The sequence below is a fragment of the Roseicyclus marinus genome, from assembly GCF_030163795.1.
Taxonomy (GTDB): Bacteria; Pseudomonadota; Alphaproteobacteria; order Rhodobacterales; family Rhodobacteraceae; genus Roseicyclus; species Roseicyclus marinus.
In genome coordinates this window covers 1-110,288 of sequence record NZ_JASJOF010000001.1, presented here as the reverse complement: position 1 = coordinate 110,288, position 110,288 = coordinate 1, and the positions used below count along the sequence as shown (strand labels likewise).

The following is a 110,288-nucleotide window of genomic DNA, read 5'->3' as shown; positions in this document are numbered from 1 at the left end:
AGTCCCACCTATGCCGATTACGCCGATTACATCACCAACCATCAACGCCGCCCCGGCATCGGCCCGCTGATGGGCTTTCGCGGCGACGGCACCCAGACGGGGCGCGGCGCACCCAACCCCGACCAACTCGCACGCTATATCGAAACCGGCAGCAACCACGTTCACCACATCCCGCCCGAGGCGCAATTCTTCAAACCCTGGAACAGCGCCTATCAGGATTGGGCGGTGACCCTCGGTCTCTATGACAGCCCGCAGCCCTATCTCTTCAACCTCTGGCTCGAGCCGCTCCGCCGCTTCCAGCTTGCCGCCGAAGGGCATGGGCCGCACCAACCGCCCGACCACCTGCGCGCGCGCATCAAGGCCACGATGGACCCCCTGCCCATCTGGTACGAACCCTTCGAGCAATCGGCAATCGGCCAAGATGCCTATCCCCTTCACGCGCTCACCCAACGCCCGATGGCGATGTATCATTCCTGGGGCAGCCAGAACGCTTGGCTGCGGCAGATCCACGGTGAAAACCCGCTCTATATTCCGACCAACCTCTGGGAAAAGCACGGATTTGCTGCAGGCGACTGGGCCCGTGTCACCTCTCCCCACGGCGCCATCACCGTGCCCGTGGCCCATATGGCGGCGCTGAACCCGAACACGATCTGGACCTGGAACGCCATCGGCAAGCGCGCGGGCGCCTGGGCGCTCGACCCCAAGGCCCCCGAGGCGACGCGCGGCTTCTTGCTCAACCACCTGATCCACGAGCTTCTGCCGCCAAAGGGCGATGGCCACCGCTGGGCCAATTCCGATCCGATCACCGGACAGGCCGCCTGGTTCGACCTGCGCGTCCGCATCGAAAAGGTGCCCGCCCCGAAACAGGCGCAACCCGCCTTCCCGCCGCTCATCTCGCCCGTGGGCCTTGGCCCCGCCACGCTGGCATGGAAGATCGGAAAATGACCCGCGCCGCCTTCATCTTGGCCCGAATACTCTCGGGGGGAGCGCGAGGGGGGCAGACAGCCCCCCTCGCTCCGGTCGACGCCAAAGGCGGCGAAACCTGCCACATGCCCGGGCGATCCACATGACCACCCACTTCGCCCCCTCCACCGACGGCACGGCCATCGCCTTTCGCACCGCGGGCGATCCAAAGGCTCCCGCCATCCTCCTCGTCCACGGCTGGGCGCAGGCGGGCCCCTGCTGGCAGGCCACGACCAACCGCCTGTCCGACCGGTTCCACATCGTCACGATCGACCTGCGCGGCCATGGCGCCTCGGACAAACCGGATGACACGGCGGCCTATACCGATACCGCGCTCTGGGGCGACGACATCGCCGCCGTGATCGCCGCAGCAGGCCTCACCCGCCCCGTCCTTGTCGGGTGGTCCTACGGCTCCCGCGTCATCGCGGCCCATCTGGCCACCCATGGCGATGCACATCTGGCCGGGGTCGTTCTGGCGGGCGGTATCCTCGCCATCGGCAAGGCCCGCGAGGATTGGATGGTCGGCCCCGCCTCTCCCGGCCTTGACCGCGATCTTTACACCGACGACCTGCCGCGCAGGCTCGCCGCCACATCCCGCTTCGTCGCGGCCTGCACCACCGAACCCCTCGACCGCACCACCTATGCCGAGCTTGTGGGCCTCAACATGCTCTGCCCCGCGCTCGCCCGCCGCGGGCTGTTCGCAGCCGACCTCGACCTGCGCCCGACCTATGCGGCGATGACCTGTCCGGGTCTCGTGATCCACGGGCTGTCCGATCAGGTCGTCGCGCCCCAGACAGGCCGCGCCGCCGCCTCGCTCATGCCCAAGGGCCGTTTCATCGGATACGAAGGGATCGGCCACGCCCCTTTCCTCGAATCCCCCGACCGTTTCGCCACCGATCTCGCGGAGTTCGCCACAGCCTGCCAGGCCCCGACATGACCAGCCTGCCCAAGGATACCCCCCGCAAGCTCGGCCTTGTCATCGACCTCGACACCTGTGTCGGCTGCCAGGCCTGCGTCATCGCCTGCAAGGGCTGGAACACCGAGAATTACGGCGCGCCGCTCTCCGATCAGGACCCCTACGGGGCCGATCCCTCCGGCACCTTCCTCAACCGTGTCCACGGCTACGAAATCACCCCCGACCAAGGCGCTGCGCAGCTCGTCCATTTCCCCAAATCCTGCCTGCATTGCGAGGATGCCCCCTGCGTCACCGTCTGCCCCACCGGGGCCAGCTACAAGCGTGCCGAGGATGGGATCGTGCTGGTGAACGAGACCGATTGCATCGGCTGCGGCCTATGCGCTTGGGCTTGTCCCTATGGCGCGCGGGAAATGGACCAGACGGCGGGCGTGATGAAGAAATGCACGCTCTGCATCGACCGCATCTACAACGAAAACCTTCCCGAACAGGATCGGGAGCCGGCCTGCGTACGCACCTGCCCGGCGGGCGCGCGCCATTTCGGTGACCTCGCCGACCCGGACAGCGCGGTCAGCCAGCTTGTCGCGGAGCGCGGCGGCTTCGACCTCATGCCCGAGATGGGCACGAAGCCCGTGAACAAATACCTGCCCCCCCGGCCCAAGGACCGGCTTGAGGAAACCGATATTCTCGCCCCCTTCCTCGATCCGGTCGCCGACAGCCCGCAAGGCTTCCTCGGCTGGCTCGACCGCGCGCTGGATCGGCTCTGACATGCATCCGGCACCCTCCGTCATCCTCTTCACCACGCTGTCGGGTCTGGGCTTCGGCCTCCTGATCTTTCTGGGCTTGGGCTTTCCGCCCGTGACCGGTTGGGTGGCCTTTGTCTTCTTCCTCATCGCCTATGCGCTGTCGGTCGGCGGGCTTCTGGCCTCCACCTTCCACCTCGGCCATCCCGAACGCGCGCTCAAGGCGTTCAGCCAATGGCGCACAAGCTGGCTCAGCCGGGAGGCATGGGCCGCCGTCGCGGCGCTGGTCACCATGGGGCTTTATGCCTTGGGTGCGGTGTTTTTCGGCACGCACCTTGTGCCGCTCGGCTGGATCGGCGCGGCCTTGTCGTTGGCGACCATCTTCACCACCTCGATGATCTATACCCAGCTTGGATCCGTGCCGCGTTGGAACCAGCTTCTGACACCGCTGCATTTCCTGTCGGCTGCGCTGGCGGGCGGCGCGCTTCTGGCGGGGCAACTGCTTGTCGCCGCGATCTTGCTTCTCGTCGCGCTGATGATCCAGCTTGGCCATTGGTCGGTCGGCGACAAACGCTTTGCAGAAGCGGGCCACACCATCGCCACCGCCACGGGCCTTTCAGGCGGACAGGTGCGGGCCTTTTCCCCGCCCCATACCGGCTCGAACTACCTGCTCAGGGAAATGGTGCATGTGGTGGGGCGCAAGCATGCGCGCAAACTGCGCATCCTCGCCGCCCTTCTGGGCTATGGCCTGCCGCTCGTCCTGGTGCTTGTCCCCGGCGCGGGCCACCTGCTCGGCGGTCTCGCGATCCTTGCCCATGTGGTGGGGATGGCCGCCTCGCGCTGGCTCTTCTTTGCCGAAGCCGAACATGTCGTCGGCCTCTATTACGGCAAGCGCGGCTGAGTACGCGGGCAATGCCGCCCCCGGTCGAATGCCGGAGGCGGCAAAGCGATTATTGCGCGTCTTTCCACGCCTGGTAACGCGCCTTGGTCTCTTCGTTCATCGGGTAAAGTCCCGGCAGCGGCACGCCGCGATCCACCTCGGTCATGATCCAGCCTTCCATCCGCTCCTGTTCGGGGGCCTCGGCCACCACCTCGTCCAGCAGGGCCGCAGGGATCAACACCGCGCCATCATCATCGACCACGATCACGTCATCGGGGTAGACCGCGACACCGCCGCAGGCGATGGGCTCCTGCCAACCGACAAAGGTCAGCCCCGCGACCGAGGGCGGCGCGGCCACGCCCCGGCACCAGACCGGCAGGCCCGTCGACAAAACCCCCGCCGCATCGCGCACCACGCCATCGGTGATCAGCGCGGTGACGCCCTTCTGCATCATGCGGTTACACAAGATGTCACCGAAAATGCCCGCATCCGTCACGCCCATCGCATCGGCCACCGCGATGCAGCCCTCGGGCATCGCCTCGATCGCGGCGCGGGTGGAAATCGGCGCGCCCCAGCTTGCGGGCGTCGCCAGATCCTCGCGCGCGGGCACGAAACGCAGGGTAAAGGCACGCCCCACCAGCCGCGGCTGACCGGACCGGATCGGTTGCGACCCGCGCAGCCAGACATTGCGCAACCCTTTCTTGAGCAGGATCGTGGTCAGCGTTGCGGTCGATACGCCCTTGAGCGTCTCGATGATCTTGGGGTCAAGCGTCATGTCGCCTCCTCTGCGATGACAGGCGCGCGCATCCCGTCCGGACCCTGCCATGCAGGGGCCGCATCCCGCCCTAAGGCGCTGCGCGCATGTGGGTGATCTGGTCGGAGTGAGAGGATTCGAACCTCCGACCCCCTGCTCCCGAAGCAGGTGCGCTACCAGGCTGCGCTACACTCCGACCGTGCCGCGCGGGATAGCGCCGCCGCCTCCCCAATGCAAGAGGCATAAGGCGCAGCGCGCCGGGCCCTATTCCGCCGGATCGGGCGCGTCGCGCATCATGGTGGACACGCGCGGTGCCACCGGCGTTCCCAACCGCGACCGGGTGCGCAACACGGGCGTCGTCAGCGACACGCCCAGTCGTGCCTCGCGCAGCACGATGTAGACGCCCGAGGCGATGATGATGCCCGCCCCGATGGCGGTGTTCAGGTCGACGTTCTCGTCGAACAGGATCACGCCATAGGCCGTGGCCCAGAGGATCTGGGAATATTGCATCGGCGCGACGATCACGGCGGGGGCCGCGCGATAGGCGAGGATCAGGAAGTGCATCCCGATCAGCGACAGCACCGCGATCACGGCCAGCCCCACCATGTCGATAAGCGGCATGGGTTCGTAGACGAAGGGTAAGGCCGCGCCCATGATCGCGAAATTCCCCAGCATCGGATACAGGATCAGGACCACGGTCCGCTCCTCCCGCCCGACCTTGCGCATCACCACGGCGGCAAAGGCACCGGTGAAGGCCGACAAGAGCGCCGCCGCATGGCCCAGCGTCAGCGGTTCCGACCCCGGACGCAGCACCACCATCACCCCGACCAGCCCGACCAGCACGGCAAGGCCCCGTCGGATGCCCACCTTTTCGCCCAGCATCGGGATGGCGAAGATCGTGATCAGAAGCGGTGCGGCGAACAAGATCGCATAGGTCTGCGCCAGAGGCAGCACCGTGAAGGCGTAAAAGGCCGTCAGCCCGGTCACCACCACGGCCAGCGTCCGCAACAGCGCCCAGACCGGGTATTTCGGCACCAGATTCGCCTCGGACGTGTCGCGGGCAAGGATGATCGTGACCAGCGGAAAGCCGAACAGCACGCTGAAAAACACGATCTGCACCGGCGAATAGCTGCCCCCCAACGCCTTGATGATCACGTCATGCGTCGCGTAGACGCCGAACGCCAAAAGCGCGAGAAGCGCGCCGCGGAGAATGGAACTGCCTTCGGTCATGTCGCGACCTTGCCTCGCACGCGCCGGAAGGTCAAACGGGGCAAAAGGCGATCAGCGGCGCAGCGCCGGAAGACCCACGCCCGCAGCCTCGAACCCGCCATCCACCGCAAGGCTTTGCCCGGTGATGTAGCTGGCGCGATCCGAACACAGGAACACGATCGCCTCGGCGATCTCGCGCTCCGACCCGTAGCGGTTCAGCGGGATCGCATCGTGATAGGCGTCGATGATGTCTTGCGTATGTACCGCCATCGCCAGCTTGGTCCGCACCGGCCCGGGGCAGACGCAATTGGCCCGGATGCCGTATTCGCCCAGTTCGACGGCCTGCTGCTTGGTCAGGTGGATCACGGCGGCCTTGGACGTGCCATAGGCCACCCGAAGCGTCGAGGCCCGGAGCCCCGAGATGGAGGCGATGTTGACCACCGCCCCCCGTGCCGTCTTGAGCGCGGGCGTCAAGGCCTGCGTCATGCGGAACACGCCATCGAGGTTCACGTCCATCACCGCGCGCCAGCGGTCGAATCCGGTGTCCTCGATCGGTCCGAAGTCGGCGATGCCCGCGTTGTTCACCAGCGCGGCCAGCCCCTCGGGCCCCGCCACCTCCTGCACCAGCCGGGCCACGTCCTGCCCGACGGATACATCGGCGACCACGGCGACCGCGTTGTCCAGACCTTCCGCGGCCTCGCCCAGCGCCTCCGCGTCGCGGTCCACCATGACCACGCGCCAACCTTCTTCAAGGAACAGGCGCGCGGTCGCCAGTCCGATGCCCCGCGCCGCCCCGGTGACCAGCGCGGTCCGCATCTCAGACACTCGCGGCGAGCTTGGCCACGATGGCATCGCCCATCGCGGCGGTCGACACCGGCGTGCCGCCCTCGGGGCCCATCAGGTCGGCAGTGCGCACGCCATCGGCCAGAACGGCGTTCACGGCATGCTCCAGCCGCTCGGCCTCCGCGCCCAGATCGAAGGAATAGCGCAGCGCCATCGCGAAACTCAGGATGCAGGCGATGGGGTTGGCCTTGCCCTGTCCCGCGATATCAGGGGCAGAGCCATGCACCGGCTCATACAGCGCCTTGGGCCGGCCATTGGCCATCGGCGCGCCAAGGCTGGCCGAGGGCAACATGCCCAGCGATCCGGTCAGCATCGCGGCCAGATCGGACAGCAGGTCACCGAACAGGTTGTCGGTCACGATCACGTCGAACTGCTTGGGCCAGCGGGTCAGCTGCATCGCGCCTGCATCTGCATACATGTGCGACAGCTCGACATCGGGGTATTCGGCATCGTGGATTTCCTGCACCACGTCGCGCCACAGCACGCCCGATTCCATCACATTGGCCTTTTCCATGGAACAGACCTTGTTGTTCCGCCGCCGCGCCATTTCGAACGCCGACCGCGCCACGCGGGCGATCTCGCTTTCGGTGTAGCGCTGGGTGTTGATGCCGACCCGCTCGTTGCCTTCGCGGATGATCCCGCGCGGTTCCCCGAAATAGACGCCGCTCGTCAATTCGCGGATGATCATGATGTCGAGGCCCGCCACCACGTCCTTTTTGAGCGACGAGAAATCGGCCAGCGCGTCGAAACACTGTGCCGGGCGCAGGTTGGCGTAAAGGTCCATCTCCTTGCGCAAACGCAGCAGGCCGCGCTCGGGCTTCACGCTGAAATCGAGCTTGTCGTATTTCGGCCCGCCCACGGCGCCCAGCAGAACGGCGTCCACCTCCTGCGCCTTTGCCATGGTGGCATCGGTCAGGGGCGTGCCATGCGCGTCATAGGCGCAGCCGCCCACCAGGTCTTCGGACACGTCGAAGGAAATGCCCCGCGTTCCGAACCAGTCGATGACCTTCCGCACCTCGGCCATCACTTCGGGGCCGATCCCGTCGCCGGGAAGGATCAGGAGAGAGCGGTCGGTCATGGTCATTGGTCCCTTGGCTGGATTGGTCAGCCTCGCCTAGCCAAGCCGTGACGGGGCGTCAAGCAAGCCCGCTCAATCGCGGGGCCAGTCAACATCGATCCAGACCAGCCGGTGATCCGACGCCAGCGCCGCGACCGAGGCGGACAGCGCCCCCTCCTCTCCCTCGGGCCACAGGACGCCTGCCCCCGTCACCGCCAACCCGGTGGCCGGCAGGATGTAATCGACCCGCAGATCTCCCGGCACGGGCTCGGGCCAATCGGCGGTCTCGGTCCCGCCACCGGGGCGGCGCGGTACCACGTCCTGCAGGCGCGGATGATCGAGCAGGGCGCGCAATCCCTCGGGCCGCCCTTCGCCCCGCTCGGGATCGACGTTGAGCGTGCCGATCACCGCGAAATCGCGGGCGGCAAAGGGCAGACCGGCGGGCGACCAGCCATCCAGATACATGGCCCAAAACCGCAATTCATCGGCGTTGCGCCAGCCGTTGCGATCCTCCGGCCCGTCAAACACCGGCGGCGTGGCATGAAGCGCCAACAGGTGTAGCGGCCCGCCCGGCACCTCCACCGCCACATCCCATGCGGCAACGCTGGCCAGCCGCAGAACCGGCAGCGCCGCCTCGGGCAGGACAGCGGGCGCGGCGCTGCCGGGTAGGTCGGCCCACACCATTCCCGAGAAATCCCGCACCGCGCCGATCGGATAGCGCGACAGCACCGCCATCCCGCCTTGGCCGTTGAAATGGCCATAGCCATGCCCATCCCGCGCCCGCCAACTGCGCCCGTCCCCATCGATATCGACACCCGTGGGCCACCCGGTGTTGGGCCGCAGCGCCAGACGATGCGGATAGGACAGGCCCGCCGCTTCCAGATCGCGGCTCAACGCCGCCAGCGCCGCACCCTCCGCGTCGAAATCCACCTCCTGCAAGACGATGACATCGGCCCCGGCCGCGACGATCACCGCGACGCTTGCGGCGATCTGCGCATCGCCGCCGCGCGTGATGTCGCGCAGCAACAGGCCCGGACCATCCCGCGTCAATTGCGTGTGAAAACTGGCGATCCGCAAGGTGTCGGCCCCGGCAGGCAGGGCCAGCAGACCCAGAGCGGCGGCGAGGATCAGGCCGGTTGCGGCGCGTCCGACAAGACGCCGGCCACCAACCGCGCCCGCCTTTCGCGGATCATCTCCGCGACGCGCAACATGGCAAGGCCGCGCATCACCATGCTCAGCGGCAGGAACATCCACAGGGCAATCCCCCAGACCATCACCTGCGGCGAGGTCAGGATCAGCAGGTCGAAATGCCCCGCAACCTTCAGACCCGCCACCGGCAGAATGAATGTCGCCGCAAGCCCTAACAAAATATTAACGCGCGCATCCCGGTTGAGCCGCGCCACCACGTCGCCGCCCATCGTGGGATCGAAGGTCGGCAGGTTGACCCAGACGTTGAACGGCTGGCCCCGGTTCGGCCAGTGCCGCAGCCGCAAAAGCCCCCAAAAGACCGCCAGCCCGCCCAACATCACCAGAAAGGCCAGACCGGCCATCGCGGTGATCTGTCCCCCGGACAGGGCCGCGCCCTCTTGCGGCACCTGTGCAAGCACCACCGCCAGCGGGCTCCATGCGAAATCCATCAGCTGTCCCGGCACCATGCCCAGCGCGGTCAGAACCAGAACGAGGCTTGTGTCCCCGACGCCTTGCGCGCCCCGCGCCACAAGGCTCAGGACGATCAGCATGACGAAAAGGGACAGCACCCGCACCCGGTTGAACGGCGGCGCGTCGCGAAATTCCACAAGGGCGGGAAAGGTCGAGCCGTATTCCAGCGCGGTGAAGGCGCCAAAGGCCAGCGCGATCAGCATCACGACTTGCGCGGCTTCCTCGGTCGTGCCGGGTACAAGCAGTGATGGGGTCGACACGACCACCACCACGAGCAACGCCCGGAGCAAAGCACCCAAGACCCTCGTCAGCACGAACACTACCTCAACAGCGGCAGGGCTTTTCCCCGCCATTTTCGCCCCATCCGCGGTAAAGCCTCGCAGACAAAGCATTCTTGTGAGGGGGAAGGTGCCCAAACCCGGCTGAAGTCGCAAGATTTTGAACGTGATTAAGACACATTTCCGCCCCATTCGCGGGGCGGGTGTGTGCGCTTTGCATCACCGAGGCAGACCGGCGGCATCGCCGCAGCCGGTCTCCGGCGGTCGGATCAGACCCAGGGACGGCTTTGTGCGGCCTGCGTTTCGAAGGTGTCGATCGCTGCCGCCTTCTCCAGCGTCAGGCCGATATCGTCCAGACCGTTGAGCAGGCAATGCTTGCGGAACGGATCCACCTCGAAGGAAATCGAGCCGCCATCGGGCCCGGTGATCGTCTGGTTTTCCAGATCGACGGTGATGACCGCATTTGCGCCACGCTGCGCGTCATCCATCAGCTTGTCCACGTCCTCTTGCGGCAAGACGATGGGCAGAATGCCGTTCTTGAAGCAATTGTTGAAGAAGATGTCGGCGAAACTGGTCGAGATCACGCAGCGGATGCCGAAATCGAGGAGCGCCCAAGGGGCATGCTCGCGGCTCGACCCGCAGCCGAAATTGTCACCCGCGACGATGATCTGCGCATTGCGGTATTGCGGCTTGTTCAGCACGAAATCGGGGATTTCCTGACCGTCTTGGGTATAGCGCATCTCGTCGAACAGGTTCTTGCCCAGACCAGACCGCTGAATCGTCTTCAGGAACTGCTTGGGGATGATCATGTCCGTGTCGATATTGACCAGCGGCATGGGCGCGGCGATGCCGCTCAGCTTGGTGAATTTTTCCATTTCGCCTCTCCTCGGTCGGGCCGTTGCCGCTTTAGCCGCTCGGGGGGCGGGCGGCAAGGTGCCCGAGGGTCTTACGCGCACTCTGGTCAAGCGCCGGGGGCAGGCCTACGACTTGCGCGAACACCCCTCGATCCCGGAGCCCGCAGCCATGGTCCGCTTCCTCGCCGAGAACAGGCGCTGGCTGTCCACCGGTGTGCTGCTCGCACTTGGGGCCTGCCTTGGACACACATGGTTCATCGCGCTCTTCGCGGGCGAGATCCGGGCGGAATACGGGTTGTCCGACGGGCAATGGGGCCTGCTCTACACCGCCGCGACGCTGGCCTCGGCGGCGCTCCTTTTCGGGCGCGGCGGATGGGCCGACACCGTGCCGCTCTCGCGCCTCGCCCCCATCCTTGCCATGGTCTTTGCCGGGGCGGCGCTCCTGATGGCTTTTGGACAAACGATCTGGCTGCTCGGGGTCGCGGTGTTCCTCTTGCGCTTTTGCGGTCAGGGCATGTTCAGCCACATGCAACAGACCGCGATGGCGCGCTGGTTCGTCGCCACGCGGGGCCGCGCCATGGCCATCGCCAATCTGGGCTATACCACGGGCCAGATCCTGTTGCCCCTGCCCGCCGTGCTGGTGATGGGCTGGATCGGCTGGCGCGGCGGATGGATCGTGGTGGCGGCGATCCTTCTTGTGGTGATCTTGCCGCTGCTCGTCTGGCTCTTGCGGCAAGACCGCACGCCGCAGGGCGCGACCGGCGGCATTCCCGGCGCACCCGGCCTTGGCGGGCGGCATTGGCAAAGACGCGACGCACTGCGCCACTGGCTGTTTTGGGCGCTCGTGCCGCTGATGCTGACGCCCGGCTATATCGGGACGGTCGTCTTTTTCCATCAGGTCCATGTCGCCGAGGTCAAGGGATGGTCGCTGGTCGCCATGGCTCCCGCCTATCCGGCATGGGCATTGTCCGAGGTCGCCGCCGCCTTTGCCGCCGGTTGGGTCGCCGACCGCTTCGGCCCGGCGCGGCTCCTGCCCCTTGCGGCCCTGCCCATGGGGCTCGGCATCGCGATGATCGGCATGGGCGACAGCCCGCTCGCATGGATCGTGGCCATCGGCCTGATCGGCGTGACACAGGGCATCGCCAACACGATCTGGGGCACGCTTCTGCCCGCGACCTATGGCACGGATCACATCGGTTCGGTCCGTGCCGTGGCAAGCGCCGTTCTGGTGGTCTCGACGGCGCTCGGGCCGGGCATGGGCGGGGTGATCATCGACGCAGGCATCCCGGTGCCGGACCAGGCGGGCGTCATGGCGATCTGGTGCCTTGGCCTGTCGCTGGCCATGCTCGCGGTGATGCGCCGCATCCTGCGCGCGCCCTGAAAGACTGCGGGCGCCCCTTGGGACGCCCGGCTGGTCTCACATCAAGTCGCGCACATCCGTCAGCCGCCCGGTGACGGCCGCCGCCGCCGCCATGGCAGGGCTCATCAGATGGGTGCGCCCGCCGCGACCCTGCCGCCCTTCGAAATTGCGGTTCGACGTGGCGGCGCACCGCTCGCCCGGCTGCAACTGGTCGGGGTTCATGGCAAGGCACATGGAACAGCCCGCAAGCCGCCATTCGAACCCCGCCTCGCGGAAGATGTCGGCCAAACCCTCTTCTTCGGCCTGCGCCCGCACAAGACCCGAACCGGGCACGACCATCGCGCGTTTCACCGCGATCTTCTTGCCCTTCAGGATCTCGGCCGCGGCGCGCAGATCCTCGATCCGCCCGTTGGTGCAAGAGCCGATGAACACCGTGTCGATCTCGATATCCTTCAGCGCCATGCCGGGCGTCAGCCCCATGTAATCGAGGCTGCGTTTCGCCGCATCGACCTTGCCGCCCTTGAAATCCTCGGGCGCGGGAACGGCGGCCGTGATCGGCAGCACATCCTCGGGCGAGGTGCCCCAGGTCACGACCGGCGCGATATCCTCGCCCCGGATCGTCACGACCTTGTCCCAATGGGCGTCATCGTCGGAATAAAGCGTCTTCCACCACGCGAGCGCCGCCTCCCACTGCGCGCCCTTCGGCGCATGGGGGCGACCCTGTACATAGGCAAAGGTTTTTTCATCGGGCGCGATCAGGCCCGCGCGCGCGCCGCCCTCGATCGCCATGTTGCAGACGGTCATCCGGCCTTCCATCGACAGATCGCGGATCGCCTCGCCGCAATATTCGATGACATAACCCGTGCCGCCCGCCGTGCCGGTATGGCCGATGACGGACAGCGTGATGTCCTTGGCGGTCACGCCCGGCGCAAGCTTGCCGGTGATCTCGACCTTCATATTCTTCGATTTCTTCTGGATCAGCGTCTGGGTCGCCAGAACATGCTCGACCTCGGAGGTGCCGATCCCATGCGCCAGCGCGCCAAAGGCGCCGTGCGTCGCCGTGTGGCTATCGCCGCAGACCACCGTCATGCCCGGCAACGTCCAGCCCTGTTCGGGGCCGACGATATGCACGATGCCCTGACGGATATCGGTAACGGGATAGTAATGAATGCCGAAATCGAGCGCGTTCTTGTCGAGGGCCGCCACCTGGATGCGGCTTTCCTCGGGCATCTGGTCGGGGTTTTCGCGACCTTGGGTCGTCGGCACGTTATGGTCGGGCACGGCGATGGTCTTTTCGGGCGCGCGCACCTTGCGGCCGGTCATGCGCAGCCCTTCGAAGGCCTGCGGGCTGGTGACTTCGTGGACAAGGTGGCGGTCGATATACAAAAGCGAGGTGCCATCCTCGGCTTCGTGGACGAGATGGGCGTCCCAGATCTTGTCGTAGAGCGTCTTGCCGGTCATGGTTTCGGGTCCTTGGTCGCGGGAATGTCAGAGGGTCAGGCAGGGCGGCAGGGCATCATAGCCCGCCCAGCCGCGACCGGCGCGCGCCGAAAAAGCGCCAGGGCAGACGCGCCCGATCCGCAATGTCGAAAAGCCCGCTCTTCATGACGTGGCAGATACATCGGCAATTCCGGGAATCCAAGGGTTCGGGTTGCAGGCCGGGCAGGAACCGATAGGCTTTCGGTCACGATTGGTGAAAGGACGACGATGGAGCCCGATCCGACACCCGGCGCCCCGCCGACGGAGGCCTTCGCGCCCCCCGGCGAAATCCTCGCCGACATAGCCGGCAATCTGTACCTGCGGGGCGAGACCTTCCTCGCCACGTTGCTCAGGCCATGGAACGCCTACCAGGTCGCGATCATCCTCGCGCTGCTTTTGGCTGCATGGCTTTTGCGGGCCACCTTCGGCAATCGCATCCGCAGATGGATGGCATCGCGCGACGGCTGGCCGACCTGGCGGATGCGGCTGCTGGTGGTCATCCACAAACGACTGATGGGCATCTTCTTCGTCGCGCTGGCATGGCTGACGTTTCTCATCATGCGCGAGGTGACGTGGCCCAGCCGATCCTACCTGATCGGGATCGTCACCGAACTGGCCAGCGCCTGGCTGTTCGTGGTCTTCGCAACGCGGCTGATCTCGTCACCTCTGATCCGCACCTTCGCGCGCTATGGCGCCTGGGCCTATGTGACGGTCACGATCCTGAACCTGCGCGAGGACGCGACCGACCTTCTGGCCTCCATCGGCTTCACGCTGGGCGGCACGCGTCTGTCGCTGCTTTTGCTGGTGCAGGCGGCGGTGCTGCTGACCGTTCTCGTGATACTGGCCCGTTTCCTGTCACGCACGACCGCCACGCGGATCCAGCGCAACGAGGATATCTCGCCCTCGATGCAGGTGCTCGTGGTCAAGCTCTCGCAGGTGCTGCTGTATGGTGCGGCCGTCATCATCGGGCTGCGCGCGGTCGGCGTGGACCTCACCGGGCTGGCCGTCCTGTCGGGGGCGATCGGCGTGGGCTTGGGCTTTGGTCTGCAGAAGGTGGTGTCGAACCTCGTGTCCGGTGTCATCATCCTGCTCGACAAGTCGATCAAGCCCGGCGACGTGATCAGCCTGGGCGATACCTTCGGCTGGATCAACACGCTGGGCGCGCGCTACGCCAGCGTGGTCACGCGCGACGGCAAGGAATACCTGATCCCGAACGAGGACCTGATCACCGGGCAGGTGGTGAACTGGTCGCACTCGGACCAGTTCGTGCGGCTCGACATCTATTTCGGCACCGCCTATTCCGACGACCCCCATCTCGTGCGCCGCGTCGCGATCGACGCGGCGGCGGGCGTGCCCCGCGTGCTCAAGGATCGCCCCCCGGTCTGCCACATCGTCGGCTTCGGGGATTCGAGCGTGGATTACATCCTGCGGTTCTGGATCACCGATCCGACCGGCGGGCTGACGAACATCCGGGGCAATGTCTATCTGGCGCTTTGGGATGCGTTCAAGGAACACGGCATTTCGATCCCCTTCCCGCAACGCGAGGTGAAGATCCTGGAGGGATCGACCGTCAAGGCCACCGCCCCGGATTGAGCGCGGGGGGCTCTGCCCCCGTCCCGTTCCGGGCCTCCCCCGGACTTTTTGGGCCAAGATGAAGGCAGGCTCAGAGCGACCTTGTGGTCGAGAGCATCGTGGGGTCGAGGCGCAGCTCGATCAGGTGCAGACCGCCCCGGTCGGCGGCATCGAGCGCGGGGGCGAGTTGGTCCATCTCGGTCACCAGATGGCCGGTTCCGCCATAGGATTGCGCCAGTTGGACATAATCCGGGTTGAACAATTCCGTCCCCGACACCCGACCCGGATAGTGGTTTTCCTGGTGCATCCGGATCGTGCCGTAGCGCCCGTTGTTGGCGATGATGACGGTGATATCCGCGCCGAACTGGCGCGCGGTGGACAGTTCCTGCAAAGTCATCTGCAAGCAGCCGTCGCCCGCGAAGCAGATCACGGGGCGGTCGGGATGTTGGAGCTTGGCGGCGATGGCTGCGGGCAATCCATAGCCCATGGAGCCGGAGGTGGGCGCCACTTGCGTCTTGTAGCCGCGATAGCGGGCGTAGCGGTGGACGAAGGCCGCGTAATTCCCCGCGCCATTGGTATAAAGCGCGCGCCCCTCGTAACGGTCCGAGATCAGGCGCACGACCTGTTCCATCTTGACCGCGCCGGGCGTGTCCTGCGGCACCTGCCAAGCCTCGTAATCGGCGCGGGCCTGCGCGGTCCAAGCCGCATCCTTGACCCGGCCGTTCGTGCCGCGAAGGGCTGCCAGAACGGCGGGCGCGGGCCCGGCAAGGCTGGCGGTCGGCTGATAGACCGTGCCGATTTCATCGGGGTCGGGATGGACATGCAAGATCGTCTTGCCCGGTTGCGCCGGGTCGATCAGCGTGTAGCCATTCGTGGCCGTCTCGCCCATCCGCGCGCCGAGGATCAGGAGCGCATCGGCGTCGCGCAGCCTCTGGCCGAGCCGTGGGTTCATCCCCACGCCCAGATCGCCGATGTAATTCGGATGCCCGTTATCCATGTAATCCTGCCGCCGGAAGGTGACGGCGACAGGCAGGCCGGTGGCCTCGGCCAACGCCTCCAGATCGGCCTGCGCCTCTGCGCTCCAGCCCGGCCCACCTGCGACCACCATGGGCCGCTCATGCGCCAAAAGCCGGTCGAGAAACCCGCGCGCCGTCGCCGGATCGACCGGCTGCTCTGGCCGCTGCGCAGGCCCGAGGTCTGGCACATCCGCCTCTGCGGACAGCACATCTTCGGGCAGGGCCAGCACCACCGGTCCGGGCCGGCCAGAGCGGGCCACATGGAAAGCGCGGGCGATGTATTCCGGCAGGCGCGCGGTGGTTTCCACCTCGGCCGCCCATTTCACCAGCGGGCTGAAGAAACGGCGGTAATCCACCTCCTGAAAAGCACCCCGGTCGCGGTCGGTCAGCGCGATCTGGCCCACGAACACCACCATCGGCGTTTGGTCCTGCATCGCCACATGCAGCCCCGAGGAGGCATTCGTCGCCCCCGGCCCGCGCGTGACGAACAAAACACCGGGCTCGCCGGTCAGCTTGCCATGCGCCTCGGCCATCATCGCCGCGCCACCTTCCTGACGGCAGACGATGTTCTGGATGTCATGGTCGTAAAGCCCGTCGAGCGCCGCGAGAAAGCTTTCCCCCGGCACCGAGAAAACACGCCGCACGCCGTTGATCGCCAGTTGATCGGCCAGGATTTTTCCCCCGTGGCGCTTGGACATGTCGCTCTCCCGCTTTAAGTGCCTCGGGGTTCGTTTTGATCGGAGGGTGTGGGAAATGTCCAGCTTGAGGCTACTTGGGATCTGCGGATCGCTGCGCGCGGCGTCATGGAACCGCAAACTGATGCTCGAGGCTGCGCGGATCTTCGACCCCGCCGAATTCCTCGACGGCAACCTGCGCCTGCCGCTTTACGATGGCGATCTCGAGGCGCAGGGGATCCCGCTCGAGGTGCAGGCCTTGGCCGATCAGATCAAATCGGCCGATGCCGTGGTGATCGTCGGCCCCGAATACAACAAGGCGCTGTCGGGTGTGCTCAAGAACGCGCTCGATTGGGTCAGCCGCGTGCCGGGCGGCGTCTGGCGCGACAAGCCCGTGGCGATCGTCTCGGCGGCTGCGGGACGCGCGGGCGGTGAACGCAGCCAGATGACGATGCGGCACGCAATGCTGCCCTTCCGCGCCCATGTCCTGCCGGGGCCCGAGGTGTTCATCGCCGCCCCGGACAAGGAATTCGACGATACAGGGCGGCTCAAGAACGAAATGCCGGTCAAGCTCCTGACCGAGTTGATGGGCGATCTGCGCAAGGCGGCAAGCCGCTAGCGCATGTTGCGCAAAAGTGGGGGCCGGTTTTGCGCGTCTCGAACATGCCAAATCAAAAGGTTAGAGAATGGCGCGTGAATGCGCCTGAACGCGACAGGGTCTAAAGGCTGGCCTCGGGGCGGAACTCCGCCGGGATCGTGTCGCGCCCCTCGAGGATCAGGTCGGCCATCATCCGCGCCACCATGGGCGCCATGCCGAACCCGATCTTGAACCCGCCATTGGCGATATAGGCCCCGGGTTGCAACGGATCCTCCCCCAGCATCGGCGCGCGCGACCGGGCGCGGGGGCGAAGGCCCGCCCAGCGTTCGATCACAGGCGCCTCGCGCAGCGCGGGGCCGACCCGGCGCGCCGTCTCGATCAGCGCGTCAAGCTGCCCGTCCGTGGCGGCCGGATCGTCGTAATCGCGTTCCGAGGTGGAGCCGATGGCCACCGTCCCGTCGGAATGGGGCACGATATGCAACGCCTCGGCAAACAGCTGCGGCGCCTCGCCCAGATCGGCACGAAACACCGCCGCCTGACCCTTGACGCCCGTCCCCACATTCCGGCCCAAGGCCTGCGACAGCGCAACCAGACCCGCCGCCCCGGTGGCCCGCACCTCGATCATCGGGCGGTCTGTCGCCGCGCCCCCGATCCGGCCGCCGCGCGCAAGGATCGCATCTGCCAGCGCCGCGCAGGCCCGTCGCGGATGCATTCGGGCGCTGAGGGTGTCATGGATCAGCCAGCCCGTGGGGCTGTCGAGCAGCCCCGGAAACTCCGCCGCCGCGACCACATCCCAACGATATCGCCCTTGCCATAACCTCCGCGCCGTCTCGGCCCGCGACCGGGCCAGCGCCAGCGCCGCCTCATCCGCGATGGGCTGAAGCCGGCCCGTCCGCCCATAGCCCGGATCGCCGCCGCCGACCGTCGCAACCTCGGCCCAGAACTCCGCCGCCGTGTCGAGCGCGTCGAACTGCACCTGCTTCTTGGAATTCCAGTTTTCCGGCACATGCGGGGCCAGTGCTCCCACCACCCCGCCCGAGGATCCGGCCCCGATCCCGAACGGGTCCACGACCTCGACAATGGCACCGCGCCGCACGGCCTCCCATGCGATGGACAGGCCGAAAATGCCCGCGCCAAAGACCCTGATGTCGGCCATTGCCATTCCCCCTGCCTTGCCCCAGTGTCCCCGCGTTCCGGGCAGGATTTAGACGAGCCGCAGGGCATGGACCAGCCACAGCACGATATCGATTGGCGCGACACCGGCGCGGGGCTGCGCGTGCCGGTGTCGCGCGCTTTTGACGATCCGTTCTATTCGCTGGAAAACGGGCTGGAAGAAACGCGGCACGTGTTCCTTGCGGGCAATGATCTTCCCGCGCGCTTCCGCCCCGGTTTCCATATCGCGGAACTTGGCTTCGGCACCGGGCTCAACCTTGTCGCAGCGGCCCTGGCCTGGGATGAGGCGGGTATCGACGGCCCCCTGACCTTCACCAGTTTCGAGGCCTTTCCCCTGTCGGGCGCGGATGCGCGCGCAGCCCTTGCCGCTTTCCCCGAGGCCGTCCCCCTGTCGGATGCCATCGCACACGCGCTCGATACCGACGGGCGGATCGACACGCCGCGCCTGTCCTTGCGGATCATTCCGGGCGATGCGCGCCAGACCGTCCCGGCGTGGGACGGCCGTGCCGACGCGTGGTTCCTCGACGGCTTCGCCCCCGCCCGCAACCCCGAGCTTTGGGAACCCCCGCTCCTTCGCGCGGTTGCCGATCATACCTTGCCGGGCGGCACGGCTGCGACGTATTCGGCGGCGGGCCATGTGCGCGCCGCACTGACCGAGGCGGGCTTTGCTGTCACCCGCGTCCCGGGCTTCGGGCGCAAACGGCACATGACGAAAGGGCAGCTTGCGTGAGCGCGCAGAACACGAAACTCGGCATCTGGCTGATGGTGGCCACCACCTTCGTCTTCGCCATGCAAGACGGCATCAGCCGGCATCTGGCGGGCGAATACAACGTGCTGATGGTGGTGATGATCCGCTACTGGTTCTTCGCCGCCTTCGTCATGGCCATCGCCGCGCGCAAGGCGGGCGGCTTGCGCGCCGCCGCCGCGACCAGCCAGCCGGGCGTGCAGATCTTTCGCGGCGTGCTTCTCGCGGTCGAGGTCTGCGTGATGGTGCTGGGCTTCGTGCTTTTGGGGCTGGTGGAAAGCCATGCGGTCTTCACCTCCTACCCGCTTCTGATCGCGGCGCTGTCCGGCCCGATCCTGGGCGAACAGGTCGGCTGGCGGCGCTGGACGGCCATCGGGGTCGGGTTCGTCGGCGTGCTCATCATCTTGCAACCCGGTTTCCGGGTCTTTCAGGTCGAGGCGTTGGTGCCCTTGGCCGCCGCCCTCATGTTCGCGCTCTACGGGCTGATGACGCGCTATGCCGCGCGCAAGGATTCAGCGGCGACAAGCTTTTTCTATACCGGCACGGTGGGTTGCGTGGTGATGACGGCGGTGGGCATCTGGTTCTGGGAACCGATGACCGCGCCCGATTGGGCGTGGATGGCGCTGTTGTGCGTCACCGGCGCGCTCGGGCATTGGCTTTTGATCAAGACCTATGACGTGGCCGAGGCCAGCGCGGTGCAGCCCTTCGCCTACCTGCAACTGGTCTTTGCCGCGACGCTCGGGATCACGGCCTTTGGCGAAACGCTGGAATGGAACGTGGCCATCGGGGCCGCTCTGGTCGTGTCAGCAGGGATCTTCACCCTCCTGCGCACCCGCGCCAAAGAGAAAACGTAGGGTGGGCAATCTGCCCACCACGGCCCGCCGCTACCCATCCCTCACGACTTCGGCTTGTCGTCGTAATCATCGCGCAAGATGCGATGCGCGTCGCCATCGGGGTCCTCGAACTGCCCTTTGCGCAGCATCCACCAAAAGGCGGCAAGCCCCACCGCGCCCAGAAACAGGCTGACCGGGATCAGAAGTCCGAGGATATCCATCGCGGCCTCACTTCAGCCTGAGCGCGTTGAGCGAAACCGTAATCGACGACAGCGACATCGCCAAGGCCGCGATCAGCGGCGAACACAGGCCCGCAACCGCCAAAGGCACGGCCAGCACGTTGTAGACCGTGGCGATGGTGAAATTCTCCCGGATCCGCGCCCGCGCCGATACCGAGGTGCGCACCGCATCCGCGATCGGCGCAAGGCTGCGGCCCATCAACACCATGTCCGACGCACTGCGCGCCGCATCGAGCGCAGAGGCAGGCGAGATCGACACATGCGCCGCCGCAAGCGCCGCCGTGTCGTTCAAACCGTCCCCCACCATCAAGACCTTGGCCCCCTGCCCCGACAGTTCCGCGACCAGCGCCACCTTTTCTTGCGGCAGCGCCTCGGCGATGACCTCCTCGATACCGATGGCCTGGGCAAAGCGCGCGACCGCGCCCCGCGTGTCGCCCGAGATCAGGATCACCCGCTTGCCCTGCCGCTGCAACGCCTCGACGACTTCGGCCGCGCCCTCGCGCAGCGTGTCGGCGAACCGCAGGGTCAGCGCCGCAGTCTCCCCGATCTTGAGGAAGGTCGCGGTCTCCTCGGGCGCCTCGGCGCCCAGCCATGTCGCGCGACCCAGCCGCACCACCTGACCGCGCCACAGACCCTCGACCCCATGACCCGGAACCTCGCGCAGCCCGTTAACCTCTGCACAAGAAATGCCCGCGGATCTTAAGGCTTTGGCAAGACTTGTGGCCAAGGGATGCGCCGATCCCTCTGCCAGCGCCAGCGCCACCTGCGCGGCCTCCGGCGGCAGGGCGTCGGCATCGAGCGGCGTGGGCAGACCATGGGTCAGCGTCCCGGTCTTGTCGAACACGACCGTATCCGCCTCGGCCAGACGCTCCAGCGCGGTACCGTCCTTGATCAGCAATCCCTTGCGGAACAACCGCCCCGACGCGGCGGTGGTCACGGCCGGCACGGCCAGACCCAAAGCGCAGGGGCAGGTGATGATCAAAACGGCGGCCGCGATATTCAGCGCGATCCGCACATCCTGCGTGTAAAGCCACCAACCCACGGCCGCAGCCACCGACAGGATATGCACGAAAGGCGCATAAAGCTTGGCCGCTTGATCGGCGAGCGAATGGTAATTCGCGCGCCCCGATTCCGCGACCGCGACCAGATCGGCGATCCGGTGCAGCGCCGTATCGCGGCCCGCGGCCCGCACCTCGACCGTCAGGGGGCCGGTCAAATTGACCTCACCGGCGCTGACCAAACTCCCCTCGCCGGCAAAGACCGGCAGGCTTTCCCCCGTCATCAGGCTACGGTCGAGCTCTGATTGTCCCGACAAAACAAGGCCATCCACCGGCACACGGCCACCCGGCCTTACCCGCACCACATCGCCAACGGCCAGTTCTGCAACCGATACCGTTTCCTCGCCTGCATCCGTTACACGAACCGCGCGCGGCACCTCCAGCGCGGCCAACTCCTGCGCCGCCGACCGGGCCGAGGCGCGCGTGCGATGGTCGAGATATCGACCGCCCAAAAGGAAGAAACACAGCATGACTGCCGCGTCGAAATAGGCGTGTTCGCCGGAATGGATCGTCTCGTAGGACGAGGTGACAAGCGCCAGCGCGATGGCCAGCGTGATCGGCACATCCATGTTCAGCCGCCGCGCCCTCAGCGCGCCCCAAGCCGACACGTAGAATGGCCGCCCGGAAAAGATCACGGCGGGAATGGCGATGGCCGCACTGATCCAATGCATCATGTCGCGCGTCACGCCCTCGGCCCCCGACCAGACGGCGACCGACAAAAGCATCACGTTCATCATGGCGAAAAACGCCACCGCCAGCCGCATCAGCAGATCGCGGCCCGCGCGGTCGGCGGCGGTGGTGGCCAGCACGCCGGGGTCCAGTTCATGCGCCTCATAACCCGCGCGTTCCAGAACGGCGGTCAGCGTCTCGGCCTCCACCTCGGGCCCGGCCGTCACCGCGGCCCGCCGCAGCGTCAGGTTCACCCGCGCGTCGCGCACGCCCGGAACCGCCAAAAGCGCGCGCTCCACCCCCGAAATGCAGCCCGCGCAATGGATGCCGGGCAAGGACAGCATCAGCGTCGCCTCTTTCGGCAATTCGGCCAGATGCTCGGCCGCGGGGGCGACGGCGCAGGCCGGACAGGCCGAGGGGCGGACATGTTCGAAGGTGGCGGTCACGGCTGCCCCTCAGTCGAAGTGGCGGAAGGTGATATTGTGGCGATAGTCCGTGCCGTCCCGCGCCATACCGGTCAGACGCAGCCGCCATTGGCCGTCGCCAAGAACCACAGGCGCGACAAAGGCACCGTTGATGCGGGTCAGCTCCAGCAACTGGTCTTCCTCGCGATTGGTCGGCCGCGTCAAAAGCGCGGTCAGCTCGGCCGGGGCGACCGGCGCACCGGCATCATCCACAAGGTGCAGCACCAGCGTGCCATCGCCGGGAAGGTCAACGCTGGCATTCCAGCCCAGCGCCTCTTGGGCAAGGCGGCGGTCGTCGAAGGTCTGGCTGTCGGCGTAGCTGCTGTCCACCTCCATTCCCGGAAAGGTCGACACGGCACTATAGGCCATGAACAGGTTGACCCCGATGATGAGGCCGAAGCCCCCCACGAACATGGCCAGAACATGCCAGCCTGTCAGCTTGCGGCCCGTATCCTGCCCGGCGGTTTCCAGTGTCATCGCTCTTCCCTCCCGAAGAATGTCGTGTCGCGATAGGCGCGGGTCTGAGTGCTTAGGTCTTCGACCCAGAGCCTCAGGTCGGTCCTTTCGCTTTGGGCGGCTTCGCTGCTCGCAGGTGCGATGATGTAGACCCGTTGCAGATGCGTGCTGTTCAGGGGCACGTCGACCGTGTTGCCCGTCTGCCCCTCAAGCTCCACCTGCAAAGGCTGGTCCGACACCAGCGTGATCGCAAAGGCGCTTTCGTCATGGGTCATGTTGCGGATGCGCACGTCATAGGTGTTGCGGATCGACCCGTCCGACAACACGACGAATTGCGGGTTGCGCACGGGCGCGACGGTCACGTCGATATCCGAGCGCACGAACAACAGGACTGTCAGGCCGATGCCGATGGCCGACCACAGAACCGTGTAAATGATCGTCCGCAGGCGGAAGATATGCTTCCAAACGGATTTCTTGGGATTGCCGGCGCGCTCGTTCGCCTCGTCGGTCAGGGCCATGTAATCGATCAACCCACGCGGCTTGCCGACCTTGGCCATGATGTCGTCGCAGGCGTCGATGCAGAGCGCGCAGGTGATGCATTCCAGTTGCTGGCCATCGCGGATGTCGATGCCCACCGGACAGACATTCACGCAAGCATAGCAATCGATGCAATCGCCCAGGTTCTCGCGGTCCTTGCCCTTGCCGCGCGGCTCGCCCCGCCAGTCGCGATAGGCGACCGTGATCGTATCCTCATCCATCATCGCGGCCTGAATGCGGGGCCAAGGGCACATGTAGATGCAGACCTGCTCACGCATGAACCCGCCAAAGACGAAGGTCGTGGCGGTCAGGATGGCGATGGTGATGTAGGCGACAGAGGCCGCCTGCCCGGTGACAAGCTGGCCCATCAGCGTCGGCGCATCGGCGAAATAGAACACCCAAGCCCCACCCGTCGCCACCGCGATCACCAGCCAGACCACCCATTTGGTCAGACGCAGCCGCCATTTGTGGAAATCCCACTTGGCGTTCCACAGCCTCAGCCGCGCGTTGCGGTCCCCCTCGATCCAGCGTTCGACGGTGAAGAACAGATCGGTCCACACGGTCTGCGGGCAGGAATAGCCGCACCACACGCGCCCCAGCGCCGAGGTGAACAGGAACAGGCCCAGACCAGCCATGATCAAAAGACCGGCCACGAAATAGAATTCATGCGGCCAGATCTCGATCCAGAAGAAAAAGAATCGCCGGTTCGCAAGGTCTAGCAGTACAGCCTGATCAGGCAGTTCCGACCCGCGGTCCCAGCGAATCCAGGGCGTGATGTAATAGATGCCCAGCGTCACCAGCATGATCAGCCACTTCAGGTTGCGAAACCGGCCGTAGACGCGCTTGGGAAAGACGGGCTCACGCGCAGCATAGAGCTTTTGCGGCTCTTCAGTGGCACTCATAAGACTATGGCTCCCGAATTCGTGGTGGTCCTGCGCAAGCTCAGGCTTAGGGCAGGCGCGGCGCGCGAACCTTGACGTGGATCAAACCGTCACGCGTCAGGGCATTTTGCAACGTCAACCAACTGCGCCACGCCAGACTGGCGCCCTTCCGGAACAGGTCCGCCCCGCGCGCCCTTTCTAGGGCGGCGGGGCGGTCTGATTTTGTGGCACCGGTCCCGTAGGAAACGCGCGAACAGGACCGGGACCGGTGCCGTTCCGCCGACCGGGAGGGGTCGACGGAATTCTTGTGCCCCGGCGGCTTATTCGCCGCCGCCGAGGGAGTGGACGTAAACCGCGACGGCGCGCACCTCGGCCTCCGACAGGCGCCCGGCGTTCGAGGCATCGGCAGACCATGGCGGCATCACGCCGAAACGGGCGTAGCGGACCGTATGCTCGATCGCGTCTTCGGACCCGCCGTAAAGCCAGATCGCATCGGTCAGGTTGGGCGCACCGAGATACCGGTCGCCTGTGCCGTCATCCATGTGGCAGGCCGCGCAATTGTCAAGATAGACACTCTCGCCTGCGGCGGCCAGCGTGGCGTCGGCATCCTGACCAGACAGGTTGCGGACGTATTGTACAACCGAGGCGACTTCCTCGTCCGAGAGGATCTCGTCGAAGGCGGTCATCTCGGAATACCGCGCCATCGGATCATCCGTGTTGCGGATGCCATGCGTGATCGTCAGGTGGATGTCGTCAATGGTGCCGCCCCAAAGCCAGTCGTCATCGAGCAGGTTGGGATAGCCCGCAGCCATCACGCCCGCCGCGCCCGATCCATGGCACTGCGAACAGAAGGTGGCGAATGTCGCCGCCCCGCCCTGGATCGCGTAATTGTAGAGGTCGGGATTGTCGTCCGGAGTGATCGCGGCCAGTTCCACTTCGGTCAGGCGGGTGCGGATGTCGGCGTTCATGTCCTCGAACCGCTGGATATCCTCGGCCACGTTTGCACGGGTCGAAAAGCCCAAGATGCCGGGGGTCGCGCCATTCACCAGCGGCCAGGCCGGGTACATGACGGTATAGGCGATGCCCCAGACGATGGTGGCGTAGAAAGTCCAGAGCCACCAGCGCGGCAGGGGATTGTTGAACTCCTTGATCCCGTCCCAGACATGTCCGGTGGTGTCGGGATCACCCGCCAAAAGCTTCTGCTCCTCGGGGTGCTGGGTCTTGTGGTCGCTCATTGCCGCGCCTCCTTGAAGGGCTGGGGCCGGGCCTGCGTGTCCGTGTCGCGGGCCGGTCGATCGTCATGACGGAACGGGATGTCGGCGATATCGCGATGCACCGCCCGGCTGCCGGGCCGCAGGGTGAAAAGGATCACGCCGAGGAACGCGAGGAGCATGAACATCGCCCCCCAACTCCGGGCGATGACCTGCAGGATGGTATAGGTGTCTTCCATCTGTCCGCCCCCCTTACCGGCTTGCCAGCGCTTCGTCGGGCGCGAAGGTCGAGAAATCGACCAGCGTGCCCAGCATCTGCATGTAGGCGATCAACGCATCCATCTCGGTCACTTCGGGCTGGCCGTCGAAATCGCGCTGCTGCGCGCCGGGGTAGCGTTCCACCACGCCGCCATCGCCGAAATCGGTGGCCTGCTGGATGAAATCGACCCGTGCGTTTTCGATCATCTCGTCGGTGTAGGGCACACCCACCATCCGGTGGGTCTCCATCAAATCGACGATATAGGTCGGTTGCAGCACGTTATCGGCCAGGTAGGCATAGGCCGGCATCACCGATTCCGGCACGACCGATTGCGGCAAGGTAAAGTGGTCGACATGCCATTCGTCCGAATAGCGACCGCCCACCCGGGCCAGGTCCGGCCCGGTGCGCTTGGACCCCCATTGGAACGGGTGGTCATACTGGCTTTCGGCCGCAAGACTGTAATGGCCATAGCGTTCGACCTCGTCCCGCATGGGGCGGATCATCTGGCTGTGGCAGACATAGCAGCCTTCGCGGATGTAGATTTCGCGGCCCGCCAGTTCCAGCGGCGAATAGGGCCGCATGCCATCGACATCCTCGATCGTGTTCTCGAGGTAGAAAAGCGGCGCGATCTCCACGATGCCCCCGATGGTGACGACCAGGAAACTGAGCGTCAAAAGCAGGGTGGCGTTGGTTTCGATCTTTGCGTGACCTTCAAGTGCCATCTCTCGGGCCCTCCTTATTCCGCAGGGGCCGCAGCGGCGACGTCACGGCGGACGGCGCTCTTGCGGACGGTCATGTAGAGGTTCCACGCCATGATCAGCGCACCGGTGAGGTACAGAACCCCGCCCAGACCACGGACCACATACATCGGGAACTTGGCGGCGACGGTGTCGGCGAAGGAGTTCACGAGGAACCCTTGCGCATCCACTTCACGCCACATCAGGCCTTCCATGATGCCGGTCACCCACATCGACGCCGCGTAGAGAACGATACCGATCGTGGCGAGCCAGTAGTGCCAGGACACGGCGCGGAGCGAATAGAGCCGCTGCTTGTTCCAGAGCTTGGGGAACAGGTAGTAAAGCATCCCGAAGGTGATCATGCCGTTCCAGCCCAGCGCGCCGGAATGGACGTGGCCGATGGTCCAGTCGGTGTAATGCGACAGCGAGTTCACCGCACGGATCGACATCATCGGCCCTTCGAAGGTCGACATGCCGTAGAAGGCGACCGAAGTGACCATCATCCGCAGCACCGGGTCGGTGCGCAGCTTGTCCCATGCGCCCGAGAGCGTCATCAGACCGTTGATCATGCCGCCCCAGCTGGGCATCCACAGCACGATCGAGAACACCATACCCAGCGTCGAGGCCCAGTCAGGCAGCGCCGTGTAATGCAGGTGGTGCGGACCGGCCCAGATATAGAGAAAGATCAGCGCCCAGAAGTGGATGATCGACAGCTTGTAGCTATAGACCGGGCGTTCGGCCTGCTTCGGGATGAAGTAATACATCATGCCCAAGAAGCCCGCGGTCAGGAAGAAACCCACCGCGTTATGGCCGTACCACCATTGCGTCATCGCATTCTGCACGCCCGACATCACCGTGACCGAGCGCGAGCCGAAGAAGGACACCGGGATCTGCAGGTTGTTGACCACATGCAGCATCGCCACGGTGACGATGAAGGACAGAAGGAACCAGTTGGCGACGTAGATATGCGGCTCTTTCCGCTTCATCAGCGTGCCCATGTAAAGCGCAAGGAACGCGACCCAGACGATCGTCAGCCACAGGTCGGTCAGCCATTCGGGTTCGGCGTATTCCTGACCTTGGGTCGACCCCAGAAGGTATCCGGTCGCCGCCATCAGGATGAAAAGCTGGTAGCCCCAGAACACGAACCACGCGAGGCCACCGCCCCACATCCGCGCGGCACTCGTCCGCTGCACGATGTAGAAACTGGCTGCCAGAAGCGCGTTGCCGCCGAAGGCGAAGATCACCGCCGAAGTATGGAGCGGACGCAGCCTGCCAAAGTTCAGGTAGCCGTCGGCCCAATGGAAATTGAGCACCGGGTAGGCCAGCTGAAAGGCGATGAACGTGCCCGCCAGGAAACCTACCACACCCCAAAAGACCGTGGCGATGGCGGCCGCGCGAACCGGGCCGTCCATATATTCGTCGACCGGAACGGGGCGCTTGGCCTCACCGGTATTGCGCAGCACGTAAATGAACGTGATGGCGGCAGCGCTCATGATCAGCAGCGCATGGACCAGATAGGCCACGTCGCGTGCGTAATTGGCCGCGATCGCGGCACAGACCGCGACAAGGCCAAGGATCAGCAGCTTTACGTAATCAAGCATTGATCGTCCCTTCGTCCTGCCCCGGTTCCGACTCGAAAGCCGTCCGGAGCTGTTCCATCTGTCCCCACATCGCGGAAGGGACGCGACGGGGCCTTGATCCATGTCAAATGCAACTCTTGGGTCGGTTGATGCAGGTCAAGGTGCGGCACCCTGTCCCGGTCTAGGTCTTGGATGGGCCAATCGAGGGAGGCTTCCATGTCCTACAAAACCATGCTGACGATCCTGACCGACCCGACCGAGGTGGATGCGGTTCTGGGTGCCGCGATCCCTTTCGCGACCGAGGCGGGGGCGCATCTGGATGTGCTGTGTCTCGGGATCGACCGCACCCAGACCGGGTATTATTTCGCCGGCGCGACCGCGCTGATGCATGACGAAACGATCGCGCAGGCACAGGCCGATGCCGCCCGGATCGAGGCCGCCGCCCGCGACGCGCTGGGGCGGAGCGACCTGTCTTGGGGTGTCGACGCGATGGTCGCGCAATCGGCCTCGGTCACGGGCCTTGTGGCGCGGCGGTCGCGTTACGCGGATCTGGTCATCCTGCCAAAACCCTATGGCGATGGAAAATATGCCGATGCGCCGGTGGTCGTGGAATCCGCCATGTTCCAAGGCCAAGCCCCCGTGATCGTCTTGGCCGAAGGGGCTGCGCCGGTCGCGGCGCCGCAACGCGTCGTGATCGCGTGGAACGAATCCGCCGAAGCCATGACAGCCGTCCGGCGCGCCTTGCCGATCCTCAAGACGGCGGCGCTGGTCGATATCTGCATCGTGGCACCTGAACGCCATGCCTCCGACACGGCGGATCCGGGTGCGGAACTGTCACGGATGCTGAGCCGTCATGGCGTGAAGGTCGAGGTGACGATCCTGGCCCAAACGCTCCCCCGCGTCTCTGAGGTGATCGCGCGCCACGTCGCCGACATCGACGCGCACATGCTGGTGATGGGGGCTTATGGCCATTCCCGGTTCCGCGAGGCGATCTTGGGTGGGGCTACACGCAACATGCTGGAACACGCCAAGGTGCCGGTGCTTATGGCGCATTGAGCGTCATCTTCGGACGTGGGTAGGGTGCGCCTTCAGGCGCACCTCTGCTGCCTTGCGGTGCGCCTGAAGGCGCACTCTACCGCCGCCTCAGAACACCCCGCCATCCGCGTCGTCGCCGGTTTCGTTCATCAGGGTTTCGAAATCGGGAATGACGATGTGGCGTTTACCCTCGAGCCGGATCACGCCGTCGCGCTTCAGCCCGGACATCTGGCGGCTGACTGTTTCCAGCGTCAGGCCAAGATAATCGGCCATCGCCTCTCGCGTCAGCGGCAAGTCGAAGACCAGCTCACCCTTGTGGCCATGCTGGTTGATGGTCGCGTCACGCCGCGCAATGATGGACAGGAAACTGGCGATCTTTTCGCGCGCGGTTTTGCGCCCCAAAAGCAGCATCCATTCCCGCGCCGCGTCGAGTTCATCGAGCGTCATTTCCAGCAAGCGCTGGCTGACATGCGGCGTGTTGGCCAGCAGATCCTGAAACGGCGCGCGGCGGAAACAGCACAATTGCAGGTCCGTGGTTGCGGTCACGTCATAGGAGGCGCGGTCGCGGTTCGGGCGTCCAAGGAAATCCGACGGCAAGAGGAGGCCCACCATCTGCCGCCGCCCGTCCTCCATCGTCTGCGTCAGCGCGGCCACGCCATGCACGACCGACGCGACGAAATCCATCTTGTCGCCCGCCCAGACGATCGTCTGTCCGGCCTCGTAGTTCCGATAGTACTTGATGGCCTCGAGATGGTCGAGCTCGTCGCTTTCGCAACGGGCGCAGACGGCGCGATGCCTGATAGGGCAGTCGGCGCAGTCGAGCTGCGGGAATGCAACCTGACGCTGTGCCATGGGTGGGCTCCCTTCTGCCTTTCGGCTGGCGGGGCTCGCTTGATCCAGATCAAGGACAAACGGCGCGTTTCCTATGCAACGCTACAACAATGGAACAGGTCAATCAACTTCGTCGCCTTGGGCTTTTCGACGCCAAGGTGCCCCGCTACACCAGCTACCCGCCGGCCACGAAGTTCTTGAACGACGTGAATGGCCCGGTGCTTCTGGACTGGCTGAGCGCGATCCCGTCGGGGGCGCGGATCTCGCTTTACCTGCATGTGCCATTCTGCCGCAGGTTGTGCTGGTTCTGCGCCTGTCGCACGCAAGGTGTGCAGTCTGATGCGCCTGTGCAGGCCTATGTCGATACGCTGAAACAAGAGATTGCGACGCTGGGCCGGCTTCTGCCCGAAGGGGTGGAGGTGGCGCGGCTGCATTGGGGCGGCGGCACGCCGACGCTGTTGTCGGCGGAGATGATGACGGGACTGTCGCGGGCGTTGCGCGATGCCTTTGCCTTCAGCGCCGATGGCGAATTCTCGGTCGAGATCGACCCCAACGAGATCGACGCGGCGCGTATCGACGCGCTGGCTGCGGCGGGCATGAACCGGGCGTCCATCGGGGTGCAGGATTTCGATCCCGACATCCAGCAGATCATCGGGCGGCTGCAAAGCTACGACGTGACACGCGACGCGGTGGAGACCTTGCGGGCGGCAGGCATCCGGTCGCTGAACGCCGACATCCTGTTCGGGCTGCCGAACCAAAACCCTGAAAAGATTGCGGATTCCGTGCAGATGCTGCTGTCGCTCGTGCCGGATCGCGTGGCGCTTTATGGCTATGCGCATGTGCCGTGGATGGCCAAGCGACAGGCGATGATCCCGACCGAGGCGCTGCCGTCACCCGAGCAACGCCTGCATCTGTTCGAGACCGCGCGCCGGCTGTTCCTGTGGGATCAGTACCAGGAAATCGGCATCGATCATTTCGCAAAACCCGAGGACAGCATGGCGATTGCCGCGCGGACGGGGCACTTGCGGCGCAATTTCCAAGGCTACACGGATGACACCTGCGATGTGCTGATCGGGCTGGGCGCATCGGCGATTTCGCGGTTTCCGCAAGGCTTCGCGCAGAACGCAAGTTCAACGGCTGCCTACCAAAAATCGGTTCGGGCGGGCGAATTGGCGACCGGACGGGGCCACAGGTTCCGGGGTCAGGACCGGATGCGGTCGCGGCTGATCGAGATGCTGATGTGCGAATTCCGGATCGAAAATGCCGAGATTCTAAGGGATTACGACATCTCGGAGATCGAGCTTGCCGGGCTGGAGCGCAGCGTGGCCGAGCAGTTTCCGGGCGTGACGCGCGTGACGGCGGATCGCTTCGAGATCTTGCCCGAGGGACGGCCCTTGGCGCGGATGATCGCGCGAGGGTTCGACGAATACGAAATGCGGGCCGAGGGGCATTCCTCGGCGATCTGAGGTTTGCGCGACGCGAAATGCGTGAAGGCCGGGTAAAGATTTGGTCCGAAACCTTAACGCCCCGTGAATGTTTCCACGCGAATCCGAAGATTCCGTTAACGGCGCGGGCCGTGCGGTCGGTTTTCTTGCGCCATGGTTAGCGAAACCTGAAGAGGTCGGGCCCCCGGAGTAGCACCCGCGTAGCAAACGCCGGACCCTCTTACCGAAACCTTGAGCGATCCCGGCCATGGCAAGGATCGGTTCACCGGCGGGAGAGGATCGGACGACGGCGGCGGCGCGCGTCAGGCCGCCCCGACCTCTCCGAAGGCGGCGGTCAGAAGATCGCGGGTGTAGCGCGTCCGCGGATTTGCAAAAATCGCCTCGGCCTCGCCCTGTTCGACCACATCGCCGTTCTTCATCACGATGATCTTGTGGCTGAGGGCGCGCACGACCTTGAGGTCGTGGCTGATGAAGAGATAGGCGATGCCGTTCTTGCGCTGGAGGCTGCGGAGCAGTTCCACGATCTGGACCTGCACCGTCATGTCGAGCGCGCTGGTCGGTTCGTCCAGCACCACGAGTTTGGGGCGCAGGATCATGGCGCGGGCGATGGCGATGCGCTGACGCTGGCCGCCAGAAAATTCGTGGGGGTAGCGGTCCATCATCGCGGGGTCGAGACCGACCTCGGACAAGATCGCGGCGACCTGCGCGCGCCGGTCTTCGCGGCCAACGCCATGCACTTCGAGCCCTTCGCCGATGATCTGTTCGACGGTCATTCGGGGGCTGAGGCTGCCGTAGGGATCTTGAAAGACGATCTGCATGTCGCGCCGGAGCGGGCGCAATTCGCGCGAGTGGAGACCCTGCACGTCGCGGCCCATGAAGACGACCGGCCCCTGCGAGGAAATCAGCCGCATGATGGCGAGCGCCAGCGTCGTCTTGCCCGAGCCGCTTTCGCCCACCACGCCCAGCGTTTCGCCTGCGCGCACACTGAGGGTTGCGGCGTTCACGGCTTTCACATGGCCCACGGTGCGGCGCATCAACCCGCGCTGGATTGGGAACCAGACGCGCAGGTCATCGGTGGCCACGATCTCGGGCGCGCCCTGCGGCACCGGATCGGGGCGGCCGCGCGCCTCGGCGGCCAGAAGCTTGCGGGTGTAGGGATGGCGGGGATTGGCGAAGATGTCTTCGGTCGGGCCCTGTTCCACGATCTCGCCGCCCTGCATGACGCAGACGCGATCGGCGATGCGGCGCACGATGGTCAGGTCATGGGTGATGAACAAAAGGCTCATCCCCATGTCGCGCTTGAGATCGGCCAGAAGGTCGAGGATCTGCGCCTGAATGGTGACATCAAGCGCGGTGGTCGGTTCATCGGCCACCAGAAGATCGGGGCCATTGGCCAGCGCCATGGCGATCATCACGCGCTGACGCTGCCCGCCCGAAAGCTGGTGGGGATAGGCGCCCAGACGGCTTTCTGGATCGCGGATGCCCACCTTGGTCAGAAGATCGATCACGCGGGCCCGCGCCGCCTCGCCGCGCAGACCCTGATGAAGAGACAGGCTTTCGGTGATCTGCTTTTCCAGCGTGTGGAGCGGGTTGAGCGAGGTCATCGGCTCCTGAAAGATGAAGCTGATGTCATTGCCCCGGATGCGGCGCAGCGTGGCGGTGTCGGCCCCGACCATCTCCTGCCCGGCATAGCGGACTGATCCGGTGATCTCGGTCGCGCCGGGAACAAGCGACACGGTGGAGAGCGCGGTGACGGATTTGCCCGAACCGCTTTCGCCCACGAGCGCGACGGTTTCGCCCTTGTCGACGTGGAAGGACACGCCCCGCACCGCATGGGTGGGGCCGAAATGGACCGAGAGAGTGTCGACCTCGAGAACCTTCATCGTGTCATGCCGGGGTCATGGATCATCGGAACGTCTTTCGCGGGTCGAAGGCGTCGCGCACCCCTTCGAAGATGAACACCAAGAGCGAGAGCATGATCGCGAAGGCGAAAAAGGCGGTGAAGCCGAGCCACGGCGCCTGAAGGTTGTTTTTCGCCTGAAGGGTCATTTCGCCAAGGCTGGGGGCCGAGGAGGGCAGGCCGAAGCCGAGGAAATCGAGCGAGGCCAGCCCCCCGATCGTACCCGTCACGACGAAGGGCAGGAAGGTGAGGGTTGCGACCATGGCATTGGGCAGGACATGGCGGAACATGATCTTGCCGTTCGAGACGCCGAGCGCGCGGGCGGCGCGGACGTATTCGAAGTTGCGGGCGCGCAGGAATTCGGCGCGCACCACGCCCACGAGGCCCGTCCAGCCAAACAGCACCATGAGGAAGACCAGAAGCCAGAAATCCATCACGAAAATCGCGGAGATGATGATGATGATGTAAAGGCTGGGGGTGGAATTCCAGATCTCGATCACGCGCTGGAAGATCAGGTCGAGCCAGCCGCCGTAATAGCCCTGCGCCGCGCCCGCCGCGATGCCGATGACCGAGGTGAGGAAGGTCACGACAAGGGCGAAGCTGACCGAGAGGCGGAAGCCGTAGATCACGCGGGCCAGCACGTCGCGGGCTGTGTCGTCGGTGCCGAGCCAATGGTTGGCATCGGGCGGCGAGGGGGCGGCGCGGCCCAGATCGTTGACCGTGTTGTAGCTGTAGGGAATGAGCGGCCAGAGAAGCCAGCCCTGTTCGACGGTTTGCCCGTTGAAGGTGCCGGTTTCTTGCACGATGTCGATCACGCCTAGGGCGTCGTCCCAGCAATCCTCCAGCCCGCCCGAGACGATGAGGCATTGCACCTCGATATCGCGGTAGACGGCCTCGGTCCGGAAATCGCCGCCGAATTCGGTCTCGGGGTAGAAGGTGAAGATCGGGGTGTAATAGGCACCGCGATATTGCACGAGGATCGGGCGGTCATTGGCGATGAATTCGGCAAAAATGCTGAGGCCGTAGAGCACGGCGAAGATCCAGAGCGACCAGTAGGCGCGGCGGTTGGCCTTGAAATTCTCCCAGCGGCGGCGGTTGAGCGGCGAGAGCCAGCCGCGCCGAACGGGGGGGGCGGCGGGGGGCGGAACCGGATCGGGTGTGCGCGGGGTTTCGACGGGCATGGCCATGTCAGGTTTCCCGCGTTTCGAAATCGATGCGGGGGTCGATCCAGACATACATCAGGTCCGACAGGATGTTCACCACCAGCCCGATCAGGCCGAAGACGAAGAGCGTGCCGAAGATCACCGGGTAATCGCGGCTCACCGCCGCCTCGAAGGCGAGCCGCCCCAGACCGTCGAGCGAGAAGATCGTTTCGATGATGAGCGAGCCGCCGAAGAAAACGCCGACGAAAACGGCCGGGAAACCCGCGATCACGATCAGCATCGCGTTGCGGAAGACATGGCCGTAGAGCACGCGGGATTCGGCCAGACCCTTGGCGCGGGCGGTCATCACGTATTGCTTCTTGATCTCGTCAAGGAAGGAATTCTTGGTCAGGAGCGTGAGCGTGGCGAAGGCCGAGATGGTGGAGGCCAGGACCGGCAGGGTGATGTGCCAGAAATAATCGCCGATCTGCTGGATCAGGGTCATGTCGTCGAACCCGTCGGAGGTCAGGCCGCGCAGCGGGAAGATCTGGAAATAGCGCCCGCCCGCGAAGACCACCAAAAGCAGGATGGCGAAGAGGAAGCCGGGGATGGCATAGGCGACGATGATGACGCCCGAGGTCCAGGTGTCGAATTTCGTGCCGTCGCGCGTGGCCTTGGCGATGCCCAAGGGGATCGAGACGATATAGGCGATGAGCGTCGACCACAGGCCGAGCGAGATGGAGACCGGCAGTTTCTCGATCACGAGGTCGATGACCGAGATGGAGCGGAAGTAGCTTTCGCCGAAATCGAAGCGGGCGTAATCCCACATCATCAGGAAGAAGCGTTCGAGGCCGGGAATATCCTCGGCGCGGCATTCCTCGGCCCGCAGGCTGGGGGTGCCGGTGAAGCCCTCGTCGCAGACGATGCGGGCGAAGTTGAACTGGATGCGCAATTCGTCGAGGAATTGCGGCGGCAGGCCCCGCGCGCCTTGGTAATCGGCGGATTCAAGCTGCGCGCCGCCCCCGCCACCATCGCCGCCACCGCCCGAGATGCCGGCGAAGACATCGCCCTCGCCCTCGAGCTGGGCGATGACCTGTTCCACGGGGCCACCCGGCACGAATTGGGTGAGGGCGAAGTTGATCACCATGATCCCCAGCAATGTGGGGATCATGAGGAGCACGCGTCTGAGGATATAGGCGCCCATATCCGGTTACAGCACACCCTGATCGCGCAAAGCCTGTTCGGCCGCGGGGTCCACCCACCAGAAATCGAGGAAGCCGATGCCATAGGGCGGCAGCGTCTCGGGGTAGCGGTAGTGGTTGTAATAGGCGACCCAATCGCTGTCGTTGAACCATTGCGGGACACGGATGCGATGGGCGCGCAGCACGCGGTCGAGCGCGCGGACGGCAACCTCCATCTCTTCGCGGGTTTCTGCGCGGACCACGACCTCGACCAGCCGGTCGACGCCTTCGTCGGCGAGGCCCGCGACGTTGAACAGGCTTTCATCGGCACCGATGGAGCCGAAGAGCTGGCGCAGCGAGGTGCCGGGTTCGTAGCCGGTCTGGAAAAACTCGGTCACGATGTCGAAATCGGCGTCGCGCTGGCGCTGGCTGGCCTGTGCGCCGTCGACGCGGTTCAGGCGCGCGTCGATGCCGATGGCGCGCAGGTTTTCGACATAGGGATTGATGATCCGGTCAAAGAGCGGACCCGCGTTGAGGAATTCCACCTCGAGCGTTTCACCCGCCGCGTTGCGCAACATGCCGTCGGAACCGGGGGTCCAGCCCGCTTCCTCCAGGAGGGCGGTGGCGCGGCGCGCCTGCCGCCGGTCGAAGGTGCGGTCGGGATCGGAGGCCGGCGTGGCGAAGGCGGGTTCGGTGAACACCTCGTCGGGGATCAGACCGCGCAGGGGCTCCAAGATCGCCAGTTCCTCGGGACTGGGCAGGCCCGTTGCCTCGAGCTCGGTGTTTTCCCAGAAACTGTCGACCGGCGAATAGAGGCCGAAGAAGAGCGTCTGGTTCGTCCATTCGAAGTTGAACATCAGCGCGATCGCCTCGCGGACGCGGGGATCTTGAAATTTCTCGCGGCGCAGGTTGAAGACGAAGCTTTGGCCGGGCGCGATCAGCCCTTGGGGGATTTCCTCGCGGATGATGATCCCGTCGCGCAGGCGGGGGAAATCATAGCTGTTGGCCCAATTCTGGGAGGAGTTTTCCTGCCGGAAGAGGTAATTGCCGGCGGTGAAACCTTCGAAGGCGGCGATGCTGTCGGCATAGTATTCGACGCGGATGCTGTCGAAATTGTGCCGCCCGCGATTTATGGGCAGGTCATTGCCCCAATAGTCACGGTTGCGCGTGAAGACGGTCGCCCGGCCCGGATCGACCCGGCCCACGACGTAAGGCCCCGACCCGACGAGCGGGGTCAGGCGGCTTTCGTTGAAGGCGAGGCCGCTGGCGATGTGGCTGGCCTGACTGAACACGGGCAGGCTGCCCGCCGCCTCGACCCGGCCGCGCAGCTGGCTGTCGGGGTTGAAATCGAAGCGGATGCGCCGGTCGTCCAGCACCTCGGCCCCGGCGATGGTGAGCGGGATATTGGCGCGGAAGCTGGGCAGACCCTCGTCGCGGAGGATTTCGTAGGAGAAAAGCACGTCCTGCGCGGTCACCGGCGTGCCATCGGAAAACCGCGCCTCGGGGCGCAGCGTGAAGATGACGTAGGACCGATCCTCGGGATAGGCGATGGATTCGCAAAGCAGGCAATAGCTTTGGCCGATGGTGTCGAGCGTGCCTTCGAGCATGGATTCGAAGAAGATCGAGGCCAGAACCGCCGGATTGCCCTGGTTGGTGTAGGGATGCAGCGAATCGAACGAGCCGCCCGCGCTGGACCAGCTGAGCGACATCTCGCCCCCCTGCGGGGCGTCGGGGTTCACATAGGCGAGATGGGTGAAATCGGGAGCATAGCTCAGATCCTCGATCCCGAAGGTGGCGACGCCATGGGTGACGATCAGGTCGTCCTGTGCGGGGGCCGCGCCCGCGACGAGCGATAGGAACAGGGCGGCGGCGAGGGATTTCGAGTGCCGTGCGAGCGGCGTTTTGGACTGCTCTTGGGGCTGGACACGGGGCTGACCCGCGCGGGCAAGGGCGTAGCGGTGAAACATGCAGATCTCCGAACTCGTCCTGTGAGGGGCCTTTGCCCCATTATCTGGTTCGGCACAGGTTAGAGACCAGCCCCGCCCGGGGGCAAGTTGAGATTGCGTGATCGGGGCGCGATGCGGAGACCGGACATGCGAAGGGCCGCCCCGGCGGGACGGCCCCTGCAAAATCGGCTGTGCCGCGGCTCAGTTGAACGTGGCGAGATAGGCGATCAGGTTCGCCCGATCCTCGACATCGCTCATGCCGTTATAGGCCATGGCGGTGCCCGGCGCGTAGGCGCGGGGGTTTTCGAGGAAGGCGGAGAGGTTTTCCGGCGTCCATGCCCCATCTTGCGACATGAGCGCGTCGGAATAGTTGAAGCCTTCGGCGGCATGCTTGGGGCGATCGACGACGCCGTGCAGGTAGGGACCGACGCGGTTCACGCCCGGTTCCAGCGCGTGGCAGGCCGAGCACTGGCGCCACAGGCGTTCGCCCGCGCCGGCATCGGCGGTGGCATAGACATCGGCAAAGGCGACCTCGACCACCTCTTCGGCGGGGGCGTCTTCGTCACCGGCCTCTTCGGCCAAGATGACATAGCCACGCGTGGCGTGGTCGCCATGGCTTTCGATTTCGATGTTGTAGAGGCTGTCGGCGGCCCAGCCGCCCAACAAAAGCACCAGCATCGCGCCACAGACGGATGCGAACGCCTTGGTAATGGTCATCGTGTCGAACATGATCTTCCCATTCGGTGTCGCGATTTCGGGGGTATGTATGGGGTTTCACCCCATGATGGCAAGGTGTAGGGAGCGCGACGAAACGCCCACATCCATCGGTGGAACAATGACTGGACGCATCGCCTTTCAGGGGGAACCCGGCGCCTATTCCCATCAGGCGATCCACGACGCAAGACCGGGATTCGAAGCGGTGCCCTGCGCCACCTTCGAAGAAGCGATCGAGGCGGTGCAATCGGGCGCGGCGGATCAGGCCATGCTGCCGGTGGAAAACACCACTTATGGACGGGTGGCCGACATTCACCGGCTCTTGCCGCAATCGGGGCTGCATATCGTCGACGAGGTGTTCGTCCGCGTCCATATCAACCTGATGGCCGTGCCGGGCGCGCAGTTGAGCGACATCCGCGAGGCGCACAGCCATCTGGTGCTGTTGCCGCAATGCGCGGGGTTCTTGCGCAAGCACAAGATCAAGGGCTGCGTCAGCCCCGACAATGCGCGCGCGGCGCGCGACGTGGCGACATGGGGCGACCGGACCAAGGCGGCGCTGGCCTCGGAACTGGCGGCCGAAATCTACGGGCTGGATATCTTGGCGCGCCATATCGAGGATCAGGACACCAACACCACGCGGTTCCTGATCATGGCGCGCGAGCCCGAGATGGCACGGCGGGGCGATCACATGATGACCACCTTCGTGTTCCGGGTGCGCAACATTCCGGCCGCGCTTTACAAGGCGATGGGCGGGTTCGCGACCAATGGCGTGAACATGACCAAGCTGGAAAGCTACATGGTCGACGGGTCGTTCACCGCCACGCAATTCTACGCCGATATCGAAGGCCATCCCGAGGATGCCAACGTGAAACTGGCGTTGGAAGAGCTGGCCTATTTCACGAGCTTCCTGAAGGTCCTTGGCACTTATCCGGCGGCATCCGTCCGGGATTGAGGGCGTCACGACAGGCGAAACCCCGGAGCCCATGGGACACCGGGGTTTCGGATGGAAGCCGGTTGGACCGGCGGGGACCCGTGACCGGGCCGCCCGCGCGGGATGGCCGGATCAGTTGGTGACGCTGCTGATGAGGCCGCGAACGGCGGCGCTGTCACCTTCTTCCTGGTGACGGGCCAGCGCGATCAGCTCACCGCGGGAGAAGTCGGCGGCATTCACGCCCAGTTCATCGGCGGTGTTCTGCAGCCAATTCGGCAGATCGGCAGCGCCACGCGAGGACGCGGTCGAGCCGGTGACCACATCGCCACGTGCGGCGGCGAGGTTGCGGGCCTGTGCGACGTCACCCTGCTCGACGGAGAGGTTGATCGCTTCGGCGATGCCGCGGCGTTCGATTTCCGCCGGGGTCAGGTTGGAGCCGCCCGAGAGGATGAAGTTGATCGTGTTGACGTCGTTTTCCTCGTAGGCGCGGTCGAGCTGGATCAGTTCGGCCGTGGTGTAGGCCCCGGGGGTCACGCCGAGCGCGGCTTCGAACTGGTTCTGGGCTGCGGCCGGTGCGGCGAGGGCGAGGACGGCGGCGGTTGCGAAAAATGCGGTTTTCATAATGTGGTCCTTTTCGTTTCGGTTTGCCCGGCAGGAGCGCCGGGGCTTGGTGTGTCACGGCGTCGTGCCGTCGATGGAAGAGAGATCGGGCGGATCGCGCTGTTATTCAACTCACATACCCGGGACATTCCCGTGAGGTCGGTGCGTTTTTGCACAGATCTGTTTTCTGGCGCACCAGCAGCGCACGAACCGCCGATTTTTTGCGAAAAACTCACGAATTCATGGGGTTATGTCACGCCCCCTCACAAGGATGAGAGCGTGCGAAACAAATCCGGAAGGGGGTTTTGACGCAAATCGGGTCGCGCACGGCCGGAACGGCGGCGCGGCCCGGGATCAGGGGTCGAAGCGGGTGGCGGGCGGCAAGCGGCGCAGCGCGGGATGCGGGAAATTGCGCCGCGCGGTGATCGCGTAGAAGCTTTCGACGATGCCCAGATCGCTGGGGTGGCGGGTCAGGATGCCTGCGCCGATCTCGTCGGCCATGACGACCGGGGGGGCGAGCGCGATGCCGACATCCTGCCGCGCCAGAAGGCGGACCATGGCCATGTCGTCGACTTCGGCCGCGATGCGGGGGACGATGCCAAGGCGCGCGCAGAGCGCATCAAGCCCGGTGCGGATCGAGCTTTCGGTGGGCACGATGAGGGGTTCTTGGGTCAGGAGCGCGGTGGCGTCGGCCTGCCCCATGCGGGCGGGTGTGCCGATCAGCGCCACGGGCTGCGCCGCGATGCGGTCCGCGGTCAGGTCGGGATAGGCGGCGGCGTCGTGGGGTTCGGTCGACAGCACCACGTCGAGCGACAGGCCCGCCAGCCGCGGCAACAGGACCGGCCCAGAGCCCGACACGAGCGCCAGCGGCACGTCACCCAGAACGGGCGAGAGGAAGCGCATCTGGAAATTGCGCGACAGGGTGGAGAGCGCGCCGACGCGAAGCGGGCGGTCATGGCCGACGCCGTCGCCCAGCGCCGCCAGAAGATCTTCGCCCGTGCCGAAGATGCGTTCGGCATGGTCGAGCGCGATCCGTCCGGCTTCGGTCAGGATCAGCTGCCGCCCGCGCCGTTCGAAAAGGGCATGGCCCAGACGTTCCTCCAGCTGGCGGATCTGGGTCGAAAGCGCGGATTGCGACAGGTTCAGCCGTTCGGCCGCGCGGGTCAGGTGCCCCTCGTGCGCGACTTCGCGGAAATACCGCAGGTGGTGATAGTTCAGCCGGTCCATGTTCACCTTGATAGAACGAATGGACCGGCCGAACACGAGTTTTTAGATGCTTTCAATTCGCATGTTCTGGATGCGCAAAACCGGTTCCCACTTTTGCGCAACATGCTCAGACGCCGATCAGCCAATCGGCCAGTGCGATCCAGACCGGGATCGAGAGGATAGCCACGGGCGTGCCGATGCCGGTCGAGGTGCCAACATAGGCGCTGGGGTTGGCCTCGGGCAGGGCGGCGCGCAGCGTGGGCGGGCCGGAGATGTCGGAACTGGAGGCCGCCATGACCGCCAGGAGCACCACGCCGCCACCCGAGAAGCCGGTCAGGTGATGGGCGATGAGCCCCGCGCCGAAGCCCAGCGCGCCATGGACGAAGGGCGCGGCGATCCCGTAGGCGACATAGGCATGGGCCACCTTGCGCATTTCGCCCAGCCGCTGCCACGCCTCCATCCCCATGACGAGCATCAGGATCGACAGGAAGCCCCGGAAGAGCGGTTCGTAGAAGCTGGAATAGACCTGTTCGGGCCGCCCCAGAAGGCCGATGGCAAGGCCAAGGAGCAGGGCGGAGATGGCGGGGCTTTTGAACGTGTCGGTCAGGATCTCGCGCACGAGATCGCCGTTGCCGTTGCCGCCGCCGCCCATGGTGAGGGTCGCGGTGCCACCGCCCGCAGGCTGCACGGAGGCGGTGCGCGCGGCGCTCATCCGGGCCAGCAAGATGGCGGTGACGAGCGCCGCGATGTCCATGAAGGGATAGAGCGCGCCGATGAAGCCCTCATAGGCGATGCCCTCGGCGTCGAGCATGACCATGCCCGCCGCTAGCGTGGAGGCGGAGACCGCGCCGAAAAGGCCCGCCGTCGCCATTCCGTCCATCGCTGCGACACCCCGGGTGCGCGCCAGCGTCCGCGCGCCCAGAAGCACGATGGCGACACCAACGACAGCCGCCGCGATCGCGGGAACGGCAAGGGCCACCAGATCGGCCTCGCGCACGGAGATGCCCGCGCCGAGCCCGACCTTGAGCAGGAGGACGAGAACGATGAATTTGTAGACCGGGGCGGGCACCTCGAGCTTGCTGCCAAGGGCTGCCAGCATCATGCCGCCGATCAGGAAGGCGAGCGTCGGTTTTTGCAATTGCGCGACAAGTGTCGCGACGATGTCGAAGATCACGTCCATGGCGCGCACCCCTTGCGTCCGGTTTCGGTTGGCGGGGATATGGCGGAGAGGTGTCTGAAAGAAAAATACAGCTTTTGGCAATATGGTTCTGTTTTATGGAACGATGAAGCCGAGGCCCCAGAGCGTCGCCATGCCTGCGACGATGGCCCAGATGGCGTTTTTCGTCCAAAGCCCCATGGCCAGCGCCAGCGTGGCGGCGATGATGCGCACCGGGTCGAGCTGCCCGCCCGTGGCCTGCGGCCAGAGGATCAGGGGCGTGACCATGGCGGGCAGGATGCCGACCGCCGTGTAGCGCAGGTGGCGCAAGAGCCATGGCGGCAATTGCCGGTCGCCGAGGATGCCGAGAAAGGAAAACCGGATCAGGAAGGTTCCTGCGCCCAGCGCCAGAATGATGATCCAGATGTCGGTGACGGAATAGGTCATCGCCGCGCCTCCATCCGGCGTTCGACCTCGGCGCCCACCATCATCGCGGCAAGGCCCGCCGCCAGAAGCCAGAGGTTCCACGGCAGGAAGGCCAGCGTGATGGCCATGACGACCGAGGTGAGCGCGGCGGCGACATGGGCGATGGTGCGGAGTGCGGGGGCGATGAGCGCGATGAAGGTGATCGGCACCGCGAAATCGAGGCCCAGGGCGGGCGGGATCGCCTCGCCCAGAACGATGCCGAGCGCGGTGGCGCCGATCCAGACCGGGATGATGGGGGTGGAGGTCCCGAAGAAGAAGGCGACCTTTTCAGCGGTGGATTGGCGGGGGTTCGCCTCGTAATCGGCATGGCCCAGCGCATAGGTCTGATCGACGTTCATGTAGGCGATGAGCGCGCGTTGCCAGACAGGGGCCGCGCCCAGATGCGGCGCGAGCGAGGCGGAATACATCGCCATGCGCAGGTTCACCGCAAGCGCGGAGGCCACGACGATGAAGGTGGGCGCATTGTCGGCCATCAGTTGCAGGGCGGTGAATTGCGACGCGCCCGCGATCACCAGAACGGTGAAGCCCATGACCTGCGCGATGTTCAACCCCGCCTCGGTGCCGACGACACCGAAAAGAAGGCCGAAGGGCCCCACCACGATGACGAAGGGCAGCGCGGTGCGGATCCCGCGCAGGTAGGCGGTTCTGGGGCTGGATGGGGTCATCGGGCGGGCTAGCCTTGCAGGGGATACCGGGGCTTCCTAGGCGAGGGTTCGGGGGGATGCAATTCAGCGCGCGTGGGGCGCGGCATAAGAGGATGTGATGGGCAGGACGGGTGTGACCGATACGATCTTCATGGTGGATTGGTCGGCGCGGTCCGCACCCTCGCCCGCGCGGCCGGTCAAGGATGCGATCTTTGTCGCCGAACACGGGCCCGAGGCGCAGGCGGTGAGCTATCACCGGACGCGGGGCGCGGCGCTGGCGCATCTGGTGGCGCGGTTCGACGCGGTGCTGGCGCGGGGCGGGCGCGTCATCGCGGGGTTCGATTTTCCCTTCGGCTACCCGGCGGGCTTCGCGGCGGCGCTGACCGGGGCGGCCGATCCTTTCGCGGTCTGGCGCTGGCTGGCCGAGGCCATCGCGGATGACGGGCGGAACGCCAACAACCGGTGGGATGTGGCCGAGGCGATGAACGGGCGGTTTCCCGGTGTCGGCCCGTTCTGGGGCTGCCCCGCCGCGCGGGCCAGTGCCGCGCTGCCGGCGCGCGGCACGCTGCGCCATGGGCACGGGATGGCGGAGCGGCGGGGGGTAGAGATGCTGCTGCCACGGGCGCAGCCCTGCTGGAAGCTGTTCACGACGGGATCAGTGGGCAGCCAGAGCCTATTGGGCCTGCCGAGGTTGCAAAGCCTGCGGGAGCGTTACGGCGCGCGGCTGACCGTGCGCCCCTTCGAGGAACGGGAGGCGGATATCGTGTTGGCGGAGGTCTATCCCTCGCTGATCGACGGGGCGGTGAGGGCGCGGGCATTGCCGGGTGAAATTCACGACGCCGCGCAGGTACGGGTTCTGGCGCAGGCGTTCGCGGGGCTTGGGCCGGGCAGGCTGGACGCGATGCTGCGCGAAGGCGATCGGAAGGAAGGCTGGATCGCGGGGCTGGGCCACGAGGCGGAGCTGATCGCGGCGCTGGAGGGCTGAGGCGGCGATTTCGTGCAGGACGACAGGGCGGAATTCGCGCCCCTCAGTCGAAGGTGCCGGCGACGCGACCGATCAGCATGAAGGCGCGCGCGGTGCGGGTGCCCGCCAGCGCCACGATTTCGGCATCGCTGGCGTTCTTTTCGAAATCCATGAAGGTCCGGTCGAAATGGCGCAGGAAATGATGCGCCGCATCGCGGAAGACCGGATCCTTTTTCATCCGGCCCGCCGCGAGAACGAGGCTGGAGCGGTCATGGATGCCGCCCAAAGCCGCAACGGCGCGGCCGCGTTCACCTTGGGCGAAGCGACGCCAGATCTCGGGGCGGGCGCGATCGGGGCGCAAATCGTCCATGTAGATGCCATCCTGGCTGAGGAGCGTCAGGATGTCCTGGCTGGCGCGGATCAAACGCTCGGTCGCGCGATCCTCGAGCGCGCGGCGGAGTGTCCGGAAGCCTTCCTTGTCGTGTTCGTTCTCGGGGAAATTCAGCGCCTTGATGAAATCGGCGACCGAGATCGGGTCCTTTTCGGCCGGAGCAGAGAGGGCGAGACCCGGCTGCGGCTGTTCGGGGGTGCTGGGCGTCTGGATCACGGCGGCGCGGTCTTCGGGCGGGGCCAGCGCGCGGAGCGAGGAAAAGACCGGGGCGCCGGCGGCTTGGGCCGCGCGGGTGGTTTCGACCAGTTCCTCCAGCTTTTCGACCACGGCGGGGCGCAGGTCCATGGTGGCGCGCTGTTGCTGGTCGACATAGGCCGCGCGCATCGCGTCGATGGAGGCCTGAAGGCGCGCCGCCTCTTCGCGCAGGCCGCGCGCGGTGCGCAGCGCGGTCGCGGCAACCCAGATCAGCGCGATGGGCATGATGATGGCAAGGATCGTCAGCACGCCATCGGCAAAGCCGCCGGCATTGCCTTCGACATCGCCGGAGTTGAGCAAGATCACCGCCACGAGCCACAGACAGGTGAGCACGCCCGCCCCGACCTCGATCCCGGTGATGCGCCGCGACGGCTCCTCCCTTGCGTAAAGGCCCAGTTCAAGGGGCGTGGGCTTGGGTTGGTCCGGCATGGGCTGCGGCACACTTCAGGCTTTGCGCGAGGCGCGCGCAGGGGTTTCTTTGCGCGGGATGCGCACGGATGTGCGCGGAATTGGCTACGCACCGATGTGCGCGGGACGGATCAGACGTAGGTGACGGAGAGGATCTCGTAATCCTTGTCGCCGCCGGGCGTCTTGACCTCGACGCTATCGCCCTCTTCCTTGCCGATCAAGGCGCGGGCGAGCGGCGAGTTGATGTTGAGCATGCCCTTTTCGATATTCGCCTCGGCCTCGCCCACGATCTGGAACGTCTTTTCGACGTCATCCTCGTCGACCAGCACGACGGTCGCGCCGAATTTGATCGGACCGGAGAGCGTCTTGGGGTCGATGACATTGGCGCGGCCGATCAGCCCTTCGAGTTCCTTGATGCGGCCCTCGATGAAAGACTGCTTTTCCTTGGCCGAATGATATTCCGCGTTTTCCGATAGGTCGCCGTGTTCGCGCGCTTCGGAAATGGCTTGGATGATCGCCGGACGCTCGACGCTTTTGAGCTGTTTCAGCTCCTCGTTCAGGGCCTTGTAGCCCGCCGGGGTCATCGGGATCTTTTCCATCGGATTGGCCTTGGATCAATAGGGTAAGGAACGGGTCGGAGATAGGAGGTTAGGCACGAACCAACCCATGTTCAACGGGGTATGCGAAGGCTCAGCTGCCGCCCGTGACACCGATCTCGGCGGTGCCGGTGACGGTGATGCCGGGCGTCGGGCGCGGTTCGGGGCGTTCGGGCGGGCCATCGACACCGCAGGCGGCGAGAAAGCCCAGAAGCGCGGTGGCAAGAAGCGCCCGTGCGACGGGGGCGGCGGCGGAGGCACGAAACGGCGTCATGGCAAGATCTCCTTCCAGCGCGCGATCTGGGCGCGGACCTGCGCGGGGGCCGTCCCGCCGTAGGACATGCGGGAGGCCACGGAATTGTGGACGCCCAACACCTCGAAGATAGACGCGGTGATGCCGGGATGAACAGACTGCATCTGCGCAAGGTCAAGGTCGGGCAGATCGACGCCCGCGCCCTCGGCCATGGCGACGAGCGTGCCTGTGACGTGATGCGCGTCGCGGAAGGGCAGGCCCAGAACACGCACGAGCCAATCGGCGAGATCGGTGGCGGTGGAAAAGCCCGAGCCCGCCGCGCGTTCCAGCGCCTCGCGGTTGGCGGTCATGTCGCGCACCATCCCCTCCATCGCGGCGAGCGCGAGCATCAGGTTGTCGGCGGCGTCGAAGACCTGTTCCTTGTCTTCTTGCATGTCCTTGGAATAGGCGAGCGGAAGGCCCTTCATCACCATCATCAACGCTACATTCGCGCCGAAGATGCGCCCGATCTTGGCCCGGATCAGTTCGGCGGCATCGGGGTTCTTTTTCTGGGGCATGATCGAGGAGCCGGTGGAAAAGCGGTCCGACAGCCGCACGAAGCGGAATTGCGCGGAGGACCAGATCACCAGTTCCTCGGCGAAGCGCGACAGGTGCATGGCGCAGATCGAGGCGGCGGAGAGAAATTCCAGCGCGAAATCGCGGGCCGATACGGCATCGAGCGAATTGGCCATGGGCCGGTCGAAGCCCAGCGCCTCGGCCGTCATGTGCCGGTCTATGGGAAACGACGTGCCCGCGAGCGCCGCCGCCCCGAGCGGGCTTTCGTTCATGCGCGCGCGCGCATCCATCATCCGCCCCCGGTCGCGGGCGAACATTTCGACATAGGCCATCATGTGATGGCCCCATGTCACGGGCTGTGCGGTCTGGAGATGGGTGAAGCCGGGCATGACCCAATCGGCGCCCTGTTCGGCCTGCGCGAGAAGCGCGCGCATCAAGGCCTCGAGGCCCAGGATCGCGGCATCGCATTGCTCGCGCACCCAGAGGCGGAAATCGGTCGCGACCTGATCGTTGCGCGAACGCGCGGTGTGCAGACGGCCTGCCGGTTCGCCGATGACCTGCTTCAGCCGCGCCTCGACATTCATGTGGATGTCTTCGAGAGCGGTGGAAAACTCGAAGGTGCCGCCCTCGATCTCTGACAAGACCGTGAGCAACCCTTCCCGGATCGCGCTGGCGTCGCTATCACTGAGGATGCCGGCAGCCGCCAGCATCGCCGCATGGGCGCGGGAGCCTTCGATATCCTGCCTCGCCAGTCGCTTGTCGAACCCGATCGAGGCGTTGATCGCCTCCATGATCGCGTCCGGCCCGGCGGCGAAGCGCCCGCCCCACATGGCATTGGCGGTGGTGTCGGTCATGAGCTCTGGCCCTTTGGAGGAAGTTCCGGATGATCCGCTATCTGCGTCTTGGGGTGCTCTACCTTGCTGCAAGCCTGTGTGCAAATGCTGCCGTAGCCCAGGACCTGTCCGGGTACCTGACGGGCGAGATGCGGGGGCTGGTGGTGCATGAGACGCCGGTTGCGGCGTCAGCCCTGCCCTATCTGCGCGAGGACGAGACGGAAGGTCGGCTTGCCGATTATGCCGGGCGGTATGTCGTGCTGAATTTCTGGGCCACATGGTGCGCGCCCTGCCGCGAGGAGATGCCATCGCTGCAAAACCTTCAGGCGGAACTGGGGGGCGAGGATTTCGCCGTCGTGACGCTGGCCACCGGGCGCAATCCGCCGCAGGCGATTGCCCGGTTTTTCGAGGAGATCGGGGTGGAGGACCTGCCCCGCTACCGCGACATCAACCAGCAGATCGCGCGGGAAATGGGGGTGTTCGGCCTGCCGATCACCGTGATCCTGAACCCGCAAGGTCAGGAGATCGCGCGGCTGAGAGGCGATGCGCATTGGGACAGCCCCGAGGCCTTTGCCTTGATCGAGGCGCTTTTGGCGGGCGGCGCGGGCTGATTGCCGGTTGAGGGGGCTCTGACCCCGTCGCGGCCCATGGGCCGCGCCTCCCCCGGAGTTTTTCGGCCAAGATGAAGGCGCACCGTTAACCTTGATATCGGGTTAAGCCGTGCAGGGCTTCAGCGCAGCGCCGCATGGCGGTGGCAGGTTGTGATGTGGTCGTTCACGAGGCCTGTCGCCTGCATCCAGGCATAGGTGATCGTGGGGCCGCAGAAGCGGAAACCGGCCGCCTTGAGATCCTTGGAGACCTGTTCGCTGAGTTCCGTGTAGGCGGGAACGGCGGCCTGATCGGGACGGTCGGGTTGCAGCGGTGTGCCGTCGACATAACGCCACATGAAATCTGCGAAGGCATCGGGGCCGCCGAGGTCGAGAAACGCGCGGGCATTGGTGATCGCGGCCTCGCATTTGCCGCGATGGCGCACGATGCCGGGATCCGCAAGGAGGCGGGCGATTTCGGGTTCGCCCCAGCGGGCGATGTCCACCGGGTCGAACCCGGCGAAGGCCGCGCGGAAGGCGTCGCGTTTGCGCAAGATCGTGATCCAGGACAGGCCCGCCTGGAACCCGTCGAGGATGAGCTTTTCCCACAGCGCGCGGCCATCGCGTTCGGGCACGCCCCATTCGGTGTCGTGATAGGCGACATAGAGCGGATAGGTTCCGCACCAGCCGCAGCGATCCATGGTCTGCATCCCGAGAACTCCGGAGAATTGGCTGAAAATGCGAAGCTTGGGAATTTGTTAAGGGGTCGGGTGGCATTCCGGCAAGGGCGATCACGGGCGATGGCGGCGGAGGTGCTGGAATGGGTCACATGCGGGGAAGACCGGTGGAGGCGGGGTTGGCCAGCCCGCTGGAGGCCGCGATCGCGGAGCGGGACCGCGGCACGCTGGCCATGGTGCGGGCGGCACTGGCGCGCGGGGATGCGGTGCTGGCCTTTCAGCCGGTGCTGCGGGCCGATGGCGGCGGCGTGGCCTTCTACGAGGGGTTGATCCGCATCCTTGACGAGACCGGGCGGGTGATCCCGGCGCGTGATTTCATCGGCGCGGTGGAGGATCTGGACCTGGGCCGGCAGATCGATTGCGTGGCGCTGCGGCTGGGGTTGCAGGCGTTGCAGGAGCATCCGGGCCTTCGGCTGTCGGTGAACATGTCGGCGCGGTCGGTGGGTTACCCGGAATGGATGCAGATCCTGCGCCGGGCCACGCGGCAAGAGCCCGCGACGGTGCGCCGCCTGATCCTGGAGATCACCGAGACGAGCGCGATGCTGATGCCCGAGCTGGTCAAGGTCTTCATGGCGGAGATGCGGGACAAGGGCATCTTGTTCGCGCTGGATGATTTCGGGGCCGGGCAGACCTCGTTCCGGCATCTGCGGCATTTCAGTTTCGACATCGTCAAGATCGACGGGGATTTCACCCGCGCGGTCGATGCCGATCCGGACAACCAGGTGCTTTACGAGGCGCTGATCGGGCTGGCGCGGCATTTCGACATGCTGACCGTGGCCGAAGCCGTCGAAAGCCCGGAGGAGGCGCGGTGGCTGACCGCCGCCGGGATCGGGTGCCTGCAAGGGTTCCATCTGGGGGTGCCGGTTTTCGATCCGCCGTGGCGCGCAAGGCCTGCGGAACACAGGCGCAAGCGCGCGGGCCGGGGCGGCGGAGCGCCGCAAGATCGGCGCTGAGACATGATATCCGTTGTATCTTGGGGGCTGCGGAGGTTACCACGGGGCTGAGAGATGAACCGGCCCAGCCCCGGATCGCGGGGTCGAGGGGCCATGAAGGAAAGGACCCCCTATGACCAATGTCGTCATCGCCTCGGCCGCGCGGACACCCGTGGGCAGTTTTCTAGGCTCCTTCGCCGGGACGCCCGCGCATGAGCTGGGCCGCGTGGTGATCGAGGCCGTGGTGGAGCGCGCGGGCATCGAGAAGGCCGATGTGTCGGAAACGATCCTGGGCCAGGTGCTGACAGCGGCGCAGGGACAGAACCCGGCGCGGCAGGCGCATGTGAACGCGGGCCTTCCCAAGGAAGCGGCCGCCTGGGGCATCAACCAGGTCTGCGGCTCCGGCCTGCGGGCGGTGGCGCTGGGCGCGCAGCACATCATGCTGGGCGATGCGGCGATCGTGATCGCGGGCGGGCAGGAGAACATGTCGATGTCGCCCCATGCCGCGGCGCTGCGGCAGGGCCAGAAGATGGGCGACATGTCCTACATCGACACGATGATCCGCGACGGGCTGTGGGATGCGTTCAACGGCTACCACATGGGCCAGACCGCGGAGAATGTCGCCCAGCAATGGCAGATCAGCCGCGAGATGCAGGACGAATTCGCCGTCGCCAGCCAGAACAAGGCGGAAGCCGCGCAAAAGGCGGGCCGGTTCGCGGAAGAGATCGTCGGCGTGACGATCAAGAGCCGCAAGGGCGATCTGGTGGTGGACAGCGACGAATACATCCGCCACGGCGCGACGCTCGACAGCATGGCCAAGCTGCGCCCCGCCTTCACCAAGGACGGATCGGTCACGGCGGGCAATGCCAGCGGGTTGAACGACGGCGCGGCGGCGACGCTTCTGATGTCGGCGGACGAGGCCGAGCGCCGCGGGATCGAACCGCTGGCGCGCATCGCCTCTTATGCGACGGCGGGGCTTGACCCGTCGATCATGGGCGTGGGCCCGATCTACGCAAGCCGCAAGGCGCTGGAAAAGGCCGGCTGGTCGGTCGGCGATCTGGACCTGGTGGAGGCGAACGAGGCTTTTGCGGCGCAGGCCTGCGCGGTGAACAAGGACATGGGCTGGGACCCGTCCATCGTGAACGTGAACGGGGGCGCCATCGCCATCGGCCATCCGATCGGCGCCTCGGGCTGCCGCGTTCTGAACACGCTTTTGTTCGAGATGAAGCGCCGGGACGCGAAAAAGGGCCTTGCCACGCTGTGCATCGGCGGCGGTATGGGCGTCGCGCTCTGCGTCGAACGCCCCTGAGAGACCGAGATAGGGCGCCTTCGGGCGCCCTTTTCCTTTGCGGCGCGTCACGATGGTATCGGTAACTTTGTTGCGCTTCGGGCGCGCTGCGCGTAACACCATTACCTGAGAGAGACGCCAGACTGGAGGAACCCATGGCAAGAGTAGCGCTCGTCACCGGCGGCAGCCGCGGCATCGGAGAGGCCATTTCCAAGGCCCTGAAGGCGGAGGGCTACGAGGTCGCTGCCACCTATGCCGGAAATGACGAGAAGGCCGCCGCCTTCACCAAGGAAACCGGCATCAAGACCTACAAGTGGAACGTCGCCGATTACGAGAGTTCCAAGGCCGGGATCGCGCAGGTCGAGGCCGATCTGGGCCCGATCGACGTGGTTGTCGCCAATGCGGGCATCACGCGCGACGCGATGTTCCACCGCATGACGCCCGAACAGTGGAAAGAGGTTGTCGACACCAACCTGACCGGCGTGTTCAACACCGTCCACCCGGTCTGGCCGGGGATGCGCGACCGCCAGTTCGGGCGGGTCATCGTGATTTCGTCGATCAACGGCCAGAAGGGTCAGGCGGGTCAGGTGAATTATGCCGCGACCAAGGCGGGCGATCTGGGCATCGTGAAATCGCTGGCGCAGGAAGGCGCGAAATTCGGCATCACCGCCAATGCGATCTGCCCCGGCTATATCGCCACGGAAATGGTGATGGCGATCGACGAATCCGTGCGCGAAAAGATCATCAAGGGCATTCCCGCCGGGCGGCTGGGCGAACCCGAGGAAATCGCGCGCTGCGTCGTCTTCCTTGCCTCCGAGCAATCGGGCTTCATCAACGGCTCGACCATCTCGGCCAACGGGGCACAGTTCTTCGTCTGAAGTTTCATGCCGGAATGCGAAAGGCCGGGGATCTACCCCGGCCTTTTTCATGCGTGCCGATCCGGCGTGGCGATTAGTGCGCCCGGCGCGCGAACAGGCCGAAGACGCCGCGCCAGAAGTAGGCAGCGCATTCCTGACGGGCCGCGACGATCTGGGCGCGGATTTCCGGCGTGTGAGCAAAATTTTCCATCGGTGACATCCTTTCGGTCAGGGTTCTGTTCCCCCTTGATCCGAAAATAGGTCAGCGATGGTGACCCGAGTAGGCGCAAAACCGACAAGGCCGGGTTTCGCCGGGTGCAAGGGTCAGGTGGGGATGGGCGCGCACCCGAGCCTTGGGCCCGGGCGCGGCAAACCCTGCCTGTCAGTTGTTGAGACGGGCGATTTCTTCCTTGAGGCGGAGCTTTTCCTTTTTCAGCTCGCGGACCGCCAGATCGTCGATGCCGGGACTGCGTTGCGCCTGTTCCACTTTTTCCGAGAGGCTTGCGTGTTTCTTCTTCAGTTCCTGCAGATGAGACCCAAGCGACATGGACGTCCTCCTCTCATTGATGACTGTCGTGTGACAAGTGCAGCACGGAAGCTGAGTCGTGTCACGCAAAACAACCAAAACGATAGCTCAAATGCAGGATATCGCCGGATCGAAGGGGATCGGAGCGGCGTGGCGCAGCACGGCCTCGGCCGTCGGGGTGAAATCCGGCTGGTCGCCGGGATGGACGGCGGATTCATGTACAAGAAAGGGCGGAAGCAGACGGAAGGGCGTTTTCGCTCCCTTGCGGGCCCGGATCAGCACGCGGTTGGCCGGACGCCCCGGACGGGGCTGGATCGGCAGGACGGCGATGGCCCCGAACCCGCCCGACAGGTGCGACAGGCAGTCCGGCAGGCGCTCGGCCAGATGGATCAGGGTCAGCCAACCCTGTGGTTTGAGCCGCGCGCGGGCCACCGCGATCCAGTCGGACAGGGGCGTTTCGGCGCGGTTCGCGGCCTCGCGCCCGGCATCTTGCGCAAAGGTTCCGTCACCCGCCGCGAAATAGGGGGGGTTGGCGATGACGTGATCGAAGGACCGTTGTCGAAGCTCGGCTGGCAAGGCGGCCAGATCGGCCGTAACCAGATCCATGCTGACACCCGCCGCAATCGCATTTTGGCGCGCGAGATCGGCATAGGCGATTTGCCGTTCCACCCCGGTGAGCCGCAGGCCGTCCACCCGTGCGGCAAGGCACAGGGCGGCGGTGCCGACCCCGCAGCCCAGTTCCAGCACGCTGTCGCCGGGCGCTGCGGGGCAAGCGGCGGCGAGAAACACCGGATCGGTCGCGGCGCGGTATCCGTCGCGCGGCTGGAGGATCTGCAGCCTGCCGCCGAGGAAAGCGTCGCGTGTCGTGATCACTCGGTCACCGGAAGATCATTGTCGCGCAGGACCGTGCGGGCGTGGAAGGCATCGGTGCGTTTCACCAGAAGGCGGCGCGGCAAAATGCCGATAGACCCCTCGAGCACGCTCATATGGACGTCGAGTTCGAAGACCTCTATACCCTCGCCGGACAAAAGCGCCGAGGCGAAGGCGATCTCGGTCGGGTCGGTGCTGCGCATGATTTCAAGCATGATCCCGATGTAGGCAGGCCTTGGCGGCTTGTCGAGACGGGAGGCTTGCACCGGATCACGGGAAGGAACAGGCGGCCATGAGCCTCGACACCGCAGCAACCCAGCCGCATGAGCGCATGCAGGCCGCGCTGGCCGATGATCTGGAGGCGGTCAACCTGTTGATCCGCGACCGCATGGCGTCGGAACATGCCCCCCGAATTCCCGAAGTGACCGCCCATCTGGTCGAGGCGGGTGGCAAGCGTGTGCGCCCGATGCTGACGTTGGCCGCGGCGCGGCTGTGCGGCTACGAGGGCGAGGCGCACCGGAAGCTGGCCGCGACGGTGGAGTTCATCCATACCGCGACGCTGTTGCATGACGATGTGGTGGACGAGAGCCAGAAGCGGCGCGGGCGGCCCACGGCCAACCTGCTGTGGGACAACAAGTCGAGCGTTCTGGTCGGCGACTACCTGTTCGCGCGGTCGTTCCAGTTGATGGTCGAGACCGGGAACCTGCGGGTCCTGAACATCTTGTCGAACGCGGCGGCGGTGATCGCCGAGGGCGAAGTGCTGCAGCTCACGGCGGCGATGAACCTGTCCACGACCGAGGACATCTACCTGCAGGTGATCCGCGGCAAGACCGCGGCCCTGTTCCGGGCGGCGTGCGAGGTGGGCGGCGTGATCGCCGGGCGACCCGAGCCGATGATCGAGGGGCTGGCCGCCTATGGCGACGGGCTGGGCATCGCGTTCCAGATGGCCGATGACCTGCTGGATTGGGGCGGCAGCACTGGGGCCATCGGCAAGAACACGGGCGACGATTTCCGCGAGCGCAAGTTGACGCTGCCGGTGATCCGGGCCGTGGCGCGGGCCGATGCGAGCGAGCGCGCGTTCTGGCAGCGGACGATCGAGAAGGGCGACCAGCGCGACGGCGATCTGGAACAGGCGATGGAGCTGTTGCGCCGCCACGGCACGCTGGAGGAAACGCGCGCGGAGGCGATGGGCTGGTCGGCACAGGCACGCGATGCGCTGGCGGTACTGCCCGAGCATCCGCTGCGCGAGATGATGGCCGATCTGGCCGATTACGTGGTCGCGCGCCTTAGCTGAGGCCCAGAACCGGGGCGGCCACGCACCACCACTCCGGCTGGTCGGCGGCGAGGGCGGCGGCGGCATCGCGCGCCGGAAATTCCTCGGAAAACAGGGCGAAACAGGTCGCGCCCGATCCCGACATCCGCGCCATCAGGCAGCCCGGCCGCGCGTTCAGCCGGTCGAGCGCCTGGCCGATTTCGGGGGCCTGGGTGCGGGCGGGCGGTTCAAGATCGTTGCGGGTCTGGCACAGCCAGTCGATGAGCGCGGGGGCATCAGGCCAGCCTGACGGCGGCAGATCGGGCAGCGGCGGATTATCGGCACGATCCAGCGCCTTGAACACTGCGCCGGTCGGCACTTCGACACCGGGATTGACCAGCACGATCCAAAGGGGCGGCAGATCGGGAAGGGGCGTGATGTCTTCGCCGATGCCCGCCATGCGGGCGGGGCGGCCAAAGACGCAGACGGGCACATCGGCCCCCAGCGACAGGATCGCCGCCGCATCGGGCATGGGCAGCCCCCAGAAGTCGGAGAGCCCCCGCAAGGCCGTGGCCGCATCGGACGAGCCGCCGCCGATCCCGCCCGCATGGGGCAGATGCTTGTCGAGCGTGATCGCGGCCCCCTGCCCCGGCGGAAAGGCCTCGGCCGCCTGCCAGATGAGGTTGCGCCGGTCGGTGGGCACGCCCGAGGCGCGCGGCCCGGTGACGGTCAGCGACAGGTCGGCCGACGGCGCGAGGGTGATCGTGTCGCCGTGATCGGCAAAGACCACGATGCTGTCGAGCAGGTGGTAGCCATCGGCGCGGCGCCCTGTCACATGCAGGGCGAGATTGACCTTGGCGGGAGCCAGAAGCCTCACTGCGTTTCGCCCACGCCGCCCTCTTCGCGCAGCACGGCATCGAGACCGACCTCGAGCTTGCGGCGGATGCGCAGCGCCTCGGCCTCCTCGGGGTCGAAACTGAGCGCGCGTTCCCATTGGAAGCGCGCCTCGCGCTGGCGGCCGACCATCCAGTAGACGTCGCCCAGATGGTCGTTGATGATCGGATCGTTGGGCAAAAGGGCGACGGCCCGTTCCATGGGTGCCACCGCTTCTTCGAACCGGCCGAGCCGGTAGAGGACCCAGCCGAGGCTGTCGACGATGTAGCCCGAATCCGGATCGCCTTCGACGGCGCGTTCGATCATCCCCAACGCCTCGTCGAGATTGCGGCGTTGTTCCACCAGCGAATAGCCGAGATTGTTGAGCACCTGCGGCTGGTCGGGGTTCAGGACCAGCGCCTGCCGGAAATCGATTTCGGAGGCGTCGAAATCATCCAGCGCCTCGTGGCAGATGCCGCGCGCGAAATAGAGGAACCAGTTGCGTCGCTGGGTGATGTCGACGTTGTCGAGGGCGGCAGTATAGGCGGTGACCGCCTCGGCGCAGCGGTCGGTGCGGCGCAGGGCGTCGCCGAGCGCGGCCTGAACCGAGGCGAGCCCGCCGTTTTCGGTGGAAAGCGCTTGCAGGACCTCGACCGCCTCATCGGGGCGTCCATCTGCGAAATAGGCATCGGCGCGGCCCAGCTGCGCCTCGACATATTGCGGGTCGCCCTCGGGAACCTCGGCGAAAGCGTCAGCGGCAAGCGCGTGTTGCTGCGCCTCGCTCAGAAGCTGGCCCGCGAGGATCAGCGCCTCGGTATGGGCGGGATCGATGCCATGAGCCGCGCGAGCATAGAGCAGCGGCAGGGTAGTGGAGCCTGCATCGCGCCCCATGGCATGGGCGATGGAATGAAACACCTCGGCCAGACCCTGACGCGCGGTGGTTATAAAGCTGTAGGGCGGTGTGCCGTCTTGTCCCGCGATCTGGTCGCGCAAGGCGAGAAGGCCGGGATCGGGCACGCTGTTCGTAAAGAAATCGAGCAATTCCACCGCGTCATCGGCGCGGTCGAGTTGCACCAGCACCTCGGCCCGGGCCCGGATCGAGCGCTCGGTGACCGAAAGCGGCCCGAATTCATCGCCGGAAAAGATCGCGTCGGCCCCTTCGAAATCGCCCACGGCGGCGCGGGCCAGTGCCAGATGGGTCAGGGCGATATCGGCCAGCGCCTCGTCGGTGGCGACCTCGCGAAAGGCGTCGGTGGCGCGGCGCATGTCGCCTTCGCCCAGCGCGATCCAGCCCAGCGACAGGCCATCGGTGAAGGGTCCGGCCCCCTGCCCCGACTCGATCGCCGCGCGCGCGCCCGCGAGATCGTTTTCGGCCAAGCGGCGCACGATCCGCACAAGGTTGACCATTTCCGACCCTTCGTCGGAAGGCTCGAGCATGTCGGCGATGGTTTCGGCCCGCCCCCATTGCCCCAGCGCGGCATTGGCGAAGATGGCATTGCCGATCAGGAAGGAATTGCCGGGATCGGCGGCCAGTGCGGTTTCGAAATAGACCGCGGCGGCGCGGTGGTTGCCCTCGATCACCGCGGCGCGCGCGGCGAGATACGCCCCGGCCAGCCCCGGCCCTTGGTCCTGCGCCCGCACCATGGCAGGCGGCAGGGCACCGAGGACCGCCACGGCGGACAGGATCAGCAGGGGGCGGCGCATGACAGGTCTCCTCCGGTTCGCGGAAAGACTAGGGCGCTCGGGGGCCAAGGGCAATGCGGCGCACCACCCAAGGCAAGGGTTGGCGTTCACATGTTCGGGTAGTTCGGCCCGTCGCCGCCTTGCGGCACGGTCCAGTGGATGTTCTGCGACGGATCCTTGATGTCACAGGTCTTGCAGTGAACGCAGTTCTGGAAATTGATCACGAAGCGCGCCTCGCCCCCCTGGCCCACGACCTCGTAGACACCGGCCGGGCAATAGCGCTGCGCGGGTTCGGCATATTCGGGCAGGTTCACGGAAATCGGGATGCTCGCATCCTTGAGCTGCAGATGCGCAGGCTGGTGTTCCTCGTGGTTGGTCATCGAGAAACTGACATTGGTGAGCCGGTCGAAGCTGAGGACGCCATCGGGTTTGGGGTAGTCGATGGGCGTGTGATCCTTGGCCTTGCCGGTGGCGGCCGCGTCGGATTTGCCGTGTTTCATCGTGCCGAAGAAGGACGCGCCGAACAGGCTGTTCGTCCACATGTCGACGCCGCCCAGAACGACGCCGCCCAGAAGCCCGTATTTCGACCAGAGCGGTTTGACATTGCGCACCGGCTTGAGGTCGCGGGCGATGGGGCCGTCCTTGCGCAGGAAATCGTCATAGGCCGTCAACTCGTCGCTGGCGCGGCCCGCCTTGATCGCGGCGGCGGCGGCCTCGGCCGCCTCGATCCCCGAGAGCATGGCGTTGTGGTTGCCCTTGATGCGCGGCACGTTCACGAGGCCAACGCCGCAGCCAAGGATCGCGACACCCGGCGCGACCGCCTTGGGCATGGATTGCCAGCCGCCCTCGGAAATGGCGCGCGCGCCATAGGCGATGCGTTTGCCGCCTTTGAGCAGTTCGGCCACCATCGGGTGATGCTTGAACCGCTGGAATTCCATGTAGGGGTAAAGGTGCGGGTTCTCGTAGTTCAGATGGACCACGAAGCCGACATAAACCTGATTGTTATCGAGGTGATAGATGAAGGACCCGCCACCCGCATTGCTGCCCAAGGGCCAACCCATCGTGTGCATCACCGTGCCTTCGCGGTGCTTTTCGGGGTCGATTTCCCAGATTTCCTTCATGCCGAGGCCGAATTTCTGGGGGCAGCGGTCTTTCTGGAGGTCGTATTTCGCTAAGACCTCCTTGGTGAGCGAACCGCGCACGCCTTCGCCAAGCAAGACGTATTTGCCGCGCAGTTCCATCCCCGGTTCATAGGCGTCGCCCGGCGTGCCATCGGGGTTCTTGCCAAACTCGCCGGCGACCACCCCCGCAACCTCGCCGTTCTCGCCGTAGACGAGTTGCGAGCAGGACATGCCGGGGAAGATCTCGACCCCCAGATCCTCGGCCTGCTGGGCGAGCCAGCGGCAGACATTGCCCATCGAGACGATGTAATTGCCGTGGTTGTTCATCAGCCCTGGCATCAGCCGGTTGGGCAGGCGGATGCCGCCGCCCTCGCCCAGAACGTAGAATTTATCTTCGCGCACGGGGACGGTGATCGGCGCGCCCTTGGCCTTCCAGTCGGGGATCAGCCGGTTCAGGCCCGCGGGATCGAGCACCGCCCCCGACAGGATATGCGCCCCCACCTCGGAGCCCTTTTCGAGGACGACGACATTGAGGTCGGCGTCGATCTGCTTGAGCCTGATGGCGGCTGACAGGCCTGCGGGGCCTGCGCCCACGATGACCACATCGTATTCCATGCTTTCGCGTGCGATCTCGGACATGTCGTTACCCCTGGCTCCCGTCAGGGCCGCGCGTGGCGGCGGCTTGCGCAATAATCTTTCGTGTTTGCCTATGGAAAGCTAGGCTGCGGGTCAATCGTGACGCGGCATCACGGTGTCGCAGGAGGGTGGTTGACATCAACTGAAAGCCTGTATATACAATTGCAATACAAAGTGGCGATAGAACCACCGTTCGACGAGGCACAACGTGAGGGTGTGAAAATGAAACCCTATCGAACGGGACAGTGTAAATGTTGTTTGAATGGTCGGAAACGAAGCGGACGGACAACCTCACCAAACATGGCGTCGATCTCGTTTTCGCCGCATTGATCTTCGAAGGTCCGGTCCTAACGCAGATCGACGACAGGAATGACTATGGTGAAATCCGCTTCATCTCTGTCGGACTTATAGATGACGTGGCCTACGTCGTCGTGCACACGACCCGAGGCGACCGCACACGCCTGATTTCAGCATGGCTGGGAGGCCAGAAAGCATATGGGCGATACAAAGCACGCTTCCCTGGATGAAATCCGCCGCATGCACGCGCAGGGCAAAATCAAGCCGCCCGCGCCCGATGCGCCGGAATATGACCTTCCCGACGAGTTCTGGGAAAGGGCCGAAGTCGTCTATCCCGAACGCAAGACCCCCGTGTCGCTGCGTCTCGATCCCGACGTGCTCGAATGGTTCAAGGCGCAGGGTCCGGGCCACCTAACACGGATGCAGGCCGTTCTGCGCGCCTATGTCGAGGCGAAACGGAAACAAGAAGATACCAGACAGGGCTAGATGCTCGGCCCTGTCCGGCCTAGGTCATATCGAAATCCCGATGGAGAGCGCCATGACCCCGCTTCGCCTTGTCTATCTCATCCTCGTCGTCGTGGGCGCGATCCTGCCCTGGACGTATTTCTACGCGTGGTTTGCCGAGAATGGCTGGGCACTCGGGCCGATGATCGACGCATGGTGGGTGAATGACGCCACCAGCGCGCTGGTCTATGACCTGACGATCGCGGCCGTGGCGCTTACGATCTGGGCGCTGGTCGAGGCGGTGCGGGGCGACCGGTGGTTCCTGTTGGTGATCCCCGCGACCTTCGGCATCGGGGTGAGTTGCGGCTTGCCGCTGGCGCTGTTTTTGAAGGCGCGGCGCGAGGGATAGGGTGGGCAATCTGCCCACCCTGTAAATTTCCGACCCTACATGGGTGGGCAGATTGCCCACCCTACGGATCAGACCGCCCTGTCACGGGATCAAGACCGTCTGGCCGGTCGTCTTGCGCCCTTCGAGCGCGCGGTGCGCCTCGGCCACCTCGGCCAGCGGATAGCGCTGATCGATGGTGATCTTGACCTCACCCGAGGCGACCTTGTCGCAAAGCTGCCGCGCCATCGCCTGACAGGTGTCGTGGTCGGCGATATGGGTGAAGAGGGTCGGGCGCGTGATCTTGAGCGAGCCCTTGGCCCCGAGCGTGGCAAGGTTGAAGGGCGGGACGGGACCAGAGGCATTGCCGAAGGAAATCATCATTCCCAAGGGCTTGAGACAATCGAGCGAGCCCTCGAACGTATCCTTGCCCACGGCATCCATCACGACATCCACACCCTTGCCACCGGTCAGGTCGCGCACCTGCGCCACCCAATCGGCATCGCGGTAGTTGATGCAGGCATCCGCCCCGTGATCGAGCGCCAGCTGGCATTTCTCGGGCGAGCCCGCCGTGCCGATCAGCCGGATACCCATGGATTTCGCCCATTGGCAGGCGATCAGCCCCACACCCCCCGCCGCCGCGTGGAACAGGACGGTATCGCCCTTGGCCAAGGGCGTGGTGCGGTGGAACAGGTAGACCACCGTCATGCCCTTGAGCATCATCGCCGCCCCTTCCTCGAAGGAAATGGCGTCGGGCAGCGGGCAGACCTGCGCGGCCTTCATCACGCGCGCCTCGCAATAGGCGCCGGGCGGGGCCGAGGCATAGGCGGCCCGATCCCCCACCTTCAGATGCGTCACGCCCTCGCCCACGGCTTCGACGACGCCCGCGCCCTCCATGCCCATGGCATGGGGGAATTGCAGCGGGTAAAGCCCCGTGCGCTGGTAGACATCGATGAAATTCAGCCCGCAGGCATGGTGGCGGATGCGGATCTCGCCCGGTCCGGGTTCGCCCACCTCGCGGTCCACGATCTTGTAGGCTTCCGGTCCGCCCGGAGCCTCGATGATGACGGTCTTGGCCATGTGCCATCTCCCCTGTTTCCCGCGGCGGAGCCTAGCGGGCCTGCGCGCGGCGTCCAGCCTCTTTGATCGCGGCCCGGCCCGTGCTACCTGCGGCGCGGGACAGACCGGGGAACGCGCGGCGATGGATCATTTTCTTTATCGGAACGGCATTCTTCATGCCGAGGACGTGCCCTTGCCGCAGATCGCGGCCGAGGTCGGCACGCCCTTTTACGTTTATTCCTGCGCGACCCTGACCCGCCATTTCCGCCTGTTCGAAGAGGCGCTGGCGGGGATGGATCACCTTGTCTGCTTTGCCATGAAGTCGAATTCCAACCAGGCGGTGATCGCGCATCTGGCGGGGTTGGGCGCAGGCATGGACGTGGTGTCGGGCGGCGAATACCTGCGCGCAAAGGCGGCGGGCGTTCCGGGCGAGCGGATCGTCTTTTCCGGCGTCGGCAAGACGCGCGAAGAAATGCACATGGCGCTGACGGGCGGCATCCGGCAGTTCAACGTCGAAAGCGAGCCTGAATTGCTGGCGCTGTCCGAGGTTGCCAGCGGGCTTGGCGTCACGGCCCCGATCACGGTGCGGGTGAACCCCGACGTGGACGCCAAGACGCATGAAAAGATCGCGACCGGCAAATCGGAAAACAAGTTCGGCATCCCGATCGCCAAGGCGCCCGCCGTCTATGCGATGGCGGGAAAACTGCCGGGGATCGAAGTGGTCGGCATCGACGTGCATATCGGCAGTCAGCTGACCGATCTGGACCCGTTCCGGCTTGCCTATGAAAAGGTGCGCGATCTGACCCTGCGCCTGCGCGCGGAGGGGCATGACATCCGCCGGCTGGATCTGGGGGGCGGGCTTGGCATTCCCTACGAGCGCAACAACAGCGCGCCGCCCCTGCCCACCGATTACGGCGCGCTGATCCGCGAGGTTTTCGCCGGTCTCGACGTGGAGGTGGAGATCGAGCCGGGCCGCCTGATCTCGGGCAATGCGGGGCTTTTGGTGGCGTCGGTCATTTATGTGAAAGAGGGCGAGGGGCGCGATTTCCTGATCCTTGATGCAGCGATGAACGATCTGGTGCGGCCCGCGATGTATGGCGCATGGCACGATATCGTGCCGGTGGTCGAACCTGCGCCGGGGCTGGAACAGCGGCCCTATGACGTGGTCGGCCCCGTCTGCGAGACAGGCGACACCTTTGCCAAGCAGCGGCAGATGCCGCCCGTTGCGCCGGGCGATCTGGTCGCGTTCCGCAGCGCGGGGGCCTATGGCGCGGTCATGGCCAGCGAATACAACACGCGGCCCCTGATCCCCGAGGTTTTGGTGAAAGACGATCACATGGCCGTCATTCGCGCGCGCCCGACATTTGACGAGATCATAAACCGGGATACAGTTCCCTCGTGGGTGTAAGCCCAAAGGGGCGCATCCCGCGCCCGCGAAAGGGATCATGACCGAGCCCCAAGCCACCGAGCGGGTGCTGAAGCGCCTGATCTGGCCGCTGCGTCTGACGCGGGCGGGGATGGTGGCCGAGCGCGCCGCGCGCGCATTCTGGCCGGTCTGGTCGGTGATGTTCGTCACGGTCACGGCCTTTGCCTTTGGCATCGCGGGGCAGGTCGGCCAGACCGTGCTTTGGGCGGGTCTGGGTCTTGTCGGTATCCTCCTTGCAGTCCTGATTGCCCGCGCCGTGATGCGCTTCCGCATGCCCAGCCATGCCGAGGCGATGGACCGGCTGGACCGTACGCTGCCGGGGCGCCCGCTCTCGGCGCTTTTGGATCATCCCGCCATCGGGGCAAGCGATCCGGCGACGCAATCGGTCTGGGCCGCGCATCTGCGCCGCATGGCCGAGCGCGCCGCAACCGCCCGCGCGCCCGAACCCGATCTGCGACTGTCGCGGCAGGATCCGTTCGCGTTGCGCTATGTCGCGGCGACCGCGCTGGCCATGGCGCTTTTGTTCGGCACCATGGGCCGGGTGGGCGAGATGGGCGAGGCCGTCAGTTTCGGTACGGGGCCGGCCATCGCCTCGGGGCCGAGTTGGGAAGGCTGGGTGGAACCGCCGCTATATACCGGGCTGCCGTCGCTTTACCTGAACGAGATCTTTGCCGAGGGGTTCGAGACGCCCGAAGGGTCGCGGATCACCTTTCGCAGCTATGGCGAACCGGGTGCCGTGTCGATCACCACCGATGTCGGCCCCCTGCCCGCCGAGGATGGCGATGCCTATGCGCAATCCGTGACGGTCGAACGCTCGGGCGATTTCACCGTGAACGGGCCGATGGGGCGGTCTTGGGCGATTTCGGTCCTGCCCGATCAGGGACCGGCCGTGGCGCTTGACGGCGAGGTCGAGGGCGAGCCGCCGGGGCAGATGCAATTCAGCTTTACCGCAACGGATGATTATGGCGTCACCTCGGGCACGGCGACGATCCGGCTGGATGCCGATGCCGCCGACCGGCGGTTTGGCCTGTCCGTCGCGCCCGAACCGCGCGAGGCGCTGGTGCTGGACCTGCCGATGCCGTTCCGCGGCAGCCGCACGGAATTCACCGAGGTCGTGCTGGAGGATCTGTCGCAGCATCCCTTCGCCAACCTGCCCGTCACGATGACCCTGACCGTCACTGATGCCGCGGGCCAGATCGGTACCATCGCCCATGACGTGCCGCGCCTGCCCGGTCGGCGGTTTTTCGATCCGCTCGCCAATGCCGTGATCGAGATGCGGCGCGACCTGCTGTGGTCGCGCGAAAACGCCGCCCGCAGCGCGCAGATCCTGCGCGCCCTGACGCAATCGCCGGAACCCGGGCTGGATCAGGGCGTCTACCTGCAATTGCGCAGTGCGATCCGGCGGCTGGAAGCCGCGCCCGACATGATTTCGGTCGAAACGCGGGACCAGGTGGCCGAGATCTTGTGGAATGCGGCGATGGAACTGGAGGTCGGCGATCTGGACGACGCGCTCGAACGCCTGAGACAGGCGCAGGAGCGCCTGTCCGAGGCGATGCGCCAAGGTGCCAGCGACGAGGAAATCGCCCAGCTGATGGACGAATTGCGTGAGGCGATGGACGAGTACATGCAACAGCTCGCCGAGAACGCCCAACCGGGCGAGGATCGGCCCGACGATGGCGGCGAGCGCATGGAAATGTCGATGTCCGACCTCGAGGAGATGATGCGCCGCATCGAGGAATTGATGCAGGAAGGCCGGATGGCCGAGGCGCAGGAGATGCTGAACGCGCTTCAGCAGATGCTGGAAAACATGGAGATGGTGCAGGGCGGCGAAGGCGGCGACGGCCCCCGCACCCCCGGCGAACAGGCCATGGAAGGGCTGCAGGACACACTGCGCGACCAGCAGCAGCTGTCGGACGACGCCTTCCGCGAATTGCAGGACCGCCTGAACCCGGGCCGCCCGCAACCGGGACAGCCGCAGTCGGGACAGCCGCAGGCCGGCCAACCGGGCGGGCAACCGCAGGGCGAGGGCCAGCCGGGTCAGGACATGCCCGAGGGGCAGGCGCAAGATGGCCAGCAGCCCGGTGGGCCGCAGGAACCCGGCGCGGGACAGGGCGGCGAGAACGGCGAAGGCATGACGCTGGCCGAACGGCAAGAGGCGCTGCGCCGGATGCTGGAACAGCAGCAGGGCGGCCTGCCCGGTGCAGGCACCGAAGCGGGCGACGAGGCGCTGCGCCGTCTGGATGACGCCGCCCGCGCGATGGAGGAGGCCGAGGGGCTTCTGGAACAGGACGATCTGGCCGGCGCGCTGGACGCGCAATCGGAAGCTCTGGAGGCGCTGCGCGAAGGGATGACGGAACTGGGCCGCGCGCTGGCGCAGGACCAGACCGGCGAAGACCCCGGGCAAGGCATGGCCGATGGCAACATGGCACCTGACCGCCCGCTGCAGGACCCGCTGGGCCGTCAGGCGGGCAATTCGGGGGCTTTCGGCTCGGACGAGGCGATGGCCGATCGGGAGGAGGCGTTCCGCCGGTCGCGCGAATTGCTGGACGAATTGCGCCGCCGGTCCGCCGAACAGGAACGCCCCGAACTGGAACGCGACTACCTGCGCCGCCTGCTCGACCAGTTCTGAGGCGGATCAGCCCTCAGGCCCAACACCGGCAAGGTCCTGCGCCAGATCATCGAGCCAGAACCGCGCGCCATCGACCGCCGTGACATAGCCAGCCAGCACCGGGGCCAGCGCCGGAACGCTGTTCGCAAGACGATCGGCATGGACATAGGCAGCACTCGCCCCGGCCGCGAGCGCCAGAGCCACGAGAAAACCGATCCGGGTGCCGCGGCGGCGGCGCGGCAGCGTGTCGAGCGTGTCGATGTCGCTGGCATCTGCCTCGTCGCTCGACCGGTCACCGGTGTCGCGGAGGGTGGAATTGATTTCCTCGATATCCGGGAAAAGATCGCGCCCCGAAGGCGAGGACGCCGCCGCCGCCGCGACACCCGATGCCATGTCGAAGGCATCCGGCGCGGTCTCCAGCTCGGCGCGGCGGCGGGCGCGGTGGCTGTCCTCGGGCTCTTGTGGAAGGGGCATCTCTGCCTGCGTTTCCACATTCTCGGCCTCGGCACGGCGCAGGCGCGCCTCGCGCGCGGCCTCTTCCGCGAGGATGCTGCGCAATTCGGGGTCGAGCGTAGGCCGCCGCGGCCGCACGGGCACCGGCTCGGGCTCAGGCTCCGGTTCGGGTTCGGGTTCCGGTTCCGGTTCCGACGCGGGTGTTGGGGGATCGGATGCTTCGGTCACCGGGGCGTCGCTTGCGCCGTCGCTCGGGCTTTCGGCGGGTTGGGTTTGCACCGCCTCCTGCGGGTCTGCGGGGGGCGGCGGCGTCAGACTAAGATCCGCATCGCTGCGGCGGCCCGGCTGGAACCAGGTGGTCGCACAATTGGAACATTGCACGTCCCGCCCCTCGGACGGGATCAAGCTGTCGGCGACCTCGTAGCGGGCGCTGCAATTGGGACAGGTCAGCCGCATCCGTCTACCGTCACATTCCCCGAAACCGGCACGACCGGCCCAAGATAGGGCCCGGCCATCATGCATACATCACAGATGTTGTAGCAATCGCATCGGGCCTTTCCAAGGGTTTCAACCGGCCCGATTGCAACCGGCCCCCATCCGTTGCAAGACAGGGCGTCCGGTTGCTTGAAGAGGTGCCACCCGTGATCGACATGCAGGACGCAGCCTTCGGCTACGGAGCGGACCCGATCCTGTCCGCGATCAGCCTGCGTCTGGCGCCGGGATCCTTCCATTTCCTGACCGGACCCTCGGGCGCGGGCAAGACCACCTTTCTCAAGCTGTGCTACGGGGAATTGGTGGCGACCTCGGGCGCGGTCACGATCTTCGGGCAGGATGCGGGCACGCTGGACCGCGACCGCGTCGCCAAAACCCGACAGCGCATCGGCGTGGTGCATCAGGATTGCGAATTCCTCGACCACCTGCCCATCCGTGAGAATATCGCGCTGCCGCTGATCGTCTCGGGCCGCGATGGCCCGGCACAGGATGCCAATCTCGACGAGCTGATCGCATGGGTCGGCCTGTCGGCGCGCGCCCATGCAAGACCGCCGGAACTGTCGGGCGGCGAACGTCAGCGGGCGGCGCTGGCCCGCGCCATCATCATGGACCCCGACCTGATCCTTGCGGACGAGCCGACGGGGAACGTGGATTGGGACATGTCGCTGCGCCTGCTGCAATTGCTGTGTGAATTGAACAAGATGGGCAAGACCGTGCTGATCGCCACCCATGACATGGCGCTGATCCGCGCCGCCAAGGCGCAGGTTCAGGCCCGCGTCCTGCGGCTGGCGGGCGGGCGCATCAGTGCTGCGGGGGCCGACCTGTGAGCTTTGTGAGCGATACCCTCGACCTCTTGCGCGGCGAAACGAAGGCCGACCGCGTCGTGCCGCGCAGCGGGCAGGCCGCGAAGCTGACCGTTGCGGTCTCCGGGGCGATGGCCTTTCTCGCGGTCTTTGCCCTTGCCCTGTCGCTTGCGTCGGGGCGGCTGGCCGACCGCTGGTCGGCGGCGCTGGCCCAAAGCTCGACCATCCGTCTGTCGGCCCCCGCCGCCGAGATGGAGGCGCAGACATGGGCCGTGCTGACCGTGCTGGAACAGACCCCCGGCGTCGACAGCGCCCGCGCCCTGTCGGACGACGAACAGCGCGCGCTGCTGGAACCGTGGTTCGGCCCCGACCTGCCGGTGGCCGACCTGCCCGTGCCGCGCCTCATCGAGATCATCGAGACACCCGAGGGTTACGACGCCACCGGCCTGCGCCAAAGGCTTGCGGCCGAGGCGCCCGGTGCCGTGCTTGACGATCACACCCGGTGGCGGCGTCCGCTGGTTGCGGCGGCAGATCGCCTGCGCCTGCTGGGCTGGCTGTCGATGGCGCTGATCCTTGCCTCGACGGCAGCGATGATCACGCTGGCGGCACAGGCGGCGCTGGCCTCCAACCAGCAGGTGATCCGCGTCATGCGTCTGGTGGGGGCGCGCGATGTCTATATCGCCCGCGCCTTCGTGCGCCGGTTCACCCGCCGCGCGATCACCGGGGCGGCGGCGGGCGCTGCGATCGGGATGCTCGCGGTTGCGCTGTTGCCGCGCGCGGCCGAGGAGGGCGGATTTCTCACCGGGCTCGGCTTTCAGGGCGCGGGTTGGCTCTTGCCGCTTGTTATCCCGCTTCTGGCGGGTGTCACCGCGTTCTGGGCGACCCGCATCGCCGCGTTTCGCACGCTGGGAGGTCTCAGATGATCCAATGGCTTCGTTCGCTGGTCTTCATCGTGCAGATGTATGTCGCGATGCTGGTCTATGCGATTGTCTTTTTCCCCTGGGCGCTGATCTCGCCCGCCGGCGCGCATGGCGCCTGCCATGCCTACAGCCGCTACGTGTTCCGGACACTCGGCTGGATGACGGGCCTTCGGACCGAGGTGCGCGGCACCCCCCCCACGGGCGAGGTGATGATCGCCGCCAAGCACCAGAGCTTTCTCGACATCATGATGATCTACAACGCCGTCCCGCGCGGCAAATTCATCATGAAGCGCGAATTGATGTTCGCGCCCCTTCTAGGCCAATACGCGCTCCGGATTGGCTCCGTGCCGGTCAACCGGGGCAAGCGCGGGGCCGCCATCGCCAAGATGCTGGCCGACGTGAAATCCGGCAAGCAACAGGGCGGCCAGCTGATCATCTATTCGCAGGGCACCCGTGTCGCGCCGGGGGTCAAGGCCCCCTACAAGGTTGGCACCTTCGCCCTCTACGAACAACTGGGCCAGCCCTGCGTGCCGGTCGCCACCAATGTCGGCGTCTTCTGGCCGCGCCATGGCATCTTGCGCAAACCGGGGCTGGCCGTGGTGGAATTTCTGCCGCCGATCCCGCCGGGTCTTGACCGCGAAAGCTTCATGGCACGGCTCGAGACCGAGGTGGAAACCGCCTCGGACCGGCTGATGGCGGAGGCGGGGTTCCATGCGCGTTCTTGAGGATATCGCCGCGCTCGAGGCGCTTTACGATGCGCCGGTTCCGGCCTCCCTCAGCAAGGTCACGGATCGCCTGACGCCGCTCTACAGGCGCTGGATCGAGACGGCGCGGTTCTGTGTCCTGTCCACCGTCGGACCCGAGGGGACGGATGCGAGCCCCCGCGGCGATGACGGTCCGGTCGTGCGTATCGCCGATGACCGCAGGCTGCTGTTGCCCGATTGGCGCGGCAACAACCGGCTGGATGGCCTGCGCAACATCCTGCGCGACGGGCGCGTGTCCTTGATGTTCATGGTGCCCGGCGCGATGAATGTGGTGCGCGTCAACGGCCGGGCCGTCCTGACCGCCGATCCGGAGGTCACGACGACCTTCGAACAGCGGGGCAAACACCCCAAGGTGGTGATCGTCATCACCGCGACCGAGGTTTATTTCCAATGCGCCAAGGCGGTGATGCGCGCAGGCCTCTGGACGCGGGATGACAGCGCAGGCCTGCCGACGGCGGGCCAGTTCATCGCCGAACAGGACCCGGAGTTCGACGCCGAACCCTACGACCGGACCTATCCGGACGAAGCCCCGAAGCGGATGTGGTAGGATGCTGTCCTATCAACACGCCTATCACGCCGGGAACCTTGCCGATGTCCACAAGCACGCGGCGCTGGCCAGTGCGCTGGACCGGATGGTCCAAAAGGACAAGCCACTCAGCTATTTCGAAACCCATGCGGGCCGGGGCCTGTACCATCTCGACAGCGCCGAGGCGCTGAAGACGGGCGAGGCGGCGCAGGGCATCGCGCGGGCAAAGACGTGGTTCGGCCCCGATCATCCCTACACGCGCGCGCGGGCCATCGTCCGGCAGGCCCATGGCGACACCGCCTATCCGGGCTCGCCCCTGATCGCCGCAGCGCTCTTGCGCCCCTTCGACAGCATGACGCTGGCCGAACTGCACCCGGCCGAAAACGCCGCCCTGCGCGCCGCCATGCCAGAGCGCTACACCCAGATCGTGCAAGAAGACGGGACCGCCATGGTCCTCTCGCGCACCCCGCCCGACCCGCGCCGGGGCTTCCTGTTGATCGACCCAAGCTACGAGGTGAAAACCGATTACGACCGCATCCCCGACCTGATCGCCAAGCTGCACCGGAAATGGAACGTGGGCGTGATCATGCTCTGGTACCCGATCCTCACCTCCGGTCTGCAGATCGCAATGGTGCGCAGCCTGCGCGTCAGCTTTCCCGAGGCGCTCTCGCACGAGGTCCGCTTTCCGCCCGCCCGCCCCGGCCACGGCATGACGGGCTCGGGTCTTTTCGTGGTGAACCCGCCCTTCGGCCTCTCGGATGAGACCGCGCGGCTCACACAGCGCTTCGCCGCGCTCTGACCTTCATCTTGGCCGAAAAACTCTCGGGGGTTCGAAGGGGGCAGACAGCCCCCTTCGCGGGGGAGTGCGAGGGGGCCGCGCCCCCTCGCCCTGGTCGACGCGCAAGGCGCGGCGAAACCGGGCCTCAGACCGCGCCAAAGGCCGAAAGCGACACATCCGCCTCGTGGTCGCGCCCATAGGCGACAAGCCCCAAGGATCGCACATCGCCGGGCCGCGGCGATCCGGCCATCATCCGCCCGGAAGGTGTGAAATCCGCAAGCGGCAGCGTGACCTCGGCCCAATCCCGCCCGGTCTCGAAACCCTGCTGGTAATACTGCCAGGGCAGGGCCGTGCGGGTCGTCCGCAGATGGATGAAATAGCGCCCGCCATTGCCGCGCACCCGCAGGCGCAGGCCGGTCGCGGCCTCGGGCAAGCCATCGGGGAGCGCCGTGCGCGCCTGGATGAAACCGCCGCGATTTGCGGTCGAAACGGTGCCGGTCAGGCGCAGCGCGCCCGCATCCAGCCGCGCCTCGCCCCGCGACACGCCGCCCATCACCGTATCGGCAAGATAGGTCCAGTCGAAAGCATCGGCCGGGATCAGGTCTTGGGCCATGAGAGAACGCCCCCCTTGCGCGGCAACAGGCCTCACCAGCAGGCAAGCCGCTGCGGCGATCACCGCGCGGCGGGTGATCACGCGGCCAGACCCTTCGACCCCATGTCGAGGTATTTGCGCCGCCGCGCCTTGATCAGGGCCGCGCGTCCGGGTGTGCCGATCTCGCCCAACATGGCCGCGATGGCATCGCCCACGGCGGCCACGGTCGCGGTAGGATCACGCTGCGCGCCGCCCATCGGCTCGGGGATCACGCGGTCGCAGACGCCCAGTTTCAACAGGTCCTGCGCGGTCAGACGCAAGGCCTCGGCCGCTTCGCGCATCTTCTCGGCATCCTTCCACAGGATCGAGGCGCACCCTTCGGGCGAGATCACGGAATAGACCGAATGTTCCAGCATCGCGAGGCGGTCCGCGGTGGCAAAGGCCACGGCGCCGCCCGATCCGCCCTCGCCGATGATGACCGACACAAGCGGCACACCGATGGTCAGGCAGGCCTCGGTCGAGCGCGCGATCGCCTCGGATTGGCCGCGCTCCTCGGCGCCCTTGCCGGGATAGGCGCCGGGCGTGTCGACCAGCGTCACGACGGGCAGGCCGAACCGGTCGGCCATCTCCATCAGACGCACGGCCTTGCGGTAGCCCTCGGGGCGGGCCATGCCGAAATTCCGCTCGATCCGGGTCTTGGTGTCATGGCCCTTTTCATGACCGATCACCATGACCGCCTTGTCCCGGAACCGGGCAAGGCCACCCATGACGGCATGGTCATCGGCGAAATTCCGGTCGCCGGCCAGCGGCGTGTATTCGGTGAACAGCGCGCGGATGTAATCGCGGCAATGCGGGCGGTCGGGGTGGCGCGCGACCTGGCATTTCCGCCAAGGCGACAGATCCTTGTAGAGATCGCGCAGCATGTCGGCGGCCTTGCGGTCCAGAGCGGCGGCCTCGGCCTCCACGTCCATTTCCGCGTTGCGCCGCGCCAGCGCGCGCAATTCCTCGGCCTTGCCCTCGATCTCGGCAAGCGGTTTCTCGAAATCGAGATAGGTCGTCATCTGGCCGCCCCATATGGTCGCTCTCGCGGTCTATATGACCTTGCGGCGCGCCCATTGCAACCAAGCCCGGCAGGGGGCGGCCGTGCTTGCCGCCCCTCCAGCAGGGTGGCCAGCAGCGGCACAGCGACGAGGTAGACGCCCAATAGCACGGGCGCCGCGCGGGTCAGCATCCAGCCCGTCAGCGGCGTGGGCAGCAGCACCGCGGAGGCAAGGTTGCCCGACATCAGCAGGGCCAGCGAAAGATGGGCGCGCAAGCCGCGCCTGCGGTCGGCCCGAGTGAGCCGGCCCCAAACCAGCCCGGCGCCCCCCGCCAGCCCAAGACCCACCACATCGGGGATCAGCCCGATACCGCCAATCTGCCAGCGCATGACCAACGCCACGGCCAGACACCCCGCAAGGCCACGCCAGCCGAAATACGCCCCGGCCAGCGCGACGGGCACCGCGCGCAAATCGACGATCAAACCCGCGACAGACCCCAGCGGCGCCGTCATCATCAGCGCCGCGACAAGACCGAAGGCGAGGCCCATCCCTACGGGGGCAAGCCACGAAGCGCGCCAGCGCGGCCGCAGATGCCCATACGCCAAGGACAGGAGCGCCAGCAGCGCCAGCGCGCTGAGGACATCCAGCACCAGAGCAGGATCGAACCGCATCGCAGGCCCCCGTCAAACGTCACGGGGGCAATCTTGCGCCAAAGGCTTAAGGCGATGTTAACGCCTCAAGGAACGGCGCGCGGCGTGGGCGGATCAGCCCGCCGCGATCATCTCGGCCTGTTTGACGATCACCTCGGCCTGCTTGATCGACGCGATGTCGACGAGCCGCCCCTTGTAGACGGTCGCCCCCTGCCCGCTCGCCTTGGCCTGTTCCATCGCGGCAAGGATCTCGCGCGCCTCAAGCACGGCGGCCTCGGACGGGGTAAAGACGGAATTGGACAGGGCCACCTGCTTGGGGTGGATCGCCCATTTGCCCACCATCCCCAGCGTGGCCGACCGCCGCGCCTGCGCAAGGAACCCCTCGTCATCCGAGAAGTCGCCGAAAGGGCCGTCGACCGGCAACACACCATGGGTGCGGCAGGCGGCGACGATGGCAGCCTGCGCCCAATGCCACGGATCGGACCAGTAATTCTGGCCCGCGCGGTGCATGTAATAGTTTTCCTGCGTCCCGCCGATGCCGGTGGTCTGCATCCCCATGGACGCCGCGAAATCGGCCGCGCCGAGGCTCATCGCCTGCAGGCGGGGCGAGGCCGCCGCGATCTCCTCGACATGGCTGATGCCCGCGGCGCTTTCGATGATGACCTCGAAGGCGATCCGTTTCTTGCGACCCATGGCCGCCTCGATCGAGGTGACCAGCGCATCGACGGCGTAGATGTCGGCGGCGCAACCGACCTTGGGGATCATGATCTGGTCCAGCCGTTCCGGAGCCTGTTCCAGCAGGTCGACCACGTCGCGGTACCAATAGGGGCTGTCGAGCCCGTTGATCCGCACACTCAGCGTCTTCTTGCCCCAATCCACGTCGCCGATGGCCTGAATGACGTTCTTGCGCGCCTCTGCCTTGTCATCGGGGGCGACCGAATCCTCGAGGTCGAGGTTGATCACATCCGCAGCGCTCGCCGCCATCTTTTCGAAGATCGCAGGGCGCGACCCGGGGCCGAACAGCTGGCAGCGGTTGGGGCGGGCGACGGGCGGCGGCTGGAGGCGAAAGCTCATGGTCAGGCTCCTTGCGAAAGGAAGTTTCGTGTGCGTTGCGCCACGGGATAGGATATTGCGCCGCGGCGCGCAAGCGCTGCACCGCGGCATAGGTCATGATCCGCCCTATCCGATCCAACGCTGAAGCACAGGTGGGCAGATTGCCCACCCCAAGACCCCCTTATTGCAGATCGCCGAACGCCCGCTGCATCCGGGCCACCGCATCCTCGACCACGCTGCGCGGGGCGGCGATGTTGAAGCGCAGGAAACTGTCGCCGCCCTGCCCGAAGGTCGGGCCATGGTTCGTGGCAATCTTGGCCTCGTGCTCCACCCGTGCGGTGAATTCCTCGCGCGTCATGCCGGTGCCCGAGAAATCGACCCAAGCGAGGTAGGTGGATTGCAACGGCATCGACCGAAGGCCCGGAATGGCGTTGATCCCCGCATCGAAAACCTTGGCGTTTTCGGCCAGATAGGCGCACAGATCATCGACCCATGCCGCCCCTGCGGGCGAATAGGCCGCCGTCACCATGTGCAGTCCGAAGGAATTGGGCGACAGGCCCAGCGCCATCATCCGCGCGCCGAAGCGCGTCCGCAGCCCCTCGTCGGGGATGATGACATTGCCCACATGCGCGCCCGCGATATTGAAGGTCTTGGTCCCTGCCGTCATCATGATCAGCCGGTCGGCGATGCCGTCGATCAGCGCCATCGGAATGTGCTTTTGCCCGGGCATCAGCAGGTCGGCGTGGATCTCGTCGGACACGATCAGCAGATCGTGACGTTTGGCAAAGGCCGCCACCCCTTCCAGTTCGGCCCGCGTCCAGACCCGCCCGCCGGGATTGTGCGGCGAGCAGAGGATCAGCATCTTTTCATGGCCTTTCATCTGCGCGTCCCACGCGTCGAAATCGAGCGTGTATTGCCCGTCGACGATGGGCATTTCGCATTGCACGAGGTCACGGTTCGAAGCGCGGATCACCTTGGCGAAGGCATGGTAGACCGGGGTGAACAGCACGATCCCGTCGCCCTCCTTCGTGAAGGCGTCAAGGCACATGGCGGTTCCGTTCACCAGCCCATGGGTGGTGAAGATCCACTCCGGCTCGACCGACCAGCCGTGCCGGTTCTGCATCCACCAGATGATCGCACCCTTGTAGGCGCTGTCATCGCCGAAATAGCCGTAGACGCCATGATCCAGCATCGCCTGAAGCGCATCCTGCACGCAGCCCGGCGGGCGGAATTCCATGTCGGCCACCCACATCGAAATCCCCTCCTGCGGCGAGACACCGTAGAGCGTCTCCATCATGTCCCATTTCACGCAATGGCTGCCGCGGCGGTCGATGATCTCGTCGAATGACATGGGAGGCTCCGTCTGGTTTCCGAACCGCGCCACGCTACCGCGTAAACCGGCAGGTGCAAGCCTTGCCGCCACGGGTGTGACGGCCTTAGACCGCACTTATTGCGGGGCGGGCGCGCTTGGCCTAAATGAACGGCCATGAAACGCCCCATCCTGATCCATCCCGACCCAAGGCTGAAGAAGGTTGCGCCGCCCGTGCCCGACCTGTCGGATGATCTGCGGGCGCTTGCCGATGACATGCTGGAAACGATGTATGCGGCGCCCGGCATCGGCTTGGCCGCGCCGCAGATCGGCGTGGACGCCCGCGTCATCGTTCTGGATTGCGTCAAGGGCGAGGGGGAGGCACCGCGCCCCGTCGCCATGTTCAATCCCGAGATCGTGGCGAAATCGGACATGCTGAACGTCTACGAGGAAGGCTGCCTGTCGATCCCCGATCAATACGCCGATGTCGAACGCCCCGCCGAGGTGACGGTGCGCTGGATCGACCGCGACGGCAAGGAACGGCAGGAGGATTTCGACGGTCTTTGGGCCACCTGCGTCCAGCACGAGATCGACCATCTGAACGGCGTTCTCTTCATCGATTACCTCAAGCCGCTCAAGCGCCAGCTGATCACCCGCAAGATGGTCAAGCTGAAGAAGGACCGCGCGCGGGAAAAGGCGTGACCGGCACCCGCCGTGCCTTCGTCATGTGGCCCGACAAGCGGCTGAGCACGCCCGCCGCCGATGTGGGCACGATCACCGACGAGATCCGGGCCATCTGGGCCGACATGATCGAGACGATGGACGCCATGCCGGGTGTGGGCCTTGCCGCCCCGCAGATCGGGGTCATGCTCCGGCTGGCGGTCGTTGATGCCAGCGACACGCGCGGCCGCGCGATCCGCATGGCCAACCCCGAGGTCATCACGGCATCCGAGGCGATGAACGACCACGAGGAAGCCAGCCCCAACCTGCCCGGTGTCTGGGCCAAGGTGACGCGGCCCGCGACCGTCACCGTGGCCTTCACCGACCATCACGGCATCAGGGTGCGACAGGAATTCACCGGTCTGTGGGCGACGAGCGTGCAGCACCAGATCGACCATCTGGCGGGTCGGATGTATTTCGACCGTCTGTCGAAAATGAAGCGCGACATGCTGTTGAAGCGCGCGCGAAAAGGGGCGCGGTGATGCGGATCGTCTTCATGGGAACGCCCGATTTCTCGGTGCCGGTGCTCGAGGCGCTGGTTGGCGCAGGCCATGAGATCGTGGCCGTCTACACCCAGCCGCCCCGCCCCGCGGGCCGCGGGCAGGCCGAGCGCCCCGGCCCCGTCCATGCGCGCGCTGCCGCGATGGGTTTGCCGGTGCGCCATCCGAAATCGCTGCGCGATGAACAGGCGCAGGCGGAATTCGCGGCGCTGGACGCCGATATTGCCGTGGTCGTGGCCTATGGCCTGATCCTGCCGCAAGCGGTGCTCGACGCGCCCCGGCGCGGTTGTCTCAACATCCACGCAAGCCTTTTGCCACGCTGGCGCGGGGCTGCGCCGATCCAGCGGGCGATCATGGCGGGCGATGCGGAAACCGGCGTCTGCATCATGCAGATGGAGGCGGGTCTGGATACCGGCCCCGTTCTCTTGCGCCGCGAGATCGTCATCGGGGCCGAGGAGACGGCGGGCGAATTGCACGACCGGCTGTCGATGCTCGGGGCAGAGGCGATCACCGAGGCGCTGGCCCGGCTCGGCACGCTGACGCCCGAACCCCAGCCCGAGACCGGCGTGACCTATGCCCAAAAGATCGACAAGGCCGAGGCGCGTCTGGACTGGACGGGTGACGCACCCCACATAGACCGTCAGATCCGGGGGCTGTCGCCTTTTCCCGGGGCTTGGACCATGATCGGGGGCAAGCGGGTCAAGATCCTGCGCAGCCGTCCGGTCAAGGGGTCGGGCACGCCAGGGCAGGTTCTGTCGGATCTGACCGTGGCCTGCGGGACAGGCGCGGTCGAGATCACCGAGGTGCAGCCCGAAGGCAAGCCGCGGATGACGGCAGAGGCGTTTTTGAGGGGTGCACGCATAGCGCCCGGTGTGATTGTCGGAGGTGGGCCATGATCCTGTTCTCGTTTTTCGGCTCGCTCATGCTGGCCGGTATCGTGGCCTTTCTCTTCGAGAAATGGGCCTGGACGCATAACGGCATCATCCCGTCCGTCCTGATCGCCTTTGGCGCGGTTCTGGTGCTTTACTTCCTGCGCGCGCTTTTCGGCTTCAGCCTCGGCTCGCCGGGGGTGACGGCGATCCTTGGCTCGGCGGCTGCGCTGATCCTGATCCCCACGGAATACGCCAATCGCAGGCGGCAGGGCCGCAAGCGGCGCTGACCCCGGGCGGCGGCGCGGGGCGGTGGCCGCGGACTTTCCGTATTTTCGGGAAGATGAAGGGGATGGCGATCAGTTTCGGGGCGGGCGCGGCTTGTAGACCGGCATCTGCCAGCCATAGAGCAGCGAGCCTGCGCGCAGCGTGAAACAGACGAGGATGCAGGCGGCCAGCGACAGCATGTCGGATGGCCAGAAGATCCCTGACAAAAGATAGGCCGCCGCCCCCGCGAAAGCCGCCGTGACATAGAGTTTCCCTGTCCGGATCAAGAGCGGCACTTCGTTGGCCACGATGTCGCGCAAAAGCCCGCCGAAACAGCCCGTGGCAATCCCCATGATCAGGATGATCGGCACGCTTTGCCCCGTTTCGCTGGCCGCCCGCACCCCCGCCGCCACCGCGATGGGAAGTGCCAGCGCATCGAGCCAAGTGATGACCGCCATCCGGCTTTCGAGGAGATGGGCGGTGAAAAACACCAGCACCGCTGCGCCGCAGGCTATGGCAAGCGGCGTCGGATCGGCGATCCAAAACACCGGGTTTCGGTCCAGAAGCAGGTCGCGCACCGTGCCGCCGCCCATCGCCGTCAGGCTGGCGAGAAAGGCGAAGCCCACGATATCGAGCTGCGCGCGCGAGGCGACCAAGGCCCCCGTCAGGGCAAAGACCAGCACCGAGGCATAATCGAGCGCGGTCAGGATGGTCATTTGAAGGGTTTCATCCCCGCCCGCGCCAATTCGTCGGCGCGTTCGTTTTCCGGATGGCCGGCATGGCCCTTGACCCATTCCCATGTCACGCGGTGACGCGCCTGCGCCTCGTCGAGGCGGCGCCACAGGTCCTCGTTCTTGACCGGCTTTTTGGTCGAGGTCTTCCAGCCGTTCCGCTTCCAGCCGTGGATCCAGCCGGTCACGCCGTTCTTCACATAGGCGCTGTCGGTGACGATGGTGATGGCGGAGGGGCGTTCCAGCGCCTCGAGGGCTGCGATGGCGGCCAGGAGCTCCATCCGGTTGTTGGTCGTATCCGCCTCGCCGCCGTTCAGCTCGCGTTCCTTGAGGACCGTCTCGCCGTCCTTGGCCTGCAACAGCGCACCCCAGCCGCCCGGGCCGGGATTGCCCGAACAGGCCCCGTCGGTGAAGGCGAAAAGATCAGGCATGGGAACCCCTCATGCCAGCGCGCCGATGCCAAGACAGATCACGACGACACCGGTCAACAGCAGGCGCAGCCGCATCCACCACGGCGGTGCCAGACCCTGCCGCGCGGCGCTGGCGTCGATGGCGAGAAGCGCGACAAAGGCAAGGATCAGCATCCAGAGGCTTTGGCGCGGCGGCGCGAAGGCGGTGAAAAAGACGAACAGCGCAGGCAGGACGGACAGGACATAGAAGAGCGTCGCCTGCCGCCCCTCGGCCCGTGCGGCAAAGCCCCAGATCACGCCCGCCATGAAGCACAAGATGACGATCCCGTAGATCTGCAACAGCGCGGGGCCTGCGTGATAAACGCTCCAGGCCCGGCCAAGTTCCGCCGTGGCGGGAACGACGGTCGACAGCGCGCCGTAAAGGAACGGGATCAGGCCGGAAAGACCGAGGATCAGGGCGGATGTCGGAATGCGCGTCATGGCCGCTATCTGCCCAATGCCGCGCAGCGGGGCAAGGGTTCAGGCGCTTTGGGCTGCTTCGCGCAAGACGCGCGGCACCTTGAACTCCACGTTCTCCTCTGCCGTCATGACGGGCTTTACCGTCACCTCGAACCGCTCGCGGAAGGCGTCGATCACCTCGTTCACCAACACCTCGGGGGCGCTGGCCCCGGCGGTGATGCCCAGCGACCCGATCCCCTCCAGCGCGCGCCAATCGATATCGCTGGCGCGTTGCACCAGTTGCGCATAGCGGCATCCGGCGCGCGCGCCGACCTCGACCAGACGCTTGGAATTGGAGGAATTGGGCGCACCCACCACCAGCATCGCATCGGCCATTAGAGCCATCGCCTTGACCGCCTCCTGCCGGTTGGTGGTGGCGTAACAGATGTCTTCCTTGTGCGGGCCGACGATGGCGGGAAACCGCGCCTGCAGGGCCGCGACGATGTCCGCCGTGTCATCGACCGAAAGCGTGGTCTGGGTGACGAAGGCCAGCCGCGCAGGATCGCGGACCGCGACCTTGGCCACATCCTCGACCGTTTCGACCAGCAACACCTCGCCCTCGGGCAATTGGCCCATTGTCCCGATCGTCTCGGGGTGGCCCGCGTGGCCGATCATGATCATCTGGAGGCCGTTTTCATGATGGCGCGCGGCCTCGATATGGACCTTGCTGACAAGCGGGCAGGTGGCATCGACATAGACCATGTTGCGCCGCGCGGCCTCTGCCGGGACGGATTTCGGCACGCCATGCGCGGAAAAAATCACCGGCCGGTCGAGCGGGCAATCGTCCAGCTCCTCGACAAAAACGGCGCCCTTTGCGCGGAGGTCGTCGACGACGAACTTGTTGTGGACGATCTCGTGCCGGACATAGACCGGGGCGCCCCATTTCGCGAGCGCCATCTCGACGATCTTGATCGCCCGGTCGACGCCTGCGCAAAAGCCGCGCGGCGCGGCAAGGTGGATGGTGAGGGGCGGCTTGGTCATGGACGGTCTCGGGCGGCAGGGATATGTCAGGATGACGTTACACCAAGAGCTAAGGCCAAAGTGCGGCTCCGTCCAGCCCGGGGGGTTGACTTCCAGCAGGGGGAAGCTGCGATCTGGGGCACATCCGAGGAGGGTTGAATGCGACGGACAATCATCACGCTGACCGCGACCTTTGCCCTGACAGCGGGCGGCGTGGCCCTGTGGCCAGCGGATGCGACCGAACAGGGGGCGCAGCAACCGGGCCAGATCCTGCTTTGGCACGATGCCGCCACCGTGGCCGAGGGGGCCGCGATCTACGAGGCGCAGTGCGCCGCCTGCCATGGCGCGGCGCTGGAAGGGCAAGCGGATTGGCAGGTGCGGCAAGACAATGGTCGCCTGCCCGCCCCGCCGCATGACCGGACCGGCCACACATGGCACCATCCCGATGCGCAGCTGATTGACATCACCACACGCGGCACCGCGGCCATCGTCGGCGGCGGCTATCAAAGCGACATGATGGGGTTTGCCGATATCCTGACCGAAGCGCAGATCATCGCCGTGCTCAGCTACATCAAATCGACCTGGCCGCCCGAGATCATCGCCATCCACAACGACATCAACGCGCGCGCGGCATTGCCCTGACGGACAGGGCCGTAAAGCGGAGGGGCCTGCCGATCACGGCAGGCCCATCGGCTTAAGACCTCGGCTTCAGACCTCGGCTTCCTGCCGCTGGGGCGCGCGGTCGTCTCGCGGCGGGCGGCCGATGACCTCGCGCAATTCATCCAATTCGATGAAATTGTCGGCCTGCCGGCGCAGGTCATCAGCGATCATCGGCGGTTGGCTGCGGATCGTGGAGACGACCGAAACCCGGCACCCTTTGCGCTGCAACGCCTCGACCAGCCTGCGGAAATCCCCGTCGCCCGAGAAGAGCACGATGTGATCCACATGGTCGGCCATCTCCATGGCATCGACGGTCAGTTCGATATCCATGTTGCCCTTGATCTTGCGACGACCCTGGCTGTCGGTGAATTCCTTGGCCGGTTTCGTCACCATCGTGAACCCGTTGTAATGCAACCAGTCCACAAGGGGGCGAATCGGGGAATATTCCTCGTTCTCCAGAAGGGCGGTATAGTAGAATGCGCGCAACAACTTGCCGCGCTGCATGAATTCCTGACGCAACAGCTTGTAGTCTATGTCAAAAGACAGCGACTTGGCTGCAGCGTAAAGGTTGGAGCCGTCGATAAACAACGCCAACCGTTCATCACGATAAAACATAACCAACGTCCTTGATTTACTGGCGTCCCCGTATGGAATCGGCAGGGAGTGAACCTGCCGCGCGCCGAACGCCAAGGGCTCCAAGATAAGGATGGGCAAGAAACGTGCAACACGAGAGAGACACCGCGATGCCCCCCCTCGCTCTTGTGGCCCTCGGAGCGAACCTGACCAACGGCACCGACAGCCCCGCGCGAACCCTGAAGAAAAGCCTTCTCCTGCTGGGACAGAAGGGGGTTTGGGGCATGAAAACAAGCCGATTGTTCACGACCCCCGCCTTCCCTGCAGGATCCGGCCCGGATTACGTGAATGCTGCGGCAAGTTTTCGCTGGTCGGAAACGCCCGAGGCGCTGCTGGCGCTGCTGCACGCAGTCGAGACGGAGTTGGGCCGAGTGCGCGGCGCGCGGTGGGGCGCGCGTGTGATCGACCTCGACCTCGTGGCGCTTGGCGATGCGGTGCGCCCAGATGCCGCCACGCAGTCCCGTTGGGCGGCCCTGCCCCCCGACCGCGCGGCGGTGGATCTGCCCGACCGCCTGATCTTGCCCCATCCAAGGCTGGCCGAGCGCAGCTTCGTGCTGGTGCCTCTGGCCGATGTTGCGCCGGATTGGTGGCACCCGGTCACGGGGCAGGACGTCGCCGCGATGCTGGCCGCGCGCCCCGATGCCGAACGGGCCGAGATCCGTCCCGTCCCATGGCCGGGGCAGGACATGCCGTCGACCGATGGCCCGAACGCCTCTTCCGGGCTTGTGTTCCCGGCTTTCCGGCGCTAACAGGGACGCTTATTCCGCTCCCGAGCAGATTCTGGAGGTGCCTTCGCATGGCCCGCGTCACCGTTGAAGATTGCGTCGACAAGGTTCCCAACCGCTTCGAGCTTGTCATGCTGGCCGCCCACCGCGCGCGCGAAATCGCGTCGGGTGGCGCACTGACCATCGATCGCGACAACGACAAGAACCCCGTCGTGGCGCTTCGCGAGATCGCCGAGGAAACGCAAGGTGCCGACGATCTGCGCGAGCGTCTGATCGAAAGCCACCAGACCCAGATCGAGGTGGACGAACCCGAAGAAGACGCCATGGCGCTGCTTCAGGGTGTGGAGGCGGATCGCCCCGCCCGCGACGACATGAGCGAAGAGCAGATGCTGCGCGCCCTCATGGAAGCACAAGGCCAGCGCTGATCGCCATGGCCACCGGCGGGCTGGGACAAGAATGATCGACGCCGACGACCTTCTTTCGCTTGTCCGCAACTACAACCCGAAAACCAACGAGGCGCTCCTGAGGGGCGCCTATGCCTATGCGCAGCGGATGCACGAGGGGCAGAAACGCCACTCGGGCGAGCCCTATTTCAGCCATCCCGTCGCCGTCGCCGCCATCCTGACCGAACAGCGTCTGGACGATGCCACCATCGCCACGGCACTCCTGCACGACACGATCGAGGATACCAAGGGCACCTATACCGAGATCGAAACGCTCTTTGGCCATGACGTGGCCGAACTGGTCGATGGCGTCACCAAGCTGACCAATCTGGAACTCTCCAGCCGCGAATCGAAACAGGCCGAGAATTTCCGCAAGCTCCTGATGGCCATGTCCAAGGATCTGCGCGTGATCCTCGTGAAACTGGCCGACCGCCTGCACAACATGCGCACGATCCGGCACATGAAGCCGGAAAAGCAGGCCAAGAAGGCGCATGAAACCATGGACATCTACGCGCCGCTTGCCGGCCGGATGGGCATGCAATGGATGCGCGAGGAACTGGAGGACCTGTCCTTCCGCGTCCTCAACCCCGAGGCGCGCACCTCGATCATGCGCCGCTTCGTGACGCTGCAAAAGGAAACCGGCGACGTCATCCCCCGCATCACCGAGGATATCGAGGCCGTGCTCGACAAGCATGGGCTCAGGGCCGATGTGTTTGGCCGCGCCAAGAAGCCGTTTTCGATCTGGCGCAAGATGCAGGAAAAAGATCTCGCCTTTTCGCGCCTCTCCGACATCTATGGCTTTCGCATCATCACCGGCACCGAGGATGATTGCTACCGCATCCTCGGCGCGATCCACCAGCGCTGGCGCGCGGTTCCGGGGCGGTTCAAGGATTACATCAGCCAGCCCAAATCGAACGGCTACCGCTCGATCCACACCACCGTGTCGGGCCGCGACGGCAAACGGGTCGAGGTGCAGATCCGCACCCGCCAGATGCATGACGTGGCCGAATCGGGCGTCGCCGCGCATTGGTCCTACCGCGACGGCGTCAGGGTCCAGAACCCCTTTGCCGTGGACCCGGCCAAATGGCTCGAAGGTCTGACCGAACGCTTCGAGACCGCCGAGGACAACGACGAATTCCTCGAGCACGTCAAGCTCGAGATGTATTCCGACCAGGTGTTCTGCTTCACCCCCAAGGGTGACGTGGTGAAACTGCCCAAGGGCGCGACGCCGATCGATTTCGCCTATTCGATCCACACGCGGATCGGCCATTCCTGCGTGGGGGCCAAGGTCGACGGGCTGCGCGTGCCGCTCTGGACGCGTCTGAAAAACGGCCAGTCCATCGAGATCATCACCGCCGAGGGACAGACCCCGCAGGCCAGCTGGATCGACATCGTGGTCACCGGCCGCGCCAAGGCCGCGATCCGCCGGATGCTGCGCGAAGAAGACCGCGAACGCTACATCAAGCTCGGCCGCGAACTCGCGCGCGTCGCCTTCGAACAATTCGGCAAGAAAGCCACCGACAAGGCGCTCGACACCGCCGCCCGCGCCATCAGCCTCAAGGATGGCGACGAGTTGCTGGCGCGGATCGGATCGGCGGAATTGTCCGCCCGCCGCGTCGTCGCCCGGATCTACCCCGAGCTTGCCGGCCGTACCGAGGAAGGCGAGGTGGAGGCCGTGCGCGCCGTCATCGGCCTGCCCCCGGGGACCGAGATCCGCCGCGCGCAATGCTGCCAGCCGGTTCCGGGCGAACGCATCGTGGGCATCACCTATGCCGGGCGCGGGCCCATCGTCCACGCCATCGACTGCGGCGCATTGGCCGCCTTCGACACCGCGCCGGAACGCTGGATCGACCTGCATTGGTCCGAAGGGCGCCATGCCGCCGTCCACAACGTCACCATCGATGTCACGCTCTCGAACACGAATGGCGCACTGGGACGGATCTGCACATTGATCGGCGAGCAGAACGCCAATATCTCCGACCTGCACTTCATCGACCGCAAGCCGGATTTCTTCCGGCTGCTGATCGATGTGGATGTGCGCAATGCGGAACACCTGCACGCGGTCATGATGGCGGTCGAACTTGACAGCGACGTGGCCAGCCTGCAGCGGTTCCGGGACCTCGAACGCCGCCCCTGAGAGGGCGGGTCCGAGGATAGGGAGACGGGGCCGCTCGCGGCACCGGCAGGAAGGAAAGACGCGCAAGGTGTTCAAGCGCCGCGATTCCCGCTCGATCCTGCGCCTCGTGACGGAGGTGTTCTGGCCCCGTGGGGGCTGGGTCCGCGCCGCGCAATACGTCAAGCACCGCATGCGCCGCCTGCCCGGCACCCCCGAACAGATCGCGCGCGGCGTCTTCGCCGGGGCCTTCACCGTCTTCACCCCCTTTTTCGGCCTGCATTTCGTGGTGGCGGGGATCCTTGCCCTGCTGATGCGCGGCTCGATCCTCGCCGCGCTCTTGGCGACCTTTCTCGGCAATCCGCTGACCTATGTTCCAATCGCCTGGATCTCGCTTCAGACCGGCCACTGGATGCTCGGCACCAGCATGAGAAGCGGTCTCGACGAGTCGATCTTTTCGAAATTCGGCGCGGCGGCGGGCGACCTTTGGCACAATTTCATCGCGATCTTCACGCCCGAGACCGCGCATTGGGACGAATTGCACCGCTTCTACGACGACGTCTTCTTTCCCTGGATGGTCGGCGCGATCCTGCCCGGCTTGGTCTGTGGCGTGATCTGCTACTACCTCAGCGTGCCGGTGATCCACGCCTATCAAAAACGGCGATCCGCCAGATTGCGAAAGAAGATGGAAAAGCTGCGCGCGCAGGCTGGCGCGGCCCCGGCAAAGCGCTAGGCTGCAGCGCACGGGCAAAAGGGGAATGGGACCATGGCGGATCGTCTTCGGCTGGGCGTGAACATCGATCACGTCGCAACGCTCAGGAACGCGCGCGGGGGCGCCCTGCCCGATCCGGTGCGCGCCGCCGTGATGGCCGAACAGGCCGGGGCCGACGGCATCACCGCCCATCTGCGCGAAGACCGCCGCCACATCCGCGACGCCGATATCGGCGCGATCATGGCCGCGATCGGCATCCCCCTGAATTTCGAGATGGCCGCCACCGCCGAGATGCAGACCATCGCGCTGGCCCACCGCCCGCACGCCGCCTGCATCGTGCCCGAACGCCGCGAGGAGCGGACCACCGAAGGCGGGCTCGAGGTTGCGGCCCGGGCCGACTGGATGGCCGAATACATAGCACCGCTCCGCGACGCGGGCTGTCGCGTCTCGCTCTTCATCGCCGCCGATCCGGATCAGATCTCTGCGGCCGCCCGCATCGGCGCGCCCGTCATCGAATTGCACACCGGGGCCTATTGCGACTTCCACGCCGAGGGCGATTTCGCCGCGCGTGATGCCGAGCTTGCCCGGCTGATCGACGGCGCGAAACAGGCCGCCGATCTCGGGCTCGAGGTCCACATGGGCCACGGCCTGAGCTATGACACCGTCGCCCCCATCGCCGCCCTGCCCGAGGTGCGCGAGTTGAACATCGGCCATTTCCTGATCGGCGAGGCGGTCTTCGTCGGCCTGCCGCAGGCCATCGCCACGATGCGCGCCGCGATGGAAGCCGCCCGCGGCTGACCCGCGAGGTGCCGGATTGAAGTCGCGCCCAAGTTGCGCAACTCTTGTCCCGTAACGCCTGCCTGTCCTTTTGCCCCGGAGGGCCCCTTGCGCATCCCCCTGATCCCCGCGACCACGGCCCCCAGCCTCGCGACCTCGCGGGTCCAGGGACAGGCCCGCTTCTCATTTAGCCGGCAGAAACTGCCGGCCCTGTCCATCCCGATCAACCCGACCACAGGCCAGACGAGCGCGCGATGATTCTCGGCATCGGAACGGACCTCGCCAATATCGAACGCATCCAGGCCGCGCTTGACCGCTTCGGCGACCGGTTCCGCGCCCGGGTCTTCACCGAGACCGAGCGGCACCGCGCCGAACGCATGAGCGATCCGGCCGCCGTCTATGCCAAACGTTGGGCGGCCAAGGAGGCCTGTTCCAAGGCGCTCGGCACCGGGCTGCGCATGGGCATCGCCTGGCGCGACATGGCCGTGTCGAACCTGCCCTCGGGCCAGCCCGTGATGCAGGTCACCGGGTGGGCCAAGGAACGGCTCGACCAGATGACCCCCGAAGGCTACACTGCGATCATCCATGTCAGCCTGACCGACGACCATCCCTGGGCGCAGGCCCATGTGGTGATCGAGGCGCTCCCCAATCCCGAGGAAAGCCTGCGTCCCGGCTCCGCCAAACCGCCGCCCCGCACGCTCAGCTGAACCCTGGCCCAGGCTTCATCTTCCCCAAAATACGGACGGCCCGACAGCGCCGCCGGACCAGCCGCAGGGCAGGCGCGGCAGCCGAAAACCGCCTGCTTCCTTGACTTGCGCCGGGGGCTGGCCCAAACCCGCCGCAAGCGGCGACAGGCGCAGCAACGGACAGGCAGGGCGGATCATGGCGGCAGCGGCCAAATCGGACGGTATCTGGGAAACGGTCAAGACGATCGTCTACGCGCTCCTGATCGCGGGCGTCTTCCGCACCCTCTTCTTCCAGCCCTTCTGGATCCCGTCCGGCTCGATGAAGGATACGCTGCTGATCGGGGACTTCCTTTTCGTCAACAAGATGGCATATGGCTATTCGCGCCATTCCTGCCCCTTCTCCATGTGCCCCTTCGAGGGCCGCATCTTCGGCAGCCTTCCCGACCGGGGCGATGTCGTCGTCTTCCGCCACCCGACCGAGGGCAGCGATTTCATCAAGCGCGTGATCGGTCTGCCCGGTGACCGGATCCAGGTGATCGACGGGCTCTTGCACATCAACGGCACCCCCGTCGAACTGACCCTTGAGCCGCCCTTCGAGGAAGTCTACGAACGCCAGGGCCCGCAACAATTGCCGCCGCGCTGCTCCAATGGCCCGGTGGGCGAAGGCGCGATCTGCCTCAAGGAACGGTTTACCGAAACGCTCCCGAACGGCGTCAGCCATTCGATCCTGAACATCGCCGACGGGGGCCGGGCCGACAACACGCCCGAATTCACCGTCCCCGAAGACCATGTCTTCGTCATGGGCGACAACCGCGACAATTCGGTCGATTCGCGTTTTCCGCAATCGGTGGGCGGCGTCGGCTTCGTGCCGATGGAGAACATCCTCGGCCGCGCCGACCGGATCATGTTCTCGTCCGCCGGGCAGCGGATGGTCTATTTCTGGACCTGGCGCTCCGACCGTTTCTTCCGGGCGGTCGAGTGAAACTGTCGCGCGAACTGGCCGATTTCTGCACAAGGCTGGGCCATGATTTCGCCCAGCCCGAATGGATCACGCGTGCGCTGACCCATGCCTCGCTCAGTTCGCCCACGCGGCCCGACAACCAGCGCCTCGAGTTTCTCGGCGACCGGGTGCTGGGCCTTGTCATGGCCGAGGCGGTCCTCACCCACGACCCCGAGGCGCGCGAGGGGCAGCTTGCCCCGCGCTTCAACGCGCTGGTGCGCAAGGAAACCTGCGCCGATGTCGCCCGCGAGATCGATCTGGGCACCGTCCTGCGGCTTGGCAAATCCGAGATGTCGACCGGCGGGCGGCGCAAGACCGCGCTTCTGGGCGATGCGATGGAGGCGGTGATCGCCGCCGTTTACATGGATGGCGGCTTCGAGGCGGCGCGCGCCGTCATCTTGCGCCTCTGGGGGCCGCGCGTCGCCGGCGTGGCCGAGGATGCGCGCGACGCCAAGACCGCGCTTCAGGAATGGGCGCAGGCCCGCGGCATGGCCCCGCCCGTCTATGCCGAGCTGTCCCGCAGCGGCCCCGATCACGCGCCCCTGTTCCGGGTCGAAGCGCGGCTGGCCGACGGCACGGCGATGACCGCCGAGGGCCGGGTGAAGCGTCAGGCCGAACAGGCCGCCGCGCGGGCGCTGCTGGACCGGCTGGAACGGGGCTAGGATTTAGCCGCCTTTGGTCGCTGGAATTTTAGGCGAGGGGGGCTGTCTGCCCCCCTCGCGCTCCCCCCGAGGATATTTTTGAAACAGAGAAGGGAAAAAGGGCTTGGAGCGGACAACCCTGATCGTGCTGGCGCATCCCGAGCGCAGGTCCTTCTGTGGCGCATGGGCCGAGGCGAGCGCGGCGGCAGCTACGGCGCAAGGCGACCACGTTCTATGGTCGGATCTCTACGACATGGGGTTTCATCCCGCCGAGGAGCCGGGCCGCTACGCTGCGCCGCCCGCGCCCTTCGATGCGTTGAAGGCGCAGGAACAGGCGGCAGCCACCGGAACCCTTCCGCCCGAGATCGCGGCGGAGGTGGACAAGATCCGCGCCGCTGACCGGATCATCTTTCATTTTCCGATCTGGTGGTTCGCGCCGCCCGCCATGCTCAAGGGCTGGTGCGACCGGGCGCTGGTGCATGGCCTGTTGCATGACGTGGACCGCCGCTTCGACACCGGGCTCTTGCGCGGCAAACGCGCGCTTTTTTGCGTCACCACCGGCGCGCGGGACAGCGAGGCGGGGCCCGACGGCAAGGAGGGCGAAACCCGGCTCCTCCTCTGGCCACTGGCCTATACGCTGCGCTATTGCGGGATGGAGGTGGCCGAACCCCTGCTGGTTCATGGCGTTCACGGCTATCACGAAGGCGCGCGCAAGCGGGCGCTCGAGGCACGGCTGGCCCGGGTTCTGGAGGATCAGCAGGCCGTGATCGCGGACCTCCCCGCGCGCGCGCTCCTGCCGTTCAACGCCGATGCGGATTTCGATGGCGACGGACGTCTAAGGCCCGAGGCGCCCAGCCACTGGCCCTTCATCCGGCACGAGGGTTAGGATTAAAGGCCCGTCGCCTCGTCCAGCCCGAGCAGGATGTTGAGGTTCTGCACCGCAGCCCCGGACGCACCTTTGCCCAGATTGTCGAGAACCGCGATCAGCACCGTCGCCCCGGTCTCGGGGTCGCCATCGACACTCAGCTCCATCATGTTGGTGTCGTTCATGCGCTGCGGGTCGATCCTGTCGCTCAGCTCTTCCCGCGCGACAACGCGCACGAAACGCTGTCCGGCGTAATGGGCGGCCAAGGCCTCCATCGCGGCGGCGGGGCCACCGGCGGGCAGGTGCAGCGGGACCTGCACGATCATCCCTTGTGCGAACTGGCCCACCTGCGGCACGAAGATCGGCTTCCGGGTCAGACCGGCATGGGCCACGATCTCGGGCAGATGCTTGTGCTTTTGGCCCGTGCCATAGACGAAGCCGCCGGAAATGGCTCCGGTCTCGAATTCGGCGATCATGGATTTCCCGCCGCCCGAATAGCCCGACAGCGCGTTGATCGTGACAGGATGATCCGCGGCGATGACGCCGGCCGCCACCAGCGGTTTCAGCAGCGCGATGGCTCCGGTGGAATAGCAGCCGGGGTTCGACACGTATTTCGCCGCGGCGATCCGGTCGCGCGCGCCTGCATCCAGTTCGGCAAAGCCGTATTCCCAGTCGGGATGCACCCGGTGCGCGGTCGAGGCGTCGATCACCCGGCAGGGCTGATGTGCAAGATCCGGCGCGATCTCGTGGACCGCCGCATCGGGCAGGCAGAGGATCGCGACATCAGCCTCGGCAAAGGCCCCGATCCGCGCCAGCCGCGACTTGCGGTTTTCCTCGGACAGCGAGATCAGCGTGATGTCGTCCCGCATCTCGAGGCGCGCGCGAATCTGCAGACCCGTCGTTCCCACCTCGCCGTCGATGAATACCTTTGCCGCCATGGCCCTTGCCCCTTGCGCTGGTCGCCGCCCGGATAGCGGTTTACCCGGCCTCGCTGCAATAGCGGATTGGAAACACGACCCATCACGAAAGCTGATGAAAGCCAAGGCGCAGACCCGCGCGCCTCTGCACCATGGCCATGCGGGCCGCAATCGGCTATGGCCACGGGCCAGACACCCGCCCCAAGGATATGCCCATGACCACCCGCGCCGGTTTCGTTGCCCTGATCGGTGAGCCCAATGCAGGCAAATCGACGCTCCTGAACCGCATGGTGGGGGCCAAGGTCTCGATCGTCACCCACAAGGTGCAAACGACCCGCGCCCGCATCCGCGGCGTCGCCATGGCAGGCGAAAGCCAGATCGTCTTCGTCGACACCCCCGGCCTGTTCCGCCCGCGCCGCAGGCTTGACCGCGCGATGGTCGCCGCCGCCTGGGGCGGGGCCGCCGATGCCGATGTGATCGTCCTTTTGATCGAGGCGCATCGCGGCAAGACCGATGGCGTCGATACGATCCTGACCGCCCTCTCCGAAAAGGCCACGGGCCGCCGCGTGGTTCTGGCCATCAACAAGATCGACCGGGTCGAGGCGCCGGTGCTCCTGAAACTGACCGAGGAGATGAACGCGGCCTTCCCCTTCGAACGCACCTTCATGATCTCCGCCGAACGCGGCTACGGGGTCCAGGATCTGCGCGAATGGCTTGCCCATGCGATGCCCGAGGGGCCGTTTCTCTACCCCGAGGATCAGATCGCCGACCTGCCGATGCGCATGATCGCCGCCGAGATGACGCGCGAGAAACTGACCCTGCGCCTGCACGAGGAATTGCCCTACCAGCTGACGGTCGAAACCGAACACTGGGAAGAGCGCAAGGACGGCTCCGCCCGGATCGACCAGGTGGTCTATGTCGCCCGCGACGGCCACAAGGGCATCGTTCTGGGCAAGGGCGGCGAGACGATCAAGGCCGTCTCCAAGGCCGCGCGCGAGGAGTTGGAGGAATTCATGGGCCGCCGCGTCCACCTGTTCTTGCAGGTGAAGGTGCGCCCCAACTGGCTGGAAGAGGCCGAGCGCTATACCGAGATGGGCCTCGATTTCCGCGACGGGAACTGACCCTTGGCGCGGCTCACCGCCGAATTCTGGGTGCAGGCCTATCTGACGCGGCTGCGGCTGGCCGATATCCCGGCCTTTGTCGTGGCGCGCGGCGATGCGACGGCGGGCGCGGTGCTGGTCAAATGCAACACGCTCGACGGGCAGGCGGTGGCGTTTCAGCGCCGGACCGACCTGATGACAGGCACCGCGGTCTGGATGGATCTTTCCCGCGGGCCTGAGGCCGAGGTGGATGCCGCCATCACCCGCCAGCGCAGCTTCGATCCCGACCTCTGGGTGATCGAGGTGGAGGATCGCGCCGGGCGGCACCTCCTTGATGAGCCGGGATTGGCCTGAGGGCCGCACCCCCCACCCGACCATGATCCCGCTCGAATTGCCCGCTCACGCGTTGTGTGGGCCATCCGCCCAACCAAGTCCCGCTACCTGTCCGCATAGCGCCCGATGGCGATCATCGCCACACCGCCCAGCAAGAACACCAGCAGCAGCGCCGCCAGGTTCACCGCCGCCGCCGCCTCCCCGATCACCGGCAGGTCGATGAACGGATAGGGATAGACCCCGTCCTGCGCCCCTCGGCCCAGCACATAGGCCGCATAGACGGACGGCCACATGACAAAGATCGGCAGATCCGCATAGACCAGCCGCCGCTTGGGCGCATGGAACAGCCACCACAGGAACACGGCCAAGGGCCCGATCGTGTGCAACCCCTGATCCGCCCACCAGCCGAGTCCGGTAAAATCCACCAGCTCCGACAGCAGCAGGTGATAGACCGCCCCCACCATCACCATCGACAAGGTCAGCGCCGCAAGCCACGGCCCCGACACCCCGTTGCGCCATGGCCGCGAGACGATGGCAAAGGTCACCACCACCAGAACATGCGTCAGGATCGTGAAATACCGCGCCATGTCCAAAAGCGTCGCGGCCAGGTCCCGCTCCAGCACGCTCATCAGGTGCCAGACCTGCACGCCCAACGACACCGCCGAGACAAGCGCGATCAGCAGGGCCGTACGGCGGGCAGAACGGGACAGTTGCGGGAACATGCGCCGGAGCCTGCCACGCAGCCCGGCGATGGACAAGCGTGCTGCCCGGCGCATATGCCAAGGCCATGGAATGGCGTGCCGAAGGGATCTTGCTGAATGTGCGGCGGCATGGGGAACATGCCGCGATCCTCGACCTGTTCACCAAGGATCTGGGCCGGCACATGGGCGTGCTCAAGGGCGGTGCCTCGCGCAAGATGGCTCCGCTCCTGCAACCGGGCGCGCAGCTTGACGCGACATGGCGGGCGCGGCTGGATGCGCATTTGGGAGCCTATAGCGTCGACCTGATCCGGGGCCGCGCAGCCGAAGCGATGGACGACCGCCTGTCGCTGGCGGGCCTGTCGGCGGTCTGCGCGCTCCTGTCTTTCGCGCTGCCCGAACGCCATGCCTATCCCGGGCTTTATGCCCGCACCCTCGCGCTGCTCGACGGGCTCGGGGCCGACCGCTGGCCCGAAGCCTACCTGACATGGGAATTGGCGCTCTTGGAGGAAACGGGTTTCGGTCTCGACCTCTCGGCCTGCGCCGTCACGGGCGCCACGCAGGGGCTTGCCTATGTCTCGCCACGCACGGGCCGGGCGGTCTCCGCCGCCGGTGCCGGGGAATGGGCCGACCGCCTCTTGCCGCTGCCCGGCGCGCTTATGGGGCTCGCGGGGGGCGACCCGGTCGAGGTGGTGGCGGGCCTGCGCACCACGGGGCATTTCCTGACCGACCGGCTTGCACCCGCCTTGGGCGAAAAACCCCTGCCCCCTGCGCGGCAGCGCCTTGTCGATCTGATCGCCCTGCGCGCTCAACCGCGCAGCACATAAGCGCGCGCTCAACCGCGCAGCACATAGGCGGCGCTCAACCGCGTAACGGATAGGCCGCCAGCGCCTCGTGAATCGCCCCTCTCGGCGTCAGGCTCGACTGGTAGAGGGTCACAGCCCGCGCGGTGAACCCGGGCAGCCCCGGAACAGGTCCAAGGCTTGCGGCCAGCCGGTCACGCGCGGGGCCATCGGGGCGACGATTGGCCCGCGTCAGCGTGAAATGGGGCCGGAACCGGCGGCGCGGCAGGTCAAGCCCCGCCGCCCGACACAGGCCCGCGATCCGGTCCTGCAGCGCCTGCAACGCCTCGCTCCGCTCGACCGCGACAAAAACCAGCCCCCGCTCGCCTTCTGTGAAACTGTCGAGCCCCGTGAAACGGATATCGACCGCGCCCGCGCGCAGCGCCGACATCATCTCGTGCAGATCCTCCAGCGCGGCCTCCGGCGCCTCCTCCAGAAAGGCCAGCGTGAGGTGCAGGTTCTCCTCCGGCACCGGACGGCCATAGGGCAGCGCGGATTGCAGCCGGATCAGGGCACCGGCCACATCCTCGGGGATCGGAATGGCAATAAAGGCGCGCATCAGATCTCCGCCTCCGGGCGGTCCAGCACCCATGCCTCGAACAACGGATCTGTCAGACGCCACTCCCGGTCCCATTGATCGGCCAGACCCCGGCGCGCAAGCGTGCGCACATGGCTTTGCCGTGTCTGCGGGATCGGCGCGGGCTGTCCGGTCAGCGCCTCGAACCGGGCGGCCCCTGTCGCCCCAAAGGGATCATGGTCCCCCTCCGCAAGGATGCGGGCCATCGCCCGGTGATGCGGCTGAAGCTCCAGCCAGATCCGGTCGAAATCGAGATCATGGGCCAGCGCGGTGGCGGTCCGCTCCGCCGCTACATCCTCCGGCAGCTCGCGGTATTGGCCCAACGTCATGAGCCAGCGCTGGAACGCCATCGGGTTGCCCCCGAACCGGTCGAAAAATCCCTGCGCCGTCGCCGGATCCAGCCGGCGCTGGAATACGGCGTGGAACACCTCCAGCTGGTGGGCGACGAAATCGGGGCCCAGCGGCGGCAGGGTCAGCGGCGCGGCAAATCGGTAAAGCGGCGCGTCCCGCGTGGAAAAGATGCGGTTCAGCCCGATCTGGGACGATCCGGTGAACACCGTCTTCAACCCATCGCGGCGTCGGTCCAGCGCGGTGCGCAGCCCTGCCATGATCTCGCCCCCGCCGGGGGCGGTGGCCAGTTCCTGCACCTCGTCAAGCAGCAAGATCGCCGGTTTGTCCCTGTCGGCCAGTTGCCCCAACAGATCGTCCAGCAACAGCAGATCCTGCCCCAGCCGCGCCGTGCGCCGCTCGGACAGGTCGATCTCCAGCGCGCCCGGGCCCTTGTCCGACCCGATCCGCACCTTGACCGGGGGATGGCGCAGCCAATCCGCGACGCGCTCGGCATAGGACCGGGGGCGCAGCGCCTCGGACACCGCGTAAAGCAGCAGGCCCAGCGGCGCGACAGAGCTTTGCCAGAAACTCGCGTAGAGCACCCGGTGGCCATAGCGATCCGCCGCATGATGACCCAGATCATGCAGCAGGAATTCCGTCTTGCCCGTCCGGCGCGGCCCGAACAGGCTCATCGCGGGCACCGGCCCACGCGTCAGCGCCACGAAAGTGTCATGGGTGAACGGTTTGCGCGGGTAATGCCAATCGGGCCGGGTCATGAGCCATGATTAGCCACGAATGGCTAATTAGTCAAAGACGGCTCATTGTGGCTAGACCATAGGCCACCGGGGTCCGCTGGGTGGGCAAGCCGCCCACCACCCGGACCCTCACCCCAACAAACGCCGCGCGATCACCTGCGCCTGGATCTCGGCCGCGCCCTCGAAAATGTTCAGGATCCGCGCGTCGCACAGGATGCGGCTGATCTTGTATTCCAGCGCGAACCCGTTCCCGCCATGGATCTGCAGCGCATTGTCCGCACAGGCCCACGCGACCCGCGCGCCCAAGAGCTTGGCCATCCCGGCCTCCAGATCGCAGCGCCTGTCGTGATCCTTCTCCCATGCCGAGAAATAGGTCAGCTGCCGCGCGATCATGATCTCGACCGCCATCATGGCCAGCTTGCTCGCCACCCGCGGAAACTCGATCAGTGCGCGGCCGAATTGCTTGCGGTCCTCGGCATATTGCATCCCCTCGTCCAGCGCCGATTGCGCCACGCCGATGGCGCGGGCCGCTGTCTGGATGCGCGCCGATTCGAAGGTCTGCATCAGCTGCTTGAACCCCTGCCCCTCGGTCTCGCCCAACAGGTTCTCGCCCTTGACCCGGAAATCGTCGAAATTGACGGTGTATTCCTTCATGCCCCGGTAGCCCAGAACTTCGATCTCGCCGCCCGAAATCCCCGCATCGGGGAAGGGGTTGGCATCGTCACCCGGCGTCTTTTCCGCAAGGAACATCGACAGGCCGCGATAATCGGTCGTGTCGGGGATGGTACGCGCCAGAACCGTCATCACATGGGTCCGCGCGGCATGCGTGATCCAGGTCTTGTTGCCCTTGAGCACCCAATCGCCGCTCTCGTCCTTCACCGCCCGTGTGCGCAGCGCGCCAAGATCCGATCCGGTGTTGGGTTCGGTAAAGACCGCCGTGGGCAGGATCTCACCGCTGGCCAGACCCGGCAGCCATTTCTCCTTCTGCGCCTCGGTCCCGCCTGCAAGGATCAGTTCGGCGGCGATCTCGGACCGCGTGCCGAGGCTACCCACCCCGATATAGCCGCGCGACAATTCCTCCGACACGACGCACATCGACGCCTTGGACAAGCCGAAGCCGCCATATTCCTCCGGGATGGTCAGGCCGAACACCCCCATCTCGGCCAGCTCCCCGATCACCTCCATCGGGATCAGCTCGTCCTTCAGATGCCATTCGTGGGCATGGGGCTCCACCTTGTCGAGGCTGTAGCGGCGGAACTGCTCGCGGATCATCTCCAGTTCATCGTCAAGGCCGGTGGCCCCCACCGTGATCTCGGCCCGCCGCTCGCGCATCAGCGCGACCAGCCGCATCCGCGCGGCCTGCGTGTTGCCCGATTGGGTCAGCACCATGACCTCGGGCGTCATCAGCCCCCGCTGGTCCTCCTGGCTCAGGCCGAGATCCTGCGGACGCACGATCTCGGCCTGGTTCATCTGGATGCCGCCGTAAAGCTGCCAGAGGTATTCGCCGAACGCGATCTGCAAGATCAGCTGCTCGACCTCGCCGAACTTGCCCTGCTCTTCCAGCCGCACGGCCCAGGCCTGCATCTGCCGCAGCGATTCGACATAGGTCGCCATCCACGCCAGCCCGTGCGCGGCGGTCTGGTGCTCCTCGATGGCGCTGCCCGAAACCCGCCCCTCGACCGTGACCAGCGCCGCAACCCGTGCCCGCGCGGTCGCAAGCATCGCCTCCGCCGGCGCGACGGAGGCTCCCGTCAACGCAAGCAGTTCGGGAAGGATCGTCTGGGTCTCATCGGTCATCTGTCCGTCGCGGGGCATCATCCGTCTCCTTCCGTCATCATGGCCTGTCATGTCCCGGTTCGATCTAGGGCCTTTGCACATGCAGCGCAACAAAAATACCAACTTTGTCGCACCCACGCAGGAAAATGTCGCGATCATTTTTGCGATGCAGCATCCCCACCGCCCGGCTATGACAGCCGCGTAAAGGGGCGATCATGTTGCAGGAAACCTTCGATCTCATGCCGCTCTGGGCCTTTGCGGCGGCCTTCGGCGTGACCCTCGTGGCGGGCTTCGTCAAGGGGGCGATCGGCTTCGCCATGCCGCTCGTGATGATCTCGGGCCTGTCGATCTTCCTCGATCCGCTCGTGGCGGTCGCGGGAATCGTCCTGCCCATCGTGATGTCGAACATCCTTCAGGTCATGCGCTTTTCGTGGACCGAGGCGCGCGCGGCGCTGCGCGAATTCTGGCGCTACATCGCGATCATCTGCGTGATGATCCTGATCTCGGCGCAATTCGTCACGATGATCCCCACGCAGACCTTCTACCTCGTCCTCGGCGTGCCGGTCGTGGTGCTGTCGCTGATCCAGCTTGTCGGCGTCCGTTTCCACATCTCGCCCGCGTGGCGGCGACCCTCGGAATGGATCGTCGGCCTGATCTCGGGCACGATCGGGGGGCTTACGGGCACATGGGGCCCGCCCACGGTGCTTTACCTGATCGCGCTCGACACACCCAAGGCGAAACAGATGCTGGTGCAGGGCGTGGTCTACGGCTTGGGCTCGGTCACGCTGCTTCTGGGTCACCTGCAATCGGGGGTGCTGAACGCGGTGACGCTGCCGTGGTCGGCGGCGCTTCTGATCCCGGCGTTTCTGGGGATGCAGCTGGGCTTCTGGATGTCGGACCGGATGAACCCGGTGCTCTTTCGCCGCGCCACGCTGGTCGTGCTGGTGGTGGCGGGCGTCAATCTGGTGCGGCGCGGCCTGATGGGCTGACCCCGCCAGTGGCGGTCTCGCGGCCCGGCCCGGTCGTGCCAGACCATCGCCAAGACGGCAAAGCCATCCCTGCGAACGATGGGAAACCGGGGGGCAACCCTGCCCCCCGGCCCGTGGTCACGAAATCGCCGCGGCCTTCACGTCGTCGTCGATATAGGGGACGTATTGCGCGAAATTGTCGGCGAACATCTGCACCAGCTTCTGCGCCTGCCGGTCATAGGCCGCCGCATCGCCCCATGTGCCGCGCGGATCCAGCAGCGCCGCATCGACGCCGTTGCACGACAGCGGAACCTCGAACCCGAAATTCGGATCGCGGCGGAATTCGACCTTGTTCAGCGATCCGTCCAGCGCGGCGGTCAACAGGGCGCGGGTCGCCTTGATCGGCATCCGGTTGCCGGTGCCATGGGCCCCGCCCGTCCAGCCGGTGTTCACCAACCAGCAGGTCGCGCCATGCGCGCCGATCTTCTCCTGCAACAGCTTGCCATAGACCTCGGGGCGGCGCGGCATGAAGGGCGCGCCGAAACAGGTCGAAAAGGTCGGCTCCGGCTCGGTCACGCCACGCTCGGTCCCCGCCACCTTGGAGGTGAAGCCCGACAGGAAGTGATACATCGCCTGCGCCGGCGTCAGCCGCGCGATGGGCGGCAGCACGCCGAAGGCGTCGCAGGTCAGCATCACGATGTTCTTGGGATGCCCGGCCAGACCGGTGGTCGAGGCATTGGCGATCTGGTCCAGCGGATAGGCGCAGCGCGTGTTCGCCGTCAGGCTGTCATCGTCGAAATCCAGCTCGAGCGTGTCGGGATCATAGACCATGTTTTCGATGACCGTGCCGAAGGTGCGGGTGGTCGCATAGATCTGCGGCTCCGCCTCTTCGCGCAGGTTGATGGTCTTGGCGTAGCAGCCGCCCTCGAAGTTGAAGATGCCGCTGTCCGACCAGCCATGCTCGTCATCCCCGATGAGCGTCCGGCCCGGATCGGCCGACAGCGTCGTCTTGCCGGTTCCCGACAGGCCAAAGAACACGGCCGCATCCGCCGGATTGCCCGTCGCATGGTTGGCCGAGCAATGCATCGGCATCACACCCTTGCCGGGCAGGATGTAGTTGAGCAGCGTGAAGACCGATTTCTTGTTCTCACCCGCGTATTCGGTGTTGGCGATCAAGATCAGCTTGCGGTCGAAATTCAGCGCGATCACCGTATCGGTGCGGCAGCCGTGCCGCTCGGGATCGGCCTTGAAGCTCGGGCAGTTGATGATCGTGAATTCGGGAACGAATGTCGCCAGCTCCTCGGCGCCGGGACGGCGCAGCAGGTGGCGGATGAACAGGTTGTGCCACGCCAGTTCCGACACCACGCGCACATCCAGACGATGCGCCGGGTCGGCACCGCCATACAGATCCTGCACGTAATAATCGCGGCCCTTCATGTGCTCCAGCATGTCGGCGTGGAGCCGGTCAAAGGCCTCGGGCGTCATGCCCTTGTTGTTGTCCCACCAGATCTTGTCTTCCACCGCGGGGGTGCGGACCACGAACTTGTCCTTGGGCGAACGGCCGGTGAACTTGCCGGTCGTGACAAGAAGCGTGCCGCCCTTGCCCAGCCGCCCCTCGCCGCGGGCGATGGCCGCCTCGATCAGCGCTGGCTCCAACAGGTTGTAATGCACGGCGCCCAGCCCCGTCATCCCTTGGGCTTCCAGTGTCTGCGAAGGATTCACGCGTGCGGTGGTCATAGTCGATGCTCCCGGATCGATCGTGGCTCTCCTGCGGCAATCCCCGCCGCGCCATGGCCGCCTATAACATGACGGTTTTGAGACTGAACAGGACGCTTTCGCACAGTTAGCGCAACCAACAGGAAATTTTCTTGCGCGACCCGTTCGACCCATGGCCCGAAAGCGCGGCAGCTTCTGTGGCAGTTTAACCACTGCTTCATGACCAAGGCCCTATGCACAAGGAACCTTTGGAGCCGATTCGGAGAATAAAGATTGATTCTCCGCCTTTGAACGGGGAGAATAACGAAAAAAATAAGCGTCGAGCAGTAAAGGGTCACCAAAATGCCAAGGATCGCACTTGTCGATGACGACAGGAATATTCTGACGTCCGTATCCATGACGCTCGAAGCCGAGGGCTTCGATGTGGAAACCTACAACGACGGGCAATCCGCGTTGGATGCCTTCAACCGCCGCCTGCCCGATCTTGGCGTCTTCGACATCAAGATGCCGCGCATGGACGGCATGGACCTGCTCCAGCGCCTGCGCCAGAAAAGCCGGATGCCGGTGATCTTCCTCACCTCCAAGGATGACGAGATCGACGAGCTGATGGGCCTGCGCATGGGTGCTGACGATTACGTCAAGAAACCGTTTTCCCAGCGTCTTCTGGTCGAACGCATCCGCTCCATCCTCCGCCGTCAGGAGGCGATCGCCTCCGATGCCGCCGGCGTGCCCGAGGACAGCACCGTGATGATCCGCGGCGAATTGTCGATGGACCCGCTGCGCCACGCCGTCACCTGGAAGGGCAAGGACGTGTCGCTGACCGTCACCGAATTCCTGCTGTTGCAGGCCCTCGCCCAGCGCCCCGGCTTCGTCAAAAGCCGCGACCAGCTGATGGATGTTGCCTACGACGAACAGGTCTATGTCGACGACCGCACCATCGACAGCCACATCAAGCGTCTGCGCAAAAAGATGCGCGCCGTCGACGATGATTTCTCGGCGATCGAGACGCTTTACGGCATCGGTTACCGCTACAACGAAGAATAAGGCGCAAGGCCCGTGCCCGCCGATCTCTCCATGACCAACCGCCGTGCCAATGCCCGAGCCGATATCGTGCTGGGCGAAGATTGGGACCGCCCGCAAAGCTCGGTCGAAAGCGAACTCAAGGCCGCCCGCGCCCGGCGCGGCCTGATCTCGCTCAACCGTTCGCCGCTGGCGCGCAAGATCATCTTGTTCAACGTGCTGGCCATGGTCCTGCTCGTGGCGGGGGTCATGTATCTCAATCCCTTCCGCGAAAGCCTCGTGGTCCAGCGTGAACGCGCCCTCGCGGTCGAGGCGCAGCTGATCGCCGAGGTGCTGGAGGCGTCGTTGGCCGCGACCGGCGGCACCGGTCTCGATGCGAACGGCGGGCGCGACGCGACCACGATCCTCGGCGGCATCAGCCTGTCTGACGGGATCGACGTCTTCGTCTATGCCCTGCCCGACCGGCTGGTGACCTCGACCGAGATGGTCGCGCGCAGCCCCGCCCGCCCCGTCCGCGGCCTCGACACGCGCCAGCCCGACACGCTCCTGATCACGGATTTCCTCAATTCCGTCTGGTCCGGCCTCTCGCGCCTTCTGACCGGCGAGCCGCCCACAGCCCCGGCCCAGACTGCCGAGGGTTTTGCCGCCTCGCTCCTTCCCACCACCGCCGATGGCGCGACCGTGCTCAGCCGGGGCAGCGTCGCCTCGGGCACGCTCTATGCCGCCGCCACCCCCGTCTTCGGCCCCACCGCACAAGTCGGCACCGTCGTCATCACCACCGCCGCGGGCGAGATTGACCACCTCGCCCGTGCCGAACGCGAACAGATGCTCCAGATGTTCGTCGTGGCGCTCCTGGTCTCCATCGTGCTCAGCCTCGTTCTGGCCTCGACCATCGCGCATCCCCTTGCCGATCTGGCCGCCGCTGCCGAACTTGGCCGCGACAAGAACGCCCGCAAGATGAGCCCGACGCGCGTCCGCATCCCCGACTTGACCGGCCGTCCCGATGAAATCGGCCGTCTTTCGGGCGCGCTGCGCGGCATGGTCAGCGCGCTTTACGACCGGATCGACGCGAACGAACAATTCGCCGCCGACGTCAGCCACGAGATCAAGAACCCGCTGGCCAGCCTGCGCTCCGCCGTCGGCACCATGCGCCTCGCCAAGACCGAGGATCAGCGCAACCGCCTGCTCGAAGTGATCGAACATGACGTGCAGCGCCTTGACCGGCTGGTTTCCGACATCTCCAACGCCTCCCGCCTCGACAGCGAACTGGTCAAGGAAGAGGAAGAGGAATTCGACCTCGTCCGCACGCTCCAGAACCTGTCCCTCTACCATGGCGAGGAAGCGGGCCGGAAAGGCGTCGATTTCATCACCGACCTGCCGCCCGACCCGATCCGCATCTCCGGCCTCGAAGGGCGGCTGGCGCAGGTCTTCGTCAATCTCCTGTCAAACGCGATCTCTTTCTGCGACACTGGCGACGCGGTGCGGCTCTGGGCCCGACGCCGCGAAAACCGGGTGCTGATCGTGGTCGAGGATACCGGCCCCGGCATCCCCGAAGCGGCGCTGACCAAAGTGTTCAACAGGTTCTATTCCGAACGTCCCGAACAGCAGTTCGGCAATCACTCCGGCCTCGGGCTCGCGATCTCCAAGCAGATCGTCGAGGCGCATGGCGGCGTCATCTGGGCCGAAAACATCCGGCCCACCGCCGCCGATGCCGGCTCCGAACCGCTTGGCGCACGCTTCGTCGTCGGCCTGCCGATCTGATCGGCAGCAATGCCCGAGGATCCGACACATCCCGACCAGATCGAGCGGATCGACACATGGGCCGCCGGGGGCGAGGGCACGGCGCTGTGGCTGAACGCGACCGGCGTGGCGCTGGGGGATGCCGCCATCGCGATCCTTGGCGCATCCGGGACGGGCAAATCCACTCTCGCCCTGTCGCTTCTGGCGCTCGGTGCGACCCTGATCGCCGATGACGGCCTCTGGCTCGACACGGCGACGCATCCCGCCCGCCTGCGCCGGCCCGACACCGCCCGCGACCTGATCGAGGCGCGCGGCATCGGCCTTCTCAACGCGGGCCCGACCCGTGCCGCGGCTCCGCTTGGCTTCCTCGTCGACCTCGACCGGGCCGAACCGCACCGCCTGCCGCCGCGACGCTACGTCGCGATAGGCGATGGCCACTATCCGTTGATCCTCGGGGCGGGGAAACACACCCTTGCCCCGTCCCTTTTCCTGATGGCGCGGCATGGTCGCGCCGAACCCTGACCCGGCAGCGCCGCCCATGACCTCCGCGACCCGATCCGACGCCGCCACGACGCGCGTGGTCTTCGTCACCGGCCCCTCGGGCGCGGGACGCAGCACCGCGATCAACGCGCTCGAGGATCTGGGGTTCGAGGCGATCGACAACATACCGCTCGGCCTTTTGCCCCGCCTGCTCGAGGGACCGCCGCCCGACCGCCCCCTCGCCCTCGGCATCGACGCGCGCAACCGCGACTATTCCGCCGCAGGGCTCGTGGCCGCCCATGCCCGCCTGACCGCGACGCCCGGCCTGTCCCCCGACCTCCTGTATCTCGACTGCGCTGCCGATGTTCTCCAGCGCCGCTATTCCGAAACCCGCCGCCGCCACCCGCTCGCCCCCGATGCAGATCCGGCCCAAGGGATCGCCCGCGAACTGGCCCTGCTTGTCCCCGTGCGCGAGGCCGCCAGCGTTCTGGTCGACACCTCCGGCCTCACACCCCATGACCTGCGCGCCGAAATCACGCGGCTGTTCGCCCCCGAAGGCGCAGGGCGTCTTGCGATCACGCTGACCTCCTTTTCCTACCGGCGCGGTCTGCCAACCGGCGCCGATCTCGTGTTCGACTGCCGGTTCTTGCGCAATCCCCACTGGGATGAGGCGCTCCGCCCCGAGGATGGGCGCAGTCCCGAGGTGCAGGCCTATATCGCCACCGATCCCCGCTTCGACGCCTTTCGCGATCAGGTGATCGCCATGGCCGACCTGCTGCTTCCCGCCTTTCAAGCCGAAGGCAAAAGCCACCTGACCATCGCCTTCGGATGCACAGGCGGGCAACACCGCTCGGTCGCGATGACCGAAATCCTATCGGCGCACCTTGCGGAAAGGGGGTGGCCGGTGTCTAAACGTCACAGGGAAGTGGAACAGCGACGCGCAAAGGGGACGGGCGCGGAGCCAGAAGGTCCAGAGGCGACAAGGACGTGATCGGCATCGTGATCGTTGCCCATGGCGGGCTAGCACCCGAACTCAAACGGGCGGCGGAGCATGTCGTGGGTGCCCAAGCCGCCATGATCGCCATCTCCATCGGCCCGGAGGATGATCGCGCCGCGCGCACCCGCGAAATCTGTGACGCCGCCGATGCGGTGGATGACGGATCGGGCGTCGTGGTCGTCACCGACATGTTCGGCGGCTCGCCCTCCAACCTGTCGCTCACGGCCTGTCGGCCGCAGAACCGCAAGATCCTGACCGGGGTGAACCTGCCCATGCTGATCAAGCTGGCGAAATCCCGCGATCTCGACGTGGAAGAGGCCGTGGCCCGTGCCGCCGAAGCCGGCCGGCGCTACATCAACAGTTTCGACGGAGCACCCTGAGGCATGTCCGACCAGACCGTGATCCGCAACCTCGACATCATCAACATCAAGGGGCTGCATGCCCGCGCCTCCGCCCGTTTCGTCGAAGTGGTCGAAGCCCATGACGCCAAGGCCACCGTGCGCCGCGATGGGCTGAGTGCCGCCGGCGACTCGATCATGGGGCTTTTGATGTTGGCAGCCTCCATGGGAACCTCTATTGAGGTTGAAACCTCCGGCCCGGAGGCAGAAAAGCTGGCCGATGCGCTTGCGGCCCTCGTGGCGGACCGCTTTGGCGAAGCCAACTGAACCCGGGGCAAAGACGGCAACCGACCGGATGGGACGAGGGCGCGTGACCGATACGAGTTCCCGAAATATCTCTGCGCCGCGACCGGCGCTGCGGCCGGGGCCCGAACGGGTCTATGACCGGCGCAGCCTGACCTATGCCAACAGTTTCGACAATTTCTGGACCCGCCACACGATCAAGGCGATCGAATGGGTGACCGGCAAGCTGACGATCATCCGCCGTGTCCGCCAGTTCGAAAAGATGGGCGAATTCACCGGGCAGGCCTTTTGGCCCGCCACGATGAAGGTCATGGGCATCGACCTGCAAACCCCCCAGCACCAGCTCGACCGTATCCCGGCCGAGGGGCCCGTGGTTCTGGTGGCCAACCACCCTCACGGGCTGGTCGACGGCATGATCCTCGCCGATCTGATCGGGCGGCGCAGGCCGGATTACCGCATCCTCACCCGCGCGCTTCTGACCGGTCTCGACGAATCGGCGGCCAGCTACATGATCCCCGTGCCCTTCCCGCACGAACCCGATGCGCAGGAAAAGATGCTCCAGATGCGCGCCGCCGCGATGGGTCACTTGGAACAAAAAGGGCTGATCGCACTCTTCCCCTCGGGCGCTGTCGCCGCTTCCGAAAGCATGTGGGGTCCGGCGGTCGAGGGCGAATGGAACGTCTTCACCGCCAAGATGATCCGCAAATCCGGCGCGACCATCGTACCGCTCTATTTCACCGGCGCGAATTCGCGCTGGTACCAGATCGCCAACCGCATTTCCCCGGTCCTGCGGCAGGGGCTTTTGATCCACGAGGTCGTCCACAGCTTCGACAAGCCGCAGGCGCCGATCATCGGCCACCCGATCACGCCGGACCAATGGGAAGAGCGGATCGCCAAGCCGCGCGAATTCATGGCATGGCTGCGTCAGCGCACCCTGTCGCTGCGCGACGACCCGGACGGTCAGTAAACCCTTCCAAGTCCTTAACCAGCGCTGGCGTCCTTAACGTTCCCGCAGGTTTCGACCCCGGAACTTAACCCGGCCTTAACCTTTTGCCGCGCCCATCAACGGGTCGGCACGGGCACCTCGCCCCGGTAGTCATAGAACCCGCGCTGCGTCTTGCGGCCCAGCCACCCGGCCTCGACATATTTCGTCAACAGCGGGCAGGGTCTGTATTTCGTATCCGCCAATCCGTCATGCAGCACATTCATGATGGCGAGGCAGGTATCCAACCCGATGAAATCCGCCAATTCCAGCGGACCCATCGGGTGATTGGTGCCCAGCTTCATCGCCATGTCGATCGAGGTCACGTTCCCCACCCCCTCGTAGAGCGTGTAGACCGCCTCGTTGATCATCGGCATCAAGATGCGATTGACGATGAAAGCCGGAAAATCCTCGGCCGTCGCGGCGGTCTTGCCCAGCCGGTCCACGACCGCCTTGCAGGCCGCGAACGTTTCTTCATCCGTCGCGATTCCTCGAATAAGTTCAACCAGTTGCATGACCGGAACCGGGTTCATGAAATGGAATCCCATGAACTTTTCGGGCCGATCCGTGCGGCTTGCCAACCGCGTGATCGAGATCGAGGAGGTGTTCGAGGTCAGGATCGTCTCGGGCTTCAGATGCGGCAGAAGATCCTCGAAAATCGCCTGCTTCACCGTCTCCCGCTCGGTCGCTGCCTCGATGATCAGGTCGCTTGGACCCACCTCGGCCAGAACCGTGGTTGTGCGGATGCGCGCCATGGCTTCGGCCATCTCGGCCTCGCTTACCTTACCGCGCCCGACCTGCCGGGAAATATTGCGCTCTATCAGCCCGATAGCCTTGTTCAACGCTTCGGCGCTGATGTCGGTCATGACCACGTCATAGCCCGCCAGCGCGCACACATGGGCGATGCCATTGCCCATCTGCCCCGCGCCAACCACCCCGATCGACCTGATTTCCATGCCCATTCCTTGCCCTGCGCGGCGGACCAACGCCCGCCTGTCGCGCGCAGCATAGGCGCGACCGGTGGCCAGAGACAAGCCTGCCCCACCGCGACGCAAGCGCGCTGCCGACGCTCTCTTTTTCAGAAAAATATAAACAAATAAGTGGTTTAGGATTTTGGCAACAGCCGAGGGCCACAGTCATCCCCGGGTGAGTCGTCTGGACTTCGGGAGAGACGGGGAATGAGTTTTGAACACAGGGGCAGCCTGCCCCTCGATTATGCCGCCGTGTCCTATCCGGGATCGGTCCTGCGGTTTCGCGGTCCGGCACAGGGTCTGGACGCGCCCTATGTTCTTTGTCTTGGCGGGGCCGAAACCTTTGGCCGCTTCATCCACGCGCCGTATGCGACGCGCCTTGCCGCCGCGCTGCCCGTGCCGGTCGTGAACATGGGGGTCCTGAACGCCGGCCTCGATGTGATCCTGACCGATCCGGCCATCCGCGTCGCGACGAGAGGCGCCTGCGCGATCGTGTTGCAGATCACCGGGGCGCAGAACATCAGCAACCGGTTCTATGCCGTCCATCCGCGCCGAAACGATCGGTTCATCCGGGCCACGACCATGCTGCGCACGCTCTACCGCGATGTGGATTTCACCGATTTCCACTTCACCCGCCACCTTCTGACCCATCTGCGCGCCCTGTCCCGCGACCGGTTCGGCGTGGTCGAGGCCGAATTGCGAGAAGCTTGGGTGGCGCGGATGCTGAGTTTTCTGACCCGCGCGCCCGCGCCGGTCCACCTGCTGTGGCTGTCGCGCCGCCCCCCCGGCACGGCGGAGGGCGGCCTGCATCTGGGGCACGATCCGTTGTTCGTGACGTCTGAAATGGTGCAGCTCGTGGCAGCGCGCGCCGCGTCGCTCAGCGTGGCAGTGGCCCCGCCCAAGCCCCGGGCGCAGTCGACGCGCGGCATGTTCCATTCAGGCGCGGAGGAAAGCGTGGCGCGACTTTTGCCCGGCCCCGAGGCGCATGAGATGGCCGCCAATCTTCTGGCCCCATTGCTGCGCACATGAAAAAGCCGCCCCGATGGCAGGGGCGGCTTTTCGTTTCAAGACAATAGCTTGTCAGAGCTTGGAGGTCAGTTCCGGGACAGCCTCGAACAGGTCGGCGACAAGACCGTAATCGGCCACCTGGAAAATCGGGGCCTCTTCGTCCTTGTTGATGGCGACGATGACCTTGCTGTCCTTCATGCCGGCCAGATGCTGGATCGCACCGGAAATGCCGACCGCGATGTACAGCTCGGGCGCGACAACCTTGCCGGTCTGGCCTACCTGCCAATCATTCGGCGCGTAGCCCGAATCGACCGCCGCGCGCGATGCGCCGACAGCGGCGCCCAGCTTGTCGGCCAGGCCTTCGATCAGGGCGAATTGCTCTTCCGAGCCGACGCCGCGTCCACCCGAAACCACGATGCCCGCGCTGGTCAGTTCCGGACGGTCCGATGCCGCAACTTTGTCCTCGACCCATGTGGACAGGCCCGAGGCTGCGGGGGCGTCGACCATCGCCACCGGCGCGGCATTGCCCGTTCCGGCAAGCTCGAAACCGGTGGTGCGGAAGGTGATGACCTTTTTCGCATCGGTCGATTTCACCGTCTGCACCGCGTTACCCGCGTAGATCGGACGCTCGAACGTGTCGGCATCGACGACACCCATCGCATCCGAGATCACCATGACATCCAGAAGCGCCGCGACACGCGGCATGATGTTCTTGGCATCGGTCGTGGCGGGTGCGCAGATGTGGCTGTAATCACCGGCCATGCCGACGATCAGATCGGCGGTCGCCTCAGCCAGACGATGGCCAAGGCTGTCACCCTCGGCGCACAGCACCTTGGCCACGCCCGCGATGGTGGCCGCCTGATCTGCCGCCGCCTTGGCCGATGCCCCGGCGCAGAGCACCGTCACATCGCCCAGTTTCGCGGCAGCCGTCACCGCCTTGGCGGTCGCGTCCATGTTCAATTCGCCCGAGGTCACCTCGGCCAGAAGAAGAACAGCCATCAGATCACCCCCGCTTCGTCCTTGAGTTTCGCGATCAGCTCGTCGACCGAGCCCACCTTGACGCCCGCCTTGCGCGTGCCGGGCTCGGTCGTCTTGACGACACTCAGCCGCGGCGTGACATCGACGCCGTAATCGGCTGCGGTCTTTTCATCGAGCGGCTTTTTCTTTGCCTTCATGATGTTGGGCAAAGAGGCATAGCGCGGCTCGTTCAGGCGCAGGTCGACGGTCACGATGGCCGGCATCTGGACTTTGATGGTCTGAAGACCGCCATCGACCTCGCGGGTCACGACGGCGTGGTCACCCTCGACCGCCAGTTCGCTGGCAAAGGTCGCCTGCGACCAACCCAGAAGCGCCGACAGCATCTGACCCGTCGCGTTCATGTCATTGTCGATGGCCTGCTTGCCGCAGATCACGAGGCCGGGGTTCTCCTCGGCCACGACCTTGGCGAGGATCTTGGCCACGGCCAGCGGCTCGATGTCCTGATGCACGTCGTCGGCCGCAACAACGAGGATCGCACGGTCGGCCCCCATGGCAAGCGCGGTCCGCAGCGTTTCTTGCGCCTGCTTCACGCCGATGGAGACGGCGATGACTTCCTCGGCCTTGCCGGCTTCTTTCAGGCGGATCGCTTCTTCGACCGCAATCTCGTCGAAGGGGTTCATCGACATCTTGACGTTGGCGAGATCGACACCGGACCCATCCGCCTTGACGCGGACCTTCACGTTGTAATCGATCACGCGTTTGACCGGTACGAGTACCTTCATCGCGTTCTCTCCTCTCTCGGGCGCGGTCGCGCCTCACGAACCTTGGAACAGGAATTAGAGCCTTAGGCCCGGCAAAGACAGGTCAAAATCGACGCGGGGGCAACCGGGAACGCCGCGTCAGATTGGAACCGAGCCGCGCCAAAGCTCTGCCGCGATGGCCGCGTAGCACGCCAGCGAGCCCAAAAAGACGAAGACATGCCAGATCGTGTTGTGGAACGGCAGTCTTTCCCACAACAGAAAGGCAATGCCCGAGGAATAGGTGACCCCACCCACGACCAAAAGCCAAAAGGCCAGCGGGCCAAGGCCCGAAACAAGCGGCCCACCCCACAGCGCACCGGCCCAACCCAGCCCAAGGTAGAGCGGAATGGCTAGCCATTTCAGCCGCGTGGTAAAGAGGATGAGCGCGGCACCTATGCCCGCAACGGCCCATATCCCCGCAAGGAACCCGGCCTGCCCCGCGGCAAGGGCGGCGAAGGGTGTGTAGGTGCCCGCGATCTTGAGGTAGATCGCCGATTGGTCCATGCGGCGCAGCCGGTCGACCCAGGCGGGAACCTGGAACAGGTTGTAGGCGGCAGATGCGCTCCACATGGCAAGGCCGGTCACGACATAGACAGAAACGGCGGTGACGACCCCTGCCTCTCCGGTCCACAGGACGGCCAAGGCGATCAGAAGCGGCCCACCGATCAAGGCCGCGCCGATCCCGGAGGCGTGCACGATCGCATCCGAAATGTATTCGGCACGGCTGTAGGGGCGGCTTCCGGCGATGTGGCTCATTGGGAAAGAGTTGAACCGAATGCCCGGCAAGGCAAGACTTACGTTGTGTCACACTGCCTTGCGGGCGCGCAGGGCTGCCGAAATCGTGCCATCGTCGAGGTAGTCGAGTTCCCCCCCGATCGGCACACCCTGCGCCAGAGAGGTGACGGAAACCCCCGACCCCGCCATCGCATCCGCGATGTAATGGGCCGTGGTGACGCCATCGACGGTGGCATTGAGCGCAAGGATCACCTCTGTCACGGCCTCAGCCGTCACGCGGTCGACAAGACGCGGGATGCGCAGATCCTCGGGCCCGATATCGTCGAGCGCGGACAGCGTACCGCCAAGGACATGGTAGCGCCCACCGAAGGCCCCGCCGCGCTCCATCGCCCAAAGATCCGCCACATCCTCGACCACGCAGATCTGTCCGTTGGCGCGCTTGTCATCTGTGCAGATCGGGCAGAGATCGGCGGTACCGATATTGCCGCAATTCAGGCATTCCCGCGCGGTATCGGCCACGCGGGTCATGGTTTCGGCCAAGGGACGCATCAACGGCCCCCGCTTCTTGATCAGGTGCAAAACAGCACGCCGCGCCGACCGGGGGCCGAGCCCCGGCAGACGGGCCATGATCTCGATCAGGGCCTCGATATCCTTGGGCGCGTCCGCCAAGGTACAGCCCTCAGAACGGCAGTTTCATGCCCGGCGGCAGGCCCATGCCCTCGGTCAGTTTCGCCAGTTCTTCTTGGCTTTTTTCCTGCGCCCGGGTCTGGGCATCCTTGATCGCGGCGAGGATCAGATCCTCGACCACTTCCTTGTCGTCCTGGTTGAAGATCGACGGGTCGATATCGAGCCCGATCAGCTCGCCCTTGGCGGTGGCGGTCGCCTTGACCAGCCCCGCACCCGAGACGCCCTCGACCGTCATGGCGGCGAGGCTCTCCTGCATCTCGGCCATTTTCGTCTGCATTTCCTGCGCCTGCTTCATGATCTTGGCCATGTCGCCAAGACCACCCAGACCGCCCAAACCTTTCAGCATGTCCTATCTCTCCAAAAGTCATTCATCGTCGAACGGGTCCCAATCCTCGGGAAGATCGTCGGGGTCGGGCAATTCCGGCAGCGCCTCGGCCTGGGCCTGCGCCTGCAATTCCGCGCGGCTGCGGATCGCCGCGATTTTCGCCTCGGGGAAAGCAGCCTTGACGGCTTGCAGCAGCGGGTGCTGTTCAAGCTCCGCTTCGAGCGCGTGTCGCTGCGCCTGTTCCGCCTCGGCGATAGTGGGCGCGCCACCGTCATTGGCAAGCGAGATGATCCAGCGCGCGCCGGTCGCCAGCGTCAGGGCCCGCCCCAGACGCTGCGACAGGTCTGGCGGGGCGTTTTCGGTCGGCTGGAACTCGATCCGGCCGGGCGCATAGCTGACGAGCCGAAGGCAGGTCTTGATCTCGACCAGCAGCTTGATGTCACGCGCCTGTTCGATCAGGGCGACGACGCTGGGAAAGGTCGGATAGACCGACAGATCCGGCCCCGGCTCGGCCTGCAAAGCCGCCTGCGCGCCGCCTCCACTGCTGCGCGGCACGGGGGCCGCCTGCGCGCGGG

118 protein-coding genes, 1 tRNA gene and 1 pseudogene (1 of these 120 running past the window's edge) are annotated in these 110,288 nt (G+C 65.8%); 54 read left to right on the top strand and 66 right to left on the bottom strand.

Features of this window, described 5'->3' with window-relative positions; translation table 11 throughout:
• The 4 genes from QQK63_RS00600 to QQK63_RS00585 all read left to right on the top strand — a co-directional run.
• Positions 1-945: the final stretch of a molybdopterin oxidoreductase family protein gene (locus QQK63_RS00600; protein WP_277827918.1), read on the top strand. It extends 1,893 nt beyond the left edge of the window; only the last 945 of its 2,838 coding nucleotides appear in the window; its start codon lies beyond the left edge, outside the window; it ends in the stop codon at positions 943-945.
• A gap of 121 nt (positions 946-1,066) precedes the next feature.
• Complete coding sequence (locus tag QQK63_RS00595; RefSeq protein WP_277827920.1) at positions 1,067-1,900, top strand: alpha/beta fold hydrolase; 834 nt, start codon at positions 1,067-1,069, stop codon at positions 1,898-1,900.
• Entirely contained in the window at positions 1,897-2,643 is a 747-nt protein-coding gene (locus QQK63_RS00590; RefSeq protein WP_277827922.1) for a 4Fe-4S dicluster domain-containing protein, read from the top strand. The genes QQK63_RS00595 and QQK63_RS00590 overlap by 4 nt, the downstream gene beginning before the upstream one ends.
• 1 nt (position 2,644) lies before the next feature.
• Positions 2,645-3,520, top strand: coding sequence for a dimethyl sulfoxide reductase anchor subunit family protein (locus tag QQK63_RS00585; protein ID WP_277827924.1), 876 nt, complete (start codon positions 2,645-2,647; stop codon positions 3,518-3,520).
• A 49-nt stretch (positions 3,521-3,569) separates the two neighbouring features.
• On the opposite strand, the gene QQK63_RS00580 is transcribed toward QQK63_RS00585, so the two are convergent.
• The 8 genes from QQK63_RS00580 to leuD form a co-directional block, all read right to left on the bottom strand.
• Positions 3,570-4,274: a ribonuclease activity regulator RraA gene (locus tag QQK63_RS00580; RefSeq protein ID WP_277827926.1), complete on the bottom strand. Its 705-nt coding sequence runs from the start codon at positions 4,272-4,274 to the stop codon at positions 3,570-3,572.
• A 98-nt stretch (positions 4,275-4,372) separates the two neighbouring features.
• Positions 4,373-4,449: transfer RNA gene (locus QQK63_RS00575), tRNA-Pro, on the bottom strand.
• A gap of 68 nt (positions 4,450-4,517) precedes the next feature.
• Positions 4,518-5,483 (bottom strand): DMT family transporter, encoded by a 966-nt coding sequence (locus QQK63_RS00570; RefSeq protein ID WP_277827928.1) that lies wholly within the window; start codon positions 5,481-5,483, stop codon positions 4,518-4,520.
• A 51-nt stretch (positions 5,484-5,534) separates the two neighbouring features.
• A complete protein-coding gene (locus QQK63_RS00565; protein WP_277828176.1) occupies positions 5,535-6,278 on the bottom strand; it encodes an SDR family NAD(P)-dependent oxidoreductase in 744 nt (247 codons plus the stop codon).
• A gap of 1 nt (position 6,279) precedes the next feature.
• Positions 6,280-7,383, bottom strand: coding sequence for a 3-isopropylmalate dehydrogenase (gene leuB / locus QQK63_RS00560; RefSeq protein ID WP_277827930.1), 1,104 nt, complete (start codon positions 7,381-7,383; stop codon positions 6,280-6,282).
• A 72-nt stretch (positions 7,384-7,455) separates the two neighbouring features.
• Entirely contained in the window at positions 7,456-8,388 is a 933-nt protein-coding gene (locus tag QQK63_RS00555; protein WP_348540424.1) for an endonuclease/exonuclease/phosphatase family protein, read from the bottom strand.
• 101 nt (positions 8,389-8,489) lie between these two features.
• Positions 8,490-9,335 (bottom strand): hypothetical protein, encoded by an 846-nt coding sequence (locus QQK63_RS00550; RefSeq protein ID WP_277827932.1) that lies wholly within the window; start codon positions 9,333-9,335, stop codon positions 8,490-8,492.
• 233 nt (positions 9,336-9,568) lie between these two features.
• Positions 9,569-10,174: a 3-isopropylmalate dehydratase small subunit gene (leuD, locus tag QQK63_RS00545; protein ID WP_277827934.1), complete on the bottom strand. Its 606-nt coding sequence runs from the start codon at positions 10,172-10,174 to the stop codon at positions 9,569-9,571.
• 58 nt (positions 10,175-10,232) lie between these two features.
• On the opposite strand from leuD, the gene QQK63_RS00540 reads away from it, so the two are divergent.
• Positions 10,233-11,534: an MFS transporter gene (locus tag QQK63_RS00540; RefSeq protein ID WP_277827936.1), complete on the top strand. Its 1,302-nt coding sequence runs from the start codon at positions 10,233-10,235 to the stop codon at positions 11,532-11,534.
• 36 nt (positions 11,535-11,570) lie between these two features.
• Here QQK63_RS00540 and leuC read toward each other — a convergent pair whose 3' ends face one another.
• Positions 11,571-12,974, bottom strand: a complete 1,404-nt coding sequence (gene leuC, locus QQK63_RS00535; protein WP_277827938.1) for a 3-isopropylmalate dehydratase large subunit — start codon at positions 12,972-12,974, stop codon at positions 11,571-11,573.
• Between the two features lie 246 nt (positions 12,975-13,220).
• Here leuC and QQK63_RS00530 point away from each other — a divergent pair, with 246 nt between their 5' ends.
• Complete coding sequence (locus QQK63_RS00530) at positions 13,221-14,585, top strand: mechanosensitive ion channel family protein (RefSeq protein ID WP_277827940.1); 1,365 nt, start codon at positions 13,221-13,223, stop codon at positions 14,583-14,585.
• Between the two features lie 70 nt (positions 14,586-14,655).
• On the opposite strand, the gene QQK63_RS00525 is transcribed toward QQK63_RS00530, so the two are convergent.
• Entirely contained in the window at positions 14,656-16,278 is a 1,623-nt protein-coding gene (locus QQK63_RS00525) for a thiamine pyrophosphate-binding protein (RefSeq protein WP_277827942.1), read from the bottom strand.
• A gap of 55 nt (positions 16,279-16,333) precedes the next feature.
• Here QQK63_RS00525 and QQK63_RS00520 point away from each other — a divergent pair, with 55 nt between their 5' ends.
• A complete protein-coding gene (locus QQK63_RS00520) occupies positions 16,334-16,873 on the top strand; it encodes an NADPH-dependent FMN reductase (protein ID WP_277827944.1) in 540 nt (179 codons plus the stop codon).
• Positions 16,874-16,973: 100 nt separating this feature from the next.
• Here the strand turns inward: QQK63_RS00520 and QQK63_RS00515 are convergent, their stop codons facing one another.
• Positions 16,974-18,008, bottom strand: coding sequence for an NAD(P)/FAD-dependent oxidoreductase (locus QQK63_RS00515; protein WP_277827946.1), 1,035 nt, complete (start codon positions 18,006-18,008; stop codon positions 16,974-16,976).
• A gap of 66 nt (positions 18,009-18,074) precedes the next feature.
• Here QQK63_RS00515 and mnmC2 point away from each other — a divergent pair, with 66 nt between their 5' ends.
• Both mnmC2 and QQK63_RS00505 read left to right on the top strand, forming a co-directional pair.
• Complete coding sequence (gene mnmC2, locus QQK63_RS00510) at positions 18,075-18,755, top strand: tRNA (5-methylaminomethyl-2-thiouridine)(34)-methyltransferase MnmC2 (RefSeq protein WP_277827948.1); 681 nt, start codon at positions 18,075-18,077, stop codon at positions 18,753-18,755.
• Positions 18,752-19,624: a DMT family transporter gene (locus tag QQK63_RS00505; RefSeq protein WP_277827950.1), complete on the top strand. Its 873-nt coding sequence runs from the start codon at positions 18,752-18,754 to the stop codon at positions 19,622-19,624. The genes mnmC2 and QQK63_RS00505 overlap by 4 nt, the downstream gene beginning before the upstream one ends.
• Before the next feature lie 41 nt (positions 19,625-19,665).
• Here the strand turns inward: QQK63_RS00505 and ccoS are convergent, their stop codons facing one another.
• The 8 genes from ccoS to ccoN all read right to left on the bottom strand — a co-directional run bounded on the left by ccoS (position 19,666) and on the right by ccoN (position 27,715).
• Entirely contained in the window at positions 19,666-19,824 is a 159-nt protein-coding gene (ccoS, locus tag QQK63_RS00500) for a cbb3-type cytochrome oxidase assembly protein CcoS (protein WP_277827952.1), read from the bottom strand.
• 7 nt (positions 19,825-19,831) lie between these two features.
• Positions 19,832-22,015 (bottom strand): heavy metal translocating P-type ATPase, encoded by a 2,184-nt coding sequence (locus tag QQK63_RS00495; protein ID WP_277827954.1) that lies wholly within the window; start codon positions 22,013-22,015, stop codon positions 19,832-19,834.
• A 9-nt stretch (positions 22,016-22,024) separates the two neighbouring features.
• Entirely contained in the window at positions 22,025-22,510 is a 486-nt protein-coding gene (locus QQK63_RS00490; RefSeq protein ID WP_277827956.1) for a FixH family protein, read from the bottom strand.
• Complete coding sequence (gene ccoG / locus QQK63_RS00485; protein ID WP_377135695.1) at positions 22,507-23,928, bottom strand: cytochrome c oxidase accessory protein CcoG; 1,422 nt, start codon at positions 23,926-23,928, stop codon at positions 22,507-22,509. The genes QQK63_RS00490 and ccoG overlap by 4 nt, the downstream gene beginning before the upstream one ends.
• Before the next feature lie 299 nt (positions 23,929-24,227).
• Complete coding sequence (gene ccoP, locus QQK63_RS00480) at positions 24,228-25,142, bottom strand: cytochrome-c oxidase, cbb3-type subunit III (RefSeq protein WP_277827958.1); 915 nt, start codon at positions 25,140-25,142, stop codon at positions 24,228-24,230.
• A complete protein-coding gene (locus QQK63_RS00475; RefSeq protein WP_277827960.1) occupies positions 25,139-25,357 on the bottom strand; it encodes a cbb3-type cytochrome c oxidase subunit 3 in 219 nt (72 codons plus the stop codon). The genes ccoP and QQK63_RS00475 overlap by 4 nt, the downstream gene beginning before the upstream one ends.
• A gap of 13 nt (positions 25,358-25,370) precedes the next feature.
• Positions 25,371-26,099 (bottom strand): cytochrome-c oxidase, cbb3-type subunit II, encoded by a 729-nt coding sequence (gene ccoO / locus QQK63_RS00470; protein WP_277827963.1) that lies wholly within the window; start codon positions 26,097-26,099, stop codon positions 25,371-25,373.
• A 14-nt stretch (positions 26,100-26,113) separates the two neighbouring features.
• Positions 26,114-27,715: a cytochrome-c oxidase, cbb3-type subunit I gene (gene ccoN / locus QQK63_RS00465; RefSeq protein WP_277827965.1), complete on the bottom strand. Its 1,602-nt coding sequence runs from the start codon at positions 27,713-27,715 to the stop codon at positions 26,114-26,116.
• Between the two features lie 195 nt (positions 27,716-27,910).
• On the opposite strand from ccoN, the gene QQK63_RS00460 reads away from it, so the two are divergent.
• The gene (locus QQK63_RS00460) at positions 27,911-28,750 is read left to right on the top strand and encodes a universal stress protein (protein ID WP_277827967.1); all 840 of its coding nucleotides are present in this window, start codon (positions 27,911-27,913) and stop codon (positions 28,748-28,750) included.
• Between the two features lie 87 nt (positions 28,751-28,837).
• Here QQK63_RS00460 and fnrL read toward each other — a convergent pair whose 3' ends face one another.
• A complete protein-coding gene (gene fnrL / locus QQK63_RS00455) occupies positions 28,838-29,581 on the bottom strand; it encodes a transcriptional regulator FnrL (RefSeq protein ID WP_277827969.1) in 744 nt (247 codons plus the stop codon).
• Between the two features lie 89 nt (positions 29,582-29,670).
• On the opposite strand from fnrL, the gene hemN reads away from it, so the two are divergent.
• Positions 29,671-31,026 carry an oxygen-independent coproporphyrinogen III oxidase gene (gene hemN, locus QQK63_RS00450; RefSeq protein WP_277827971.1) on the top strand — a complete coding sequence of 452 codons (1,356 nt, stop codon included), beginning with the start codon at positions 29,671-29,673 and terminating at the stop codon, positions 31,024-31,026.
• A gap of 281 nt (positions 31,027-31,307) precedes the next feature.
• On the opposite strand, the gene QQK63_RS00445 is transcribed toward hemN, so the two are convergent.
• The 5 genes from QQK63_RS00445 to QQK63_RS00425 form a co-directional block, all read right to left on the bottom strand.
• A complete protein-coding gene (locus QQK63_RS00445) occupies positions 31,308-32,888 on the bottom strand; it encodes an ABC transporter ATP-binding protein (RefSeq protein WP_277827973.1) in 1,581 nt (526 codons plus the stop codon).
• Positions 32,889-32,910: 22 nt separating this feature from the next.
• Entirely contained in the window at positions 32,911-34,092 is a 1,182-nt protein-coding gene (locus QQK63_RS00440) for an ABC transporter permease (protein WP_377135686.1), read from the bottom strand.
• A 1-nt stretch (position 34,093) separates the two neighbouring features.
• Complete coding sequence (locus QQK63_RS00435; RefSeq protein ID WP_277827975.1) at positions 34,094-35,251, bottom strand: microcin C ABC transporter permease YejB; 1,158 nt, start codon at positions 35,249-35,251, stop codon at positions 34,094-34,096.
• A gap of 6 nt (positions 35,252-35,257) precedes the next feature.
• Entirely contained in the window at positions 35,258-37,195 is a 1,938-nt protein-coding gene (locus QQK63_RS00430) for an extracellular solute-binding protein (RefSeq protein WP_277827978.1), read from the bottom strand.
• Positions 37,196-37,375: 180 nt separating this feature from the next.
• A complete protein-coding gene (locus QQK63_RS00425; RefSeq protein WP_277827980.1) occupies positions 37,376-37,903 on the bottom strand; it encodes a c-type cytochrome in 528 nt (175 codons plus the stop codon).
• Positions 37,904-38,009: 106 nt separating this feature from the next.
• On the opposite strand from QQK63_RS00425, the gene QQK63_RS00420 reads away from it, so the two are divergent.
• A complete protein-coding gene (locus QQK63_RS00420; RefSeq protein ID WP_277827982.1) occupies positions 38,010-38,840 on the top strand; it encodes a prephenate dehydratase in 831 nt (276 codons plus the stop codon).
• Positions 38,841-38,951: 111 nt separating this feature from the next.
• Here the strand turns inward: QQK63_RS00420 and QQK63_RS00415 are convergent, their stop codons facing one another.
• The 5 genes from QQK63_RS00415 to QQK63_RS00395 form a co-directional block, all read right to left on the bottom strand.
• Complete coding sequence (locus QQK63_RS00415) at positions 38,952-39,440, bottom strand: hypothetical protein (RefSeq protein WP_277827984.1); 489 nt, start codon at positions 39,438-39,440, stop codon at positions 38,952-38,954.
• A gap of 333 nt (positions 39,441-39,773) precedes the next feature.
• A complete protein-coding gene (locus tag QQK63_RS00410; protein WP_277827986.1) occupies positions 39,774-40,646 on the bottom strand; it encodes a LysR family transcriptional regulator in 873 nt (290 codons plus the stop codon).
• 106 nt (positions 40,647-40,752) lie between these two features.
• Positions 40,753-41,805: a sodium-dependent bicarbonate transport family permease gene (locus tag QQK63_RS00405; RefSeq protein ID WP_277827988.1), complete on the bottom strand. Its 1,053-nt coding sequence runs from the start codon at positions 41,803-41,805 to the stop codon at positions 40,753-40,755.
• A 93-nt stretch (positions 41,806-41,898) separates the two neighbouring features.
• Positions 41,899-42,228: an AzlD domain-containing protein gene (locus QQK63_RS00400; protein ID WP_277827990.1), complete on the bottom strand. Its 330-nt coding sequence runs from the start codon at positions 42,226-42,228 to the stop codon at positions 41,899-41,901.
• Complete coding sequence (locus tag QQK63_RS00395; RefSeq protein ID WP_277827993.1) at positions 42,225-42,932, bottom strand: AzlC family ABC transporter permease; 708 nt, start codon at positions 42,930-42,932, stop codon at positions 42,225-42,227. The genes QQK63_RS00400 and QQK63_RS00395 overlap by 4 nt, the downstream gene beginning before the upstream one ends.
• Before the next feature lie 97 nt (positions 42,933-43,029).
• Here QQK63_RS00395 and QQK63_RS00390 point away from each other — a divergent pair, with 97 nt between their 5' ends.
• Positions 43,030-43,896, top strand: a complete 867-nt coding sequence (locus QQK63_RS00390; protein ID WP_277827995.1) for a molybdopterin guanine dinucleotide synthesis — start codon at positions 43,030-43,032, stop codon at positions 43,894-43,896.
• Positions 43,897-43,939: 43 nt separating this feature from the next.
• Here QQK63_RS00390 and QQK63_RS00385 read toward each other — a convergent pair whose 3' ends face one another.
• The 4 genes from QQK63_RS00385 to argH all read right to left on the bottom strand — a co-directional run bounded on the left by QQK63_RS00385 (position 43,940) and on the right by argH (position 47,187).
• Positions 43,940-44,950, bottom strand: coding sequence for a hypothetical protein (locus QQK63_RS00385; protein WP_277827997.1), 1,011 nt, complete (start codon positions 44,948-44,950; stop codon positions 43,940-43,942).
• Between the two features lie 110 nt (positions 44,951-45,060).
• A complete protein-coding gene (gene greA / locus QQK63_RS00380) occupies positions 45,061-45,528 on the bottom strand; it encodes a transcription elongation factor GreA (protein WP_277827999.1) in 468 nt (155 codons plus the stop codon).
• Positions 45,529-45,619: 91 nt separating this feature from the next.
• Positions 45,620-45,799, bottom strand: coding sequence for a lipoprotein (locus tag QQK63_RS00375; protein ID WP_277828001.1), 180 nt, complete (start codon positions 45,797-45,799; stop codon positions 45,620-45,622).
• Positions 45,796-47,187, bottom strand: a complete 1,392-nt coding sequence (gene argH, locus QQK63_RS00370; RefSeq protein ID WP_277828003.1) for an argininosuccinate lyase — start codon at positions 47,185-47,187, stop codon at positions 45,796-45,798. Before argH ends, QQK63_RS00375 begins: the two co-directional genes overlap by 4 nt.
• Before the next feature lie 29 nt (positions 47,188-47,216).
• Here argH and QQK63_RS00365 point away from each other — a divergent pair, with 29 nt between their 5' ends.
• A complete protein-coding gene (locus QQK63_RS00365; RefSeq protein WP_277828005.1) occupies positions 47,217-47,777 on the top strand; it encodes a TlpA family protein disulfide reductase in 561 nt (186 codons plus the stop codon).
• A gap of 119 nt (positions 47,778-47,896) precedes the next feature.
• Here the strand turns inward: QQK63_RS00365 and QQK63_RS00360 are convergent, their stop codons facing one another.
• Positions 47,897-48,454: a DNA-3-methyladenine glycosylase I gene (locus QQK63_RS00360; RefSeq protein ID WP_277828183.1), complete on the bottom strand. Its 558-nt coding sequence runs from the start codon at positions 48,452-48,454 to the stop codon at positions 47,897-47,899.
• A 128-nt stretch (positions 48,455-48,582) separates the two neighbouring features.
• Here QQK63_RS00360 and QQK63_RS00355 point away from each other — a divergent pair, with 128 nt between their 5' ends.
• The 3 genes from QQK63_RS00355 (at position 48,583) to phbB (ending at position 51,588) form a co-directional block, all read left to right on the top strand.
• Positions 48,583-49,443, top strand: coding sequence for an EAL domain-containing protein (locus QQK63_RS00355; RefSeq protein WP_277828007.1), 861 nt, complete (start codon positions 48,583-48,585; stop codon positions 49,441-49,443).
• A gap of 112 nt (positions 49,444-49,555) precedes the next feature.
• Positions 49,556-50,731 carry an acetyl-CoA C-acetyltransferase gene (locus QQK63_RS00350; protein ID WP_277828009.1) on the top strand — a complete coding sequence of 392 codons (1,176 nt, stop codon included), beginning with the start codon at positions 49,556-49,558 and terminating at the stop codon, positions 50,729-50,731.
• 134 nt (positions 50,732-50,865) lie between these two features.
• Entirely contained in the window at positions 50,866-51,588 is a 723-nt protein-coding gene (gene phbB / locus QQK63_RS00345) for an acetoacetyl-CoA reductase (RefSeq protein ID WP_277828011.1), read from the top strand.
• 361 nt (positions 51,589-51,949) lie between these two features.
• Here the strand turns inward: phbB and QQK63_RS00340 are convergent, their stop codons facing one another.
• The 3 genes from QQK63_RS00340 to QQK63_RS00330 all read right to left on the bottom strand — a co-directional run bounded on the left by QQK63_RS00340 (position 51,950) and on the right by QQK63_RS00330 (position 53,178).
• Positions 51,950-52,114 (bottom strand): YdcH family protein, encoded by a 165-nt coding sequence (locus tag QQK63_RS00340; RefSeq protein WP_277828013.1) that lies wholly within the window; start codon positions 52,112-52,114, stop codon positions 51,950-51,952.
• Positions 52,115-52,201: 87 nt separating this feature from the next.
• On the bottom strand, positions 52,202-52,966 hold the full coding sequence (locus QQK63_RS00335; protein WP_277828015.1) for a tRNA1(Val) (adenine(37)-N6)-methyltransferase: 765 nt from the start codon (positions 52,964-52,966) through the stop codon (positions 52,202-52,204).
• Complete coding sequence (locus QQK63_RS00330) at positions 52,963-53,178, bottom strand: putative signal transducing protein (RefSeq protein ID WP_277828018.1); 216 nt, start codon at positions 53,176-53,178, stop codon at positions 52,963-52,965. Before QQK63_RS00330 ends, QQK63_RS00335 begins: the two co-directional genes overlap by 4 nt.
• A 77-nt stretch (positions 53,179-53,255) precedes the next feature.
• On the opposite strand from QQK63_RS00330, the gene QQK63_RS00325 reads away from it, so the two are divergent.
• On the top strand, positions 53,256-54,257 hold the full coding sequence (locus tag QQK63_RS00325) for a polyprenyl synthetase family protein (RefSeq protein WP_277828020.1): 1,002 nt from the start codon (positions 53,256-53,258) through the stop codon (positions 54,255-54,257).
• On the opposite strand, the gene QQK63_RS00320 is transcribed toward QQK63_RS00325, so the two are convergent.
• The 3 genes from QQK63_RS00320 to QQK63_RS00310 all read right to left on the bottom strand — a co-directional run bounded on the left by QQK63_RS00320 (position 54,250) and on the right by QQK63_RS00310 (position 58,531).
• Complete coding sequence (locus tag QQK63_RS00320; protein ID WP_277828022.1) at positions 54,250-55,092, bottom strand: 4-(cytidine 5'-diphospho)-2-C-methyl-D-erythritol kinase; 843 nt, start codon at positions 55,090-55,092, stop codon at positions 54,250-54,252. The two genes, QQK63_RS00325 and QQK63_RS00320, sit on opposite strands and share 8 nt — an antisense overlap.
• Positions 55,089-56,792: a tetratricopeptide repeat protein gene (locus QQK63_RS00315; protein ID WP_277828024.1), complete on the bottom strand. Its 1,704-nt coding sequence runs from the start codon at positions 56,790-56,792 to the stop codon at positions 55,089-55,091. The genes QQK63_RS00320 and QQK63_RS00315 overlap by 4 nt, the downstream gene beginning before the upstream one ends.
• An 86-nt stretch (positions 56,793-56,878) precedes the next feature.
• Positions 56,879-58,531, bottom strand: coding sequence for an electron transfer flavoprotein-ubiquinone oxidoreductase (locus QQK63_RS00310; RefSeq protein ID WP_277828026.1), 1,653 nt, complete (start codon positions 58,529-58,531; stop codon positions 56,879-56,881).
• Between the two features lie 248 nt (positions 58,532-58,779).
• Here QQK63_RS00310 and QQK63_RS00305 point away from each other — a divergent pair, with 248 nt between their 5' ends.
• Genes QQK63_RS00305 through QQK63_RS00295 form a run of 3 tightly spaced genes read left to right on the top strand, consistent with a single transcriptional unit; the run spans position 58,780 to position 59,678 of the window.
• Positions 58,780-59,055: a BrnT family toxin gene (locus QQK63_RS00305; RefSeq protein WP_277828028.1), complete on the top strand. Its 276-nt coding sequence runs from the start codon at positions 58,780-58,782 to the stop codon at positions 59,053-59,055.
• Positions 59,056-59,065: 10 nt separating this feature from the next.
• Entirely contained in the window at positions 59,066-59,311 is a 246-nt protein-coding gene (locus tag QQK63_RS00300) for a BrnA antitoxin family protein (protein WP_277828030.1), read from the top strand.
• A gap of 52 nt (positions 59,312-59,363) precedes the next feature.
• The gene (locus tag QQK63_RS00295; protein WP_277828032.1) at positions 59,364-59,678 is read left to right on the top strand and encodes a DUF2834 domain-containing protein; all 315 of its coding nucleotides are present in this window, start codon (positions 59,364-59,366) and stop codon (positions 59,676-59,678) included.
• Between the two features lie 81 nt (positions 59,679-59,759).
• On the opposite strand, the gene QQK63_RS00290 is transcribed toward QQK63_RS00295, so the two are convergent.
• The gene (locus QQK63_RS00290; protein ID WP_277828034.1) at positions 59,760-60,734 is read right to left on the bottom strand and encodes a quinone oxidoreductase family protein; all 975 of its coding nucleotides are present in this window, start codon (positions 60,732-60,734) and stop codon (positions 59,760-59,762) included.
• Positions 60,735-60,855: 121 nt separating this feature from the next.
• Between QQK63_RS00290 and lysA the strand changes: the two genes are divergently transcribed.
• Together lysA and QQK63_RS00280 are read left to right on the top strand one after the other, a co-directional pair.
• Positions 60,856-62,121 (top strand): diaminopimelate decarboxylase, encoded by a 1,266-nt coding sequence (gene lysA, locus QQK63_RS00285; protein WP_277828036.1) that lies wholly within the window; start codon positions 60,856-60,858, stop codon positions 62,119-62,121.
• A 37-nt stretch (positions 62,122-62,158) separates the two neighbouring features.
• Positions 62,159-64,768 carry a DUF4175 domain-containing protein gene (locus QQK63_RS00280; RefSeq protein ID WP_277828038.1) on the top strand — a complete coding sequence of 870 codons (2,610 nt, stop codon included), beginning with the start codon at positions 62,159-62,161 and terminating at the stop codon, positions 64,766-64,768.
• A 6-nt stretch (positions 64,769-64,774) separates the two neighbouring features.
• Here the strand turns inward: QQK63_RS00280 and QQK63_RS00275 are convergent, their stop codons facing one another.
• A complete protein-coding gene (locus QQK63_RS00275; protein WP_277828040.1) occupies positions 64,775-65,656 on the bottom strand; it encodes a zinc-ribbon domain-containing protein in 882 nt (293 codons plus the stop codon).
• A gap of 185 nt (positions 65,657-65,841) precedes the next feature.
• Here QQK63_RS00275 and QQK63_RS00270 point away from each other — a divergent pair, with 185 nt between their 5' ends.
• Genes QQK63_RS00270 through rlmJ form a run of 5 tightly spaced genes read left to right on the top strand, consistent with a single transcriptional unit; the run spans position 65,842 to position 69,504 of the window.
• On the top strand, positions 65,842-66,519 hold the full coding sequence (locus QQK63_RS00270) for a cell division ATP-binding protein FtsE (protein WP_277828042.1): 678 nt from the start codon (positions 65,842-65,844) through the stop codon (positions 66,517-66,519).
• A complete protein-coding gene (locus QQK63_RS00265; RefSeq protein ID WP_277828044.1) occupies positions 66,516-67,418 on the top strand; it encodes a cell division protein FtsX in 903 nt (300 codons plus the stop codon). Before QQK63_RS00270 ends, QQK63_RS00265 begins: the two co-directional genes overlap by 4 nt.
• Complete coding sequence (locus tag QQK63_RS00260) at positions 67,415-68,140, top strand: lysophospholipid acyltransferase family protein (RefSeq protein WP_277828046.1); 726 nt, start codon at positions 67,415-67,417, stop codon at positions 68,138-68,140. The genes QQK63_RS00265 and QQK63_RS00260 overlap by 4 nt, the downstream gene beginning before the upstream one ends.
• A complete protein-coding gene (locus QQK63_RS00255) occupies positions 68,127-68,726 on the top strand; it encodes a pyridoxamine 5'-phosphate oxidase family protein (RefSeq protein ID WP_277828048.1) in 600 nt (199 codons plus the stop codon). The genes QQK63_RS00260 and QQK63_RS00255 overlap by 14 nt, the downstream gene beginning before the upstream one ends.
• 1 nt (position 68,727) lies before the next feature.
• Positions 68,728-69,504: a 23S rRNA (adenine(2030)-N(6))-methyltransferase RlmJ gene (gene rlmJ / locus QQK63_RS00250; RefSeq protein WP_277828050.1), complete on the top strand. Its 777-nt coding sequence runs from the start codon at positions 68,728-68,730 to the stop codon at positions 69,502-69,504.
• Positions 69,505-69,628: 124 nt separating this feature from the next.
• Here rlmJ and QQK63_RS00245 read toward each other — a convergent pair whose 3' ends face one another.
• The 5 genes from QQK63_RS00245 to QQK63_RS00225 form a co-directional block, all read right to left on the bottom strand.
• On the bottom strand, positions 69,629-70,177 hold the full coding sequence (locus tag QQK63_RS00245; RefSeq protein WP_277828052.1) for a CIA30 family protein: 549 nt from the start codon (positions 70,175-70,177) through the stop codon (positions 69,629-69,631).
• Positions 70,174-71,136: an acetyl-CoA carboxylase carboxyltransferase subunit alpha gene (locus QQK63_RS00240; protein ID WP_277828054.1), complete on the bottom strand. Its 963-nt coding sequence runs from the start codon at positions 71,134-71,136 to the stop codon at positions 70,174-70,176. Before QQK63_RS00240 ends, QQK63_RS00245 begins: the two co-directional genes overlap by 4 nt.
• The gene (locus QQK63_RS00235) at positions 71,133-71,786 is read right to left on the bottom strand and encodes a LytS/YhcK type 5TM receptor domain-containing protein (RefSeq protein WP_277828056.1); all 654 of its coding nucleotides are present in this window, start codon (positions 71,784-71,786) and stop codon (positions 71,133-71,135) included. The genes QQK63_RS00240 and QQK63_RS00235 overlap by 4 nt, the downstream gene beginning before the upstream one ends.
• Before the next feature lie 93 nt (positions 71,787-71,879).
• A complete protein-coding gene (locus QQK63_RS00230) occupies positions 71,880-72,839 on the bottom strand; it encodes an L-malyl-CoA/beta-methylmalyl-CoA lyase (RefSeq protein ID WP_277828058.1) in 960 nt (319 codons plus the stop codon).
• A gap of 160 nt (positions 72,840-72,999) precedes the next feature.
• On the bottom strand, positions 73,000-74,169 hold the full coding sequence (locus QQK63_RS00225; protein WP_277828060.1) for a MalY/PatB family protein: 1,170 nt from the start codon (positions 74,167-74,169) through the stop codon (positions 73,000-73,002).
• Positions 74,170-74,304: 135 nt separating this feature from the next.
• Between QQK63_RS00225 and def (QQK63_RS00220) the strand changes: the two genes are divergently transcribed.
• The 4 genes from def (QQK63_RS00220) to QQK63_RS00205 are packed head-to-tail and all read left to right on the top strand — an operon-like array spanning position 74,305 to position 76,506.
• Entirely contained in the window at positions 74,305-74,829 is a 525-nt protein-coding gene (def, locus tag QQK63_RS00220; RefSeq protein WP_277828062.1) for a peptide deformylase, read from the top strand.
• 23 nt (positions 74,830-74,852) lie between these two features.
• On the top strand, positions 74,853-75,329 hold the full coding sequence (def, locus tag QQK63_RS00215) for a peptide deformylase (protein ID WP_277828185.1): 477 nt from the start codon (positions 74,853-74,855) through the stop codon (positions 75,327-75,329).
• Entirely contained in the window at positions 75,329-76,243 is a 915-nt protein-coding gene (fmt, locus tag QQK63_RS00210; RefSeq protein ID WP_277828064.1) for a methionyl-tRNA formyltransferase, read from the top strand. The genes def (QQK63_RS00215) and fmt overlap by 1 nt, the downstream gene beginning before the upstream one ends.
• On the top strand, positions 76,240-76,506 hold the full coding sequence (locus tag QQK63_RS00205) for a hypothetical protein (protein WP_277828067.1): 267 nt from the start codon (positions 76,240-76,242) through the stop codon (positions 76,504-76,506). Before fmt ends, QQK63_RS00205 begins: the two co-directional genes overlap by 4 nt.
• A 69-nt stretch (positions 76,507-76,575) precedes the next feature.
• Here the strand turns inward: QQK63_RS00205 and QQK63_RS00200 are convergent, their stop codons facing one another.
• Genes QQK63_RS00200 through ispH form a run of 4 tightly spaced genes read right to left on the bottom strand, consistent with a single transcriptional unit; the run spans position 76,576 to position 79,103 of the window.
• Entirely contained in the window at positions 76,576-77,199 is a 624-nt protein-coding gene (locus tag QQK63_RS00200; RefSeq protein ID WP_277828069.1) for a trimeric intracellular cation channel family protein, read from the bottom strand.
• Positions 77,196-77,645 (bottom strand): ribonuclease HI, encoded by a 450-nt coding sequence (rnhA, locus tag QQK63_RS00195; RefSeq protein WP_277828071.1) that lies wholly within the window; start codon positions 77,643-77,645, stop codon positions 77,196-77,198. Before rnhA ends, QQK63_RS00200 begins: the two co-directional genes overlap by 4 nt.
• Positions 77,646-77,654: 9 nt before the next feature.
• Positions 77,655-78,104: a DUF3429 domain-containing protein gene (locus QQK63_RS00190; RefSeq protein ID WP_277828074.1), complete on the bottom strand. Its 450-nt coding sequence runs from the start codon at positions 78,102-78,104 to the stop codon at positions 77,655-77,657.
• Between the two features lie 39 nt (positions 78,105-78,143).
• A complete protein-coding gene (ispH, locus tag QQK63_RS00185) occupies positions 78,144-79,103 on the bottom strand; it encodes a 4-hydroxy-3-methylbut-2-enyl diphosphate reductase (protein WP_277828076.1) in 960 nt (319 codons plus the stop codon).
• A 138-nt stretch (positions 79,104-79,241) separates the two neighbouring features.
• On the opposite strand from ispH, the gene QQK63_RS00180 reads away from it, so the two are divergent.
• Complete coding sequence (locus QQK63_RS00180; RefSeq protein WP_277828078.1) at positions 79,242-79,724, top strand: c-type cytochrome; 483 nt, start codon at positions 79,242-79,244, stop codon at positions 79,722-79,724.
• Positions 79,725-79,790: 66 nt separating this feature from the next.
• On the opposite strand, the gene QQK63_RS00175 is transcribed toward QQK63_RS00180, so the two are convergent.
• Entirely contained in the window at positions 79,791-80,357 is a 567-nt protein-coding gene (locus QQK63_RS00175; RefSeq protein WP_277828080.1) for a LabA-like NYN domain-containing protein, read from the bottom strand.
• A gap of 128 nt (positions 80,358-80,485) precedes the next feature.
• On the opposite strand from QQK63_RS00175, the gene folK reads away from it, so the two are divergent.
• The 9 genes from folK to QQK63_RS00130 all read left to right on the top strand — a co-directional run bounded on the left by folK (position 80,486) and on the right by QQK63_RS00130 (position 88,358).
• Positions 80,486-81,124 (top strand): 2-amino-4-hydroxy-6-hydroxymethyldihydropteridine diphosphokinase, encoded by a 639-nt coding sequence (gene folK / locus QQK63_RS00170; RefSeq protein WP_277828082.1) that lies wholly within the window; start codon positions 80,486-80,488, stop codon positions 81,122-81,124.
• Between the two features lie 47 nt (positions 81,125-81,171).
• Complete coding sequence (rpoZ, locus tag QQK63_RS00165; protein WP_277828084.1) at positions 81,172-81,525, top strand: DNA-directed RNA polymerase subunit omega; 354 nt, start codon at positions 81,172-81,174, stop codon at positions 81,523-81,525.
• A gap of 31 nt (positions 81,526-81,556) precedes the next feature.
• Positions 81,557-83,680 carry a RelA/SpoT family protein gene (locus QQK63_RS00160; RefSeq protein ID WP_277828085.1) on the top strand — a complete coding sequence of 708 codons (2,124 nt, stop codon included), beginning with the start codon at positions 81,557-81,559 and terminating at the stop codon, positions 83,678-83,680.
• Positions 83,681-83,747: 67 nt separating this feature from the next.
• Complete coding sequence (locus QQK63_RS00155; RefSeq protein ID WP_277828087.1) at positions 83,748-84,389, top strand: DUF2062 domain-containing protein; 642 nt, start codon at positions 83,748-83,750, stop codon at positions 84,387-84,389.
• A gap of 33 nt (positions 84,390-84,422) precedes the next feature.
• Positions 84,423-85,166 carry a pyridoxine 5'-phosphate synthase gene (locus QQK63_RS00150; protein ID WP_277828089.1) on the top strand — a complete coding sequence of 248 codons (744 nt, stop codon included), beginning with the start codon at positions 84,423-84,425 and terminating at the stop codon, positions 85,164-85,166.
• Positions 85,167-85,399: 233 nt separating this feature from the next.
• Entirely contained in the window at positions 85,400-85,852 is a 453-nt protein-coding gene (gene acpS / locus QQK63_RS00145) for a holo-ACP synthase (protein ID WP_277828091.1), read from the top strand.
• A gap of 175 nt (positions 85,853-86,027) precedes the next feature.
• Positions 86,028-86,813: a signal peptidase I gene (gene lepB, locus QQK63_RS00140; RefSeq protein WP_277828093.1), complete on the top strand. Its 786-nt coding sequence runs from the start codon at positions 86,028-86,030 to the stop codon at positions 86,811-86,813.
• Positions 86,810-87,493 (top strand): ribonuclease III, encoded by a 684-nt coding sequence (rnc, locus tag QQK63_RS00135; protein WP_277828095.1) that lies wholly within the window; start codon positions 86,810-86,812, stop codon positions 87,491-87,493. The genes lepB and rnc overlap by 4 nt, the downstream gene beginning before the upstream one ends.
• 103 nt (positions 87,494-87,596) lie before the next feature.
• Positions 87,597-88,358, top strand: coding sequence for an NAD(P)H-dependent oxidoreductase (locus tag QQK63_RS00130; protein ID WP_277828098.1), 762 nt, complete (start codon positions 87,597-87,599; stop codon positions 88,356-88,358).
• A 2-nt stretch (positions 88,359-88,360) separates the two neighbouring features.
• Here the strand turns inward: QQK63_RS00130 and argC are convergent, their stop codons facing one another.
• Positions 88,361-89,275 carry an N-acetyl-gamma-glutamyl-phosphate reductase gene (argC, locus tag QQK63_RS00125; protein WP_277828100.1) on the bottom strand — a complete coding sequence of 305 codons (915 nt, stop codon included), beginning with the start codon at positions 89,273-89,275 and terminating at the stop codon, positions 88,361-88,363.
• Between the two features lie 194 nt (positions 89,276-89,469).
• Between argC and era the strand changes: the two genes are divergently transcribed.
• Positions 89,470-90,375 (top strand): GTPase Era, encoded by a 906-nt coding sequence (gene era / locus QQK63_RS00120; protein ID WP_277828102.1) that lies wholly within the window; start codon positions 89,470-89,472, stop codon positions 90,373-90,375.
• 3 nt (positions 90,376-90,378) lie between these two features.
• Positions 90,379-90,708, top strand: a complete 330-nt coding sequence (locus QQK63_RS00115) for a DUF1491 family protein (protein WP_277828104.1) — start codon at positions 90,379-90,381, stop codon at positions 90,706-90,708.
• Positions 90,709-90,791: 83 nt separating this feature from the next.
• Here QQK63_RS00115 and QQK63_RS00110 read toward each other — a convergent pair whose 3' ends face one another.
• Positions 90,792-91,409, bottom strand: coding sequence for a Pr6Pr family membrane protein (locus QQK63_RS00110; RefSeq protein WP_277828106.1), 618 nt, complete (start codon positions 91,407-91,409; stop codon positions 90,792-90,794).
• A gap of 65 nt (positions 91,410-91,474) precedes the next feature.
• On the opposite strand from QQK63_RS00110, the gene recO reads away from it, so the two are divergent.
• Positions 91,475-92,212 (top strand): DNA repair protein RecO, encoded by a 738-nt coding sequence (gene recO, locus QQK63_RS00105; RefSeq protein ID WP_277828187.1) that lies wholly within the window; start codon positions 91,475-91,477, stop codon positions 92,210-92,212.
• 34 nt (positions 92,213-92,246) lie between these two features.
• Here the strand turns inward: recO and thpR are convergent, their stop codons facing one another.
• The 3 genes from thpR to QQK63_RS00090 all read right to left on the bottom strand — a co-directional run bounded on the left by thpR (position 92,247) and on the right by QQK63_RS00090 (position 95,704).
• A complete protein-coding gene (thpR, locus tag QQK63_RS00100; RefSeq protein ID WP_277828108.1) occupies positions 92,247-92,786 on the bottom strand; it encodes an RNA 2',3'-cyclic phosphodiesterase in 540 nt (179 codons plus the stop codon).
• Positions 92,786-93,910, bottom strand: a complete 1,125-nt coding sequence (locus QQK63_RS00095; RefSeq protein ID WP_277828110.1) for an ATP-binding protein — start codon at positions 93,908-93,910, stop codon at positions 92,786-92,788. The genes thpR and QQK63_RS00095 overlap by 1 nt, the downstream gene beginning before the upstream one ends.
• A gap of 108 nt (positions 93,911-94,018) precedes the next feature.
• Positions 94,019-95,704: an acyl-CoA dehydrogenase family protein gene (locus tag QQK63_RS00090; RefSeq protein WP_277828112.1), complete on the bottom strand. Its 1,686-nt coding sequence runs from the start codon at positions 95,702-95,704 to the stop codon at positions 94,019-94,021.
• 176 nt (positions 95,705-95,880) lie between these two features.
• Here QQK63_RS00090 and QQK63_RS00085 point away from each other — a divergent pair, with 176 nt between their 5' ends.
• Entirely contained in the window at positions 95,881-96,654 is a 774-nt protein-coding gene (locus QQK63_RS00085) for a sulfite exporter TauE/SafE family protein (protein ID WP_277828114.1), read from the top strand.
• A 117-nt stretch (positions 96,655-96,771) separates the two neighbouring features.
• Here the strand turns inward: QQK63_RS00085 and QQK63_RS00080 are convergent, their stop codons facing one another.
• Complete coding sequence (locus QQK63_RS00080; protein WP_277828115.1) at positions 96,772-98,370, bottom strand: phosphoenolpyruvate carboxykinase; 1,599 nt, start codon at positions 98,368-98,370, stop codon at positions 96,772-96,774.
• 321 nt (positions 98,371-98,691) lie between these two features.
• On the opposite strand from QQK63_RS00080, the gene QQK63_RS00075 reads away from it, so the two are divergent.
• The 7 genes from QQK63_RS00075 to QQK63_RS00045 are packed head-to-tail and all read left to right on the top strand — an operon-like array spanning position 98,692 to position 104,194.
• The gene (locus QQK63_RS00075) at positions 98,692-99,393 is read left to right on the top strand and encodes a response regulator transcription factor (protein ID WP_277828117.1); all 702 of its coding nucleotides are present in this window, start codon (positions 98,692-98,694) and stop codon (positions 99,391-99,393) included.
• A 30-nt stretch (positions 99,394-99,423) separates the two neighbouring features.
• The gene (locus QQK63_RS00070) at positions 99,424-101,130 is read left to right on the top strand and encodes a sensor histidine kinase (protein WP_277828189.1); all 1,707 of its coding nucleotides are present in this window, start codon (positions 99,424-99,426) and stop codon (positions 101,128-101,130) included.
• Positions 101,131-101,139: 9 nt separating this feature from the next.
• Positions 101,140-101,631: a phosphoenolpyruvate carboxykinase (ATP) gene (locus QQK63_RS00065; RefSeq protein WP_277828119.1), complete on the top strand. Its 492-nt coding sequence runs from the start codon at positions 101,140-101,142 to the stop codon at positions 101,629-101,631.
• Positions 101,632-101,647: 16 nt separating this feature from the next.
• Positions 101,648-102,580 (top strand): RNase adapter RapZ, encoded by a 933-nt coding sequence (gene rapZ, locus QQK63_RS00060; RefSeq protein WP_277828121.1) that lies wholly within the window; start codon positions 101,648-101,650, stop codon positions 102,578-102,580.
• A complete protein-coding gene (locus QQK63_RS00055; RefSeq protein ID WP_277828123.1) occupies positions 102,577-102,966 on the top strand; it encodes a PTS sugar transporter subunit IIA in 390 nt (129 codons plus the stop codon). The genes rapZ and QQK63_RS00055 overlap by 4 nt, the downstream gene beginning before the upstream one ends.
• Before the next feature lie 3 nt (positions 102,967-102,969).
• Positions 102,970-103,251, top strand: coding sequence for an HPr family phosphocarrier protein (locus QQK63_RS00050; protein WP_277828125.1), 282 nt, complete (start codon positions 102,970-102,972; stop codon positions 103,249-103,251).
• A gap of 43 nt (positions 103,252-103,294) precedes the next feature.
• Positions 103,295-104,194: a lysophospholipid acyltransferase family protein gene (locus tag QQK63_RS00045; RefSeq protein ID WP_277828127.1), complete on the top strand. Its 900-nt coding sequence runs from the start codon at positions 103,295-103,297 to the stop codon at positions 104,192-104,194.
• A 95-nt stretch (positions 104,195-104,289) separates the two neighbouring features.
• Here QQK63_RS00045 and QQK63_RS00040 read toward each other — a convergent pair whose 3' ends face one another.
• The gene (locus tag QQK63_RS00040) at positions 104,290-105,165 is read right to left on the bottom strand and encodes a 3-hydroxybutyryl-CoA dehydrogenase (RefSeq protein ID WP_277828129.1); all 876 of its coding nucleotides are present in this window, start codon (positions 105,163-105,165) and stop codon (positions 104,290-104,292) included.
• Between the two features lie 222 nt (positions 105,166-105,387).
• On the opposite strand from QQK63_RS00040, the gene QQK63_RS00035 reads away from it, so the two are divergent.
• Positions 105,388-106,209 (top strand): DUF6473 family protein, encoded by an 822-nt coding sequence (locus QQK63_RS00035; protein WP_277828131.1) that lies wholly within the window; start codon positions 105,388-105,390, stop codon positions 106,207-106,209.
• A gap of 51 nt (positions 106,210-106,260) precedes the next feature.
• On the opposite strand, the gene QQK63_RS00030 is transcribed toward QQK63_RS00035, so the two are convergent.
• From QQK63_RS00030 to QQK63_RS00005, 6 genes and pseudogenes are all read right to left on the bottom strand, one after another.
• Complete coding sequence (locus QQK63_RS00030) at positions 106,261-107,187, bottom strand: electron transfer flavoprotein subunit alpha/FixB family protein (protein ID WP_277828133.1); 927 nt, start codon at positions 107,185-107,187, stop codon at positions 106,261-106,263.
• Positions 107,187-107,948, bottom strand: a complete 762-nt coding sequence (locus QQK63_RS00025; protein ID WP_277828135.1) for an electron transfer flavoprotein subunit beta/FixA family protein — start codon at positions 107,946-107,948, stop codon at positions 107,187-107,189. The genes QQK63_RS00030 and QQK63_RS00025 overlap by 1 nt, the downstream gene beginning before the upstream one ends.
• A gap of 117 nt (positions 107,949-108,065) precedes the next feature.
• The gene (trhA, locus tag QQK63_RS00020; protein WP_277828138.1) at positions 108,066-108,722 is read right to left on the bottom strand and encodes a PAQR family membrane homeostasis protein TrhA; all 657 of its coding nucleotides are present in this window, start codon (positions 108,720-108,722) and stop codon (positions 108,066-108,068) included.
• A gap of 48 nt (positions 108,723-108,770) precedes the next feature.
• On the bottom strand, positions 108,771-109,370 hold the full coding sequence (gene recR / locus QQK63_RS00015; protein WP_277828140.1) for a recombination mediator RecR: 600 nt from the start codon (positions 109,368-109,370) through the stop codon (positions 108,771-108,773).
• Positions 109,371-109,380: 10 nt separating this feature from the next.
• Complete coding sequence (locus tag QQK63_RS00010; RefSeq protein ID WP_277828142.1) at positions 109,381-109,734, bottom strand: YbaB/EbfC family nucleoid-associated protein; 354 nt, start codon at positions 109,732-109,734, stop codon at positions 109,381-109,383.
• Positions 109,735-109,752: 18 nt separating this feature from the next.
• Positions 109,753-110,288, bottom strand: a pseudogene (locus QQK63_RS00005) (DNA polymerase III subunit gamma/tau); the annotation flags it as partial.

Excerpts from the sequence above, each read along its gene's own strand:
- QQK63_RS00595 (WP_277827920.1), top strand. The coding sequence starts at position 1,067 with ATGACCACCCACTTCGCCCCCTCCACCGACGGCACGGCCATCGCCTTT.
- QQK63_RS00590 (WP_277827922.1), top strand. The coding sequence starts at position 1,897 with ATGACCAGCCTGCCCAAGGATACCCCCCGCAAGCTCGGCCTTGTCATC.
- QQK63_RS00585 (WP_277827924.1), top strand. The coding sequence starts at position 2,645 with ATGCATCCGGCACCCTCCGTCATCCTCTTCACCACGCTGTCGGGTCTG.
- QQK63_RS00580 (WP_277827926.1), bottom strand. The coding sequence starts at position 4,274 with ATGACGCTTGACCCCAAGATCATCGAGACGCTCAAGGGCGTATCGACC.
- QQK63_RS00570 (WP_277827928.1), bottom strand. The coding sequence starts at position 5,483 with ATGACCGAAGGCAGTTCCATTCTCCGCGGCGCGCTTCTCGCGCTTTTG.
- QQK63_RS00565 (WP_277828176.1), bottom strand. The coding sequence starts at position 6,278 with ATGCGGACCGCGCTGGTCACCGGGGCGGCGCGGGGCATCGGACTGGCG.
- leuB (WP_277827930.1), bottom strand. The coding sequence starts at position 7,383 with ATGACCGACCGCTCTCTCCTGATCCTTCCCGGCGACGGGATCGGCCCC.
- leuD (WP_277827934.1), bottom strand. The coding sequence starts at position 10,174 with ATGGAAAAATTCACCAAGCTGAGCGGCATCGCCGCGCCCATGCCGCTG.
- leuC (WP_277827938.1), bottom strand. The coding sequence starts at position 12,974 with ATGACCGGCAAGACGCTCTACGACAAGATCTGGGACGCCCATCTCGTC.
- QQK63_RS00530 (WP_277827940.1), top strand. The coding sequence starts at position 13,221 with ATGGAGCCCGATCCGACACCCGGCGCCCCGCCGACGGAGGCCTTCGCG.
- QQK63_RS00525 (WP_277827942.1), bottom strand. The coding sequence starts at position 16,278 with ATGTCCAAGCGCCACGGGGGAAAAATCCTGGCCGATCAACTGGCGATC.
- QQK63_RS00520 (WP_277827944.1), top strand. The coding sequence starts at position 16,334 with ATGTCCAGCTTGAGGCTACTTGGGATCTGCGGATCGCTGCGCGCGGCG.
- QQK63_RS00515 (WP_277827946.1), bottom strand. The coding sequence starts at position 18,008 with ATGGCCGACATCAGGGTCTTTGGCGCGGGCATTTTCGGCCTGTCCATC.
- mnmC2 (WP_277827948.1), top strand. The coding sequence starts at position 18,075 with ATGGACCAGCCACAGCACGATATCGATTGGCGCGACACCGGCGCGGGG.
- ccoS (WP_277827952.1), bottom strand. The coding sequence starts at position 19,824 with ATGGATATCCTCGGACTTCTGATCCCGGTCAGCCTGTTTCTGGGCGCG.
- QQK63_RS00490 (WP_277827956.1), bottom strand. The coding sequence starts at position 22,510 with ATGACACTGGAAACCGCCGGGCAGGATACGGGCCGCAAGCTGACAGGC.
- ccoG (WP_377135695.1), bottom strand. The coding sequence starts at position 23,928 with ATGAGTGCCACTGAAGAGCCGCAAAAGCTCTATGCTGCGCGTGAGCCC.
- ccoP (WP_277827958.1), bottom strand. The coding sequence starts at position 25,142 with ATGAGCGACCACAAGACCCAGCACCCCGAGGAGCAGAAGCTTTTGGCG.
- QQK63_RS00475 (WP_277827960.1), bottom strand. The coding sequence starts at position 25,357 with ATGGAAGACACCTATACCATCCTGCAGGTCATCGCCCGGAGTTGGGGG.
- ccoO (WP_277827963.1), bottom strand. The coding sequence starts at position 26,099 with ATGGCACTTGAAGGTCACGCAAAGATCGAAACCAACGCCACCCTGCTT.
- ccoN (WP_277827965.1), bottom strand. The coding sequence starts at position 27,715 with ATGCTTGATTACGTAAAGCTGCTGATCCTTGGCCTTGTCGCGGTCTGT.
- QQK63_RS00460 (WP_277827967.1), top strand. The coding sequence starts at position 27,911 with ATGTCCTACAAAACCATGCTGACGATCCTGACCGACCCGACCGAGGTG.
- fnrL (WP_277827969.1), bottom strand. The coding sequence starts at position 29,581 with ATGGCACAGCGTCAGGTTGCATTCCCGCAGCTCGACTGCGCCGACTGC.
- hemN (WP_277827971.1), top strand. The coding sequence starts at position 29,671 with ATGGAACAGGTCAATCAACTTCGTCGCCTTGGGCTTTTCGACGCCAAG.
- QQK63_RS00445 (WP_277827973.1), bottom strand. The coding sequence starts at position 32,888 with ATGAAGGTTCTCGAGGTCGACACTCTCTCGGTCCATTTCGGCCCCACC.
- QQK63_RS00440 (WP_377135686.1), bottom strand. The coding sequence starts at position 34,092 with ATGGCCATGCCCGTCGAAACCCCGCGCACACCCGATCCGGTTCCGCCC.
- QQK63_RS00435 (WP_277827975.1), bottom strand. The coding sequence starts at position 35,251 with ATGGGCGCCTATATCCTCAGACGCGTGCTCCTCATGATCCCCACATTG.
- QQK63_RS00430 (WP_277827978.1), bottom strand. The coding sequence starts at position 37,195 with ATGTTTCACCGCTACGCCCTTGCCCGCGCGGGTCAGCCCCGTGTCCAG.
- QQK63_RS00425 (WP_277827980.1), bottom strand. The coding sequence starts at position 37,903 with ATGTTCGACACGATGACCATTACCAAGGCGTTCGCATCCGTCTGTGGC.
- QQK63_RS00420 (WP_277827982.1), top strand. The coding sequence starts at position 38,010 with ATGACTGGACGCATCGCCTTTCAGGGGGAACCCGGCGCCTATTCCCAT.
- QQK63_RS00415 (WP_277827984.1), bottom strand. The coding sequence starts at position 39,440 with ATGAAAACCGCATTTTTCGCAACCGCCGCCGTCCTCGCCCTCGCCGCA.
- QQK63_RS00410 (WP_277827986.1), bottom strand. The coding sequence starts at position 40,646 with ATGGACCGGCTGAACTATCACCACCTGCGGTATTTCCGCGAAGTCGCG.
- QQK63_RS00405 (WP_277827988.1), bottom strand. The coding sequence starts at position 41,805 with ATGGACGTGATCTTCGACATCGTCGCGACACTTGTCGCGCAATTGCAA.
- QQK63_RS00400 (WP_277827990.1), bottom strand. The coding sequence starts at position 42,228 with ATGACCTATTCCGTCACCGACATCTGGATCATCATTCTGGCGCTGGGC.
- QQK63_RS00395 (WP_277827993.1), bottom strand. The coding sequence starts at position 42,932 with ATGACCCCATCCAGCCCCAGAACCGCCTACCTGCGCGGGATCCGCACC.
- QQK63_RS00390 (WP_277827995.1), top strand. The coding sequence starts at position 43,030 with ATGGGCAGGACGGGTGTGACCGATACGATCTTCATGGTGGATTGGTCG.
- QQK63_RS00385 (WP_277827997.1), bottom strand. The coding sequence starts at position 44,950 with ATGCCGGACCAACCCAAGCCCACGCCCCTTGAACTGGGCCTTTACGCA.
- greA (WP_277827999.1), bottom strand. The coding sequence starts at position 45,528 with ATGGAAAAGATCCCGATGACCCCGGCGGGCTACAAGGCCCTGAACGAG.
- QQK63_RS00375 (WP_277828001.1), bottom strand. The coding sequence starts at position 45,799 with ATGACGCCGTTTCGTGCCTCCGCCGCCGCCCCCGTCGCACGGGCGCTT.
- argH (WP_277828003.1), bottom strand. The coding sequence starts at position 47,187 with ATGACCGACACCACCGCCAATGCCATGTGGGGCGGGCGCTTCGCCGCC.
- QQK63_RS00365 (WP_277828005.1), top strand. The coding sequence starts at position 47,217 with ATGATCCGCTATCTGCGTCTTGGGGTGCTCTACCTTGCTGCAAGCCTG.
- QQK63_RS00360 (WP_277828183.1), bottom strand. The coding sequence starts at position 48,454 with ATGGATCGCTGCGGCTGGTGCGGAACCTATCCGCTCTATGTCGCCTAT.
- QQK63_RS00355 (WP_277828007.1), top strand. The coding sequence starts at position 48,583 with ATGCGGGGAAGACCGGTGGAGGCGGGGTTGGCCAGCCCGCTGGAGGCC.
- QQK63_RS00350 (WP_277828009.1), top strand. The coding sequence starts at position 49,556 with ATGACCAATGTCGTCATCGCCTCGGCCGCGCGGACACCCGTGGGCAGT.
- phbB (WP_277828011.1), top strand. The coding sequence starts at position 50,866 with ATGGCAAGAGTAGCGCTCGTCACCGGCGGCAGCCGCGGCATCGGAGAG.
- QQK63_RS00340 (WP_277828013.1), bottom strand. The coding sequence starts at position 52,114 with ATGTCGCTTGGGTCTCATCTGCAGGAACTGAAGAAGAAACACGCAAGC.
- QQK63_RS00330 (WP_277828018.1), bottom strand. The coding sequence starts at position 53,178 with ATGCTTGAAATCATGCGCAGCACCGACCCGACCGAGATCGCCTTCGCC.
- QQK63_RS00325 (WP_277828020.1), top strand. The coding sequence starts at position 53,256 with ATGAGCCTCGACACCGCAGCAACCCAGCCGCATGAGCGCATGCAGGCC.
- QQK63_RS00315 (WP_277828024.1), bottom strand. The coding sequence starts at position 56,792 with ATGCGCCGCCCCCTGCTGATCCTGTCCGCCGTGGCGGTCCTCGGTGCC.
- QQK63_RS00310 (WP_277828026.1), bottom strand. The coding sequence starts at position 58,531 with ATGTCCGAGATCGCACGCGAAAGCATGGAATACGATGTGGTCATCGTG.
- QQK63_RS00305 (WP_277828028.1), top strand. The coding sequence starts at position 58,780 with ATGTTGTTTGAATGGTCGGAAACGAAGCGGACGGACAACCTCACCAAA.
- QQK63_RS00300 (WP_277828030.1), top strand. The coding sequence starts at position 59,066 with ATGCACGCGCAGGGCAAAATCAAGCCGCCCGCGCCCGATGCGCCGGAA.
- QQK63_RS00295 (WP_277828032.1), top strand. The coding sequence starts at position 59,364 with ATGACCCCGCTTCGCCTTGTCTATCTCATCCTCGTCGTCGTGGGCGCG.
- QQK63_RS00290 (WP_277828034.1), bottom strand. The coding sequence starts at position 60,734 with ATGGCCAAGACCGTCATCATCGAGGCTCCGGGCGGACCGGAAGCCTAC.
- lysA (WP_277828036.1), top strand. The coding sequence starts at position 60,856 with ATGGATCATTTTCTTTATCGGAACGGCATTCTTCATGCCGAGGACGTG.
- QQK63_RS00280 (WP_277828038.1), top strand. The coding sequence starts at position 62,159 with ATGACCGAGCCCCAAGCCACCGAGCGGGTGCTGAAGCGCCTGATCTGG.
- QQK63_RS00275 (WP_277828040.1), bottom strand. The coding sequence starts at position 65,656 with ATGCGGCTGACCTGTCCCAATTGCAGCGCCCGCTACGAGGTCGCCGAC.
- QQK63_RS00260 (WP_277828046.1), top strand. The coding sequence starts at position 67,415 with ATGATCCAATGGCTTCGTTCGCTGGTCTTCATCGTGCAGATGTATGTC.
- QQK63_RS00255 (WP_277828048.1), top strand. The coding sequence starts at position 68,127 with ATGCGCGTTCTTGAGGATATCGCCGCGCTCGAGGCGCTTTACGATGCG.
- rlmJ (WP_277828050.1), top strand. The coding sequence starts at position 68,728 with ATGCTGTCCTATCAACACGCCTATCACGCCGGGAACCTTGCCGATGTC.
- QQK63_RS00240 (WP_277828054.1), bottom strand. The coding sequence starts at position 71,136 with ATGACGACCTATCTCGATTTCGAGAAACCGCTTGCCGAGATCGAGGGC.
- QQK63_RS00235 (WP_277828056.1), bottom strand. The coding sequence starts at position 71,786 with ATGCGGTTCGATCCTGCTCTGGTGCTGGATGTCCTCAGCGCGCTGGCG.
- QQK63_RS00230 (WP_277828058.1), bottom strand. The coding sequence starts at position 72,839 with ATGAGCTTTCGCCTCCAGCCGCCGCCCGTCGCCCGCCCCAACCGCTGC.
- QQK63_RS00225 (WP_277828060.1), bottom strand. The coding sequence starts at position 74,169 with ATGTCATTCGACGAGATCATCGACCGCCGCGGCAGCCATTGCGTGAAA.
- def (WP_277828062.1), top strand. The coding sequence starts at position 74,305 with ATGAAACGCCCCATCCTGATCCATCCCGACCCAAGGCTGAAGAAGGTT.
- def (WP_277828185.1), top strand. The coding sequence starts at position 74,853 with ATGTGGCCCGACAAGCGGCTGAGCACGCCCGCCGCCGATGTGGGCACG.
- fmt (WP_277828064.1), top strand. The coding sequence starts at position 75,329 with ATGCGGATCGTCTTCATGGGAACGCCCGATTTCTCGGTGCCGGTGCTC.
- QQK63_RS00205 (WP_277828067.1), top strand. The coding sequence starts at position 76,240 with ATGATCCTGTTCTCGTTTTTCGGCTCGCTCATGCTGGCCGGTATCGTG.
- QQK63_RS00200 (WP_277828069.1), bottom strand. The coding sequence starts at position 77,199 with ATGACCATCCTGACCGCGCTCGATTATGCCTCGGTGCTGGTCTTTGCC.
- rnhA (WP_277828071.1), bottom strand. The coding sequence starts at position 77,645 with ATGCCTGATCTTTTCGCCTTCACCGACGGGGCCTGTTCGGGCAATCCC.
- QQK63_RS00190 (WP_277828074.1), bottom strand. The coding sequence starts at position 78,104 with ATGACGCGCATTCCGACATCCGCCCTGATCCTCGGTCTTTCCGGCCTG.
- ispH (WP_277828076.1), bottom strand. The coding sequence starts at position 79,103 with ATGACCAAGCCGCCCCTCACCATCCACCTTGCCGCGCCGCGCGGCTTT.
- QQK63_RS00180 (WP_277828078.1), top strand. The coding sequence starts at position 79,242 with ATGCGACGGACAATCATCACGCTGACCGCGACCTTTGCCCTGACAGCG.
- QQK63_RS00175 (WP_277828080.1), bottom strand. The coding sequence starts at position 80,357 with ATGTTTTATCGTGATGAACGGTTGGCGTTGTTTATCGACGGCTCCAAC.
- folK (WP_277828082.1), top strand. The coding sequence starts at position 80,486 with ATGCCCCCCCTCGCTCTTGTGGCCCTCGGAGCGAACCTGACCAACGGC.
- rpoZ (WP_277828084.1), top strand. The coding sequence starts at position 81,172 with ATGGCCCGCGTCACCGTTGAAGATTGCGTCGACAAGGTTCCCAACCGC.
- QQK63_RS00160 (WP_277828085.1), top strand. The coding sequence starts at position 81,557 with ATGATCGACGCCGACGACCTTCTTTCGCTTGTCCGCAACTACAACCCG.
- QQK63_RS00150 (WP_277828089.1), top strand. The coding sequence starts at position 84,423 with ATGGCGGATCGTCTTCGGCTGGGCGTGAACATCGATCACGTCGCAACG.
- acpS (WP_277828091.1), top strand. The coding sequence starts at position 85,400 with ATGATTCTCGGCATCGGAACGGACCTCGCCAATATCGAACGCATCCAG.
- lepB (WP_277828093.1), top strand. The coding sequence starts at position 86,028 with ATGGCGGCAGCGGCCAAATCGGACGGTATCTGGGAAACGGTCAAGACG.
- argC (WP_277828100.1), bottom strand. The coding sequence starts at position 89,275 with ATGGCGGCAAAGGTATTCATCGACGGCGAGGTGGGAACGACGGGTCTG.
- era (WP_277828102.1), top strand. The coding sequence starts at position 89,470 with ATGACCACCCGCGCCGGTTTCGTTGCCCTGATCGGTGAGCCCAATGCA.
- QQK63_RS00110 (WP_277828106.1), bottom strand. The coding sequence starts at position 91,409 with ATGTTCCCGCAACTGTCCCGTTCTGCCCGCCGTACGGCCCTGCTGATC.
- recO (WP_277828187.1), top strand. The coding sequence starts at position 91,475 with ATGGAATGGCGTGCCGAAGGGATCTTGCTGAATGTGCGGCGGCATGGG.
- thpR (WP_277828108.1), bottom strand. The coding sequence starts at position 92,786 with ATGCGCGCCTTTATTGCCATTCCGATCCCCGAGGATGTGGCCGGTGCC.
- QQK63_RS00095 (WP_277828110.1), bottom strand. The coding sequence starts at position 93,910 with ATGACCCGGCCCGATTGGCATTACCCGCGCAAACCGTTCACCCATGAC.
- QQK63_RS00090 (WP_277828112.1), bottom strand. The coding sequence starts at position 95,704 with ATGCCCCGCGACGGACAGATGACCGATGAGACCCAGACGATCCTTCCC.
- QQK63_RS00085 (WP_277828114.1), top strand. The coding sequence starts at position 95,881 with ATGTTGCAGGAAACCTTCGATCTCATGCCGCTCTGGGCCTTTGCGGCG.
- QQK63_RS00080 (WP_277828115.1), bottom strand. The coding sequence starts at position 98,370 with ATGACCACCGCACGCGTGAATCCTTCGCAGACACTGGAAGCCCAAGGG.
- QQK63_RS00075 (WP_277828117.1), top strand. The coding sequence starts at position 98,692 with ATGCCAAGGATCGCACTTGTCGATGACGACAGGAATATTCTGACGTCC.
- QQK63_RS00070 (WP_277828189.1), top strand. The coding sequence starts at position 99,424 with ATGACCAACCGCCGTGCCAATGCCCGAGCCGATATCGTGCTGGGCGAA.
- QQK63_RS00065 (WP_277828119.1), top strand. The coding sequence starts at position 101,140 with ATGCCCGAGGATCCGACACATCCCGACCAGATCGAGCGGATCGACACA.
- rapZ (WP_277828121.1), top strand. The coding sequence starts at position 101,648 with ATGACCTCCGCGACCCGATCCGACGCCGCCACGACGCGCGTGGTCTTC.
- QQK63_RS00050 (WP_277828125.1), top strand. The coding sequence starts at position 102,970 with ATGTCCGACCAGACCGTGATCCGCAACCTCGACATCATCAACATCAAG.
- QQK63_RS00040 (WP_277828129.1), bottom strand. The coding sequence starts at position 105,165 with ATGGAAATCAGGTCGATCGGGGTGGTTGGCGCGGGGCAGATGGGCAAT.
- QQK63_RS00035 (WP_277828131.1), top strand. The coding sequence starts at position 105,388 with ATGAGTTTTGAACACAGGGGCAGCCTGCCCCTCGATTATGCCGCCGTG.
- QQK63_RS00030 (WP_277828133.1), bottom strand. The coding sequence starts at position 107,187 with ATGGCTGTTCTTCTTCTGGCCGAGGTGACCTCGGGCGAATTGAACATG.
- QQK63_RS00025 (WP_277828135.1), bottom strand. The coding sequence starts at position 107,948 with ATGAAGGTACTCGTACCGGTCAAACGCGTGATCGATTACAACGTGAAG.
- trhA (WP_277828138.1), bottom strand. The coding sequence starts at position 108,722 with ATGAGCCACATCGCCGGAAGCCGCCCCTACAGCCGTGCCGAATACATT.
- QQK63_RS00010 (WP_277828142.1), bottom strand. The coding sequence starts at position 109,734 with ATGCTGAAAGGTTTGGGCGGTCTGGGTGGTCTTGGCGACATGGCCAAG.